Raw genomic sequence first — 115343 nt, 5'->3', positions numbered from 1 at the left:
TGGAAGCCGCGGCCCAGAGCAAGCTGTTCGCCAAAAGCGGCGTATCTACCCGCGCGGTCAGCGTACCCGGCGGCTGGCGCAACGATACCTTCGTTCCATTCGATTACGGCTATTTCGCCTTTGTTTACGATAAAAACAAGCTCAAAAATCCGCCGAAAAGCCTGAAAGAGCTGGTTGAGAGCCAGCAGAAATGGCGGGTCATTTATGAGGATCCGCGCACCAGCACGCCGGGCCTCGGCCTGCTGCTGTGGATGCAAAAAGTCTACGGCGATAACGCGCCGGAAGCCTGGCAGAAACTGGCGGCGAAAACCGTCACCGTCACCAAAGGCTGGAGCGAAGCCTACGGCCTGTTCCTCAAGGGCGAAAGCGACCTGGTGCTCAGCTACACCACCTCCCCGGCTTATCACATTATCGAAGAGAAAAAAGATAACTACGCGGCGGCCAACTTCGCGGAAGGCCACTATTTGCAGGTCGAAGTTGCCGCCCGCACCGCGGCCAGCAAACAACCGGAGCTGGCAGAGAAATTCCTCAAATTTATGCTTTCTCCCGGCTTCCAGAACACGATCCCCACCGGCAACTGGATGTACCCGGTTACCCAGGTTGCGCTTCCCGCAGGTTTTGACGGGCTGATCAAACCGCAAACCACCCTTGAATTTACGCCGCAACAGGTGGCGGCTGAGCGCCAGAACTGGATCAGCGCATGGCAACGCGCCGTCAGCCGCTAACTTTCGGCTGGCTGCTGCCCGGCCTGACGGCGGCGACCTTACTGGTCGCCGTCGCGCTGGCTGCTTTTCTGGCGCTGTGGTTCAGCGCGCCGGAAGCGGTCTGGGGATCGATGGTTAGCGATAGCTATCTCTGGCATGTGGTGCGCTTTTCTTTCTGGCAGGCGTTTCTTTCCGCGCTGCTTTCCGTGATACCGGCGATTTTTCTCGCCCGCGCGCTCTACCGTCGGCGCTTCCCCGGGCGCACGCTGCTGCTGCGCCTGTGCGCGATGACCTTAATCTTGCCGGTGCTGGTGGCGGTATTCGGCATTCTTAGCGTCTACGGTCGCCAGGGCTGGCTGGCTGAATTGTTTACCGTGTTCGGCTGGCAGTGGACGTTTTCACCCTACGGATTACAAGGGATCCTGCTGGCGCATGTGTTCTTCAATATGCCAATGGCCACGCGCCTGCTACTGCAAACGCTGGAAAATATCCCCGGCGAACAGCGGCAAATCGCCGCCCAGCTAGGAATGCGCGGCTACGCCTTCTTCCGGCTGGTTGAATGGCCATGGCTGCGTCGGCAAATTCTGCCTGTCGCGGCGCTGATCTTTATGCTCTGTTTCGCCAGCTTTGCGACCGTGCTGTCGCTGGGCGGCGGCCCGCGCGCGACCACGATCGAACTGGCGATCTACCAGGCGCTCAATTTCGACTATGACCCGGCGCGCGCGGCGATGCTGGCGCTGATCCAGATGGTCTGCTGCCTCGGGCTGGTATTACTCAGCCAGCGCCTGAGCAAAGCCCTCGCCATCGGGGTCAGCAACATCCACGGCTGGCGCGATCCTGACGACCGTTTGTTCAGTCGACTGAGCGACATTGCGCTCATTGTCATCGCGCTTTTACTGTTGCTGCCTCCGCTACTGGCGGTGATATACGACGGTCTGAATAACAATCTGTTTAGCGTCCTGCAACAGCCTGCGCTATGGCAGGCGCTGGGGACCTCACTGCGTATCGCCCTTGCCGCCGGGCTGTTAAGCGTGATGCTGACCATGATGCTGCTGTGGAGCAGTCGCGAACTTCGCGCCCGTAATCGCCCGTTGGCCGGACAGGCGCTCGAACTCAGCGGCATGCTGATCCTCGCCATGCCGGGCATCGTACTGGCCACCGGATTCTTCCTGCTGCTCAATAACAGCACAGGGCTACCGGAATCCGCCGACGGTATCGTGATTTTCACCAATGCGCTGATGGCGATTCCCTATGCGCTGAAGGTGCTGGAAAATCCTATGCGCGATATCAGCACCCGCTATGGCGCGCTTTGCCAGTCGCTGGATTTGCACGGCTTTACGCGCCTTAGGGTGGTGGAGCTTCGCGCCTTAACACGCCCGCTGGCCCAGGCGCTGGCTTTCGCCTGCGTGCTGTCGATCGGCGATTTCGGCGTCGTGGCGCTGTTCGGCAATGAAGATTTTCGTACCCTGCCGTTCTATCTGTATCAGCAAATTGGCGCTTATCGTAGCCAGGACGGCGCCGTTACCGCTCTGCTGCTGCTGGCGCTGTGCTTTTTACTCTTTAGCGTGATTGAAAAACTTCCGGGGCGTGATGCTAAAACTGAATGATGTCACCTGGCTTTACCAGCATCTGCCGATGCGTTTTACCCTCTCTGCTGAACGCGGCGAATGCCTGGCCATCCTCGGTCCCAGCGGTGCCGGGAAAAGTACCCTGCTGAATCTGATCGCCGGTTTTTTATCACCCGCCAGCGGCAGCATTGAGATCGACGGTCAGCCTCATACCCACACGCCGCCCGCGCGCCGTCCGGTATCGATGCTGTTTCAGGAAAATAATCTCTTTAATCACCTGACTATCCGCCAGAACATCGCGCTGGGGATGCATCCGGGATTAAAGCTGAACGCAGAGCAGGCCACCCGTTTGCAGACCATTGCCGGGCAGATGGCGATTGACGCATTGCTGGATCGCCTGCCTGGCGAGCTTTCCGGCGGGCAACGCCAGCGTGCGGCGCTGGCGCGCTGTCTGGTGCGTCAGCAACCGGTACTGCTGCTGGATGAACCCTTCTCAGCGCTCGATCCCGCGCTACGTCAGGAGATGCTGGCGCTGGTTGCCGACGTCTGCCAGCAGCAGCAACTGACGCTATTAATGGTGTCGCACAGCGTAGAGGACGCGGCGCGCATCGCGCCGCGTTCGCTGGTAGTGGCTGAGGGACGGATACTCTGGGACGGCGAGACTACCGCGCTGCTCAGGGGCAACAGCAGCGCCTCAGCGCTGCTGGGGATTAGCGCGCAATAACCTTATACAGAATATCAAGATAGACCGGCATAAGCGGGTGGCGGAAGGTAAAAACCAGCGCGGCCGCGGCAACGCATACCGTCAGCGGCGTTAGCCACCGCAGGCGCGAACGCGGCAGGAAACGGGTTAAACGATCGCCCGCGCTGTTAGCGCCCCGCCACAGTCGCCAGCACAACCAGGCCGCCAGCCAGGCCAGCAGGGCCGCCCCCAGCAGCAGCCACTTAAAGCTGGCGCTGTGTTCATCCGTCGGAATATCAATCGCCGCCCCGGCGAGGATTCCCGGTAAAAAATAGAGCGGCGGCCACAGCAGGCAGCCAATAATATTTGGCGGGATAAATTTCGCCACCGGCAGATCAAGCATCCCGGCGACCATCGGCACCAGCGGACGCGTCGGCCCGACAAACCGCCCGATAAGAATGGTCACCATGCTGTGCTGATGTAGCGCATGCTCGGTCTTATCGAGCAGCGCTTTATTTTTCTTCAAAAAAGACCAGCGATGCAGCGGCTTCTTAAACCGCCAGCCTAGCCAGAATGACACCCAGTCGCCGAGCAAGCAGCCGATAATCCCCGCCAGCCATGCCTGCCAGAAATTAACCTCGCCGCTACCGATCAGCGCGCCCAACCCGGCCATCATCACCGTTCCCGGCAGAATAAGCCCGACCAACGCCAACGATTCGAGGAAAGCGACCAGCAGAACAGCCAGCAGAGAATAGACCGTGGATTGCGTAATAAAGTGTTCCAGCAATGCTTGCATAATGTACCCGGTTTTAAAACGAAGCACGGATTCTCCGGAGCCGTGAATACTTCGTCAAGCCATCAATTGTTTCTACCCGTCATATTTTACGTTGCAGATGGCAACGTGAATTATTTAGCGTAGATCCTGTTTACTGGCTGCGTTAATTAACCGGACCATCATTTCACTTTCTTTACTTTCTATTCGCATCCAGCGCGAAACTCACTGGGGCTGGCGCCGGTGCACTTCTTAAAGACGCGTGAAAAGTAGAGCTGGTCTTCAAAGCCGACGTTACGCCCCACGGTGGCTATCGGCATCCGCGTGGTGCTGAGCAGCAGCTTCGCCTGGCTAATCCGCTGATCTTCACGCCACCCCAGCACGCTGATCCCCAGTTGCTGGCGAAACAGATGCGACAGCCGCGACGGCGACAGGCACACATGCTGGGCAACGCTGGCAATATCGAAATGGCTGTCCGCCAGATGATCGCTGATATACTGGCAAGCGTCGCGCACCCGGTTATCCAGCGGCGGATGCAACGATTCATTGATCGCCTCCATACGCCGCAGCAACAGTTGCTCCATGAGATTGATCGCCAGCAGTTCGGAATAGCGCCCCGCCCCCTGCCCGGCCTCAACGATTTGCCCGAACAGCTCGCCAAAGCGCGGCAGCCACTGCTCATCCGGGCGGAAAAACCCGGTCTGGGCAAAAATCGTCGGCCAGTTAAGCCACTCATGCCAGTAAGCGCGTGGACGGAAGTAAACCCACTGGTGATACCATTCGCCAGCATTGGGATGACGGCCATAATGGTGAATTTCGCCCGGCGGGAACAGCAGCATATCCCCAGGCCGACAGGTAAACTGCTCCCCGTGGTTCTTGATCACCCCTTCGCCACGGATCGTCAGATTAAGGATATAGCCCTTCATGCCCAGCGGACGATCGATAAAGAAATCCAGATAGCCATCGGCGTCAATCGGCGTCAGGCCCGTCACCAGATGGGCATTAAAAGAGTAACCCGGCAATAAAGGATCGTTTTGCGTTTCGGCCATAACCTCAGCTCTCCCGGAGACATTAAGGACACCAATTGTCCATACCTTGCATTTTATCGCCTGGCTGACAGCCTGTACTGCGACGCGGGTTTGAAATCGAATTAAAACCCGCCGCTTCTCGGTAATAACTGAGAAAATCGGACAATTCCACCGCTTTCAGCGCATAACTGAAGTGTCTATAAAGACGGCAGAAAAGTCCACATTGAATATTTGCACGATGTCACACTTTGCAGCGTCACAGCAATATAGTCCATAAGATTAGCGAATACGGCCTGACGGTTTTCTGCCTGACTATCTACTGTTTCACCATGAATGATTTTTAGCATGGAGTAACAGCATGGCAATTGCGATTGGCCTCGATTTTGGCAGTGATTCAGTACGCGCGCTGGCCGTAGAGTGCGCAACCGGCGAAGAGCTGGCCACCTGCGTCGAGTGGTATCCGCGCTGGCAAAAAGGGCTGTTCTGCGATGCCCCAAACAATCAGTTCCGTCATCATCCACGCGACTATATCGAATCGATGGAAACGGCGCTGAAAAGCGTCCTGGCATCACTGAGCGCTGAGCAACGCGCTACCGTTGTCGGTATCGGCGTCGATAGCACCGGCTCAACCCCCGCGCCAGTTGACGCCGACGGTAATGTGCTGGCGCTACGCGAAGAGTTCGCCAGTAACCCGAACGCAATGTTCGTATTGTGGAAAGACCATACCTCGGTAGAGGAGGCGGAGGAGATTACCCGCCTGTGCCACCAGCCGGGCAAAGAGGATTACTCCCGCTATATCGGCGGTATCTACTCCAGCGAGTGGTTCTGGGCCAAGATCCTTCATGTCACCCGCCAGGACAGCGCCGTCGCCCGCGCCGCCGTGTCATGGATTGAGCTATGCGACTGGGTGCCCGCCCTGCTTTCCGGGACGACGCGTCCCCAGGATATTCGCCGCGGTCGCTGTAGCGCCGGGCATAAATCTCTGTGGCATGAGAGCTGGGGTGGCCTGCCGCCGGCCGGCTTCTTCGATGAACTCGACCCAATAATTAATCAGAACCTCGCCTACCCGATGTTCAGCGATACCTTCACCGCGGATATCCCGGTCGGCACCCTGACCGCCGAGTGGGCTCAGCGCCTCGGTTTGACACAAACCGTCACCATCTCCGGCGGCGCTTTCGACTGCCATATGGGCGCCGTCGGCGCTGGCGCGCAGCCGAATGCCCTGGTCAAAGTGATCGGCACCTCAACCTGCGACATCCTGATTGCCGATAAGCAAAACGTTGGCGAGCGCACGGTGAAGGGGATTTGCGGCCAGGTCGACGGCAGCGTTGTCCCTGATTTTATCGGTATGGAAGCCGGGCAATCCGCTTTTGGCGACATTTACGCCTGGTTTGGCCGCATTCTCGGCTGGCCGCTGGAACAACTGGCGCAGACCCATCCGGAACTAAAAGAGCAGATCACAGCCAGCCAAAAACAGCTGCTGCCCGCGCTGACCGAAGCCTGGGCAAACAATCCGTCACTCGATCATCTCCCGGTGGTGCTGGACTGGTTTAACGGTCGCCGCACGCCGAACGCTAACCAACGCCTGAAAGGGGTGATTACCGATCTGAACCTCGCCACCGACGCCCCGGCGCTGTTCGGCGGGCTGATTGCCGCCACCGCCTTCGGCGCGCGCGCCATTATGGAGTGCTTCACCGAACAGGGCATTCCGGTGAATAACGTGATGGCGCTTGGCGGTATCGCGCGGAAAAACCCGGTGATCATGCAGGCTTGCTGTGATGTGCTGAATCGCCCGCTGCAAATCGTCGCGTCCGATCAGTGCTGCGCGCTGGGCGCGGCTATCTTTGCCGCCGTCGCCGCTGGCGTCTACGCCGATATTCCCGCCGCACAGCAGCATATGGCCAGCCAGGTGGAGCGCACCCTTCAGCCGCACCCTAATCAGGCGCAACGGTTTGAACAACTCTATCAGCGCTACCAGCAGTGGTCGGTCAGCGCAGAACAGCTTTATCTCCCTTCGACTGCAAAGGCGGAAACAGCCCCGCAATCCCAGGCCGCCCTCACCCATTAAGGACATGAAAATGACTATTTTTAATAATTATGAAGTGTGGTTCGTCATCGGTAGCCAGCATCTGTATGGCCCTGAAGCGCTAAGCCAGGTTACGAAACACGCAGAACATGTGGTGAACAGTCTGAATGCGGAAGCCAAACTGCCGTGCAAACTGGTGCTTAAACCGCTGGGCACCACGCCGGATGAGATCACTCATATCTGCCGCGACGCGAACTATGATGATAAGTGCGCCGGGATGGTGGTATGGCTGCATACTTTCTCACCGGCGAAAATGTGGATTAACGGCCTCACTATCCTCAACAAACCGCTGCTGCAGTTCCATACCCAGTACAACGCGGCGCTGCCGTGGGACACTATTGATATGGACTTTATGAACCTGAACCAGACCGCGCACGGCGGCCGCGAGTTCGGCTTTATCGGCGCGCGTATGCGTCAGCAGCACAGCGTGGTAACCGGCCACTGGCAGGATCGCGATGCCCATCAGCGTATCGGGGCATGGATGCGTCAGGCGGTTTCTAAACAAGATACCCGCCATCTGAAAGTGTGCCGTTTCGGCGACAACATGCGCGAAGTGGCGGTTACCGACGGTGATAAAGTCGCCGCGCAGATCAAGTTTGGTTTCTCGGTTAACACCTGGGCGGTTGGCGATCTGGTGCAGGTGGTCAACGCCGTTACCGATGGCGAAATCAGCGCGCTGGTTGATGAGTACGAAAGCAGCTATCGCCTGACGCCTGCGGTACAAATCCACGGCGAAAAGCGGCAGAACCTCCTTGATGCCGCGCGAATTGAACTAGGAATGAAGCGTTTCCTTGAACAAGGTGGATTTCACGCCTTCACCACCACGTTTGAAGATTTACACGGCCTGAAACAGCTTCCAGGGCTCGCCGTACAGCGCCTGATGCAGCAGGGTTATGGCTTTGCCGGCGAAGGCGACTGGAAAACCGCCGCTCTGCTTCGCATCATGAAGGTGATGGCAACCGGTCTGCAGGGCGGCACCTCCTTTATGGAGGATTACACCTACCACTTCGAGAACGGCAACGATCTGGCGCTGGGCTCGCATATGCTGGAAGTTTGCCCGACCATCGCCACCGCCGAGAAACCGATTCTCGACGTCCAGCCGCTGGGCATCGGCGGTAAGGCCGATCCGGCGCGTATCATTTTCAACACCCGGAGCGGTCCGGCGATCGTTGCCAGTCTGATCGATCTCGGCGATCGCTATCGTCTGCTGGTGAATACCATTGAAGCGGTAAAAACTCCGCACGAGCTACCGAAGCTGCCGGTGGCCAATGCCCTGTGGAAAGCGCATCCGGATCTGCGCACCGCCTCCGAGGCCTGGATTATTGCCGGTGGCGCGCATCACACCGTCTTCAGCCAGGCGCTGACGCTCGACGATATGCGCCAGTTTGCCGAACTCCAGGATATCGAGTTGACGGTGATTGATAACGAAACGCGCCTGCCGTCCTTCAAGGATGCGCTGCGCTGGAACGACGTTTATTACGGTTCAAAACGCTAAGCGGCTGTCCCCTCACCCTCTCCCCCTCAACGGGGAGAGAGAACCGATCGCGCGATGTAAGCCCGGGAGAAAAACCCGATCATCCTGCCGATTTTCGCCCTCTCCTTTTGGGAGAGGCCGGGGTGAAGGAAATCTGACTTGCCTGCTATTTCGGAGCACATTATGTTAGAAGATCTCAAACGCCAGGTACTGGAAGCTAATCTGGCCCTGCCAAAGCACAACCTTGTCACGCTGACCTGGGGCAACGTCAGCGCCGTTGACCGTGAACGGGGCGTGCTGGTGATCAAACCCTCCGGCGTCGACTACAGCATAATGACCGCCGAGGATATGGTTGTGGTGAGTCTGGAAACGGGCGAAGTGGTTGAAGGCAATAAGAAACCCTCTTCTGATACGCCAACGCATCGTCTGCTGTATCTGGCATTCCCGACGTTGGGCGGCATCGTCCACACCCATTCCCGTCACGCCACCATCTGGGCGCAGGCCGGGTTGTCGATTCCCGCGACCGGCACCACCCACGCCGACTATTTCTATGGCGCAGTCCCCTGTACTCGCCTGATGACCGACGATGAAATCAACGGTGAATACGAGTGGGAGACCGGGGCGGTGATCGTCGAAACATTCCGTGAAAAAGGCCTCGATCCGGCGCAAATGCCCGGCGTGCTGGTGCACTCCCACGGGCCGTTTGCCTGGGGGAAAAACGCCGAGGATGCAGTACATAACGCCATCGTGCTGGAAGAGATCGCCTATATGGGTATTTTCTGCCGCCAGCTGGCGCCGCAGTTGCCGGATATGCAGCAGACGCTGCTGGATAAACACTACCTGCGCAAACATGGCGCGAAAGCCTATTACGGGCAGTAACGGCACAGCATTCCCGGCTCGCGCTGCGCTTAGCCGGGCAACAGGTGCACAGCCGTCTGCGGGACTGGTAGCCCGGACAGGTGCGCAGCGCCGCCTCCGGGAGATAGCGCACGCCACACCTGTATAAAACCCCAGCATCACGCCATAAACCAGGTTATAATCAGGCCTGGTTTTTATTGATGAGAGCACGGCGTGACGCAGCCACGAGAAGGTTTTTTACTCACCCGTCACTGGCGGGATACCCCGCAGGGCACCGAACTGACGTTCTGGCTGGCGACCGATAATGGCCCGCTGGAGGTTACGCTGCCGCCGCAGGAATCCGTCGCGTTTATCCCTGAATCCCAGCGCGCGCAGGTTGAGCGCCTGCTGCAGGGGGAAAACGGCCTGCGCCTTGCGCCTCTCGCCCTGAAAGATTTTCACCGCCAGCCCGTTTTTGGCCTCTACTGCCGTGCGCATCGCCAGCTTATGCGGCTGGAAAAGAAGCTGCGCGAAAACGGCGTCACGGTATACGAAGGCGATATTCGCCCGCCGGAGCGTTACCTGATGGAACGCTTTATTAACGCGCCTGTATGGGTAGAAGGCGACGCGCGCGGTCGGCAACTGGTCAACGCCCGGATGAAGCCCAATCCCCACTACCGCCCACCGCTAAAATGGGTTTCGCTGGATATTGAAACCAGCCGTAACGGCGAACTCTACTGCATCGGTCTTGAAGGATGCGGTCAGCGTGTCGTCTATATGCTTGGTCCTGAACCCGCCTCAGCGCCTGCCGTCGATTTCGATCTGCACTACGTCGCCAGCCGCCCGCAACTGCTGGAAAAGCTAAACGCCTGGTTTGCCGTTCACGATCCTGATGTGCTGATCGGCTGGAACGTGGTGCAGTTCGATTTACGCGTTTTACAAAAGCACGCCGAGCGTTACCGTATCCCGCTAATACTCGGCCGCGGCAACAGTGAACTGGAGTGGCGCGAGCACGGTTTTAAAAACGGCGTCTTCTTTGCTCAGGCCAACGGCCGCCTGATTATCGACGGCATTGAAGCGCTTAAATCGGCATTCTGGAACTTCTCCTCTTTTGCGCTGGAGTCGGTCGCCCGCGAACTGCTCGGCGAGGGCAAAGCCATTGATAATCCCTGGGATCGGATGGATGAAATCGACCGCCGTTTTCACCAGGATAAACCAGCGCTGGCCACCTACAACCTGCAGGACTGCGAGCTGGTCACCCGCATCTTCCATAAAACCGAGATCATGCCGTTTTTACTGGAACGCGCCACGGTCAACGGCCTGCCGGCGGATCGTCACGGCGGCTCGGTAGCGGCCTTCAGCCATCTCTATTTCCCGCGTATGCACCGGCTGGGCTACGTCGCGCCGAACCTCGGCGAAGTGCCGCCGCAGGCCAGTCCCGGCGGCTACGTGATGGACTCACGCCCCGGCCTGTACGACTCGGTGCTGGTACTGGACTATAAGAGCCTGTACCCGTCGATTATCCGCACCTTTCTGATTGACCCGGTGGGGCTGGTTGAAGGGCTGGCGCAGCCCGATGACGCGCACAGCACCGAAGGCTTCCTTGGCGCCCGTTTCTCGCGAGAAAAGCACTGCCTGCCGGGGATTGTCGGGCAAATCTGGCACGGGCGCGACGAGGCCAAACAACATAAAAACAAACCGCTGGCGCAGGCGCTGAAAATAATCATGAATGCCTTCTACGGCGTGCTCGGCACCAGCGCCTGCCGCTTTTTCGATCCGCGTCTGGCCTCATCCATCACTATGCGCGGACACGCGATTATGCGCCAGACCAAAGCGCTGATTGAATCCCGGGGCTATGACGTTATCTATGGCGATACCGACTCCACCTTCGTGTGGCTCAAACGAGCCCATAGCGAAGAGGAGGCCTGCAACATCGGCCGCTCGCTGGTGGCCTTCGTCAACGAATGGTGGGCGACGGCGCTGGGCAAAGAGGAGCTCACCAGCACCCTGGAGCTGGAGTTTGAAACCCACTTCTGTCGCTTTTTAATGCCCACCATTCGCGGCGCCGACACCGGCAGTAAAAAGCGCTATGCCGGGATGATTCAGGAAGAAAACGAACAGCGAATGGTGTTTAAAGGGCTGGAAACGGTGCGTACCGACTGGACGCCGCTGGCCCAGCAGTTTCAGCAGGAGCTCTATCTGCGCATCTTCCGCCATCAGCCCTATCGCGACTATGTGCGCGAGACCATCGATAAGCTAATGAGCGGCGAGTTTGACGATCGGCTGGTCTATCGTAAACGCCTGCGCCGTCCGCTGGTGGAGTATCAGCGTAACGTGCCGCCCCATGTCCGCGCCGCAAGGCTCGCGGATGAGCAAAACGTCAGGCTGGGCAGGCCGCAGCAGTACCAGCAACGCGGCAGCATTAAATACGTCTGGACCCTCAACGGCCCTGAGCCGGTGGATTATCAACAATCACCGCTGGATTATGAGCACTATTTGTCAAAGCAATTACAGCCGGTCGCCGAAGGAATTCTTCCCTTTGTCGACGATGATTTTGCTACAATTGTGACCGGGCAACTGGGCCTATTTTGATATTGCCTTACGCACGCCGCTGGCACAAAAGCCGAAAAATGAAGGGCGAGGAGGTGGTGACGAACGTTCCGCCATCCAGTAATATAGCGCCCTTTCCATTCCCGGACCCAATTTTAACGCATCTTCGATTCTTTCGGAGATAAGCAACTATTGCCTGCAATTAAAGAACTAAAGAGCCGAACATATATGCCTTTTACACTTGGTCAACGCTGGATTAGCGATACAGAGAGCGAACTGGGATTAGGGACGGTCGTTGCCCTGGATGCGCGCATGGTTACCCTGCTTTTCCCCGCCATCGGCGAAAACCGTCTGTACGCACGCAACGACTCCCCCATCACCCGCGTAATGTTTAACCCGGGCGATACCGTCACCAGTCATGAAGGCTGGCAACTCCAGATTGACGAAGTTAAAGAAGAGAATGGCCTGCTGACCTATACCGGAACCCGTCTCGATACCCAGGAAACCAACATCAGCCTGCGGGAAGTCCTGCTCGACAGCAAGCTGGTCTTCAGCAAACCCCAGGATCGTCTGTTTGCCGGGCAAATCGACCGTATGGACCGTTTCGCCCTGCGCTATCGCGCGCGCAAATTTCAGAGCGAACAGTATCGCATGCCCTGGAGCGGTCTGCGCGGCCAGCGTACCAGCCTGATCCCACATCAGCTGAATATCGCCCACGACGTCGGTCGCCGCCACGCGCCCCGCGTCCTGCTGGCGGATGAAGTCGGTTTAGGAAAAACCATTGAAGCCGGGATGATCCTCCATCAGCAGTTGCTCTCCGGCGCTGCCGAACGCGTACTGATCGTGGTACCGGAAACCCTGCAACACCAGTGGCTGGTGGAAATGCTGCGTCGTTTTAACCTGCGCTTTTCCCTGTTTGATGACGAGCGCTACGCCGAAGCCCAGCACGACGCCATTAACCCGTTCGAAACCGAACAACTGGTTATCTGCTCGCTGGATTTTGTGCGCCGCAGTAAACAGCGTCTGGAACATCTGTGTGACGCCGAATGGGATCTGATGGTGGTCGATGAAGCGCACCACCTGGTGTGGAGCGAAGAGTCGCCGAGCCGTGAATACCAGGCCATCGAACAACTGGCGGAACGCGTGCCGGGCATTCTGCTGCTCACCGCCACCCCGGAACAACTGGGGATGGAGAGCCACTTTGCCCGTTTGCGCCTGCTCGATCCCAACCGTTTCCACGATTTCGCCCAGTTTGTTGAAGAACAGCAAAACTACCGTCCGGTTGCCGATGCCGTCGCCCTGCTACTGGCTGGTAAGAAGCTGAACGACGCCGAGCTGAACGCGCTTAGCGACCTGATCGGCGAGCAGGATATTGAACCGTTATTGCAGGCCGCCAATAGCGACCGTGATGACGCGCAGACCGCGCGTCAGGAACTGGTATCCATGCTGATGGACCGCCACGGCACCAGTCGCGTGCTGTTCCGCAACACCCGTAACGGCGTCAAAGGCTTTCCGAAACGCGAACTGCATACGATTCGTCTGCCGTTGCCGACCCAGTACCAGACGGCCATCAAGGTTTCCGGCATCATGGCCGCACGCAAAACCGCAGAGGAACGTGCCCGCGATATGCTCTACCCGGAGCAGATATACCAGGAATTTGAAGGCGATACGGGTACCTGGTGGAACTTCGACCCGCGCGTCGAATGGCTGATGGGCTATCTCACCAGTCATCGCTCGCAGAAAGTGCTGGTGATCTGCGCCAAAGCGGCCACTGCGCTACAGCTGGAGCAGGTGCTGCGTGAGCGCGAAGGTATTCGTGCGGCGGTGTTCCATGAAGGGATGTCCATCATCGAGCGTGACCGCGCCGCCGCCTGGTTTGCCGAAGAAGATACCGGGGCTCAGGTGCTGCTGTGTTCTGAAATCGGCTCCGAAGGGCGTAACTTCCAGTTCGCCAGCAATCTGGTGATGTTCGATCTGCCGTTCAACCCGGATCTGCTGGAGCAGCGTATCGGCCGTCTTGACCGTATCGGCCAGGCCCACGATATTCAGATCCACGTGCCGTATCTGGAAAAAACCGCCCAGTCGGTGCTGGTGCGCTGGTATCACGAGGGACTCGACGCCTTCGAACATACCTGCCCGACCGGTCGCACCGTCTACGATAGCGTGCATAACGAGCTGATTAACTATCTCGCCGCGCCGGAAAACAGCGATGGCTTCGATGAGCTAATCAAAACCTGCCGCCAGCAGCACGAAGCGCTGAAAGCGCAACTGGAACAGGGCCGTGACCGTCTGCTGGAGATCCACTCCAACGGCGGTGAAAAAGCCCAGCGGCTTGCGGAAAGCATCGAAGAACAGGACGACGACACCAGCCTGATCGCCTTCTCCATGAACCTGTTTGATATCGTCGGTATCAACCAGGACGATCGCGGCGAAAACCTGATTGTGCTGACCCCGTCCGATCATATGCTGGTCCCGGATTTTCCGGGCCTGCCGGAAGATGGCTGCACCATTACTTTCGAACGTGATGTCGCCCTGTCCCGTGAAGATGCGCAGTTCATCACCTGGGAACACCCGCTGATTATCAACGGTCTGGATCTGATCCTCTCCGGGGATACCGGCAGCAGCACCATCTCGCTGCTGAAAAACAAAGCACTACCGGTAGGAACACTGCTGCTGGAACTGATTTACGTCGTGGAAGCGCAGGCGCCGAAACATCTGCAGCTTAACCGCTTCCTGCCGCCGACGCCGGTGCGCATGCTGCTTGATAAAAACGGCAATAACCTCGCCGGTCAAGTCGAGTTTGAAAGCTTTAACCGCCAGTTGAGCGCCGTTAACCGTCACACCGGGAGTAAACTGGTCAACGCCGTCCAGCAGGATGTGCACGCAATTTTGCTACAGGGCGAGGGCCAGGCGGCAAAAGCGGCCCAGGCGCTGATCGATGCAGCGCGTAGCGAGGCGGACGACAAGCTGAGCGCTGAACTGTCGCGTCTGGAAGCGCTGCGCACCGTTAACCCGAACATCCGCGATGATGAACTGGCGGCTATCGAGAACAACCGTCAGCAGGTGATGGACGCCCTGGGACAAGCAGGCTGGCGTCTTGATGCGCTGCGCTTAATCGTGGTCACTCACCAGTAACGGAACGCGAATATGGCGATGGAAAACTACAATCCGCCGCAGGATCCCTGGCTGATTATCCTCTACCAGGATGAGCACATTATGGTGGTCAACAAGCCCAGCGGCTTGCTGTCCGTGCCGGGTCGGCTGGAGGAGCACAAGGACAGCGTGATGACGCGCATTCAGCGCGACTTCCCGCAGGCCGAATCGGTGCACCGGCTGGATATGGCCACCAGCGGCGTGATTGTGGTCGCCCTGACCAAAGCGGCAGAGCGCGAACTCAAGCGCCAGTTCCGCGAACGAGAGCCGAAAAAGCAGTACGTCGCCCGCGTGTGGGGGCATCCGGAAAAAGCGCAAGGTCTGGTGGATTTGCCGCTGATTTGCGACTGGCCGAACCGGCCAAAGCAGAAAGTGTGTTACGAAACCGGCAAAGCGGCGCAAACCGAGTATGAAGTGCTGGAATTCACGGAAGATAACACTGCCCGCGTGCGCCTGAAGCCCATTACCGGGCGTTCGCACCAGTTGCGGGTGCATATGCTGGCGCTGGGCCATCCGATTCTCGGCGATCGCTTTTATGCTCCGCCGGAAGCGCTGGCCATGGCACCGCGTCTGTTACTGCACGCCGAAACGCTGACCATTACCCATCCCGCTTACGGTAACGCGATGACGTTCCGCGCGCCGATCGATTTCTGACCGGTCGACGATCTCCGTCCCGGTCGTGCCGCCAGCGGCGCACCCGGGACGCTTATAGTACCAACAGGAAGCTCGCGTTAATCGCGGGCAAACCACGCATCAATCATCTGTTCAACGCGGGCAACAACCTGCCCGGTTTCGTGACGACGACTACGGGCGCAGGCGTGCGCCGGTTCTTCACACAGCAAGCAACGGCGCTTATCTTCTCCCATCGACTGCCGGCCAACCAGGCCATTTTTCGGGCAGATCACATCAATATCCCACAGACGGCCCAGCGGATGACTCTGCTCCAGATCGGTACAAAACGCTTTGATTTCACTCGCGTTATGTTCAACGCACCACAGCGCTTCCGGCCCGGTCGGCAGCCATAGCACCTGACGGTCCAGGGTGTGCCAGCGGTGTGTCCATAACATCTGGTCACAGGCCTGCAGCGCCACGCCCATCATATTGCGATAGCGAATGCTGTCTTTTACCGCGCCAGGCGTTACCAGGGTCAACGAAATGACCGGCTGTTGATAATGGGCCAGCCAGTCGGCCTGGCGAGCCGCACGCTGCTCTCTCGCCGCCAGCAGCGCCTCCATGCTTACGCCCTCACAGGCGGGACTATCCACCGACATTTGTTTCTCTCCTCATCAATAAAAGACAGCGCTCAGGCGACCGTCGCTCTCACCAATTTCGGCGCTGATTGTATCGCTAAATGCACCGCATTTTGGAGACAGGACGCAGAAATTTTCTGCGTCATTTTGCGATAAATAACAGACTTAATCGTTACAAAAAAGTTAAATCATGCCAGGAAATGACTAAGAAAAAGCAATCCCAGCGAAACATTAATCGCGCCGCCGATTCGCGTGGCAATCTGGGCAAACGGCATCAGATTCATGCGGTTGCCGGACGTCAGAATCGCCACATCGCCGGTACCGCCCTGACCGCTCTGGCAGCAGGAGACAATCGCCACGTCAATCGGGTACATGCCAATCTTTTTCCCTACCAGGAACCCCGTCGCCACCAGCGCCGACACGGTACTGATAATCACCAGCAGATTGGTCACGGTAAATGCGTTAACCAGCTCCTGCCACGGGGTGATCGCCACGCCGACAGCAAACAGAATCGGGTAAGTCACCGCCGTGCGGAAGAACTTATACACCATCTGCGACCCCTCCTGCAGACGAGGAGAGACGCCGTTCGCCAGTTTGAGCAGCACCGCGAGGAACAGCATTCCCACCGGCGCTGGCAAGCCGATCATCTTCTGCCCCAGCATACCCAGCATGTACAGCAGTACCGCCAACAGCGCGCCGGACGCCAGCGTCGTCACATCCATTTTGCCCTCGGCAGCCTTTTCACCCTGTATCTCGTTGCGGCGGTTTGGCATCAGTTGCCCTTCACCGGTTAAATGCGGGAAGCGTTTACCCAACTGATTCAAGCCGCCGGATATAACAATCGCGGTCAGACTCCCCAGCATCACCATCGGCAGAATCCGACCTAAAGCAACGCCCTGTTCCATATGCATCAGCGCGGCGTAGCCAATTGACAGTGGTATCGCGCCTTCCCCTACGCCACCGGCCATAATTGGCAACACAATAAAGAAGAATACCTGAAACGGCTCCAGACCCAGCACGGTACCGACGCCGACCCCCACCAGCATGCCAACGATTTCCCCACACAGCATCGGCAAGAAAATCCGCAAAAAACCCTGAATCAGCGTGGTACGGTTCATGCTCATAATGCTGCCGACGATAATGCAGCAAATATAGAGATAGAGAATGTTGGTCGATTTATAGAATTTGGTGGTTGATTCCACTACCACATCCGGCAGCAGTCCGTAATGCACCAGCGCCGAAGGAATAAAGGTCGCGCAGATGGCCGCCGCCCCGAGCTTCCCCAGCACCGGCAGGCGTTTACCAAATTCGCCGCAGGCAAAACCGAAAAAAGCCAGTGTCGCCACCATAACCACAATATCGCTCGGTAGCTTGCCGCCCAGACAATCTATCGCGATCAGGCCGCCGGCCAGCAAAAACAGCGGCAAGGGGATAATACCGACTTTCCAGTTATCAAGAATGTGCCACCAGCGCTGTTTTAGCGGTGCTTTCGGCGTATTAATAGGATCGATGGTTGCAGGGAATGCGTTGTCTGTGGTGCTCATGATTAAGCCCTCTGATTATTATTCCTTTGCAGATTAGAGCGCCACGCACAGACTTAATGTGAGGATCAACAGATTAAAAACGAAGTTTTTATGGTCACTATGGTTTTTATGGTTTTTATTATTGGTGTGATATCGCGCTGATTTATTGGCGTGGTTTTTATGGTTTTTAAATCCGTGGCCGAATTCACCTTGATAAATCACCGCCAGCGGATAATGCTGGTACCAGGCCCCTGCCCTGCGTGGACGCTCAAAAGTTTCCCTCAAGAACCCTGTTGGCATTGCAAAAGATGATCGCCTGCCGCCACTCTGATATTGTGCATAATACTTATGAAAGTTTCATTTCAATTTAAGTTATTCATTTCGTTGGTCGCCTTTTTCTCAGTGCTGTTCTCACTGTTCGGCGTTTATTATTATTTCGACGCCAGCCATCAGCTTTATCAGGAAATGAGCGCCCGGGCGAAAATACAGGCAGAAGAAATCGCCCTGATGCCGGATTTACGTCAGTGGGTGGCGCGTGAAGACGCTCAAGCCATCAAACCGTTTATGCAACATATCGCCAGCCGCAGCGACGCCAGTTTTATTGTGATTGGCGACAAGCATGGCCTGCATCTGTTTCATTCGGTCCATCCGGAATGGGTTGGCACCCGGCTGGTTGGCGGCGATAACCAGGCCGTACTGGAGGGGAAAAGCATCACCACCATCCGTAAAGGCGGGCTGGGGATTTCCCTGCGCAGCAAAGCGCCCGTTTTCAATGACGCAGGCCAGGTTATCGGGATTGTTTCCGTCGGCTACCTCACCAGCTATCTCGACAGCATTACGCTGGAAAAAGCGCTCAATCTCTTTATCGCCGCATTGATACTGCTGATCGCACTGTTTGTATTCTCCTGGTACTTCACCCGCAGCATCAAAAAACAGATTTTTTCGCTGGAACCACGCGAAATCGGCCTGCTGGTTCGCCAGCAAAAAGCAATGATGGAATCGATATACGAAGGCGTGATTGCGATCGATCATAATCGGCGCATTGAAGTGATTAACCACGCTGCCCGCAGCCTGCTCGGGCTGACCCAGCCCGCGCACCAACTGCGCGGTAAATCAATCGATAGCGTCATTACCCCACAGCCGTTTTTCACCGGCGATGAGATGCTCGAAAACGATACTCACGATGAGTTGTGCCGATTTAACCAGCTTACCGTCCTCGCCAGCCGGGTACGCATCATGCTGGAAAATGCGCTACAGGGTTGGGTGATTACCTTCCGCGATCGCGATGAAATTAACTCCCTTAGCGCCCAGCTCAGCCAGGTAAAACGCTATGTCGATAACTTGCGTATTATGCGTCACGAGCAGCTAAACCGTATGACGACGCTTTCCGGTCTACTGCATATGGGCCACTATGATGAGGCGATTCGCTATATTCAGGCCCAGTCGGAACACGCCCAGGAACTGCTGGACTTTATCTCATCGCGTTTTCATTCCCCGACGCTGTGCGGCCTGCTATTGGGTAAAGCCGCCCGCGCACGGGAGAAAGGGGTGGAACTCAGCTTTGACCCCGCCTGCCGTATTGACCGCCCGCTGCCGTCATTGATGGAGTCTGAACTTATCTCTATCATCGGTAATTTGCTGGATAACGCCATTGAGGCCACCCAGCGCGCTGCGCCGCCGCACGAAGCGGTCGAGATCCTGATTCAGCTTAATGCCCGGGAATTAATCATTGAGGTGGCTGACCGCGGGATCGGTATTCGCCCGGAAATCCGCGAGCGCATTTTTGAACGCGGCATCACAACCAAAACCCGTGGCGATCACGGTATTGGTCTTTATCTTATTGAGCACTATGTCACCCAGGCTGGCGGCACGATTGAAGTGGCCGATAACACGCCGCGCGGCGCGATTTTCACGCTGTTTATTCCCGCCAACGGGCCAGCCCTTCCGCAACAAGAGACGCACTATGCATCATGACCTGGTCGATGTACTGATCATCGAAGATGAAAGCGAACTGGCGCGGCTGCACGCCGAGCTTATCCACAAACACCCGCGCATGCGACTCACGGGAATGGCGGCATCCCTCGCCCAGGCGCGGCAGATACTCAACGCCAGGCCGCCGCAGCTGCTACTGCTTGATAACTACCTGCCGGACGGAAAAGGCGTCACCCTGATGAACGACCCCATTCTGGCCCAGGCTAACTGTTCGGTGATTTTTATTACCGCCGCCAGTGACATGGAAACCTGCAGTCTGGCAATCCGCAACGGTGCTTTCGACTACATCCTCAAGCCGGTGTCATGGAAGCGTCTGAGCCAGTCGCTTGAACGGTTCGTGCAGTTCTACGATCAACAGCGCGAATGGAAGATTGTCGACCAGCAGAACGTTGATTCACTGTATCAGTTGCAGGCGAAAAACTTCCGCGCCGAAAGCGGCAGTAAAGGCATTGAAGAAAAAACCCTGGCGCGGGTGCAAAGCCTGTTTACCGACAGAGAAGATCGCTGCTTTTCGGTTGATGAAGTGGTAAATGAGGCGGGGTTAAGTAAAACCACCGCCCGACGCTATCTGGAACACTGCGTGGAAATCGGCTTTCTGGATGTGGAAATGCTATACGGCAAAATCGGCCATCCGCGGCGGATGTACCGCCGCGCCGTCGGCACATCGTAACGCCGTCTCCCGCGCCGGGGAGAGGGCGGTAATTCAGAATCCGCGCTGCTCTTTAATAAGCTCCCAGGCTTTCTGGATCTCTTGCGCTTTCTGCTTGGCCATCTCCATCATCTCCGGCGGCAAGCCTTTCGCCACCAGTTTATCCGGATGGTGTTCGTTCATCAGCTTACGATAGGCGCGCTTAACGGTCGCGGCGTCATCAGTGGGCTTTACCCCTAATACGTTACAGGCATCTTCAAGGGTTGGCCCTCGCTGCGCCTGCTGCCAACCGGCATGGCCGCCGCGCTGGCCATACGATTGCTGCTGCGACTCACCGCCAAACTGCGCGCCGCCCTGCATCATACGCAGGAACTGATCGAACTGGGCGCGGGAAATCCCCAGCTCATCGGCAATAACAAACAGCACTTCACGCTCATTCGGATGCAACTCGCCATCGGCGAAGGCGGTTTGCAACTGAATTTCCAGAAACATCCGAATTAAATCAAAGCGCCCAAAACAGACGCTACGCAGCTGACGCATTTTCTCGCGCAGCGGATAATCATCTGATTTTCCGACCCGAAATGCCTGCTGTGCCGCGGTACGCGCTTCGCCATGCAGATTCATCCGATCCATCATCAGACTGGCGACATGAATATCCGCTTCAGTGACACGCCCTTTCGATTTGGTCAGATGCCCCATCACTTCAAAAGTGGTGGAAAAAAACAGCGACTGGCGCTCCTGCTGGTTGGCAAACACATTCAAACGGCGACTACGTGCACGGTCAAACATATGCCCGACTAAGAAGCCCAGCACCACGCCCCAGAAGCCGCCCCCCATCATCAACGCCACCGCAACGCCAATTATTTTCCCCAAATACTGCATAGACTCCCCAATCTCTCAGCCGCCAGTTAAGCTATATCTGACCGCACATTACAAAGCGCTGACGCCTCGGTCAATTATGGGACATAGCCTATAATTTGCTTTATCATACTCGTCATTCTACACGGTGCCTAACGCTCGGGAATAAAACGGGCCGGATTAACACTAGCGCGATTAAGATGAGTACGTTAGGCTCTGACCGTTTGCAAGCCGCTGCTACATGATGACGGAACAACAAATACAACGTATGAAAAAACGTATTCCCAGCCTACTGGCAACCATGATTGCCAGCGCCTTGTATAGCCAACAAGGCTTCGCTGCCGATCTCGCCACGCAGTGTATGCTTGGCGTCCCTGCCTATACACGTCCTTTGGTTGAAGGGAAGCCCAACGACCTGCCAGTGACGATCAATGCCGATCACGCGAAAGGCAACTATCCTGATAATGCCGTATTTACCGGCAACGTTGATATTAATCAGGGGAACAGCCGTCTCCAGGCCGATGAGGTTCAGCTTCATCAGCAGCAAGCCGCAGGCCAGGCGCAACCCGTACGCACGATTGACGCCCTCGGCCATGTTCACTATGACGACAATCAGGTGATCCTGAAAGGGCCGAAGGCCTGGTCGAATCTGAACACCAAAGATACTAACGTCTGGCAGGGCGATTACCAAATGGTGGGTCGTCAGGGCCGCGGCAGCGCTGACCTGATGAAGCAGCGCGGTGAAAACCGCTATACGATTTTAGAAAACGGCAGCTTTACCTCCTGCCTGCCAGGGTCTGACACCTGGAGCGTCGTCGGCAGCGAAGTTATCCACGACCGCCAGGAGCAGGTGGCGGAAATCTGGAACGCGCGGTTTAAACTCGGCTCGGTGCCGATTTTTTACAGCCCTTACCTGCAACTGCCGGTGGGCGATAAACGCCGCTCAGGCTTCCTGATCCCGAACGCCAAATACAGTACCAAAAACGGCGTGGAGTTCTATCTTCCTTACTACTGGAATATCGCGCCTAACTTCGATGCCACGTTGACCCCGCACTATATGAGCAAGCGCGGCGGCGTCATGTGGGAAAACGAGTTCCGCTATCTCACCAAGGCGGGCACCGGCCTGCTGGAGTTCGATTATCTGCCATCGGATAGCATTTATCGCAACGATCACCCGGACGACGGTAACAGCCGCCGCTGGTTGTTCTACTGGAAGCATTCCGGCGTTATCGACCAGGTGTGGCGTCTGAATGCCGACTACACCAAAGTCAGCGATCCCGATTACTTCAACGATTTTAGCTCCAAATACGGTTCCAGTACCGATGGCTACGCCACGCAAAAACTGAGCGCGGGCTACGCCAATCAGAACTTTGACGCCACCGTGTCGACGAAGCAGTTCCAGGTCTTTAACCGGGAATCAAGTAACGCCTATTCCGCCGAACCGCAGCTGGATGTCAATTATTATCAGAACGATGTCGGCCCGTTTGATACCCATCTTTATGGCCAGGCGGTGCACTTTGTTAACTCAAACAGCAATATGCCGGAAGCCACCCGGGTTCACTTTGAACCGACCATCGATCTGCCGCTGTCTAACGGCTGGGGAAGTCTCGATACCGAGGCAAAACTGCTGGCAACGCATTATCAGCAGAGCAACCTTGATACTTATAACGCAGCCAACGGGACTGACTATAAAGATTCCGTTAACCGCGTCATGCCGCAGTTTAAAGTCGATGGCAAAATGGTTTTCGAGCGCGATATGCAAGAGAACTATACCCAGACGCTTGAACCGCGCGTGCAGTATCTGTATATCCCCTATCGTGACCAGAGCAAGATCGGCAGCTACGACTCCACGCTGCTGCAATCGGACTACAATGGCCTGTTCCGCGACCGCACCTATAGCGGCCTCGACCGTATTGCTTCGGCCAATCAGCTGACTACCGGCGTCACATCGCGCGTTTATGATTCCGCCGCCGTTGAACGTTTTAATATTTCCGTTGGTCAAATCTACTATTTCACCGAGGCACGAACCGGTGACGACAACATCAACTGGGAGAACAACGACACGCGAGGTTCACTGGTATGGGCTGGCGACACCTACTGGCGCATCACCGATGACTGGGGTTTACGCGGGGGCATTCAGTACGATACGCGTCTGGATAACGTCGCAACCGGCAACGGAACCGTGGAATACCGTCGCGACGAAAACCGTTTAGTACAACTTAACTACCGTTACGCAAGCCCGGAGTACATTCAGGCGACACTGCCTTCGTATTCCACCGCTAAGCAGTATAAAGATGGGATTTCGCAGGTAGGTATCACCGCCAGCTGGCCAATCGTCGATCGTTGGGCTGTCGTCGGCGCGTACTACTACGACACGAATACCAGAAAATCAGCGAACCAGATGTTAGGGGTGCAGTATAGCTCCTGCTGTTACGCTATCCGCGTCGGCTATGAACGCAAGATCAACGGCTGGGATAACGACAGCAGCGAAAGCAAATACGATAATACCTTCGGCTTTAACATTGAGCTGCGTGGTCTGAGTTCCAACTACGGTCTCGGCACCCAACAAATGCTGCGTTCGAACATTTTACCGTACCAGAGCTCCCTGTGATGTGGCTGGTTTACAACGTAATCCGCAATTGCGGTTAATTGAAATGGAAAAAGTATGAAGAACTGGAAAACGCTGCTTCTCGGTATCGCCATGATCGCGAATACCAGTTTCGCTGCCCCACAGGTTATCGATAAAGTAGCGGCTGTCGTCAATAATGGCGTTGTTCTGGAAAGCGACGTCGATGGTTTGATGCAATCGGTAAAACTTAACGCCCACCAGGCCGGGCAGCAGTTGCCGGATGACGCAACCTTACGTCATCAGATCCTCGAACGGCTGATCATGGACCAGATCATTCTGCAGATGGGCCAGAAAATGGGCGTGAAGATCTCTGACGATCAGCTCAACCAGGCCATCGCCAACATCGCCAAACAAAACAATATGACCATGGATCAGATGCGTAGCCGTCTGGCCTATGACGGGATCAACTACAACACCTATCGTAATCAAATTCGCAAAGAGATGTTGATTGCGGAAGTGCGTAACAATGAAGTTCGTCGTCGCATCACCATTCTGCCGCAGGAAGTGGAAACGCTGGCCAAACAGATTGGCGATCAGAACGATGCCAGCACTGAACTGAACCTTAGCCACATCCTGATCCCGCTGCCGGAAAATCCAACTTCCGAGCAGGTTGCCGCTGCGCAGGCGCAGGCAAACTCGGTGGTTGAGCAGGCGCGCAACGGCGCAGACTTCGGCAAACTGGCTATTACCTATTCTGCCGACCAGCAGGCGCTGAAAGGCGGCCAGATGGGATGGGGGCGTATTCAGGAGCTGCCAGGCATCTTTGCTCAGGCGCTGAGTACCGCGAAGAAAGGCGATATTGTTGGCCCGATTCGTTCCGGCGTTGGCTTCCATATCCTGAAGGTTAACGATATGCGCGGCGGCAACCAGAACATCTCGGTCACCGAAGTTCACGCTCGCCATATTCTGCTGAAACCGTCGCCGATTATGAACAACGATCAGGCACGCGAGAAGCTGGAGCAGATCGCGGCTGACATTAAGAGCGGTAAAACCACCTTCGCTCAGGCAGCGAAAGCGTTTTCCGAAGATCCGGGTTCCGCCAACCAGGGCGGTGATTTAGGCTGGGCGACGCCGGATGTCTTCGATCCGGCGTTCCGCGATGCGCTGATGCATCTCAACAAAGGTCAGATCAGCGCCCCGGTTCGCTCCTCTTTCGGCTGGCACCTGATTCAGCTGCTGGATACCCGCAAAGTTGACAAAACCGATGCCGCGCAAAAAGACCGCGCTTACCGCATGCTGATGAACCGCAAATTCTCTGAAGAAGCGGCCACCTGGATGCAGGAACAGCGCGCCAGCGCCTACGTTAAGATTCTGAACAACTAATCGCATAAGCCTCATACACAACATCGTTCAGGGTGTATCGAGGCGGCTAAGCGAATCGCCCCGGCCTTTGACCGGGGTGACGAAGCGCAGCCAGTAAGAGATCGTCTGAAGGATGAAGTGTATGAATCGCGTTGTTATCACTCCCGGCGAACCCGCAGGGATTGGCCCCGACCTCGTGGTGCAGCTTGCACAGCGCGACTGGCCGGTCGAACTGGTCGTTTGCGCTGACGGCGCGCTGTTGTCTGACAGAGCAAAGCTGCTCGGTCTCTCTTTATCCCTTTTGCCTTACGAACCCACGCAGCCGGCGACGCCGCAACGCGCAGGTACCCTGACGCTGCTTCCCGTCGCCCTCAATGCGCCGGTTGAACCGGGCGTGCTCAACGTCAAAAACGGCGGTTATGTGGTCGACACGCTGGCTCGCGCCTGCGATGGTTGCCTGAACGGCGAATTCGCCGCGCTGATTACCGGGCCGGTGCATAAAGGTATTATCAACGACGCGGGAATCCCCTTTACCGGCCATACTGAGTTCTTCGAAGCGCGTTCACAGGCCAGTAAAGTGGTCATGATGCTGGCAACCGAAGCGCTTCGCGTGGCGTTGGTGACCACCCATCTGCCGCTCAAAGCGGTAAGCGAGGCGATCACCCCCGAGCTGCTGCGCGAAATCATCACCATCCTCGATCATGATTTGCGCAGCAAATTTGGCATCAAGGACCCGCACGTACTGGTTTGCGGCCTGAACCCGCATGCGGGTGAAGGCGGCCATATGGGCACGGAAGAGATCGATACGATAATTCCGGTGCTGGAAGAGATGCGCGCGAAGGGCATGAACCTCAGCGGCCCGTTACCGGCGGATACTCTGTTTCAGGCAAAATATCTCGACCATGCCGATGCGGTACTCGCGATGTATCACGATCAGGGCCTGCCCGTGCTAAAATACCAGGGCTTTGGCCGCGGCGTGAATATTACGCTCGGTTTACCTTTTATTCGCACTTCCGTTGACCACGGTACCGCGCTTGAACTTGCGGGCCAGGGGAAAGCGGAAGTCGGCAGTTTTATCACGGCGCTTAATCTCGCCATCAAAATGATTGTTAATACTCAATGAATAATCGAGTCCATCAGGGCCACTTAGCCCGTAAACGCTTCGGGCAAAACTTTCTCAACGATCGCTTCGTGATCGACAGCATTGTCTCGGCCATCAATCCACAAAAAGGTCAGGCAATGGTTGAAATCGGCCCCGGCCTCGCCGCGCTGACCGAGCCGGTCGGCGAACGCCTCGACCAGTTGACCGTCATCGAGCTGGACCGCGATCTGGCCGCCCGTCTGCAAACCCACCCGTTTCTCGGGCCAAAGCTGACGATTTATCAGCAGGATGCCATGACCATGAACTTCGGCGAGCTGTCCCGGAGCCTGGGCCAGCCGCTGCGCGTTTTCGGCAACCTGCCATATAACATCTCAACGCCGCTCATGTTTCATCTGTTCAGCTATACTGATGCCATTGCCGATATGCACTTTATGCTACAAAAAGAGGTGGTCAATCGTCTGGTCGCCGGGCCGAACAGTAAGGCGTATGGTCGGTTAAGCGTAATGGCGCAGTATTACTGCCAGATAATCCCGGTGCTTGAAGTGCCGCCGAGCGCCTTTACGCCGCCGCCTAAAGTCGATTCCGCCGTCGTACGTCTGGTGCCTTACCGCACATTGCCCCATCCGGTAAAAGAAGTACGCGTGCTGAGCCGTATTACGACCGAGGCGTTTAACCAGCGGCGCAAAACCATCCGCAACAGCCTTGGTAATCTGTTCAGCATAGAGGTTCTGAGCGAACTGGGCATCGATCCGGCAATGCGCGCAGAGAATATTTCCGTGGCGCAGTACTGTCAGCTAGCTAACTGGTTATCCGATCATCCCCCTGTCAAGGAGAGCTAACCATGATTAATTCGCCCCGAATGTGTGTGCAGGTGCAAAGCGTCTATATCGAATCGCAATCTTCCCCGGAAGAAGAGCGCTACGTCTTCGCTTATACCGTCACCATTCGCAATCTGGGGCGGACTCAGGTTCAGCTTCTTGGCCGCTACTGGCTTATCACCAACGGTCATGGTCGTGAGACCGAAGTTCAGGGGGAAGGGGTTGTCGGCGAACAGCCATATATTCCCGCTGGCGGCGAATTTCAATACACCAGCGGCGCGGTTATCGAAACGCCGCTGGGCACCATGCAGGGTCATTATGAAATGATCGATGTGAACGGTACGCCGTTCGCCATTGAAATCCCTGTTTTCCGTCTCGCAGTACCAACGCTCATCCATTAAAACAATGTCTACATACCTTATTGGCGACGTTCACGGTTGTTACGATGAATTGATCGCATTATTAGAGCAGGTGGAGTTTAATCCTGAGGTTGATACCCTGTGGCTCACCGGCGATCTGGTCGCGCGCGGTCCCGGTTCTCTCGAAGTGCTGCGTTTCGTGAAACAGCTTGGCGATAGCGTACGCATCGTCCTGGGTAATCACGATCTTCATCTGCTGGCGGTTTTCGCCGGTATCAGCCGCAATAAGCCGAAGGATCGGCTAAAAGCACTGCTTGAAGCGCCTGATGCCGATGAGTTGCTCAACTGGCTGCGTCGCCAGCCGATGATGCAAATCGATGAAGAGAAAAAGCTGGTGATGACCCATGCCGGGATTACCCCGCAATGGGATCTGGCCACCGCCAGACAGTGCGCTCGCGATGTGGAAGCGGTGCTGTCCAGCGACTCCTACCCGTTCTTCCTCGACGCCATGTACGGCGATATGCCAAATAACTGGAGCAATGAACTCAGCGGCCTGGCGCGCCTGCGCTTTATTTCCAACGCCTTTACCCGCATGCGCTACTGTTTTCCGAACGGGCAACTGGATATGTACGCCAAAGAGGCGCCGGAAAACGCCCCCGCGCCGCTAAAACCGTGGTTTGCCATTCCTGGCCCGGTGGCCAGCGAATACAGCATTGCTTTCGGTCATTGGGCTTCGCTGGAAGGAAAAGGCACGCCGGAAGGGATCTATGCGCTGGATACCGGCTGCTGCTGGGGCGGGGATCTCACCTGCCTGCGCTGGGAAGATAAACGCTACTTTGTGCAGCCGTCGAACCGTCATCTTGATTCAGGCAAAGGCGAAGCGGTAAACGCCTGAGTCTTATGTTGTCGGCTGGATAAGGCGTTTACGCCGCTATCCGGCATTCACGCCACATCATTATCTGAGATAGCTGCTTATCAGGCCGACAAATCTGCATGACCACGACCGATTAACGACGTTCCAGAATCTCGAAACAGTAGCTATGAGAGTTCTGCGCGTCGGCGTCGTGGAACTCACTGAATACGGACTCCCACTGATCCGGATCGTAATCCGGGAAGTGGGTATCACCCTCGACTTCCGCGTCAATATGCGTCAGATAGAGCTTGTGCGCTTTCGGCAGAAACTGTTCATAAACACGACCGCCGCCAATCACCATCATCTCTTCGACATCGCCGCAGGCGGCAATGGCTTCATCAACCGATTTTACCCACTGTACGCGTTCGTCGGTGCCTGGCTGGCTGCTGATAACAATATTTTTACGCCCGGGTAAAGGGCGACCAATGGATTCCCAGGTCAGACGCCCCATCACTACCGGTTTGTTTAACGTGTTGCGCTTAAACCAGGCGAGATCGGCGGGCACATTCCACGGCATGGCGTTTTCCATACCGATAACGCGATCGACCGCTAACGCCGCAATAAGACTGATCATTGATTAATTCCCGAATACAAAAAATTGCCGCCACTATACGGAAAGCGTAATACTTCGTCGACTGGACAGAGAGTAAAGAATAAGGAAATTTTTAGATTTGCTGGCAAGCCCACGTAAGCCTGGTGAGCCGCCAGCAGCGGATTTAAATGGAAAACAAAATATTACTTGTAAAACTCACGTGACACCCTGAATTCATTTCATGACACCGGCTTATTCTGCGGCTCATCAGCAATATCGCCAGTATGTATTCCTTCTTCCGTCCCCTGCCAGCCATGACGCTGAACCAGCGACAAATGGTTGCGATCTTCGTTGATGATATCGGCCAGCATCTCGCTGGTACGCTTGAACACCGCCACCCGGGAAGCCGAATCGTTTTCCGCCATGACCACCATCTCCTCAACCATTTGCAGATTAAAACGGCGGAACAGATCGGCGCGCTCCCTGGCCTCGTATGCCCCCAGCCCCAGAGCCTCCAGGGTCATGCGCCCGGATCTCAGCGCCGCTTCAAAGGTTTCACGTTCCGGTGCTTCTATCCCGGCCTGACGCAACTTGATGTAATGGTTAACATCACGGGCACGGGAAATAATGTGCAGATGCGGAAAGTGCTCTTTTGCCAGTTCCACCAGTTGCAGGCTGGTCTGCGGATCATCGATAGCGTTAATCAACACTTCCGCATTCTCCGCCCCGGCGGATTCCAGCAGATCAGCGCGCGTGGCATCGCCGTAAAACACTTTCATATCAAATTTGCGCAAGGTATCGATATGGTCAGGATCATGATCGAGGATAACCATCTTTACGCCGCTGGAGAGCAGCACACGACCGACGATCTGCCCATAACGACCAAATCCGGCGATAATCACCCGCGGCTGCTCTTCATCAATTTCATCAGCTTCGCGCTGCTGGCCCCCCGTAGATTTTTCCTGACGCGTCAGCAGTACCAGCAGAATCGGCGTTGCCGCCATCGACAGTGCGACGGCCAGCGTTAACGCCTTCGCCCATTCGCTGTCCAGCACATCGGCCATCTGCGCTGCGCTGAACACGACAAAGGCAAACTCACTCCCCTGTCCCAGCAGTACCGCAAACCAGCGGCGCTGGGCGCGCGGTACGCTCAGCGGTTTGGCAATCAGCCACAGCATCAGGGATTTAATCACCAGAAAACCCACCAGTAAAATCAGAATGCGCAGCGGATGGGTCGCCAGGGTACCAAAATCGACAGACATGCCGACACCGATAAAAAAGAGCCCCATCAAAAGGCCCTTAAACGGTTCGATATCGCTTTCCAGCGCGTGACGATACTCCGAGCTCGCCAGCAGCACCCCGGCAAGGAACGCGCCCATCGCCATCGACAGGCCAACCTCTTCGAGCAGCAATCCGAAACCAAATACGAGAAACAAGGCCACGGCGCTGAACACTTCTCGCAGGCCGGAACGTGCGGCAAAGCGCAGCATCGGTCGGGTAAGGTAGCGCCCGAGCACCACCACCAGCGCCAGCGCCCCCACGACCTTCAGCGCCGACAGGGCAAACGCGCCCAGCGTCGTCGAGCCGCCGCTCGCCGCCAGCAGCGGGATCATCGCCACCAGCGGAATAGCGGCAATATCCTGGAATAGCAGCACCGCAAAAGCGCTACGGCCCAGTTGCGTCACCATCAGGTTACGCTCGTTCATCACCTGCATCGCAATCGCCGTTGAGGAGAGCGCCAGAGTCATACCTATCAGCTCCGCCACCTGCCAGCGCAGGCCAAGCGACATACAGAACAGCCCAATCAGCGTGCCGCAGACCACCATCTGCAACGCCCCACCGCCGAACACCGAAGCGCGCAGCTTCCACAGGCGCTGAGGATCCAGTTCCAGGCCAATGACAAACAGCATCAGCACCACGCCGATTTCAGCAAAGTGCAGAATTGACTCAGCATCCGTGACCAGCCGCAGCCCCCACGGGCCGATAATACACCCGGCGATTAAATAGCCGAGCACCGATCCCAGCCCACAGCGCACGGCAATCGGGACAATCAGCGCGGCAGAACCTAAATAGATCAGCGCCTGTATAAGCGTGTGGCTATCCATTCTGATGTGCCTCCTGCCATTCTATTAAACGTTGCCGATAATGGCGCGCCTGCGCCTGGAGGGTTTCATCATCACAGACGAACGTGCAATGAATGGCGAACGGTGGTAACCACTTCATGCCACAGTACAGACTGGTCGCCTGTAGCGGCTGGGCCAGAACATCAAAACCGGGAAAAGCGCCAGTATCAAAGTGGCTTTCACCGCCGCCGGTCGTCACCGCCCACATCAGCGATTTACCGCGCAGCGCGCTGCCGTTGTGACCATATGCCCAGCCGTGCGACAGGACTTTATCCATCCACAGTTTCAGCAACGGCGGCACGCTGTACCACTGCATCGGATGCTGCCAGATAACCAGATCGGCGCGAACCAGCGCCGCCTGTTCGGCGGCGACGTCGATATTAAAATCAGGGTAAAGTTGATAGAGAGAACGTATCTCTACGCCGTCAAGCCTCCCTGCCTGCTCAAGCATCCGTTTATTCGCATGCGAGTGCTGCGGATAAGGGTGCGCATAAATTATAAGAATCATTGATTAGCCTGCATTCGCTCCTGTAGTAATCAGCAAGAGTGTAGACAGTTAATCAAAACGCTTACAACGATAAGTGCGATCTATACCGCGTTATTTTACGCATTCCGCGGCTGTTTATTGACCGCGATATCCGACTCGGAGGTATCAAGGTCGCACTTCTTCGGCAACAAGAAAGTGATGGTTCCGGCAATGATCAACGACCCGGCCAACGCACAGACCGCGACGTTCTGACCATAAAGATAAATCATCACGCCGACCAGATATGGACCGCAAAAACCGCCAAGGTTACCCAGACCATTAATCACACCACGAGCGCTCCCGGCCACTTCCGGCGAGGCGATACGTCCGGGCATCGACCAGAATGGGCTGGTTGCCGACTTCAGGAAGAAACCACAGACCACCAGCGCAATATAAGCCGCCACCACATGCTCGCGCAGCACGACTGAGGCCACCAGCGCCGCCGCGAAGCAGTAGAGCGAGAAACGAACCCACAGACGACGTTTACCACTGCGATCGCTGAATAGCGAGATCGCGTAGATCCCGGCCAGGGTCGCGATGAACGGCAGTATGGCGAGGAATCCGACGCTAGCCATACTACCGCCGGTCAGTCCTTTAAGGATCGTCGGCAGCCATAGCGTGTAACCATAATCACCGGTCTGGTAAAAGAAGTTGAGGATCACCAGCTTCATCAGGCCAGGGTTACGGAACACGTCTTTCACCGGCGCATTGCTCACTGGCGCTTCGGCCAGTTTTACCGCTCGTTCAGCCGCAAGCGTAGTGACAAGATATTGACGCTCGCTTTCCGGCAACCAGCGGGCTTCTTCCGGGCGGTCGCTAATCATAAACCACCATACCGCCAGCACGACTACCGACAGCAGCCCTTCGATGATAAACAGCCAGCGCCAGTCCAGCGCCGCAATAATGGCGCCCGACACTGGCGCGGTCAGCATGCCGCCCAGTGGGGCAAACATCATCACAAAAGCATTCGCCCGACCAAGCTCTTTTTCCGGAAACCAGTTGCTGATCATCGTCAGCACCACCGGCAGCATGCCACCTTCAGAGACCCCGAGAATAAAACGTAACACCAGCAATTGATATTCATGAGTCACAAAACCGGTGGCGATAGACACAACCGCCCAGGCGATCAGTGACCAGGCAATAAACGTCTTGCCACTGCCGTTTACCGCAATTCTGCCGCCGGGTATTTGCAGAAATAAATAACCAATAAAAAATATTCCGCTGGCGACACCAGCCATCTGACTGGTAATACCTAAATCCGTTTCCATTCCGCCGGGCAGCGCAAAACTAATATTAACCCGGTCCATAAACGAAATAATACAAGCAATCAATACCGGCGTAATAATACGCAGCCAGCGGGTGCTGGGAATTTTATCGTTCATATATCGCACTCTCTATGCAGAGGTTATCATTGTAATAAAGTGAGCGTAGGAACAGAGAAATAAACGTGAGAATTAATTAATTGCGTTCGGCAATACCGTACCGGCGAAATAAGCCGCCACATTGGCATAAACCACATCGCTCATTTTCTGCCGCGTCTCATGAGTGGCGCTGGCAACATGCGGCTGTAGTACTACATTATTGAGCGCAATCAGCTCTGCCGGTACATTTGGCTCATCTTCGAAGACGTCAAGACCGGCTCCGGCGATAACACCGTTTTGTAACGCCTGGATCAGTGCTTTCTCGTCCACCAGCGAGCCGCGGGCAATATTAATCAGCCAGGCATGTTTCGGCATGACGTTAAACACGGAAGCGTCAATCAGCCCGCGATTAGCTTCGCCTCCCGAGGCGGCAATCACCAGGAAGTCGCTTTCATGGGCCAGCGTGTGCAGGTCCGCGCACCACTGATAACTGAGTCCTTTCACTTTTTTGCGATCCGTATAAAGCACCTCCATATCGAATCCGCGGGCGCGGCGAGCGATAGCCTGGCCGATATTGCCCATCCCCAGCAGGCCGATGCGTTTGCCGCTCACCTGAGTCGCCAGCGGCAGCCCGCCGGTCAGCCAGCGCCCTTCCCGCACGAAACGATCGCCCTGACACAACTGACGCGAACCGGCCAGCAGAAGCCCCATCGCCAGGTCGGCGACATCGTTGGTCAACACGCCAGAAGTAATAGAGACGGCGATCTGCCGGGTGCGGGTGAACTCCAAATCGACGGCATCGGTACCCACGCCGAAGATAGCAATCAACCCAACGTGCGGCAGCAGCTCCAGAACGCTGTTCTGAACGCCAACATCACCCCGGGTGACCACGACCGCAATGTTCTCCCCCTGTTCGCGCAGAAAAGCGATCGGATCGTCCTGCTCATACAGGCGATACAATGGAAACTCGGCGGCCAGCTGCGCCTGTAGGGTATCGATAACGGGGGCCACTAAAAGGACGGCGCGGGTAATAGCATTATTCATCAGATCACCTGTTTGATATTTCAGTACGACGGTAGTCACTATCAAACGGATTTTCTATGTGGTTTTTTGCGATCTGCATCACGCTGAATCGTGTTAAAAATAGCTGTTACGCGCTCCGTGATCGCTAAGACAAAACCGGCCTGCAGCGGCATGACAGCGGAAAATACGTTAACGTTCCGCTAACACCGCGCCATTAACGGTCAGGCAGAGTTAAATCGTTTCCCCCATCGACAAGCGATAATGCAGATCGACTTTCTCAATCGTGGGCAGTCCTTTGATTTTCTTAATTAAAATTTCCGTTGCGACTTTACCCATTTCAAAGCGTGGCGTCAGTACGCTGGCAAGACGCGGGGAGACGATCTGCCCGATCTCCAGACCATGAAAACCGGCAATCGCCAGTTCCTGCGGCACATTGATACCGGAAGCCAGGCACTCCTGTAACACGCCAACGGCAAGATCGTCATTGGTACAAAGAATCGCATCCATATCTGCGTACATCTGACGAGCGAGGGTCATCATCCCGGTTCCTATCGACACCGACGACACTTTGTTCGGCGCGATACGTCCCTGCGGCAATCCAGCATTGGTCATCGCCTGACAGTAACCGGCATAGCGCTGCTCATCTCGCACGTCGGACATCGAACCAAAATAGATTACCCGCCGCTTACCGCTCGCCAGCAGCATATTGGTCATATCGAATCCGGCGTTGAAGTTATCAAAGCCGACATTAATGCGCCCGACGTTATCCGTCAGCCCCATCACCTCGGCCACGGGAATCTTTGCCGCATTGAGGTATTTATCCGCCCGCAACGTATGGACCGACTCGGTTAGCAGCAGGCCTTTGACGTTAAAGGCTAACACAGCGGCAATCTGCTCCTCTTCACGCTGACGGTCATAGTCGTAATTCACCACCAGCGTCTGATAACCGTGGGTAGCGGTGACCGACTCAATCCCGGCCAGCAGATCGGCAAAAATTTGATTATGAAAGGAGGGAATAAGCACGCCAATACGCGGAACGGCAACGCTAATCATCGCCGGATTATCAGGGTCCGGTTCGTAGCCGATTTCGGCAATAACGCTGGCGATACGCTCTGCCGTTTCCGGCTTGACCTTGTCCGGCGTACGTAAATAGCGGCTGACGGTCATCTTGGTTACGCCTGCCAGCGCTGCAATATCATTGAGCGTAATGCGTTGTACTTTCATTTATCGACCCGTCAAATACATCCACTGCATCAGGCCATTATGCCTGTCACAGGTTAAAAAGAGAATCTTACGGCTCCCGTGTTAACCTGCTGAGCTACGGTAATTTCCATCCCGCTTCACGTTTAGCGTAACCCCTTTTGGTAACACCGTTTTGAGTGATCTTTATCACAGTTTTACCCAACAAAAATCCGTGAGATAGAGCACAGGTTATTCCGGTTACGTTTTTTATCAAATCAGAATTACCGGGCGCAACATCATTTATATTCAGCCGTTAATCAGGACATCAAGATGAAAGATCTTTTCAGCTTACAAGGCAAACGTATTTTAATTACTGGCGCAGGACAAGGGATTGGCTTTGTCATGGCGCAGGGCCTTGCGCAATATGGTGCGGAAATTATTATTAACGATATTTCAGCATCGCGCGCTGATGATGCGGTAATGAAATTACGCGATGAAGGTGCTACCGCGCATGCTGCGGTATTTAATGTTACCGATGCCGATTCCGTAGAAAACGCGATTAATCAAATTGAAAATGAAACCGGCGCAATTGATGTCTTATTTAATAATGCCGGAATTCAGCGCCGTCATCCGTTTACCGAGTTTCCGGTACAGGAATGGAATGACGTTATTTCGGTAAACCAAACCGCCGTATTTCTCGTTTCCCAGGCCGTTGCTAAACGCATGATTAGCCGCCAGCAGGGAAAAATCGTCAATATCTGTTCGATGCAGAGCGAACTGGGACGCGACACGATCACCCCATATGCTGCGGCGAAAGGCGCGGTGAAGATGTTAACCCGCGGGATGTGCGTCGAGCTGGCGCGCTACAACATCCAGGTCAACGGTATCGCGCCGGGTTACTTTAAAACGGCGATGACAAAGGCGCTGGTTGACGATCAAGCCTTCACCGACTGGCTATGCAAACGTACCCCCGCCGCCCGCTGGGGTGACCCGCAGGAGCTGGTTGGCGCAGCGGTATTCTTATCATCCAAAGCCTCGGATTTCGTTAACGGTCACCTGCTGTTCGTCGATGGCGGCATGCTTGTCGCCGTCTGAACAAGGAGTTCACTCACTATGGCAGGGCAATGCATTATTTTAATGGGCGTCTCCGGGACCGGCAAAACCACCGTCGGTCAGGCCTTAGCCCAGGCGCTTGGCGCAAAATTTATCGATGGTGACGATCTGCATCCGCGGAAAAATATCGTCAAAATGGCCGCCAGCCAGCCGCTTGATGATGACGATCGCCAGCCGTGGCTGGAGCGCATCGGCGATGTGATTTTCAGCCTTGGACAGAAGAACGAGTCCGGCGTACTGGTGTGCTCAGCGCTGAAAAAGCGCTACCGCAACCAGCTGCGCGAGGGCAACCCCCATTTGCGCTTCCTGTGGCTGACCGGCGACTATGACTGCATTTTGCAGCGTATGCAGACGCGTAAGGGCCACTTTATGCCAGAGGCCTTGTTGCGCAGCCAGTTCGCCACCCTGGAGACGCCGGACGCCAGCGAAAGCGATGTTTTAGCCGTCGATATCACGCCCGATGTCCCGGACATCGTGGCGCATTCCATCACGCTACTCAACCATCATCAACGACAGGGGATCCCGGCATGATTATTGATACCTTAACCGCCGCCGCCAAAAATAACGTTTACCCACCGGTTATCCGCAAAGCGTTACAGGCGGTATTGCAGCAGGATCCACAGACACTGCCACCGGGGAAATACACCATTGATGGCGATAATCTGTTTTTTACCGTCGTTGAAGGCAGGACGAAACCGCTGGTGGAACAGCGCCCCGAATATCATCATCAGTACATAGATATTCATATTGTACTGAAAGGCGAGGAGATTATCGGTGCCGGTAATCAGGGTCTGGAGATCGTAGAAGATGGCCCGTTTAATACGGCGCATGATATTGGGTTCTGTCAGAAAATCAGCAGCGAAACGCTGATTCATCTGTACCCCGAGGAACTGGCGATTCTGTTCCCCGGAGAGCTGCACCGGCCAATGTCCGCCATGGATACGGGCGCCCCGCTGCGCAAGATTATTGTCAAAATAGACCACGCCTTGCTTTAATGAATCGGCCTCGCAGCAATTCCAGCGAGCCCATAGATAGCGTTTAGATATCCTGCTCATCTATCAGTTGAGCATCCAGGCATAGGTTTCGGTCGTTCCACGCCTGTCGGTGCCCAAACGTATGGCGACACTTTACGCCTCATGATAATGCGCAGGATCTTGCCGCAACAAAAAAAGCGCCTCCGGCGTCGACCACCGGAGGCGCTTTTATCAACAAATTACCTTACTTTTTAATTTGCGCGTGCATTTCCTGTACCGATGTCACCTTCTCCATTGCGTTGGCATTCAGCGCCATCGTGGTGGCGAACCCGCCGTTCAGCGTAGTGTCATAGTGTACTTTGTACTGTAGCGCACTGCGGCGAATCAGCTTGGAGTCTTCAATCGCCTGACGACCTGCGGTGGTGTTGATAATGTAGGTGTATTCGCCATTCTTGATGCGATCCTGAATATGCGGACGACCTTCATGCACTTTGTTCACCAGACGCGGGTTGATACCGGCTTCGCCCAGCACAATCGCCGTGCCGTGAGTTGCATCCAGTTCAAAACCAAACTTCAGCAGTTTCGCCGCCAGATCCACCACGCGCTCTTTGTCGCCTTCGCGCACGGAGAGCAGCGCACGGCCCGATTTCTTCATCGTTGAGTTACTGCCCAGTTGCGCCTTAGCGAACGCCTCCGCGAAGGTGCGGCCTACGCCCATCACTTCACCGGTAGAGCGCATTTCCGGCCCTAACAGCGGGTCAACGCCAGGGAACTTGTTAAACGGCAGCACCACCTCTTTCACCGAGTAGTACGGTGGGATAATTTCTTTCGTCACGCCCTGCTCGGCCAGCGATTTGCCCGCCATCACGCGCGCCGCCACTTTCGCCAGCGGCACGCCGGTGGCTTTCGAGACGAACGGCACGGTACGCGCCGCACGCGGGTTGACTTCAATCAGATAAACTTCGTTGTTTTTGACCGCGAACTGTACGTTCATCAGACCGCGCACCTGCAGCTCAAACGCCAGCTTCTGCACCTGCTCGCGCATCACATCCTGAATCTCCTGGCTCAGGGTGTAGGCGGGCAGCGAACAGGCGGAGTCGCCGGAGTGGACGCCCGCCTGCTCGATATGCTCCATGATACCGCCAATCAGCACCATTTCGCCGTCGCAGATGGCGTCCACATCCACTTCCACCGCATCGTCAAGGAAACGGTCCAGCAGCACAGGCGCATCGTTGGAGACGCTGACGGCGGTCTGGAAGTAGCGACGCAGGTCGATTTCATCATAGACAATTTCCATCGCCCGCCCACCGAGAACGTAGGACGGACGCACCACCAGCGGGTAGCCAATCTCTTTCGCCTTCTCAACGGCCTGCTCAATCGCCGTCACGGTGGCGTTAGCCGGTTGTTTCAGTTTCAGGCGGTCAACCGCATGCTGGAAGCGCTCACGGTCTTCCGCGCGGTCAATCGCATCCGGGCTGGTGCCGATAACCGGCACGCCAGCCGCTTCCAGCGCACGCGCCAGCTTCAGCGGCGTCTGGCCGCCGTACTGGACAATAACGCCTTTCGGCTTCTCGATACGCACGATTTCCAGCACATCTTCCAGCGTCACCGGTTCGAAGTAGAGGCGGTCAGAGGTGTCGTAGTCGGTAGAAACGGTTTCCGGGTTACAGTTGACCATAATGGTCTCGTAGCCGTCTTCGCGCAGCGCCAGTGAAGCGTGTACGCAGCAGTAGTCAAACTCAATACCCTGACCGATACGGTTCGGGCCGCCGCCGAGGACCATAATTTTATCCCGGTCAACGGATGGGTTCGCTTCACATTCATCTTCATAAGTGGAGTACATGTAGGCGGTATCGGTAGCGAATTCCGCCGCACAGGTATCCACACGCTTGTAAACCGGGTGCAGATCGTACTGGTCGCGCAGTTTGCGGATTTCCGCTTCGCGCACGCCTGCCAGCTTCGCCAGACGCGCATCGGCAAAGCCTTTACGCTTAAGCTGACGCAGGAAGTCCGCATCAAGGCCGGTAATACCGACTGCAGCCACTTTCTCTTCCAGGCGTACCAGCTCTTCAATCTGTACCAGGAACCAGCGATCGATATTGGTCAGGTTGAACACGCCATCAACGGACAGACCGGCGCGGAAAGCGTCCGCGATGTACCAGATGCGCTCAGCGCCGGCGTCTTTTAATTCGCGACGAATTTTGGTCAGCGCTTCCGGGTCATCCAGGCTCACTTTCGGGTCAAAACCGGTGGCGCCCACTTCCAGGCCGCGCAGCGCTTTCTGCAGAGATTCCTGCTGAGTGCGGCCAATCGCCATCACTTCGCCGACCGACTTCATCTGGGTGGTCAGACGATCATTGCTGCCGGCGAATTTTTCAAAGTTGAAGCGAGGAATTTTGGTCACAACGTAATCGATGGACGGTTCGAACGATGCCGGAGTGCGGCCACCGGTGATGTCGTTCATCAGTTCGTCGAGGGTGTAACCCACCGCCAGTTTCGCCGCCACTTTGGCAATCGGGAAGCCGGTGGCTTTTGACGCCAGCGCCGAGGAACGGGAGACGCGCGGGTTCATTTCGATGACAATCAGACGACCGTTTTTCGGGTTCACCGCAAACTGAACGTTGGAACCGCCGGTTTCCACGCCGATTTCACGCAGTACCGCCATCGAGGCGTTACGCATGATTTGGTACTCTTTGTCCGTCAGCGTCTGGGCTGGCGCGACGGTGATGGAGTCACCGGTGTGAATGCCCATCGCGTCAAAGTTCTCAATGGAACAGACGATGATGCAGTTGTCATTCTTATCACGCACCACTTCCATTTCGTACTCTTTCCAGCCAATCAGCGACTCATCAATCAGCAGCTCGTTGGTCGGAGAAAGATCCAGCCCGCGGGCGCAGATCTCTTCAAACTCTTCGCGGTTGTAGGCAATACCGCCGCCGGTGCCGCCCATCGTAAAGGAGGGACGGATAATGCACGGATAACCGACGTCAGCGGCAACCGCCAGCGCCTCTTCCATCGTATGCGCAATACCGGAGCGGGCAGTGTCGAGGCCGATTTTCTTCATCGCCACGTCAAAACGGCGGCGGTCTTCAGCTTTATCAATCGCATCGGCGGTGGCGCCAATCATGGTCACGCCGAACTCAGCCAGCACGCCCTGACGCTCCAGCTCCAGCGCGCAGTTCAGCGCCGTCTGGCCGCCCATCGTCGGCAGCACCGCATCCGGGCGCTCTTTCTCAATAATTTTACGCACCACTTCCCAGTGAATCGGCTCGATGTAGGTCGCATCGGCCATTTCCGGGTCGGTCATGATGGTCGCCGGGTTAGAGTTCACGAGTATTACGCGATACCCCTCTTCACGCAGCGCCTTACACGCCTGGGCACCGGAGTAGTCAAACTCACACGCCTGGCCGATAACAATCGGGCCCGCACCCAGAATCAGGATACTTTTTATGTCTGTACGTTTTGGCATTGCTTTCTTCTCCGAAGAACCTGTTTATGGTCGTCGCGAGCGATGGGCAGACAAGGAAAAAATTTGTGAGAAAGCGCAGTTTACAAAACGTAAATGAGCATTTTGAACAAATTTTTAACGCCGTATTCCCGAGCACAGCAGAACATAAACAGGTTCTGATTATTTCGCGGACTGACGGTAGAGCTCAATTAACTCGATAAAGTGGTCGAACAATGGCGCGGCATCATGCGGGCCTGGGCTCGCCTCCGGGTGCCCCTGGAAGCTGAACGCCGGTTTATCGGTGCGATGAATCCCTTGCAGAGTGCCATCGAACAGCGATTTGTGCGTCACGCGCAGATTGGCAGGCATAGAAGCTTCATCCACCGCAAAACCGTGGTTCTGCGCCGTAATCATCACGGTATTATTATCGATATCTTTAACCGGATGGTTACCGCCGTGGTGGCCGAACTTCATTTTGATGGTTTTCGCGCCGCTGGCCAGCGCCAGCAACTGATGGCCGAGGCAGATGCCGAAAACCGGAATATCGGTTTCGAGGAATGCCTGAATCGCCTCGATAGCGTAATCGCACGGCGCCGGATCGCCAGGGCCGTTAGAGAGGAAGATACCGTCCGGGTTCATCTTCAGCACCTCTTCGGCGGAGGTCTTCGCCGGAACCACCGTCAGGCGGCAGCCGCGATCCACCAGCATGCGCAAAATATTGCGTTTGGCGCCGAAATCATAGGCCACGACGTGGAAAGGCAGATCGCTTTCGGCTTTAGCTTCCGGTAAATCACCCTCCAGCGTCCAGCTCCCCTGGGTCCAGTTATAGGTTTCTGCGGTGGTTACTTCCTTCGCCAGGTCCATCCCGTTCAGCCCCGGAAACGCTTTCGCTTTTTCCAGCGCCAGTGCCGCATCCGGGTTATCACCCGCGATAATGCAGCCGTTCTGCGCGCCTTTTTCACGCAGCAGGCGCGTCAGCTTGCGGGTATCGATATCGGCAATCGCCACAATATTATGGCGCTTCAGATAAGAAGAGAGGTCTTCGGTATTGCGGAAGTTACTGGCAATCAGCGGCAGGTCGCGAATCACCAGGCCTTGCGCATGCACCTGCGAAGACTCTTCATCGGCGGCATTGGTGCCGACGTTGCCGATATGGGGATAAGTTAGAGTAACGATTTGGCGGGAATAGGAAGGATCAGTGAGGATTTCTTGATAACCGGTCATTGAAGTATTGAAAACGACTTCCCCAACCGCCGAACCTGTTGCCCCTATGGCCCGACCGTGAAACTGGGTTCCGTCTTCCAGAACCAATAGCGCTGACTTAATCAAAACACCCTCCAAAGAATATCCACTCACTTTATTTGCATATTAATTCATAATATAGATCTGAATCAATGCAAATCTGTTGCCCGCAGAATTTTGGCAAACGGCGGCATTCTGGAGAGAAGGCAGGTAAAAGTCAACTTAAAGCGGATATTTTTAACCTTATTTCAGGCGACTATTCAGAAATACCGGCTTTAACGGGCAAAAAGATCAACTAACTGACCAGGGAAAACGCTTGCGGAGCCAGGTGATTGTGAAATCAATCCTGCGAGAGTAAAAAAACAGACCAACTGGTCAAAATTCACAACGAAGCCACAAAAAATACGAATAAAACATCAAATTTCTCTTACTTCGTTGTAAATACAATAAAAAACGACGAAAAATAAAAAGGGCAACAAGATATTGCCCCTTGCAATCAATTACTTATTGATCACAATAACCACATCACGATGGGTAATAATCGTTATAAACTGTTTAACTCAAGCACATCACGCATATCGAAAAGACCATTTTTCTTGCCTTTTAGCCATAATGCAGAGCGGACGGCACCATTAGCAAAAGTCATTCTGCTGGAGGCTTTGTGGCTGATTTCGATGCGTTCGCCAATATCGGCAAACATCGCCGTATGTTCGCCAACGATATCCCCGGCGCGCACGGTGGCGAAGCCAATCGTACCGGGTACCCGTTCACCGGTATAGCCTTCACGACTGTATACCGCGCACGCTTTCAGATCTTTATTCAGTGCGCCAGCAATCGCCTCACCCATCGCCAGCGCAGTGCCCGATGGCGCATCCACTTTGTGGCGATGGTGCGCTTCGATAATCTCAATATCGGTGTAGTCGCCCATCACTTTCGCCGCCTTTTCCAGCAGCTTTAACATCACGTTGACGCCGACGCTAAAGTTGGCGGCAAACACGATAGCAATCTCCTGCGCCGCGTCACTAATCGCCTGCTTTCCGGCATCATCAAAACCCGTCGTGCCAATAACCATCCCTTTGCCGTGCTCACGGCAAAAAGCGAGATGGTTCAGCGTACCTTCCGGACGGGTAAAATCGATGAAGACGTCGAAATCATCTTTGACCGCCTCAAGGTGGCTTTGCACCACGACCCCTGACTTACCCGTGCCCGCCAGTTCTCCCGCATCGCTGCCGATCAGCGAGGAACCTTCTCGCTCCAGCGCGGCGCCAAGTACCGCCCCTTCCATTTGCTGTACCGCCTGAATTAACTGGCGTCCCATCCGGCCGCCCGCCCCCGCGATGGCCACGCGGATTTGTGCATCATGCATAGCTATTCTCTTTTGTTAATACTACGTAAATTGTTTTCAGAGTAACCAGCCCATCGCTGCGCCGCTACTCAAAAACGCCGATAATTAGAAATTTATGACAAACTGCCGCTGATATCAGTAAAAACTATAAGATTGTGCCGGGAATCGGCGGGCTGGCAACCGGAAAGGATGAGTCTGGTCGAGTCTGAAAAGCCCGGATCGGTCAGCAGACAGGCCTATCCGGGCTCAATCAACAGTATAAAAGCGAGCAATCAGTGCAGGTACAGTTCACCGGCAGGGAAACCATACAGGAACCAGGTGACCGCCAGCAGATCGGCGCTACCGCCGGGGCTAAGATGACGAGCGATCAGTTCATCATCCAGTTGGCGCAACGATTCAAGCCCGCCATCAGCCAGTACCCCACCTTCCCACAGCAGTCTTTGCGCCTGCTGCTGGACAAAGTTAAGGCCCTCCAGGCCACCGCGAGAAACCAGATTGGTATCGTCATTCCAGGCCATCAGATGGAGTAAAGTCTGCAGCAGCGCCAGATTGGTGTCTCCGGTCTCAGCCATCACGCGATTAAATACCGGCATCGCCTGAGTGCGCACGGTACGAAAGCCACTTTCCGCCTCACCTCTGGCGCCAGACAGTCCGTAACGCAGAAAATGCCCTTCCCCCTTACTCACCTTTTTTCCTTCACAGGCGGAAAGCTCGCGCCCCACCAGGCCACGACAGAATCTGGCGACCTGATCGCAGACCCGATGTTGCTCAACCGGTTCCCTCCAGGCAACCAGTCTTCCAATCGCCGCGCTGAGCAGACCAAAAGCGAAGATCGCGCCGCGATGTGTGTTCACCCCGCCAGTCGCCTCCAGCATATCCGTTTCGCAGGCCATACCCACTGGACGCAGCATCATCAATACCTGATCTGACACGATATTCGCGGTATCGTGACCCATGATGAAAAACTTCTCCATCCACGGGGCGACAACCGCCGTACTGGCCTCAAACGAGGCCAGATCCATATCCTGATGCGCGCCGGTGTTACAAATATCCACCAGCCCTGGCTTCGGCGTCAGGCGAACTTCAGTCAGCAGCGCCCGCTCCACGCGAGAAACAATATCCTCTGCCGTGACTGTTTGACGACGCGACTGGCGATGCTGGCTCATCATCACTTCGCTCATGCCTCATCTCCTCGACGCGTTTAGCGGGCGGTTTTAACCTGATGAATCACATCAATCACCGACCCATCGCGATAGCGCACCACGGCAACAACGCGATCGGTAAATGCGATCGGCGCCGGTTTGCCGGTCAAAAGCTCAGCGCGCTGCTGTAGCGCTTCGATGGTCATCAGCGGAATACCGGCATTACGCAGGTTATCGATCAGATCCTGGCGCGCCGGATTTACGGCGATACCGTGGTCGGTCACCAGCACGTCGACGCTGGCGCCCGGCGTGACGCGAGTCAGGACGTTTTCCACCACGCAAGGAATGCGCCCGCGCACCAGCGGCGCGGTAATAATGGTTAAGTCAGCACCGGCCGCGGTATCGCTGTGGCCGCCGGATGCCCCACGCAGCACGCCGTTAGAGCCGGTCATCACGTTCACATTAAACCCGGTATCGATTTCCAGCGCGCTCAGCACCACCACGTTCAGGCGTTCGCAGGAAGCGCCTTTCGCGCCGGGATTGGCGTACTGGTTAGCGGAAATCTCAATATGATTCGGGTTATTCGCCAGCGAACGTGCGGCATCGCCATCAAAAGACTGGGTATCCAATAACGCTTTAATTAATCCTTTTTCATGCAGATCGACCATCGTGCCGGTGATCCCACCCAGGCCAAAGCTGGCGGTAATGTTATTACGGCGCATTTTGTCTTCCAGAAAACGCGTGACCGCCAGAGATGCACCGCCGGTACCGGTCTGAAGAGAGAAGCCGTCTTTGAAGTAGCCGGAATGTTCGATAATTTTTGCGGTCTGGCGAGCAATCAATAACTCGCGCGGATTGCTGGTCAGGCGAATCGCCCCGGCGGTGATTTTCGCCGGATCGCCCACTTCCTCAACCTGGGCGATCAAATCCACCTGATCCTGAGCGATACTGGCCGGATAGTTCGGGTAATCCACCCATTTTTCGGTCAGCAACACCACGCATTTTGCAGCCTCGGCATCCACCCTGGCGTAACCCAGCGATCCGCAGCGTGATTTCCCGCTAAAACCATTGGCGTTCCCGAACTCATCGCAGCACGGCACCCCGAGGAACGCGACATCAATACTCAGTTCTCCACTCTGTACCAGATACGCCCGCCCGCCGTGAGAGTGGATTTGTACCGGATTTTCCATCAGACCCGCAGAGATCTCTTCGCCCAGCTTACCGCGCAGGCCAGAGGTGTAAATCTGACGAATTACGCCGTTTTTAATATGCTCAATCAGCGGCCAGTGTGCGTCAATAAGCGAACTGGACGCCAGCGTAAGATCGCGAAATCCCATCTCCGCCAGCTTCTCCACCACCATATTGACCACCTTATCGCCACCGCGAAAAGCGTGGTGAAAGGAGATGGTCATACCGTCTGTCAGCCCGGAGCGCCGGATCGCTTCCTCCAGCGAGTCACAAACTTTACGATGCCGTTTTTCACTTTCACTGGATAACCACGGACTTTTCGCCGTCACGCCCACATAGGGCGCTAATCCTTCCGGCATGACGTACTGCTGATTAAGCATTGCCACGGTCTCTTTCATGATTTTCTCCTTAATCCCGAATGCCGGACGCCGATAGCGCCACAACTTTGCGCGCATGAGCAATAATCGGCCCATCTATCATCTTGCCGTTTAGCGATACCACGCCCAGACCACGCGCTTCCGCCTCTTCCGCCGCCGCGATAACATCCCGCGCATGCTCGACGTCTTTAAGCGTTGGGGCATAAACCTGATGCAGCAGCTCAATCTGACGTGGGTTGATCAGCGATTTGCCGTTAAAACCGAGGTTTTTCGCCATGCTGGCTTCCGCAAGGAAACCTTCTTCATTATTAATATCCGACCACACCACATCATAGGCCGCGATACCGGTGACGCGGGCGGCATGCAGCACCGCGCAGCGAGCGTAAAACAGCTCGCTGCCATCGCCCCGGCAGGTGCCCATATCCATCACGTAGTCGAAGGCCGCCAGCGCAATTGCCGCCAGACGCGGACTGGAACGGGCGATCTCGACCGCATTCACCACCCCCAACGCCGACTCAATCGCCGCCATTAACCGGGTACTGCCGACTTCCCGGCCACACTCACGTTCAATGCGCTCGACGTGCGCTTCCAGTTCATGGATATCTTCTTTACTGTCGGTCTTCGGCAAACGAACCATATCCACGCCCGCGCGCACGACGGCCTCAAGGTCAGCGAGGCCAAACGGTGTGTTGAGCGGATTAATACGCACCACGGTTTCCACGTCCTGATACAACGGATGCTGCAACGCATGGTGTACCAGCAGGCGAGCGGTATCTTTTTCACGTAGCGACACCGCATCTTCGAGGTCAAACATCACCGCATCTGCGCCGTAAACAAAAGAGGTGCTTAACATTGCGGCGTTGGCGCCCGGGATAAACAGCATACTGCGACGAGGTTTCATAACTGGCTCCATTGCAGTTGAGATTGTTGCGCAGCACGCAGCGCCGCGGCCTGGACGCGCGCCTTCAGTACACATTCGAGCGCGCCTTTATCATCGACGATCACATTTGCCCGGGTGACGCCAAGCTTCGCCAGCGTCTCTCTGACCACCTGTTCGATCGCGGCACCAAACTGCTGCTTCACCACGCTGTCTATTTCAAGCTGAATACCTGGCGCATCGGCAGGCCCGATCCTGACCATGACATCGCTGGACTCCAGCGTGCCGGCCAGGGCATCAATCATTATTTCCATAGAGGCAGATCCTTAGTTATGGAGGTAAAATCAGGCGGTTTGCTGCTCGCTTTCCGCCAGATGCTTCAGAAAAGAGAGTGTTCCCGGCGGAACCAGTGAGGCGATCGTTGACCACTTGCGTTGCTGATAGAGCGTGCGCACGCGGGAAGCGGAAATCGGTCCGCCATCCTTCTCAACCCGCTGCAGTTCGACGACCTTAATGGCAGGCGTATCACCGGGCGCTTCCAGCAGTTGCCGCATGCGCAAGTTGTAATTACGGGTCAGGGGACACAGTGGCTCGCTGCCGACAAAGCGGTGGGTGATCTGTAGCGCCGGAGCTAAATGTTGGCGAAAGAGTTGTAGATCGATCTGGCTGTGGCAATCGTCAACCGCGCCGTTGTCTTTGAGGAAATAACCAGGGAAAGTGGCTCTCGAAATCAAATAAGCCGATCCCGGATGCAAAGTTACGTTGGCGATCCCGGCGATCCCCTGCTCAATGAGCGCGAAACGATCCTGATAGCTGAAAAGTGAAGCGTCCTCCTTCACCACAAACAGATGCAGCCAGTCGCACTGATGAGCGGCCTGCTCAACCAGCCAGCGGTGTCCTAAGGTGAAGGGATTGGCATTCATCACAATAGCGCCAATTTTTTCCCCAGGCTGGCGATACATCATAAGCTGACGGCAATAACGGGCCAGACGCTCACAGCTATTTTCCATTAAAACGGCCTGCTCACCTGCCTGGGCTATCGGCCAGAATCCAGCGCAGGAAAATAGCGCGGCATTGGAGGGTTTGGTGAACAAAAACAGTTCGCTGCGCCCCAGTTCATACGCCTGAGTCATCAGTTCGGTCAACAGCTTCAGGCTCACCCCTTCTCCCTGCAGTGACGGTTCGACGGCAATACACTTCAGAACACATCCGGCAATCGCGCCACACCCGACAATGCGACGTTGATACTCCGCAACAATCACAATTTCGCAATCGGCTTCTAACGAGAGCTGATGTTGATGAAGAAAGAGATCGATGCTCTCTCGCCGCTGCGGATCTTTTTGTACCGCGACACGTTTTAATATCAGATTCATTTTTTAGCGCTTCATTGACCAAAAACGGACTGTATTTCGCCACTGTTCCCAGAGTGGTTCTTTTATTTAAGTCACACTTTTTTTCGTACCTTAATTGGCTTTATGGCTTTTATGTTGTTAATTAATTCAGAAGAATAAAAACAATTAAATTAATAAAAAACACCGCTAATCAGTGAAGATAATCACATATCCACCGGGGACGGATTTATTATTATGCCACCGTCCTATTATTACTTTTCTAACGGCATTATTCCTTATTATAACAGGGTGACGTCTTATGACTAACATGAGCCAGGTTCCGGAGACGGAGAAAAAGAGCGTTAACGATATACTGGGATTTAAAATCTTCGGTATGCCACTTCCGCTTTACGCGTTAGCATTAATTACTTTACTTCTTTCACATTTTTATAACGCATTACCGACCGACGTTGTCGGTGGCTTCGCGGTGATGTTTATTATTGGCGCCATTTTCGGTGAAATTGGTAAACGCTTACCCATATTTAATAAATATATTGGCGGTGCGCCGGTGATGATCTTTCTGGTTGCCGCATATTTTGTGTATGCCGGAATTTTCACACAAAAAGAAATTGATGCCATCACCAATGTGATGAAAAAAACGAATTTCCTGAACTTATTCATCGCAGTGTTGATAACCGGCGCAATCCTGTCGGTTAACCGCAAACTGCTACTTAAATCCCTGCTGGGTTATATTCCGACCATCTTAATGGGGATCCTCGGCGCATCAATATTCGGTATGCTTATTGGTCTGTGCTTCGGCATTCCTGTGGATCGTATCATGATGCTGTACGTGCTGCCGATCATGGGCGGCGGCAACGGCGCAGGCGCGGTTCCACTGTCTGAAATTTATCACTCTATTACCGGTCGTTCCCGTGAAGAGTACTACTCAACGGCAATTGCCATTCTGACTATCGCCAATATCTTTGCCATCGTGTTTGCCGCGCTGCTCAATATTATTGGCAAAAAATATCCGGCAATGAGCGGTGAAGGCGAACTGGTGCGCAAAGCCTCATTCAAAGTGGAAGATGACGAAAAAGCCGGTGAAATCACCCATCGTGAAACGGCTGTCGGCCTGGTGCTCTCCACGACCTGCTTCCTGCTGGCTTACGTTCTCGCCAAAAAAATTCTGCCGAGTATTGGCGGCGTGTCCATCCACTATTTCGCCTGGATGGTACTGATTGTCGCCGCGCTGAACGCCTCCGGCCTCTGCTCGCCGGAAATCAAAGCCGGCGCTAAACGTCTGTCTGACTTCTTCTCTAAACAGCTGCTATGGGTGCTGATGGTTGGCGTGGGCGTATGCTACACCGACCTGCAAGAAATTATTGACGCCATTACTTTCGCCAACGTCATCATTGCCGCGGTGATTGTCGTCGGTGCCGTCGTTGGGGCCGCTGTCGGCGGCTGGCTGATTGGCTTCTTCCCGATTGAATCAGCAATTACCGCCGGTTTGTGTATGGCTAACCGCGGCGGTTCCGGCGACCTGGAAGTTCTCTCTGCCTGCAACCGTATGAATCTTATCTCTTATGCCCAAATATCCTCCCGTTTGGGCGGCGGTATTGTACTGGTCATCGCCAGCATCGTGTTCGGCATGATGATGTAACCAATACGCACGATGGCGCTATCTGGGCATAAATCACGGTGGTGCAAATCAGGGCCCTGAGCCAGGGGCGGCTCCGGGAAATCCACCCTGCTCCTTAGCCAGAAGCACCAACGGATTCATCTTCAGACACGCCATCGTGCCCTTATTTTTGGACTATTTCATGAGTAATGCAGTTCTGCTGGGTGAAGGTTTCACCCTGATGTTTCTTGGTATGGGTTTTGTGCTGACGTTTCTGTTGCTGCTGATTTTCGCCATCCAGGGCATGTCCATCGCCGTGAACCGTTTCTTTCCCGAACCGGTTCACGCCCAGGGAACGGCCCCGACATCTGCCGCGCCAGACACTGACGACTTCACCCGCCTCAAGCCGGTGATTGTCGCCGCTATTCACCACCATCGTCGCCTTAACCCCTAATTCACAGAGGAATCCATGACCGTTGCCATTACCGATGTCGTCCTGCGCGACGCCCACCAGTCCCTTTTCGCCACCCGCCTGCGTCTTGACGATATGCTGCCTATCGCTGCTCAGCTTGATGATGTGGGCTACGGCTCACTCGAATGCTGGGGCGGCGCCACCTATGACGCCTGTATCCGCTTTCTGGGCGAAGACCCCTGGGTCCGCCTGCGAGAGCTAAAAAAGGCCATGCCGAAAACACCGCTGCAGATGCTGCTGCGCGGGCAAAATCTGCTCGGCTACCGCCACTATGCTGATGACGTGGTGGAGCGTTTTGTCGAACGTGCCGTCAAAAACGGCATGGATGTGTTCCGCGTATTCGACGCCATGAATGATCCGCGCAATATGAAAACGGCGCTGCAGGCGGTGCACAACCACGGCGCGCATGCTCAGGGAACGCTCTCCTATACCACCAGCCCGGTGCACACGCTGCAAACCTGGCTGGATCTGACTGAACAGCTGCTGGAAGCCGGGGTTGACTCCATCGCCATCAAGGATATGTCCGGTATCCTGACGCCGTCCGCCGCCTTTGAACTGGTGAGTGAAATCAAAAAACGCCACGATGTGCGCCTGCATTTACACTGCCACGCCACCACCGGAATAGCGGAAATGACCCTGCTGAAGGCCATTGAAGCCGGTGTTGACGGCGTGGATACGGCGATCTCCTCCATGAGCGCCACCTACGGTCATCCGGCCACTGAAGCCCTGGTCGCCACCCTTGCCGGAACGCAGTATGACACCGGACTGGATATCAACAAGCTGGAAAGCATTGCGGCATACTTCCGCGAAGTGCGCAAAAAATATCACGCCTTTGAAGGCCAGTTGAAAGGCTATGACAGCCGTATTCTGGTCGCTCAGGTGCCGGGCGGGATGCTCACCAATCTGGAAAGCCAGCTAAAGCAACAAAATGCCGCCGACCGGCTGGACGACGTGCTGGCGGAAATCCCCCGCGTGCGCGAGGATCTCGGTTTTATTCCGCTGGTCACCCCCACCTCACAGATTGTCGGTACCCAGGCGGTGCTCAACGTATTGACCGGGGAGCGCTATAAAACCATCGCCAAAGAGACTGCGGGGATTCTGAAAGGGGAATACGGCCACACCCCGGTACCGGTTAACGCCGCATTACAGGCAAGGGTACTGGATGGCGCAGAGGCTATCACCTGTCGCCCGGCGGATCTGCTCAAACCGGAGCTGGTACAGCTGGAAATGGATGTGAAGCAACAGGCGCAAAAGCAGGGCATCGTGCTGGCGGAGAATGCTATCGACGACGTGCTCATCGTGGCCCTGTTTCCGCAGATCGGCCTGAAGTTCCTTGAGAACCGTAACAATCCGTCGGCCTTTGAGCCGGAACCGCAGGCGGAAACCGCGCAGCCTGCCGCGAAAGCCGACAAGCCCGCAGCGTCCGGTATCTATACCGTAGAAGTAGAGGGGAAAGCCTTTGTGGTGAAGGTCAGCGACGGCGGCGACATCAGCCAGCTCAGTCCCCCTTCTGCGCCGGTACCGACAACCAACGCGCCAGCGCCGACAGGAACCGGCGCACCGGTCACGGCACCGCTGGCGGGCAATATCTGGAAAGTCATCGCCAACGAAGGCCAGACGGTCGCGGAAGGTGACGTACTGCTGATTCTGGAAGCCATGAAAATGGAAACCGAAATCCGCGCGCCGCAGGCCGGGATCGTTCGCGGTATTACGGTGAAAGCCGGCGATGCGGTCTCCGTGGGCGACACCCTGATGATGCTGGCGTAAGGAACAGGAACCATGGAAAGTCTGAACGCCCTGATTCAGGGCATGGGGCTGATGCACCTCGGCTTCGGGCAGGCCATCATGCTGCTGGTGAGTCTGCTGCTGCTGTGGCTGGCCATCGCGAAAAAGTTCGAGCCGTTACTGCTGCTGCCGATTGGCTTCGGCGGCCTGTTGTCCAACATCCCGGAGGCCGGGCTGGCGCTAACCGCCCTGGAAAACCTGCTGGCGCACCACGATGCCGGACAGCTAGCAGTGATTGCCGCAAAGCTCAACTGCATACCGGATGTCCACGCCATTAAGGAGGCATTCGCACTGGCCATACCATCAGTGCAACAACAAACAGAAGCGTTGGCGACCGATATGGGCTACACGCCGGGCGTGCTGGCGCTGTTTTATCAGGTGGCGATAGGCTCTGGCGTCGCCCCGCTGGTCATTTTTATGGGCGTGGGGGCGATGACCGATTTCGGTCCGCTGCTGGCCAATCCGCGCACCCTACTGCTGGGGGCGGCGGCGCAGTTCGGTATCTTTGCCACCGTACTCGGCGCACTGACGCTGAATTATCTTGGCTTTATCAACTTCACGCTGCCGCAGGCGGCGGCGATAGGCATTATCGGCGGCGCGGATGGCCCGACCGCAATTTATCTCGCCAGCAAGCTGGCGCCGGAGTTGCTCGGGGCTATCGCGGTAGCAGCGTATTCGTATATGGCGCTGGTGCCGCTGATCCAACCGCCAATTATGAAGGCGCTGACCACGACAAAGGAACGGAAAATCCGCATGATGCAATTGCGCACAGTAAGCAAGCGGGAAAAGATCCTCTTCCCGGTGGTGCTGTTACTGCTGGTGGCGCTGCTGTTACCGGACGCCGCCCCGCTGCTGGGGATGTTCTGCTTCGGCAATCTGATGCGCGAAAGCGGCGTGGTGGAACGTCTGAGCGATACGGTGCAGAACGCACTGATTAATATCGTCACTATTTTTCTCGGATTATCCGTTGGCGCCAAGCTGGTGGCGGACAAGTTCCTGCAACCGCAGACGCTGGGTATTCTGGTTCTGGGGGTGATGGCCTTCTGCGTCGGAACCGCGGCTGGGGTCTTGATGGCGAAATTACTCAATAAGTTCAGCAAGCATCCGATAAATCCACTGATAGGCTCGGCCGGCGTCTCCGCAGTACCAATGGCGGCGAGAGTATCGAACAAGGTGGGGCTGGAAGCGGATGCGCAGAATTTTCTGCTGATGCACGCAATGGGGCCGAATGTGGCCGGAGTGATTGGCTCGGCTATTGCCGCTGGCGTGATGCTCAAGTACGTGATGGCAATGTAGTTCGGTACGTATCCAGGCGGCGGTGCTGCGCACCTGTCCGGGGTGCGGCTCCGTGCGTTCGGATGATCCGGGTCTGACGCCGGTGCCGCATCCCGGGGATACGAAAATATCGTATTGCAAGCTAAATATCTTCCGAAATCAGCAAAACTGTGGGCCGATTCGGCGTTGTCAGCCACTAAAAAGGAGAACATGACCATTTGATGTCCATTCGCCCAATGATTAGCCGAAAAATCACGCACTGGTTTGCCCGCCGTTCATTCCAGAACCGCATCTTTCTGTTGATCCTGTTTACCTCAACCATCGTGATGCTGGCCATGTCATGGTATCTCACCAGTATTACAAAAGAGCGCCTGCATTATCAGGTCGGACAGCGCGCGCTGATTCAGGCAATGCAAATATCCGCCATGCCTGAGCTGGTTGAAGCGGTGGAAAAGCACGATCTGGCGCGAATTAAAAAACTTATCGACCCAATGCGCTCCTTTTCTGATGCCACCTATATCACCGTCGGCGATGTAAACGGCCTGCGTCTCTATCACGTTAATCCTGATGAAATCGGCAGATATATGAAAGGCGGCGACAACGACGAAGCGCTGTCTAACGCCAAAAGCTATGTTTCGGTACGTAAAGGCTCGCTGGGTTCTTCATTACGCGGTAAGTCGCCGATCCAGGACAGCACCGGAAAAGTGATTGGCATCGTCTCTGTGGGATACACCATTGAACAGCTGGAAAACTGGTTGAGTCTGCAGATCGGTTCATTGATGATCCCCATGGCGATCATGCTTCTCCTGCTGCTTTATTGCGCCCGACGCTTCTCCCTGCATATAAAAAAACAGATGCTGAATATGGAGCCGCAACAGCTTTCACAACTGCTTATCCAGCAGAGCGTGCTGTTTGAATCAGTATTTGAAGGGCTGATTGCAATCGACTCACATTACAACATTACCGCCATCAATCAAACCGCACGACGGCTATTAAACCTGAGCCAGGCGGAAACAAGTCTGATAGGTAAATGCATCAGCAGCGTGATTTCCCAGGAAAACTTTTTCTATGATGCGCCGCAAACAAATAAGAAAGACGAAATCGTTACTTTTAATCAAATTAAAGTCATCGCCAGCCGGATGGCCGTGACCCTCAATAATGAACCTCAGGGTTGGGTGATTAGCTTTCGCAGCAAAGATGATATTAATACCCTGAGTCTACAGCTTAGTCAGGTCCAGCAATATGCGGATAACCTGCGCGCCGTGCAGCATGAACATCGCAACCTGATATCCACCATTGCCGGTTTGCTGTTTTTGAAACGCTACGATAACGCGCTGGATCTGATTCAACAACAGTCGGAGAGACACCAGAAAGTCCTCGATTTTATTGCGCGTAATTTTAAAGTTAATCATCTTGCCGGGCTGCTGATTGGCAAATACTACCGTGCTAAGGAACTTGGCTTAGAACTGGTGTTCGACCCCGGCTGCTATGTCGATACGTTACCCCCATCACTTTCGCACAATGAGTGGATCTCGATTGTCGGGAATCTGCTGGACAATGCTTACAATGCCACGTTACGTCAGCCGGAAGGTTCAAGACAGATTGAGTGCCTGATCAACAGTGAAGGCAGTGAAGTCATCATCGAAATCGCCGATCAAGGGTGCGGTATTGACGAGGCGCTGCGCGATCGCATTTTTGAGCGCGGCGTCACCAGCAGCGACAGCAGCGATCACGGCATCGGATTATGGCTGGTGCGTAGCTACGTTGCGCAGGCTGGCGGCCATATCGTCATTGATGACAATATCCCCTTTGGCACAATTTTTTCCCTCTATATCCCCCTGACCCGAGATGAACATCATGGATAGCATAACAACCCTCATCGTTGAAGACGAACCTATGCTGGCGGAAATTCTGGTGGATACCATCAAACAATTCCCTCAGTTCGAAGTCATTGGTATCGCGGATAAACTTGAAAGCGCAAAAAAACAGCTCCGTCTCTATCAACCGCAGTTGATCCTGCTGGATAATTTCTTACCCGATGGCAAAGGCCTCGATTTAATCCGCCACGCCGTCTCGATTAATTATAAAGGGCGTATCATTTTCATCACCGCCGATAACCACATGGATACCATCAGCGAAGCATTGCGGATGGGGGTTTTTGATTATCTGATTAAGCCGGTTCACTATCAGCGCTTGCAGCATACGCTTGAGCGTTTTGCCCGTTACCGCAGTTCCCTGCGTTCCAGCGAACAGGCCAGCCAGACCCACGTTGACGCTCTTTTCAATATTCAGGCCAAAGAACATACCGAAGCCGCCGGTTCCCCGCTACGCGGCATTGACGAAAGCACTTTCAACCGAGTTCTGCAGCTGTTTGCTGACCCGGAGACAGTCCACACCGCCGACTCACTGGCCCGTATTCTCGGCAGCAGTAAAACCACCGCCCGCCGTTACCTGGAACAAGGGGTTAAAAACGATTTTCTTGAGGCTGAAATCAGCTACGGTAAAGTCGGCAGACCGGAACGGATATATCATGGTAAACATTCTGACCCCACTTAAACATCAGGCGAGCCCCTGTTTATTGGGCTATGGCAGTGAGTTAAGTACACGCCTGAGGTTTTATGCCGTCTCGTTTATCTGCGTGGAATTCATTTTTGGCCGGTTTTGGCGAAAGTTTGATGTTGCTGATTCGCATCTCGACCTGAGCTCAGATTCATTTGCTCTGGAAGTACAAATGAATCTGAGCTTACTTCCCCCCTCTGGTCCTGTTCGTGCAGATTATCGAACGGAGCAACGTTCCTGCCGTTGCGCGCCAAACACGCCCGACGGCCTTCAGCAATTAGCCGCAGCGCCTCACGCCTGGGCAGGAATCGGCCTTTGACCTCCCTTTTTCGTCACCAGCGCGAATGCTGTTCAACATGGTTAAGCGTTTTGTCCGACAACTTGAAATATGACGGGTATCTATTTTTTCAATGACCATTCAAATCATCCCCCAGTTCATTAATATTCTCCACCACCATACCCCAAATGTAATTTGAAGAAGAAAGGTAAGAAACGTTAATATTCCGCCGATAATCCACCATGATTTGATATCATTGTAGCCAGCGCCAAAAATAACCGGCCCTGCAGCACCGCCATAGTGGGTTACCATACCGCCATAAGAGTTGCTGAAGAGTAAGGCGAGTGCTGTTAGCATCACCGGTGCGCCTGACACATTCGCCAGCATAGCAAATACTGGAATCATCGCTACAACATAAGCACTTCCCGATGCAAAGAAATAACGCACCAAAATACTTAATGCAGTAATAACAATAAAGGCTAAATTACCGTGACCGTTAAATGATATATTGTTTTTTAATAAATCAGCCAGCCATAAGAAAAAACCGACCCTGGATAGCAGTGAACTTAAGCCAATGATGCCACCGTACCATATGAGCGTATTCCATCCTCCCTTATTTTTAATCACGTCATCCCAGGTAACGATTCTCAACACCAGCATCAACGCCATGACACAGATTGCAACGGTTGACGCGTTGATCCCCAGTGGCTTACTAAATACCCAGCCAGCCAGGGCGAGAACAAAAATACAAGACAGCATCTTTTCGCGTAACGTCATTGGCCCCAACAATTCGATACCTGTTTTAGCGATCTTTTTATTATCTACGATCTTCAGTTCAGGTGGATAAAGCTTGTAGGTAATCAGTGGCGTTAATAGTAACATGATGACGCCAGGTAATCCCGCAGCCAGCGCCCATCCTCCCCAGCTCAATTTTATGTGGCAAATATCCTCGATCATTTTCAGCGCAAGTATATTTCCGGCCATGGCGGTGAAAAACATATAACTGGTTGTTTTAGTAACCATATAGACATTCAACATGAGATAATGGCCAACTCGCTTTGCGCTCTGCTCAGGCTCTGATCCAAGAGCGACGGCGACACTATTGATAATGGGTAATACTATACCGCCAGCACGAGCAGTATTCGAAGGCGTGGCTGGAGCCAGAATCAGGTCAAGAAAAGCAGTAACATAGCCAAGCCCCAAAGTCGTACTGCCAATCTTGCCAATAAGAATATAAGCAATTCTTTTACCTAATCCGGTAATGACAAATGCCGCACTTAGTGTAAATGCGGAAAAAACTAACCAGGTTGTACCGGATGAATATCCACTTAATACGCTAACGGCTTTTACAGTTCCGTCCCCTAAATTACCGACAATCGCCATTGATGCAGCAACAGCTATCAGTAACACGACAGGTTCAGAAAAAGGTTTAATAACTAAACCGACAATGGCTGCCAGATATATACCGGATAATATCCAGGCAAGTTGTGATAACCCTGCGGGTGCCGGAAATAAACTTATGAGCAACGGTATTGCTATTATAACAAGTAATTTCCATAACGTATTCTTTTGCATTTTTATTCCTTACCTGCACTCAGGATTAAAGGATGCTTGTGGAACGCATTCACATCCCCCGCAGCACACAGCATATTTCCGTCGTTTGGCAAGGTGTCGATTTGCAGTTGGTTAACCGAAACCTGAACAGACAGATAATCGATATCTGCTTTATCGCTAAGAGATTGACTGATAATAGTGACTTTACTGCTTTGTGGACTCCTTTCACCAATGCCATTCATCTCCAGCGCATAACCCGATCCCATTATGGCTAACAAGAACTCATCTCGTTGTTGAAGATCCTTAGGTAAATCATCGTCCAAAAGAAAGGCATCTGTGGATGTCTCTCCGCACATTAATACACAGGGAATGCGCTTCATAGCATGTTCCTCACACCATAAGAAATAGAAGAATTGAATAAAACAGCCTTGTGAATTTAATTAGTTTTATGCTCTTTAAGTTTTTATTTCCTTAATCAACGCCACATGTAAATCATCTCAGGCATTTTACAAATTCATTCTACTTGCAAGAAATTTATTGGTTGATAAAATTTTGCCATAGGAGTTATTCCTGCTGAGCATTAATTAAAAAAACTTTGCCGATTAATCACCATTTTTCATCGGGTTAGAGAAAATTTATTACCCCTTATGGAGAAAAAATGAAAAATGAACTATCTGGAATGAAAGCCTTTGTCACAATTGCAGAGCTAGGCTCATTTAGTAAAGCTGCCGAGTCACTCAATCTCACGCAACCAGCATTAACCAAAAAGATAAAAAAAATAGAGAGTAATCTGAATATTGCGCTATTCGAACGAACGACGCGAAAAATTGCGCTGACTCAGGCCGGAAAAGCTCTTCTCCCAAAGGCAAAGTCTTTGATTTCCAACCTTGATGCGGCAATATTTAACCTCAGCAATTTAACATCTCAATTACATGATACCGTCACGCTATCCTGCATTCCTACTGCCGTGTTTTACTTTTTACCGCGTGCTATCATTCAATTCAATCAACGCTATCCCAACATCAAAGTACGAATTTATGAGCAAGGTGTAGAAACATGTCTGAACTCAGTACGAAAAGGCAATGTTGATTTTGGAATAAATATGAACTTCGTCACATACCCTGACGTCGATTTTATCCCGCTGCTGAATGAGCCTTTTGTTCTGGTCTGTCGACAAAATCATCCCCTGGCAACCAGGAAACTGGTCGAATGGCAGGAACTCGTCAACCAGACCTTAATCGGTGTAAGAAGATCAAGTGTCAATAGACAGCTAATAGAAAAATGCCTGGCGGATAAACCCTGGAGGCTGGATTGGTTTTATGAAGTGAGACATTTGTCAACCTCGCTCGGTCTTGTCGAGGCTGGCCTGGGCGTATCGGCGCTACCGTGCCTGGCGATGTCTCATAACGCGAATAACAAGGTCGTGAGCATTCCCCTTGTCGAACCGGTTATCAGACGCACGCTTGGTATGATCCGCGCAAAAAACCGTCCGCTGTCCGAAGCATCGGAACGATTCGCGTCACTATTACTTCTTATGTGGACAAATGAAGCGGGCACGCTATGGCGCAATGTCGTCGACTCAAATCAGAATACCTGAGTTCCCGAAAAGCCGCTTCATCGCCATATTAAGGCGCCAGCGCAATCACCTCTGCCGCCCAGCGCTGGAACCCGGCGACATCCAGCCCCAATGCTACCCGCGCATTTGCTGGCTGCCCCAGCTTACCTTCAATATCGACAACCGTCATGCCGGATGTCCATGTTCCCTGAGTTTCCACCGCCACAAAGCACGGTTTGAGGGTAAAGAGCTGCGGGCGAACCAGCCAGGCAATCGCGCACAAATCATGCATACGCAAGCCGCTGCGCATGCTGCCGCTACGATAGTGGCTAAACAACGCATGAAGCATTTTCCCGGTCTGATTAAGCGCGGGCAGCGTCGCGAGATAATCCGGAGCCAGCACCGCCTGATTGGTTACATCCAGCCCACACATGACGATTTCCAGCCCGCTGTTAAAGACTTTCGCCGCCGCTTCCGGGTCGATAGCGATATTAAATTCCGCACTCGGCGTAAAGTTACCACGCCCGGCGGAACCGCCCATAATGACCAGGCGGCGGATATTAAAACGGCATTCGGGATACTGAGTCAGCAGTAGCGCGATATTGGTTAACGGACCAATCGCCACCAGCGTTATCGGCTCCGATGCATGCATCAGCGTATCGCGCATGGCCTGAAACGCCGGTTTGGCCAGCGGCTGGCGATTATGCTCAACGAAAGCATAGCCTTCCATCCCGGACTCGCCGTGAACGGAAGCAGCATCGCGCAGCGGGCGAACCAGCGGCATTGATGCCCCCTGGGCCAGCGGGATATCAGCGTTCCAGAAATGCAGCAATTGCAGGGCGTTGCGGGTCGTTTTCTCCACGGAGACATTCCCCGCCACGGTGGTCATCAGTTGTAGATCCAGCTCTGGGGCAAACAGCGCCGCGGCAATCGCCGCCGCATCGTCAATGCCGGGATCGGTATCCAGAATGATCGGTAAGCGCATCGTTTCTCCATAAAAAAATGCCAGACATTCAGTCTGGCATCTTCTCATACTATGGCGAAAAAGAATCTATTCGACTTCACGGACATCGACCCGCAGCTCTTTCGGCACTTCGAAAACAATGTTCTCTTCGCGGCCTTCCAGCGGCACGGCTTCGCCGCCGCCCAGTTCCTGCAAACGCGAAATGACGTTCTGCACCAGAATATCCGGCGCCGATGCGCCCGCGGTTACGCCCACGCATTGCGCCTCTTTCACCCACGCCTCCTGAATATCGGCCGCATCATCAATCAGATACGCCGCTTTACCCATTCTCTGAGCCAGCTCGGCCAGACGGTTGGAGTTAGAGGAGTTTTTCGACCCTACGACCAGCACCACGTCGGCCTGTTCAGCCAGCGCGCGGACCGCTTCCTGACGGTTAGTGGTCGCATAACAGATATCATCTTTACGCGGTCCGACGATTTTCGGGAAGCGTTCGCGCAGGGCGTCAATCACGTCAGAAGTATCATCAACGGAGAGCGTTGTCTGGGTCATAAACGACAGCTTCGCGTCGTTTTTCACATCCAGCGTCCAGACATCATCCGGTGATTCCACCAGATACATCCCCCCTTTCGGGTTACTGTACTGACCCATGGTGCCTTCGACCTCCGGGTGACCGGCGTGGCCAATCAGAATCGACTCTTCACCGCGGCGGCTGGCGCGGGCGACCTCCATATGCACTTTGGTCACCAGCGGGCAGGTGGCGTCAAAAACCGTCAGATCGCGGTTTTTCGCCTCATTGCGCACGGCCTGAGAGACGCCGTGGGCGGAAAAAATCAGGATTGCGCCGTCCGGTACTTCGCTAATCTGCTCGATAAAAACAGCGCCGCGTTGACGCAGACTATCCACCACATAGCGGTTGTGGACGACTTCATGACGCACATAGATCGGCGCACCGTAAAGCGTCAGCGCGTTTTCGACAATGCTGATAGCGCGGTCAACGCCTGCGCAAAATCCGCGCGGGTTAGCCAACAGAATCTGCATTTTACTCCTCCAGCGCCGGATCGATCTCCAGCACTTCAACATCAAAATGAACGGTACGCCCGGCCAGCGGATGGTTGAAATCCACGGTGATCGAATCACCGTTCACTTCACGGATCACTCCAGGCATTTCGCTGCCATCCATTGCGGTAAAGAGCATAATCGCGCCAGTCTCAGGTTCACCCGCGTCGATAAATTCCCGGCGGGAGAAATATTGAATCAAATCCGGGCTCGGTACGCCAAACGCCGCATCCGGCTCCAGCGAAAAGGTGGTTTTATCCCCCTCTTTCAGCCCCAGCAAGTGTTGCTCAAGACCTTCAGAAAGCGAAGTATCGCCCAGGCGGAAGAGCGCGGGTTTACCATTATTACGGGTTGACTCTGCGGTGGAGCCATCGTCGAGTTTTAAGGTGAAGTGCACCAGCACCGCACTGTTGCTCTGTACTGATTTAGACATGCAGGTTGCTCACTTGTTTTACCGCCTGTTTGCCCGGTAGCGCTAACGTTACCGGACAAACAAAGATCGCGCTATTTTGTCGGCCGGATAAGGCATTTCGCCGCCATCCGGCATTTTATTACGCCTGCTTTTTCGGCAGGAACCCTTCCAGCACAATCAGCGCCGCGCCGATGCAAATGGCGGTATCGGCAAGATTGAAGGTGGCAAAATGCCACTCCCCGACGTAGAAATCGATCATATCGACGACAAAGCCGTGCCAGAGCCTGTCGAATAAATTACCCAATGCACCGCCAATAATCAGCGCATAGGCAATGTTATTCAGCTTTTGCGTCGCCTTAGCGCGATACATCAGCACCGCGAGGATCACGCAGATACCGATAGCGATACCAGCAAAGAACCAGCGCTGCCAGCCGCCGCTGTCGGCAAGGAAGCTAAAAGCCGCGCCATAGTTACGCGCATAATGCAGATTAAGCGATGGAAACAGCGAGACCGTATCCCCCAGTGCAAAATTCTGGAGGATCAGGTATTTACTGCCTAAATCGATAATCAGCACGGCTACGACGATCCACAACCAGCGTAGCCCCGTTGAACCAATCGGTTTACTCATCAGGCAAATTTACGTTTTTCACCGTCACCGGCGATGTTGCTGACACAGCGTCCGCAGATATCCGCGTGTTCCGCCACCTTGCCGATATCCGTGGTGTAATGCCAGCAACGCGGGCATTTGTCACCTTCGGCTTTGCTCAGCACAACTTTCAACCCCTTCAGCAGTTCACTCTGCCAGGCGTCAGCCGGAGCCTGCGCATAATCGACAACTTTCGCCCCGGAGGTCAACAGGACAAATCGCAATTCATCGCCCAGCGCGTTCAGCTTCGCCGCAAGATCGGCATCGGCATACAGCGTGACCGCCGCTTCCAGAGAGCCGCCCACCTGCTTATCCGCACGCGCCTGTTCGATTACCTTATTGACTTCGCCGCGCACTTTCAGCAGCGCGTCCCAGAAAGCGTCATTCATTGCTTCGTCGGCAGTCAGGCCGAACAGACCGGTGTACCATTCACCGGTAAAGACATATTTTTCACGCTCGCCCGGCAGATAACCCCAGATTTCGTCGGCGGTGAAGGACATAATTGGCGCCATCCAGCGCACCAGCGCCTCGGCAATATGGTACAACGCAGTCTGGCAGCTACGGCGCGCGACGCTGTCCGCTTTGGTGGTGTACTGGCGGTCTTTGATGATATCAAGCCAGAATGACCCCATTTCGACAGAGCAGAAGCGCATCAGGCGCTGCACTACTTCGTGGAAATCATAAGACTCATAGGATTTGACGATATCATCCTGCGCCGCTTGCGCACAGCCAACCGCCCAGCGGTCCAGCACCACCATCTCTTCCGGTTTCATCATGTCTTTTGCCGGATCGAAACCATTCAGGTTCGCCAGCAAGAAGCGCGCGGTATTACGGATACGGCGATAGCTGTCGGCGGCACGTTTGAGGATCTCGTCAGAAACCGCCATTTCACCGGTATAGTCGGTAGAAGCCACCCACAGACGCAGAATATCGGCCCCCAGTTTGTTCATTACATCCTGCGGAGAAACGGTGTTACCGATGGATTTGGACATCTTGCGGCCCTGGCCATCGACGGTAAAGCCGTGGGTCAGTACCTGACGGTACGGCGCTTTGCCTTTCATCGCGGTGGAGATCATCAGCGAGGACATAAACCAGCCGCGATGCTGGTCGGAACCTTCCAGATACATATCGGCGGCATGACCGGCAAATTCAGGACGCACGTCAACGACGGAGGAGTGAGTCGACCCGGAGTCAAACCACACGTCGAGGGTATCCGGCACCTTTTCGTAGTTATCAGCATCGGCGCCGAGGATGTCGCGGGAGTCGAGATCCCACCACGCCTGAATGCCATCGACTTCCACGCGTTTAGCCACTTCTTCCATCAGCTCCAGCGTACGCGGATGCAATTCTTGCGTCTCTTTATGCACGAACAGCGACATCGGGACACCCCAGGTGCGCTGACGGGAGATACACCAGTCGGGACGATTGGCGACCATCGATTCGATACGCGCCTGCCCCCAGTCCGGGATCCACTGGACACCTTTGATCTCTTTCAGCGACTGCGCGCGCAGACCTTTCTGATCCATGCTGACAAACCACTGCGGCGTGGCGCGGAAGATGATTGGCGTTTTGTGACGCCAGCAGCACGGATAGCTATGCTGTAGCTTTTCTACGTGCAGCAGCGCGCCTTTTTCCCGCAACAGCGCTACGACGATGTCGTTGGCTTTAAAGACGTTGACGCCGTCCAGAGTCGGATAAGTTCCCGGCAGATAAGCGCCGTCCGGGCCAACCGGGTTAGCGACTTCCAGCCCATATTTTTGCCCAATGACATAGTCGTCCGGACCGTGGCCTGGCGCGGTATGCACCGCCCCGGTACCCGCATCCAGCGTGACGTGATCGCCAAGGATCGCCGGTACGTCAAAATCGAGGAACGGATGCTTAAAGCGTAACATCTCCAGTTCGCCGCCGTTAGCCACCGCCAGAATGGTGTAGTCAGCGATGCCGGCGCGCTTCATCACGCTGTCGACCAGGTCTTTAGCGACGATCAGCGCCTGCCCCTCAACCTGCACCAGCGCATAATCAAACTCTGGTGACAAAGAGATTGCGCGGTTGGCTGGCAGCGTCCATGGGGTGGTGGTCCAGATAACCAGAGAAACCGGGCCATTCACATCGGCCACGCCAAATTTGGCCAGCGCCGCCGCTTTATCCACCGCGTGGAATGCCACATCGATGGACGGAGACGTTTTGTCATAATACTCCACTTCCGCTTCCGCCAGCGCGGAGCGGCAGTCTGCACACCAGTGTACTGGTTTAGCGCCTTTATGCAGGTGGCCGTTGCCGATGATTTTAGCCAGCGCGCGGATGATGTTGGCTTCAGTTTTGAAGTCCATGGTCAAGTACGGATGCGACCAGTCGCCGAGCACACCCAGACGGATAAAGTCTTTACGCTGGCCGTCGACCTGGGTAGCCGCATATTCGCGGCATTTAGCGCGGAATTCAGCCGCGGTGAATTTTTCCCCCGGCTTACCGTACTCCTGCTCCACTTTCAGCTCAATCGGCAGACCGTGGCAATCCCAGCCCGGCACATACGGAGAGTCATAGCCCGCCAGCCCTTTGGACTTAACGATAATGTCTTTCAGAATTTTATTAACCGAGTGACCAATATGAATGCTGCCATTCGCATAAGGAGGGCCATCATGCAGAATGAAGGTTTTTTTGCCTTTTTTGGCTGCACGGATGATGCCGTACAGGTCATCATCGGTCCAACGCGCCAGCATTCCCGGTTCACGCCTGGCGAGGTCGCCGCGCATCGGGAACCCTGTTTCCGGCAAATTCAGGGTCGATTTATAGTCACTCATCAGATTCTCGGTTCCGTTATTTCGGTTTGATAAACACCGTCAGGGTCAGGCCTGCCCGGTTAGCCCAAAGAACTCGCGGGCCGTTAACTCATCGCAGGCAATTTGCGCCTTTAGTTCATCAAGCGACGCAAATCGCTGCTCATTACGTATCTTTTTACGCAGTATTACATCTATATGACGACCATAGAGGTCCATTACAACATCCAGCAGATGCACTTCTAACTGCTGGCGTACGCCTGCCACTGTCGGACGGGTGCCGATATTGGCGACGCCAGGCAAGGGATGCTCTCCCAGCCCCATCACTTCCACCGCATAAACCCCTTGTACCGGGGAGACCTGACGACGCAGCGGTAAATTCGCCGTCGGGAAACCAATGGTGCGCCCCAGCTCATCGCCGTGGACAACGCGACCGGAGATAGTAAACGGATGCCCCAGCAAAGTCTCGGCCAGCGCCAGATCGTCATCCGACAGCGCCTGGCGTACCGCCGTACTGCTAATACGCACCCCGCCCTCGCAAAATGAGTGGGTACTGGTGACATCAAAGCCGTATTCCACGCCGGCTTTTTGTAATAATAAGAAATCCCCCTGGCGGCTAACGCCAAAGCGGAAATCATCCCCCACGACGAGGAACTGAACGCCTAATCTGCGGACCAGCAGTTCGCTAATAAAATCCTGGGCGGTCAACGACGCAAAGCGCCGATCAAAGCGCACGCACAGTACGTAATCGACGCCGCTTTCAGCCAGATAGTTAAGCTTTTCACGCAGACGCGTTAAACGTGCGGGCGCTTTATCGGCGGCAAAAAGCTCCAGCGGCTGCGGCTCAAAAATCATCACTGCCACCGGTAAGCCACGCTGACGACCTTCCGCACGCAAACGCTGCAGTAACGCCTGGTGCCCGCGATGCACGCCGTCAAAATTTCCAATGGTCAGCACACACCCGCGCGGGGCCTGACTGAGATTATGTATGCCGCGTATCAGCTTCATGTCTGGCTCAAAACAGTGAAAATCGTCCGAGTATACCTTGTACAACTGGCAACGTTAACCAGCGATTGCACCTCTACACCGAAAGATCCCGGTAATTCATTCACTCAGCGCAAGATCGCTGGAAAAACACCCCGCTGTCGTCGATTTTTCTGGTCGAAAGGCTGTATTCGCCAGCAACAAGCTGATAGAATCTTGCGCCATCACTACGTAATAAAGCGTTGTTGGTTTAAACGGCGCTTATTTGCACAAATCCATTGACAAAAGAAGGCTAAACGGGCATATTCCTCGGCCTTTGAATTGTCCATATAGAACACATTTGGGAGTTGGACCTTGGCTAATATCAAATCAGCTAAGAAGCGCGCCGTTCAGTCTGAAAAGGCCCGCAAGCACAACGCGAGCCGTCGCTCTATGATGCGTACTTTCATCAAGAAAGTATACGCAGCTATCGAAGCTGGCGACAAAGCGACTGCACTGAAAGCATTTAACGAAATGCAACCGATCGTGGACCGTCAGGCTGCTAAAGGTCTGATCCACAAAAACAAAGCCGCACGTCATAAAGCAAACCTGACTGCTCAGATCAACAAACTGGCTTAATCGTCTGTTGGTTGTCGCTTTGTAAAAAAGCCCGCGAAAGCGGGTTTTTTTATGTCTGTCGTTTATCACGTCAAACGTCAATACTCGCGTTCTGGTTATCGCAGCCGGTTCATACTTCAGCATGGACTGGCTGCGGCATTTTCCACGTAGCAGGAAACTGTTCTGGCCTATCTCCGGGAAGAGGTGAAAAGCGCTGAATAGTCGCGGTGACAAATACGCTGCACTGCCGGATGCTGGATCATGCGCTCGGCAAAAATAGCGTGATACTCTTCCATCACATTATCCATACGCCCGATCTCGACGATCGACTCATCGCTATAGAAATCATGTGAATACAGCGTTGGCGCGACGAATATCGCGTTATGCAGCGCCCCGAAGGCTTTCATCAACGCCGCATCGTCGAATTCCCCCAGAATTTCCACCTGCAATCCCTGCGAGTTAAACCAGTTGAGCAGCTTACGCCCCAGCATGGAACAACGCCCCGGAATCAACAAACGACGCTCTTCCAGGCAGGCCGGGAACGGCTTTTCCGGCGGAGGATTCATGCACCAGAAACTGACGCTGCATTCGCCGATTTTCACTGAAAACAAGCCTTCCTGCTGGGTGGAGTCAATGGGGCAATCGGAGATGATCATATCGAGCTTATGCTGGCTCAACTGCTCCAGCAGCATTTCGTGAGTTGACTCAAAACAGCGTAAATGGATCTGTTCGTTATCGACGACGGCGGCATCAAGTACACCGCTGACCAGCCTTTTTGACAGTGCGTCAGCCACACCGACATCAAACAACAGATTCGACTCTTTACGATAATTAACGATATCCAGCATTTCCTGGCTCAGGGTAAACATACGATCGGCGTAGCGGAAGACCAGTTCCCCCAGTTCACTGGGCTCAAGCCCTCGTCCTTTACGCTTGAACAACTTCCCCTGCAGACGCTCTTCCAGCGCTTTGATCTGTCCGGTAATGGTTTGCGGCGTCAGGAACAATGCCTCCGCAGCACCAACCACTGAGCCTTCTTTATAGACATGCCAGAAATAGTACAGATGGTTGTAATTGATATGTGACATGCTTCTCTCCCTGATTATGTCGAGGAGAACCGTAGCGGCTTTCCGTGAAATGTTAAGCCGCGTAGCCCGAATCCGCTACGCGCTTACGCAGTATGATGTATCCCGTCACTGCCGATAATATCGATCCAATAAGGATGCCAAGCCTGGCCCAGTTGTTCAATGCGGGATCAACGCTGCTGAAAGCCAGGGAGGCAATAAAAATCGACATGGTGAAACCAATCCCACATAGAATGCCAACCGCCATAATTTGCTTACAGCTCGTCCCTTCAGGCAACGAGGCCCATTTCAGCTTTAGCGCCAGCCAGCAGAACAGGCTAATTCCCAATGGTTTACCGATAAACAACCCGGCAATAATACCCAATGGCAGCAGCGAGGTCAGCCCTTCTACCGTGATCCCCTGCAAAGAAACGCCCGCATTAGCAAAGGCGAACAGCGGCAGGATCAGGAATGCCACCCACGGATGCAGTACGTGCTCAAGCTGCTTCGCCGGCGATTTACCTTTCTGCTCTTTTAGCGGGATCATAAAGCCGACAATGACGCCGGCCAGCGTTGCGTGAACGCCCGATTTCAGAACCGCGGTCCAGAGTATGGCGCCGACCAGAATATAGATGCCGGTGCGTCGTACGCCGCTCAGATTTAATGCCGCCAGTACCGTGATAGATCCAGCCGCAACAATCAATGACATGACGGAAAGGTCGTGCGTATAGAACAACGCAATAATAATAATGGCACCCAGATCGTCAATGATGGCCAGCGCCATCAGAAAAATCTTCAGCGCAGCGGGAACCCGATTCCCCAGCAGCGCCAGTACGCCCAACGCGAAGGCGATATCGGTCGCAGCCGGAATCGCCCACCCTTCTCTGGCAATCGGATCCCGGCCGTTAAACGCCAGATAAACCAGTGCCGGAACCACCATTCCGCCCAACGCCGCGACGAGCGGAAACACGGCCTGGCGACGGCTGGCCAGCGCCCCCTGATTCATCTCGCGCTTCACTTCCAGGCCTATCAGCAGGAAAAATATCGCCATCAGCGCATCGTTAATCCACAACAGCATATTTTTGTTGATTTCTAACGCCCCTACGCGCAGTTGAACGGGCGTTTCCAGAAAAGAACGATACAGATCGCTGGTCAAGCCAGTATTGGCGAATAACATCGCCATTACGGCGGCAAAAATTAAGATAATGCCTCCGGATGCATCGCTATGGAAAAAACGCTGCAGATGTTTCACTTTTACCTCACCTTATCGGTAAACAACTCGATAAAAGAATCATACAGACGCAAATACATCGAAAAAACCAGTTTTAAATTGCCTTTATAGACGGTTTTTCCGAATTAACAAGTAAGACGACATAGCGTTTGTCAGAGGAAGAATAAGCGTAAACCGCTCTCAATAATTCAGGGGCGAGGCGAGATGGTGGATAATCGTTAATTCAGGTAGTGTAGCGGCTAAAAGAGAAAAAGCCTGAGTAACAAAACCCAGGCTTGAGATGCAACAGGCAATCAAAAAAGATCAGCTGGTTAAATCATCGAAAAATTTCTTCACGCCATCAAAAAAACTTTTCGAGCGCGGGCTATTCTTCTCACCCGTGGGCCCACCAAAGCTCTCCTGAAGCTCTTTCAGCAATTGCTTTTGTTTGTCATTAAGCCCCACCGGCGTTTCGACCACTACGCGACACAGCAGATCGCCCTGCGCGCCGCCACGCACAGATTTTACGCCTTTACCACGCATGCGGAACAGCTTACCGGTCTGCGTTTCGCCGGGCACCTTCAGGTTCACCCGGCCATCCAGCGTCGGGACCTCAATCTCACCGCCAAGCGCAGCCATGGTAAAGTTGATCGGAACTTCGCAATACAGGTTATTGCCTTCACGCTCAAAAATTGCGTGCTGCTTAACCTGTACCTGAACGTACAGATCGCCAGCCGGTGCGCCATGCTCACCCGCTTCGCCTTCACCGGCGAGGCGAATACGATCCCCGGTATCGACGCCTGCCGGGATCTTAACCGACAGCGTTTTGCTCTTCTCTACGCGACCATGACCATGACATTTGTTGCACGGATCTTTAATCAGCGTACCGCGGCCCTGACAGTGCGGACAGGTTTGCTGCACGGCGAAGAAGCCCTGGCGCATCTGCACCTGGCCGGAACCATGACAGGTCGGGCAGGTCTGCGGCTGAGTGCCTGCTTTCGCGCCACTACCGTGGCAGACATCACACTCTTCCAGCGTCGGAATACGGATCTCTTTGGTCACTCCGCGAACGGCTTCTTCCAGCGTCAGATCCATGTTATAGCGCAAATCGGCACCGCGCGACGCACGCTGGCGGCCGCGACCTCCGCCAAAAATATCACCGAAAACATCGCCGAAAATATCGCTGAAATCAGCACCGCCGCCAAAACCGCCGCCCCCCATGCCGCCTTGTTCGAAGGCGGCATGACCGTATTGATCGTAAGCAGCGCGCTTCTGAGCATCAGTCAGGATTTCATACGCTTCTTTAATTTGTTTAAATTTCGCTTCGGCCTCTTTATCGCCCTGATTGCGGTCCGGGTGATACTTCATGGCCAGGCGTTTATACGCCTTTTTGATTTCACGCTCTTCCGCGGTTCTGGGAACGCCCAAAATCTCGTAATAATCTTGCTTTGCCATTGGTGTTGTTCAGCCCCTTAACATGCGTGCACGGGCGGAGAGGAACCCTCTTCGCCCGTGCCAGTATTTACCCGTTCAAAGGGCGATTATTTTTTGTCTTTTACTTCTTCAAACTCAGCATCGACAACATCGTCATCTTTCGCGTTGTTTGCAGAAGCGTCAGCGCCGCCAGCCTGCTGCTGTGCATGCTGCTGCTGAGCGATTTCCATCAGTTTCTGGGAAGCCTGCGCCAGTTCCTGCATTTTCGCTTCGATAGCCGCTTTGTCTTCACCTTTCAGCGCCGTTTCCAGCGCGCTCAGCGCAGACTCGATTGCGGTTTTATCATCAGCCGGCAGTTTATCGCCCGCTTCTTCAACCTGCTTACGGGTGCTGTGCAGCAGATGGTCGCCCTGGTTGCGGGTCTGAACCAGCTCTTCAAACTTACGGTCAGATTCAGCGTTCGCTTCAGCATCGCGAACCATTTTCTGAATTTCGTCCTCGTTCAGACCAGAAGAGGCCTTGATGGTGATCTTCTGCTCTTTACCGCTGTTTTTGTCTTTCGCGGAAACGTGCAGGATACCGTCAGCATCGATATCGAAGGTGACTTCGATCTGCGGCATACCGCGCGGTGCCGGGTTGATGCCATCCAGGTTGAACTGACCCAGAGATTTGTTATCAGACGCGCGTTTACGCTCACCCTGCAGCACATGGATGGTTACCGCAGACTGGTTGTCTTCAGCGGTAGAGAACACCTGGCTGTGCTTGGTCGGGATAGTGGTGTTTTTGCTGATCAGCGCGGTCATTACGCCGCCCATGGTTTCGATACCCAGAGACAGCGGAGTAACGTCGAGCAGCAGAACGTCTTTCACATCGCCGGTCAGTACGCCGCCCTGCACCGCTGCGCCGATAGCAACAGCTTCGTCCGGGTTAACGTCTTTACGCGGTTCTTTACCAAAGAACTCCGCCACTTTTTTCTGCACCATCGGCATACGCGTCTGACCGCCCACGAGGATAACGTCGTTGATATCCGATACGGACAGGCCAGCATCCTGCAGCGCGACTTTCAGCGGCTCGATAGAACGGTTCACCAGGTCTTCGACCAGGCTTTCCAGTTTCGCGCGAGTCACTTTAATGTTCATGTGTTTCGGACCGGTGGCATCTGCAGTGATGTACGGCAGGTTGACGTCGGTCTGCTGTGCGGAAGAGAGCTCAATTTTCGCTTTTTCTGCCGCTTCTTTCAGGCGCTGCATCGCCAGCGGATCGTTACGCAGGTCAATGCCCTGATCTTTCTTAAATTCTTCAACCAGGTAGTTGATCAGACGGGTATCGAAGTCTTCACCACCCAGGTGAGTATCGCCGTTGGTTGCCAGAACTTCGAAGGTTTTTTCGCCATCAACTTCGTCGATTTCGATAATAGAGATATCGAAAGTCCCCCCACCGAGGTCATATACCGCGATAGTACGGTTGCCGATTTCTTTATCGAGACCATAAGCCAGTGCGGCGGCGGTCGGTTCGTTGATGATACGTTTGACTTCCAGACCAGCGATACGACCGGCGTCTTTCGTTGCCTGACGCTGAGCATCGTTGAAGTAAGCCGGTACGGTGATAACCGCTTCGGTTACCGGCTCACCCAGGTAATCTTCTGCAGTTTTCTTCATTTTTTTCAGCACTTCAGCAGAGATCTGCGGCGGTGCCGTTTTGGTGCCTTTCACATCAAGCCATGCGTCGCCGTTATCTGCAGCAACAATTTTATACGGCATGATGGAAACGTCGCGCTGGACTTCTTCATCCTGGAAGCGGCGGCCAATCAGGCGTTTAATCGCAAACAGGGTATTTTGCGGGTTTGTCACTGCCTGACGTTTAGCCGGCTGACCTACCAGAGTTTCACCATCCTGGGTATAAGCAATGATAGAAGGCGTGGTGCGATCGCCTTCGGCGTTCTCCAGCACACGAGCTGTAGTGCCATCCATAATCGCTACACAAGAGTTGGTCGTACCCAGGTCGATACCAATAATTTTACCCATCTAAACGTCTCCACTAAAAATTCAGTCAACATGTGGTTGTGAACCTGTAATAAGGGCGAAACGTGCGGTTTCAACCGCCCGGACATCATTTTTTTTCAGGTTCATTCACTGCGGTTGACTACAAGATGGGGTCAGCCACCGCGTCATCAAGGGGGAGACACAAAAAAATTTTACCTCTGCTCCCCTGATGGATGGGCAAAACGGCGGCAGTTGGCAACAAGAGAGGGAAAAGAGTACACCCGATAAAAATAGCGCTAATCGGTAGCGTAATATATGACCCAGGCATAATTCGCAATAAATTCTCGGCACCCCGCCTGCCCAGGGTCGATAACCTACCGTCGTCAGGCAGAATCACAAATTGCTTAAAAACCCCCCTCCAGATCATGGACAGTATTCTGGCGCCTCATTATTATGCCGCGCCCCGCTCTCCAGCGGCTGTTAATATTTTTATTATAATCATTAAGTTGGGAAATTATGGATACCTCTAAATTAGCTAATCCGGCACCGCTGGGCCTTATGGGCTTCGGCATGACCACTATTCTGCTTAACCTCGTAAATAGCGGTTTGTTCGCATTTGATGTCGCTATCCTGGCAATGGGCATTTTTTACGGCGGTATCGCACAAATTTTTGCCGGTCTGCTGGAATTTAAAAAAGGTAATACTTTTGGCTTAACTGCATTTACCTCCTATGGCGCTTTCTGGTTGACGCTGGTCGCGATCCTTTTGATGCCGAAAACAGGTCTTGCCGAAGCGTCTGACGCACACTTTCTCGGTATGTATCTCGCACTGTGGGGGATCTTTACGCTGTTTATGTTCTTTGGCACTCTCAAAGGCCCGCGTATGCTGCAGTTCGTGTTTCTGAGTCTGAGCATACTGTTTGCTCTGCTGGCGATCGGCCACCTGGCAGATAACGAAGGCATCGTTAAGATTGCGGGCTGGGTTGGACTGATTTGCGGCGGCAGCGCGATTTATCTGGCGATGGGTGAAGTGCTGAACGAACAGTTTGGCCGCACCGTTCTGCCAATCGGCGAACAGCATTGATTGATGTTGCCGCCCGGACATGGGCGGCAACGAGATAACCGCACGGCGTTAAGACAGGCGCTGCAGTTCAGCTTCCGGCGTAGCGACCTGCTTATCCAGTCCCTGATTCAGCCACACGCCCAATCCCAGTCCCATAAACGACAGGGCCAGCACGTACCAGGCCGGCGCCATCGGCGAAACGCCCATCAGCATTGTCACCGCGATCGGCGTCAGGCCGCCAAAAATGGCATACGAGACGTTATAAGAGAATGAAATGCCGGTAAAGCGAACTTCCGCCGGGAACGCGCGCACCATCACGTAAGGTACCGCCCCCACCACGCCGACACACAGGCCAACCGCGCCATAGAGCAGGAACAGCTGCTGCGAGTTGCCGCCAGAAAGATGGTAGAAAGCCCAGCTACTGGCGGCCAGAAATAAACTCCCGACGATAAATGTGCGGCTGGCGCCAAACTTATCGACTGCCAGACCCGCCAACAAACAGCCAATGCACAGCATAATGGTGGCAATACTGTTCGCCTGCAGAGTGATTGCCGGAGCAAAACCGTAGTGCTTTTGTAACCAAACTGGCGACATCAAAATCACGACCACTATTCCGGCAGATAATAGCCAGGTCAGCAACATTGAGACGATCACCGCTTTCTGGTGCTTCAGCGTAACGGCCTTAACCGGCATCTCCTGAGCTAAGGCTTTTCGCTGTTGCATCTCAAGGAAAATCGGCGTCTCCTGTAGCCAGCGGCGTAAATACATGGCCACAAGACCAAATGCGCCGCCAAGCAAAAAAGGAATGCGCCAGCCGCCGTCGTGGATCCCCTGTGGCGTCAGATGAGTGTTAATCAGCGTCGCGACGACCGATCCCAGTAAGATCCCCACCGTCAGACCAGCGGTCAACGTGCCACAGGCGATACCGATTTTTTTCTCCGGAACATGTTCTGCAACAAACACCCATGCACCCGGCACTTCCCCGCCAATAGCAGCCCCCTGAAGAATACGCATAAACAGCAGCAAAAGCGGCGCCACGATGCCCATCGATTGGTAAGTCGGCAACAGGCCTATCGCCAGCGTTGGCAGCGCCATCAGCAGAATGCTCAGAGTAAACATTCTCTTACGCCCGACCAGATCGCCGAAATGCGCCATAATAATGCCGCCAAGGGGACGGGCTAAATATCCTGCGGCAAAAATACCGAAGGTCTGCACCTGACGCAGCCACTCCGGAATATCGGCCGGAAAGAACAGTTCGCCAACGACAGCAGCGAAGAAGACAAAGATGATGAAGTCATAAAACTCCAGCGCGCCGCCCAGGGCAGCCAGCGTCAGAGTTTTATAATCTTGTCGATTCAGAGGTCGGGTATATTGTGACATAACGAGCAATCATCCAGAGGTATGAAGGGTGTTTTACGCAATGTGTAAAGTAAAAAACACTATACCGTAAATAAAACAACACACCACAGGCAATTCAGGTTATATCAGAAATGCATCAAATTCAGGATAAAGTTTCACGCCTTGCACTTTTAGGGCGAAAAGCTGCTACCACATCCCCATTTGTTTCGACATATGGCCCTTCAAGCAGCTGTACACAATACGGTACACTTGCAAAAATACCCTGTACCAGGACGTTACCTTCGGCATCTTTCACCCCCCCCAGCGTCTCCTCAATCGCCTTTGGCTGACCGGGCAGATTAAGGATCAGCGCCTGCTTGCGGATAACGCCAACCTGACGCGAAAGAATAGCTGTCGGTACAAAATGCAGGCTGACCTGGCGCATTTGCTCACCAAAGCCCGGCATCACCCGGTCGGCAATCGCCAGTGTCGCATCCGGGGTCACATCGCGCCTTGCCGGGCCGGTACCACCGGTGGTCAGCACCAGATGACAGCCCATCTCATCAACCAGCTCACACAATGTTTGCTCGATAATAATCTGTTCATCGGGGATTAAGCGGGGCAGCAATTCGAAAGGCGTGGACAGCGCACGCGCCAGCCACTCTTCAAGCGCCGGGATACCTTTATCCTGATAGACGCCGCTGGAGGCGCGATCGGAAATGGAAACTAAGCCGATTCGTAAGGTGTTCATGATTATTCCGTTCAAACAGTATTAATAAACAGAATAATACACCGAGGGGAGCAAGGCAGACAGTTTAATGTGGCCGACGGACGTCGGCCACGCGCGGGATTACAGCAGATCGCCGATCATTTTTTCCAGTTTTTCCTGGTCGATCGCAAACTTACGGATACCTTCCGCCAGTTTATCTACCGCCATCGGATCCTGGTTGTGCTGCCACAGAAACTCGGATTCCGTGATACGCGCCGGGCGCGCTTTAACTTCGCCGCTGAACGCCAGTTTGCGTTCGATAGCGCCTTCACTTTCCGCCAGCTCTTTCAGCAGGGCCGGCGCGATGGTCAGACGGTCACAGCCAGCCAGTTCCAGAATCTCGCCGACATTACGGAAGCTTGCGCCCATAACCACAGTTTCGTAGCCATGCTGTTTGTAGTATTCGTAGATTTCGCTTACGGAAACCACGCCCGGATCTTCAGCCGGCGCATACTCTTTCTTATCGGTATTGGCTTTGTACCAGTCAAGAATACGACCAACAAACGGAGAGATCAGGAATACGCCTGCTTCCGCGCAAGCACGAGCCTGAGCGAAAGAGAACAGCAGAGTCAGGTTACAGTTGATGCCTTCTTTTTCCAACTGCTCCGCCGCGCGGATGCCCTGCCAGGTGGAAGCCAGTTTGATCAGAATACGATCGTTGCTGATGCCGGCATCGTTGTACAACTTGATGATGCGTTTAGCCTTAGCGATGGAGGCGTCGGTGTCATAGGACAAGCGAGCGTCAACTTCAGTGGAAATACGGCCAGGGATCAGCTTAAGGATTTCGAGACCAATGTTCACCGCCAGCTTATCGGAAGCATCAACAATCTGCTGCGCGCGATCGCTGCTCTGGCTGCGAGCCCAGGCAACAGCATCATCAATCAGCTTACGGTACTCAGGGATCTGAGCCGCACCGAGAATCAAAGAAGGGTTAGTCGTGGCGTCCTGAGGCTGATACAGCTTCATCGCCGCGATATCTCCGGTATCAGCTACGACAGTGGTGTACTGACGCAGAGAAGTTAATTTATCCGTCATGATAGTGTTTCTCTTAAACAGCAGTTAAGGGGATGTAACCGGTCTGCCAAGATGATAACACGCTGCTGGATCAGCGCAACCGCCGACAATGCACGAGCGCAGAGTGTGATAAACTACACCAATTAATTATCTGAACGTAAAGGGATTACCACTGAATTGGTGGCGCTTACACTCACGCGCCAGTATGGGCCAGGGGATGTTTAATGCCTGATTTTCTGTTCTTCATCAATGAAATACTCTGGGGCTCGGTAATGATTTATCTGTTACTGGGCGCTGGCGCCTGGTTTACCTGGCGAACAAAGTTTATTCCGTTTCGTTGCGTCCATCAGTTTAGCCAGGGTCTGAAAAAAAGCCTTGCGTCCCGGCCCGGCGGAGTCACGTCTTTTCAGGCATTGTGCACAGGTATGGCGGCACGTATCGGGAGCGGCAACCTGGCGGGAGTCGCCCTGGCCATCACCGCCGGTGGACCGGGAGCCGTTTTTTGGATGTGGATCTCGGCGCTGCTCGGGATGGCAAGCAGCTTTGCCGAATGTTCTCTTGCTCAGCTTTATAAAGAACGCGATGCCCGTGGCCAGTTTCGCGGCGGCCCCGCCTGGTATATGGCCCGGGGTTTAGGTATGCGCTGGATGGGGGTGTTGTTTTCCATTTTGCTGCTGCTGGCCTATGGCACTATTTTTAACACCGTGCAGGCAAACTCCGTTGCCTATGCCATGAAGTATGCATTCCATGCACCTGAAATCGTCACAGGTTGCGTGCTGGCCATTCTTATTCTGCTGGTTATCGTCCGCGGCATTCGAGGCGTGGCGCGATTACTGCAGTGGTTTGTGCCGCTGTTGGCTATGGTATGGATCCTGACGAGCCTGGTTATCAGTCTGTGGCATATCGACGAGCTACCAACCGTTTTTGCCACCATTTTCCGCAGCGCCTTCGGCTGGCAAGAGGCGGCGGCAGGCGCTGTCGGCTATACCATCAGCCAGGCGCTCACCAGCGGCTTTCAGCGCGGTATGTTTTCCCATGAAGCGGGCATGGGGTCGACGCCCAATGTCGCAGCGGCGGCAGCGACCTGGCCGTCGCACCCTGCCACTCAAGGGATCGTGCAAATGATTGGCGTCTTCATTGATACGGTGGTGATCTGCACTGCCAGCGCCGTCATCATCATGCTCGCCCCGAGGAACGATAACAGCGCCGCAATAAACGGTATTCAGGCGCTTCAGCTTGCCATGAACAATCTTGTTGGCGACTGGGGCGCCGGTTTTGTCGCTTTTATCATGCTGCTTTTCGCCTTCAGCGCCATCATTGCAAACTATATCTATGCGGAAAATAATCTTGTCTTTCTGCGGATGGACAGCAGGCGAAATATCTGGGCGCTGCGGTTCCTCGCCCTGAGCATGGTCATCGCCGGAACGGTAATCAGCTTACCGGTCGCCTGGCAAATGGCGGATATCGTCATGGCGTTGATGGCGATTACGAACCTGACGGCTATCCTGCTCCTGTCGCCAACGGTACGGATCATCACCGATGATTATCTACGCCAGCGTCGGCTGGGCACGCGGCCGGAATTTGACGTTACGCGTTACCCCGAAATTCATCAGCAGGTGATGTCGGGTATCTGGGATAATCTGCCGCGTAAATAGCGCGGCAATTACAGCTATCGCTCCCTCTGTGGCGTTTTTTTGCTAAAGTCGTCAAAAATCTCCTGAAAGGACTGGATATGCTCATTCTGATTTCACCTGCCAAAACGCTTGATTATCAAAGCCCGCTAGCGACTGCTCGCTATACCCAGCCTGAACTGCTGGAATACTCTCAGGAACTGATCAATATCGCTCGCCAGCTGTCTGCGCCGCAGATAGGTAAACTGATGAGCATCAGCGACAAGCTGGCTGACCTCAATGCCACCCGTTTTCACGACTGGCACCCGGATTTCACCCCGGCGAATGCCCGACAGGCGATTCTGGCTTTTAAGGGCGATGTTTACACCGGTCTGCAGGCAGAGACCTTTAGCGAAGCCGATTTTGATTTTGCCCAGCAGCATCTGCGGATGCTTTCCGGCCTTTATGGCGTTCTGCGCCCGCTCGATCTGATGCAACCTTACCGGCTGGAGATGGGAATTAAGCTTGAAAACGCGAAAGGCAAAGATCTGTATCAGTATTGGGGAGAGGTGATTACCGATAAGCTGAATCAGGCACTGAAAGCGCAGGGCGACGATATCGTCATTAACCTGGCCTCTGATGAATACTTCCGGGCGGTTAAAGCCAAACAGCTTGCGGGTCGGATAATTAAGCCGGTTTTCCTTGATGAGAAAAACGGTAAGTTTAAAGTAATCAGCTTCTACGCCAAAAAAGCGCGCGGATTAATGAGCCGTTACATCATTGAAAATCGCTTAACCAGGCCAGAGCAGCTGGCCCGCTTTGATAGCGAAGGTTATTTCTTTGATGCCGATGCATCAGGGCCGGACGAACTGGTATTTAAACGCCGCGAACAGTAAAAATCACGCTCCCCTGCCGCCGGATAAGGCAGCAGGGGAGTCAGGCTTAACCCATCATCAGCTTACGCAGGGCGGCAAAATCAGCCGGCAGATTATGCGACAGCAGCGGCAGATCCGCACGATCCGCCAGCGCTTTCGGCAGCGGCAGCGTCTCTTGCAGAATCTCTTCCACGCTCTCTTTAAATTTCGCCGGATGCGCCGTACCGAGGAACAGACCATACTCGCCCGGCTGCAGCTGGTCGCGCAGCGCGCGATAAGCTATCGCCGCATGCGGTTCCGAGGTATAGCCAATGGCTTTCAGTTCGCGCATGGTGGATTTCGTGGTTTCATCATCCACCGCCGCATAGCCCAGCTCATTCAGACGCCAGGTTTTGCGCCGGAACAGCTCTTCTACGCGCGGCCAGTTGTTCGGCTGGCTGACGTCCATCGCGTTAGACAGCGTGGCCTGGGTCGCTTTCGGCGACCAGTTACCGTCCTGCAGGAAACGCGGCACAGTATCATTGGCGTTGGTCGCCGCGATAAAGCGTTTAATTGGCAGCCCCAGCGATTTCGCCAGCAAACCAGCCGTCAAATCGCCAAAGTTGCCGCTTGGCACCGAGATAACCAACTGATTACGGGCCTCCTGCGGCAACTGCGCGACGGCCTCAAAATAGTAGCAAATCTGCGCCAGCAGGCGGCTGATATTAATGGAGTTAGCCGAGTTCAGCCCCAGAGCGGTTTTCAGCTCTTCGTCGTCAAAGGCCTGTTTCACCAGCGCCTGGCAGGCATCGAAATCACCGTCGATAGCGACGGTTTCAATATTGCCGCCCAGGGTACAGAACAGTTTTTCCTGCAGCGGGCTGATTTTACCGCGCGGATAGAGAATGACGACGTTAACGTTCGGCAGACCATAGAACGCATGGGCGACCGCCGCGCCGGTGTCGCCGGAGGTTGCCGTCAGGATGGTCACCGGTTTGTCGCCCGCGATATGGGTCAGCATCTGCGCCATAAAGCGGCCGCCAAAATCTTTGAACGCCAGCGTCGGGCCATGAAACAACTCCAGGCATCCCACATCTTTCTGCACTTTACTGACCGGCGCCGGAAAGGTGAATGCCGTGGCAATACGCTGTTGCAGCATGTCCTGCGGGATCTCGTCACCAATAAACGCAGACAGGATTTTCGCGCTGCGCGGGACGAAATCCAGCTTCAGCATATCGTCAATTTCAGTCAGGCTAAATTCCGGTAGATCGTGCGGAAAGAACAGCCCCTGCTGCTTGCCAAGCCCCTGCGCCACGGCCCGCGCAAAGCTGACCTGTTCGTTATGATCTTTTAAGTTATAGAGTTTCATTGGTTATCCCACTACTCGAGCGCCCGCCGTATCCAGCTGGCAAATATGAACGAAGCCTTCCTGATTTTGTAGATAGTGCTTTGCCAGCCAATCGGCGACACGCTGCGCGGTTTCCGGTTTATCGCATAACGCGAACATCGTCGGGCCGGAGCCGGAAATACCACACGCCTGCGCGCCAATTTCCATCGCCGCCTGACGCGCTTCGCTGAAGCCCGGCAGCAATTTGGTACGATACGGCTCGGCAATCACATCCGTCATCAATTTCGCCGCCAGCTGCGGCTGACGGGTATAGCAGGCATGAATAAAGCCCGCCAGATGACGACCATGAGCAATGCAGTCCTGACGGCGATACTGCGCCGGGAGAATCGCCCGCGCTTCCGCCGTCGAAACTTTAATGCCCGGATAAGCCAGCACCCATAGCCACTCGTCAAATGCCGGAACCTGCTGGCTGATAATGCCGTTTTCCTCAAGCATCAACTGGATACCGCCAAGGTAGCACGGCGCCACATTGTCGTAGTGGATGCTGCCGGAAATCCGCCCCTCCATCTCGCCCATCAGCGCCAGCATCCGGGTTTCGTTGAGCGGCTTACCGCAAAATTCGTTCATCGCCACCAGCGCCGCGACCACGGAGCAGGCGCTGGAACCAAGCCCGGAGCCTATCGGCATGTTTTTTTCCAGCGTCATCGCGACCGGTACTTTTTTGCCAACCTCCTGGCAGAAGCGCTCCCAGCATTGATAGACGATATTTTCCTGCGGAGCCGTCGGCAGTTTGCTGGCAAAACGGCCAACGTTTTGCAGACTGAAGCTTTCAGCCGCCTCCACCGTCACGTTGTCCCCCAGCAGCGTACCGTCGACCGGCGTCACCGCCGCCCCCAGCACGTCAAACCCGACGCTCATATTGGCACTGGAAGCCGGGGCATATACTTTGACCATCTTAAACTCCTAACTTCCATGACAGGGTACGCAACAGATCGGCGAAAACGCCCGCCGCCGTCACATCGTTACCCGCGCCATAGCCGCGCAGCACCAGCGGCAGCGGCTGATAATAGTGGCTGTAAAAAGCCAGCGCGTTCTCGCCGTTTTTCACTTTGAACAGCGGATCGTTGCCGTCAACCGCGGCAATTTTCACCCGACACGTGCCATCCTCTTCTATGTTACCCACATAACGCAAGACTTTACCTTCATCGCGCGCTTTCGCGACCCGCGAGGAAAACTCATCATCCAGAGAAGGCAGACGCGCCATAAAGCTTTCAACATCGCCGCTGGCATCGAAATCGGCCGGCAGCGCCGGTTCGACGATAATGTCAGACAACTCCAGCTCACACCCGGTTTCACGCGCGAGGATAAGCAGTTTACGCGCGACGTCGACGCCGGACAGATCGTCTCGCGGATCCGGCTCGGTATAGCCCATCTCACGCGCCAGCTTCGTCGCCTCAGAAAAACTCATGCCTTCATCAAGTTTACCGAAGATAAATGACAGCGAGCCGGAAAGAATACCGGAGAAATGCATCAGCTCATCACCCGCGTTCAGCAGATTTTGCAGGTTTTCAATGACCGGCAGACCCGCGCCAACGTTGGTATCGTATAAAAACTTACGCCGGGAACTGGCCGCAGCATGGCGCAACTGATGGTAGTAATCGAGCGAGGAGGTGTTGGCTTTTTTATTCGGCGTCACCACGTGAAAACCTTCACGCAGGAAATCCGCATACTGATCGGCTACCGTCTGGCTGGAAGTGCAGTCGACAATAACCGGGTTCAGCAGATGGTACTCTTTCACCAGACGGATAAGTCGGCCTAAATTGAACGTCTCTTTCGCCTCAGCCAGCTCGTCGCGCCAGTGCTCAAGGTTCAGACCATGTACGCTGGTCAGCAGGGCACGAGAATTGGCGACGCCGCAAACGCGCAGGTCAATATGCTTGCTTTTTAGCCAGCTTTGTTGGCGCTTGATCTGTTCGATCAGCGCGCCGCCAACGCCGCCGACGCCGATCACAAACACTTCAATCACCTGGTCGGTATTGAACAGCATCTGGTGAGTCACGCGTACACCGGTTGTCGCGTCATCATTGCTTACGACAACAGAGATAGAGCGCTCGGAAGAGCCCTGAGCAATCGCGACGATATTAATATTGGCGCGCGCCAGCGCAGCGAAGAATTTGGCGGAGATCCCACGTAAAGTCCGCATACCATCGCCGACAACGGAGATAATCGCCAGGCGTTCCATGATCGATAGTGGCTCAAGCAACCCCTCTTTCAGCTCCAGGTAAAATTCATCTTCCATTACCCGCTTCGCTCGCGCACAGTCGCTTTGCGGAACACAGAAGCTGATGCTGTATTCGGAAGAGGATTGGGTAATCAGAACAACGGAAATGCCCGCGCGAGACATGGTGGCAAATACGCGCGCCGCCATCCCCACCATCCCCTTCATCCCCGGCCCGGAGACGTTGAACATCGCCATATTGTTAAGATTAGAGATCCCCTTCACCGGCAGATCGTCTTCATCACGGCTGGCGCCGATAAGGGTACCCGGCGCCTGCGGGTTACCGGTATTTTTGATTAAGCACGGGATCTGGAACTGGGCAATGGGGGCGATAGTGCGCGGATGGAGAACTTTAGCGCCGAAATAGGAAAGCTCCATCGCTTCCTGATAGGACATTGACTTCAGCAAGCGGGCATCCGGCACCTGGCGTGGGTCGCAAGTATAAACGCCATCAACATCGGTCCAGATCTCACAGCAGTCGGCACGAAGGCAGGCAGCCAGTACCGCCGCGGAATAGTCGGAGCCATTACGTCCCAGCACCACCAGTTCACCCTTTTCGTTGCCCGCAGTGAAACCTGCCATCAGCACCATATGGTCAGACGGGATCTGGCTGGCGGCAATGCGCCGGGTCGATTCAGCGATATCTACGGTCGACTCGAGGTAATGCCCTACGGCAAGCAGTTTTTCGACCGGGTTAATGACCGTAACGTGATAACCGCGCGCTTCCAGCAAACCGGCCATAATGGCAATAGAGAGCTTTTCTCCTCTGCAAATCAACGACGCGTTGACGCTGTCCGGGCACTGTCCGAGCAGGCTGATACCATGCAGTACGTGTTTAATTTGCGCGAATTCCTGCTCAACAAAGACTTTCAATTGCGCAAGCGGGAATCCGGGTTGCGCCTCGGCGAGCCCTTGCAAAAGTTCGGCAAAAATACGTTCAGCATCGGCGATATTCGTTAGCGCTTCCTGACCACTGATTGTTTTTTCGATCATTGCGACCAGGTGGTTAGTAATCTTTGCCGGGGCAGACAGAACGGTCGCTACCTGCCCCTGCCTGGCATTACTCTCCAGAATATCGGCAACGCGCAGAAAACGCTCTGCATTTGCCACTGATGTACCGCCAAACTTCAACACACGCATGGTTGTGACCCCTTGATTTTTTTGTCGAAAAAAAAGCCCGCACTGTTCAGGTGCGGGCTTTTTTCTGTGTTTCCTGTACGCGTCAGCCCGCACCGTTACCTGTGGTAATAGTGATGGTGATAATCGTGGTGATCATGCCGATGCGATTCATGGACGTTGTGTACTCTGTAATTTTTATCTGTCTGTATCCTGTGCCTATATTGGTTAAAGTATCTGTCGCCTTAAGTCAACGAATTTCTACTTACAGGCGTTTTTTTCGTGAATAGACAATCCGCCAAAATACCCCAATTACTCACCGGAATTTATGCAAAGAAATGTCAATAATCAGCACACATATCCATACTAAAACGCTATGACGGGATTTTAGTCTGAGAGTTTTTTTTCAATGTCGTGCAATAAACGATGAAGCATTGCGGTGTCGCGCTGTTGCAAAAGACCGATACGCTGCTGTAGCCAGTCGCTGAGTTTGACATCATCTTCAACGCCCAGACGGGTAAGTAGATCGCGAGTTCGTAAACGTAACGCCTGGAGCTGATTGTCATCCCCGTCGACTAACATGGTCCGGTTTTGCTGCAGCAACGAAGTCAGTTGATAACAATACACCATCACAGACTGCCCTAAATTCAACGAAGGGTAGTCCGCCACCATGGGGATACCGGTCAATACGTCGGCCAGGAGCAACTCTTCGTTAGTAAGCCCGGAATCCTCCCGGCCAAACACCAGAGCGGTATGATTCATCCACTGCGCTTTCTCCTCCAGCATTGGCAAAAGCTGCTGCGGCGTCACGTAATAGTGAAAACGCGCCCGGCTGCGAGCGGTTGTGGCGACGGTAAAATCGACGTCGTGCAGCGCCTGCTCTAATGTGGCAAAAGTACTGATATTATCGAGAATGTCGCCGGAGCCATGCGCAACCCAGCGCGCGGCAGGCTGCATATGGGCATCGCTATCGACGATACGCAGGTCGCTAAACCCCATTGTTTTCATCGCTCTCGCGGCAGCGCCAACGTTTTCTGCCCGAGCGGGAGACACTAACACAATTGATAAACGCATTCGGTTTCCCTTTTATCTTTCAGCGGCAGGAATGACCATTCATCCCCTCATTTTACGCGCCATGAATTTACAAATTTGCAACAAAAGACGCTAAATTTGAGCTTTATCACTCATAAAGAAAACTAAACTATTCCCAAGACCCCATTACCCGGAGTATGTTAACAGAACGCATTTATCCGTATGTTTGACAATGATATTTATGTCAAAGCGTCTTTGCGGGTAGTGGATTCACCCTATTCATTATTTGCTGAGCGCGATTAATTGAGCCGTAGGTAAATTGTGATGATGAATCGCATTTCAATGCAATGATTTCACATGACTATTAACGTGCTACAATTGAACTTGATATAGGTCAACGAAGCGTAGTTTTATTGGGTGTCAGGGCTCTCTTAGCCTGTTATGTTGCTGTTAAAATGGTTAGGATGACAGCCGTTTTTGACACCGTCGGGTCCAGAGGGAAAGTACCCACGACCAAGCTAATGATGTTGTTGACGTTGATGGAAAATGCATCAAGAACGCAATTACGTACTTTAGTCATGTTACGCCGGACATGTTAATTTGCGACATGTACCAGGCAGGTCAGGGACTTTGGTACTTCCTGTTTCGATTTAGTTGGCAATTTAGGTAGCAAACATGCAGACCCCGCACATTCTTATCGTTGAAGACGAGTTGGTAACACGCAACACGTTAAAAAGTATTTTCGAAGCAGAAGGTTATGATGTATTCGAAGCGACCGATGGCGCGGAAATGCATCAGATCCTGTCTGAAAATGATATTAACCTGGTGATCATGGATATCAACCTGCCAGGTAAAAATGGTCTCCTGTTAGCGCGCGAACTGCGTGAACAGGCAGACGTCGCGCTGATGTTCCTTACAGGCCGCGACAACGAAGTGGATAAAATCCTTGGCCTCGAAATCGGTGCCGATGACTATATCACGAAACCATTTAACCCACGTGAACTGACGATTCGCGCACGCAATCTGCTGTCCCGAACCATGAACCTCGGCACCGTAAGCGAAGAGCATCGCAGCGTAGAAAGCTATAAGTTCAACGGTTGGGAGCTGGATATCAATAGCCGTTCGCTGGTTAGCCCGAATGGCGAGCAGTACAAACTGCCGCGCAGTGAATTCCGTGCCATGCTTCACTTCTGTGAAAATCCGGGCAAAATTCAGTCGCGTGCAGAACTGTTGAAGAAAATGACCGGCCGTGAGCTTAAACCGCACGACCGTACCGTGGACGTGACCATCCGTCGCATTCGTAAGCATTTTGAGTCCACCCCGGATACCCCGGAAATTATCGCCACTATCCATGGCGAGGGGTACCGTTTTTGTGGCGACCTGCAGGAATAACAGCGTTTTTCTTGCTGTCATCACGTAAAAACGGCGCAACTAGCGCCGTTTTTTATTTACAGATGCCACGCTTCCCGCCTCATCACAGCTCTCAGACCGTGAAGCGGATAACGATGAACGGCAAATCGGTCAGCAACAGAGTTGAACACCATAATAGCTGCGCCCCGTGAGAGCGGGTCTTATGAGTAAGACTGGCCACTCCGGCGACCTGCGCACCTGCAGTTTGACGGGAACAGACGCGCATTATCCCATACCCGGCCCATCCAGCACCAATTATATACCGGCGACTGAATTAGCATTGCCCGTTATTTATCCCATGCCATAATCGGCACAGCGCTAATCGCATTCTTTGGCGAACCGTCGACAATTTTATCTGAATAGGTCAGATAAACCAGCGCATTACGTTTGGCATCGTAAAAACGCACAACCTGCAGCTTTTTAAATATCAGCGAGGTACGTTTCTGGAATACCACCTCCCCCTGGGTTTTGCCCTTTTTGATTTTATCCGTTAACTCAATGGGCCCCACCTGCTGGCAGGAGATCGCTGCATCGGAAGTATCTTCCGCCAGCCCCAGTCCGCCTTTAATTCCCCCCGTTTTTGCCCGGCTGATATAGCACGTAACATTCTGAACATCGGGATCGTCAAAGGCCTCAACCACGATTTTATGATCCGGTCCGAGGAATTTAAAAACAGTATCAACAGAGCCGATTTGTTCCGCCTGCGCCAGCTGGCAGCCCGCGAATAAAAACATGCCCGCAGCTAATTTCTTGTATTTCATATTGTTACCATTATTAAATAATTTACTGAGCCATTATCACACATCAAGAAGAAAAGTTTTATAGATCACAGCGTTAAAAACGTACCGCCAATACTTTCTGAATAATCGCATTTAAAAGCAAAAAAAACACTGAATGCTAAAACGTCAAAAAATGCTATTATCCGCTACCTTTAGTAGCGGGCACCTGAGTTTAAGGATGGGGATATTTTATGGATCAAGCAGGGATTATTCGCGATCTCCTTAGCTGGCTGGAAGGTCACCTGGATCAACCACTCTCACTGGATAATGTGTCAGCAAAAGCGGGCTATTCCAAGTGGCATTTACAAAGAATGTTCAAGGACGTAACCGGTCATGCCATCGGCGCCTATATCCGTGCCCGTCGCTTATCCAAATCGGCTGTCGCCCTGCGACTGACCGCACGCCCGATTCTCGATATCGCTTTACAGTATCGCTTCGACTCACAGCAGACCTTTACCCGAGCGTTCAAGAAGCAATTCTCGCTCACGCCAGCGCTCTACCGACGCTCTCCTGACTGGAGTTCGTATGGTATACGTCCACCGCTGCGTCTCGGCGAATTCACGATGCCAAAGCATGAGTTCGTCACGCTTGAGACTACTGAACTGGTTGGCTTAACCCAGAGCTATACCTGCAAACTCGAAGAGATTTCTGACTTCCGTAATCAGATGCGCGTACAATTCTGGCGAGAGTTTCTTGCCAATACGCCGTCGATTCCGCCGACCCTGTATGGCCTGCATGAGCCGCGTCCTAGCCTCGATAAAGATGACGAGCAGGAAGTTTTCTACACCACTGCGCTGACGCCGGAGCTGGCTAACGGCCACCTGCATAACGCTCATCCGATGACGCTTGAAGGCGGAGAATACGTGATGTTTACCTACGAAGGCCTGGGCACCGGGTTACAGGAATTCATCCTGACGGTTTACGGTACCTGTATGCCGATGCTCAACCTTACCCGACGCAGAGGCCTGGATATCGAACGCTTCTTCCCGGAAATTGAAAGTGGGGATCAGGAACCGCCAGTTAACGTGCGCTGTGAATACCTGATCCCGATTCGCCGTTAACGCTGAAGCTCATCCATTGCGGGGGCATCCAGATGCGAAACATCCCCCGCCGTTTCCACCACCCATCCTGAGGCCAGCCACGGGCTTTGCTGGTAGTCAATGCGGGAAATAGAGCAGTTGCGCAGGCGCAAACGACGTTCCGCATAAGCCGGTAAACCCAGGATTGTACTCACCAGGCAACCCAACGCCATCCCGTGGCTCACCAGCAGCGGCCGACTTCCCGCAGGCAACGCCAGACAAGATGCCAGCGCCGCGTGCATGCGCTCGCTCAACTCCTGCATTGACTCCCCCTGCGGAATGCGGCCATCCGGCGTGCCGTTCACCAGTTGTCGACGCCAGCCCTCTTCTTCTTCATTCAGCGAGTCAATATGGCGCTTTTCAAGCACCCCCATATCCAGCTCACGCAAGCGTGCGTCCGCAATGATACGGCAACCGCAAGCTTCGGCGATAATCTCCGCGGTACGCCGCGTACGGCCTAAATCACTGGTGATAATATGCGTAATGCCTAACGTTCTGGCACGCTCACCAACCTGCCAGGCCTGACGCTCACCATGGGCGGTAAGCGGACTGTCAGACTGGCCCTGAATACGTCGCTCGGCGTTCCACTGCGTTTCACCGTGGCGAACAAGGTAAACCTGTAACATGCTTTATTATCCGTTCTGAACTCTCAATCTTCGAGCTACAAGCATAGCTTACCTGCAACCAGACTGATCTGGAGTATACTGCGATGATGTTATGTCACTCTGAGTTGTTTTGATTATGCACCATGTTGTCTCAGCGACCACTAATCCCGCCAAAATTCAGGCAATTCTGCAGGCTTTTAACGAGATCTTCGGCGAAGGATCCTGCCATATTGAGTCTATCGCCGTCGAGAGCGATGTGCCGGAACAGCCTTTTGGCAACGAGGAAACGCGCGCTGGCGCACGAAATCGCGTAGCCAACGCGCGACGTATACGGCCGAACGCGGACTTCTGGGTAGCCATTGAAGCCGGGATCGACGAAGGCAGTACTTTTAGCTGGGTGGTTATCGACGATGGCGCACAGCGTGGAGAATCGCGCTCCGCGACCCTGCCGCTACCGCCAACCATTCTGGAAAAGGTTCACGCTGGCGAAGCGCTGGGATCGGTGATGTCACAGCATACCGGTATCATTGAAATTGGCCGTAAAGAGGGAGCGATTGGCATCTTTACCGCCGGAAAGCTAACGCGCAGCAGCGTTTATCATCAGGCGGTCGTGCTGGCGCTAAGCCCGTTTCATAACGCTATTTATCGTTAACTTTCGGCAGCACCTGCGACAGCCACTGGCGCAATTCCGCCGGAGCGGACTTCAGGCTATTTGAACCACGGGTAATAGTGGCGATCCCCGCGCCGAGCTCATTTTTTAGCTCGCGCTGGCTCATCTCGCCGCGCAGCAGTTCTTCAATGATGCGAACGCGCGTCCCCAGCGCCTCACGTTCATCGGGGGTCAGCATGAGCTGTAAAAACGGCAGTTGTAAATCGTCGGTGTACGCCTGCTGTAATAGCGCCACGAAACGCAGCCATTCCTGATGACGCTGTTCGGCCACCGCCGCTGAATAGGGGGATTGTTGGGTCATGTTACGCCACCTGTCGGATGTACTCACTAACGAGTACAAAGCATAACATACTTCTGTCCGTACTCTACGCATTTCAGGCAACATAGCAAAATGCTATGTTGCCTGAAAACGACGGGGCTAATAACGCAGTTTCCACTCCGCATCGCTCAACAGCGTATCTTTCTGCCCCATAAAGTAGCGATAGTAAGCGTCATAGGACAAAACGTTTTTCACATAACCACGCGTTTCCGAGAACGGTATACTCTCGACAAACGCCACTGCGTCTATCCGCCCGTCGCTATTGCCGCGCCAGGTTCGAACTCGCCCTGGGCCGGCGTTATAGGCTGCAGAGGCGAAAATGCGGTTATCGCCAAACTGTTGATAAACATATTGCAGGTAGCGAGTGCCGATATTGATGTTCATTTCCGGGTCCAGCAGTTGCGATGGGCTGCTGTAACCCGGAATACTGAACATGCTGACCATGTGCGTGGCCGTTCCCGGCATAATCTGCATCAGGCCGCGGGCGCCAACCGGTGAACCGGCTTTCGGATTCCAGGCGCTCTCCTGGCGGGCAATCGCCATCGCGTAGCTTTGTGGAATATCTTTGCCGCTGGTATAGCGGGCAAAGAGATCTTTATAGGCGAGTGGAAAACGCTCTTCCAGCTGATCCCATAATTTACCGGCGATCGTGGCCTGAACGCTGAGATCCCACCAGTCCTGATTAAACGCATAGCGCGCCAACTGAGCCTGCTGATCTTTCGTTTTACTGGTCACCAGATTTGCCCATTCGCTACGCGCAGTGTTATCCAGATTCCAGTACATCAGCTCACGCACGCGAGCCATTTCAGGCCCGGAGGTTAACGTCGGATCGATATTAGCGGGCGCTTTGTCGATGCGAAAAGTGTACTCCTCGCCAAGACGCTGGGCCGCGACCATCGGGTAAAAACCGCGTTGCTGCATCAGAGCGTGCAGAATCTCTTTCGCTTCATCATCGCGCCCGCGCTCCAGCAACAGATCTGCTTGCCAGTATCGCCATTCATCTTTCTCTTTCGCCTCCATCGGCAAACGAGCCAGCCAGGTGTTCAGACCGCGTCTGTCGCCGAGACCTAGAGCCATACGCACCCGACGCTCCACCAGAGTCGTCGATTGCGAACGCATAATGGCGTCGTCGCGCCAGCTAGCCTGTTCTTCGGTAACGTCGTTACCCATCAGTCGCCAGGCGACAATATCCCGCAGTTGCTGAGTCTGCTCTTCATTCAGCTTCTGCGCCTGCGCCAATGCGGGGATCATCAGGCGCGCGTTTTCCACATCCTGACGCGCAACGCTGGCAAAGGCCGCCGCTGCCATCTGGCGGGTGAAATCCGTCGCGCCGGTGGTACGGGCGAACGTCATTACACTATTCGGATCGTTAGCCAGCGCAATGACCGCTGTCGAAATCGTTTGATAATCAGGCGGCATCTGTTGGGCAAGAACTCGCACCAGACTGGTATTCCCCGCTTTCATCGCCAGCAGGATCCGCTCAAGATACGCCAACGGATCCTGCTGACCGGAAGCGCGCCAGGCGCCAAATAGCCGATCGCAGGCGTTTGGCTGACTTTTTCCGCTCAACCACAGCGTTTTTGCACCGCTCCAGGCTTCCTGAGTCTGGCCTGTGTTCCATTTTGCATAGTAGTAATTACACTGCGCTTCAGTGCTGGCCGGTTTATCCGGACTAAAGGCCAGCAGGCCACGCCAGTCGTCACGACGCGCCAGCTCGTTAACAAATCGTGATTTCAGCGACCGCGCCAGAGGCAGTGTCGGGTTGGCAGCGATAAAATTGGTCACCACCAACGCAGGCTGATTCATGAGATCGTCGGTTATCTGCCGATACTGAAGGTAAGGATAGAGCGGATAGGTCGTCAGGGTGGGCATCAGTTGGTTGACAACATCCATCTGTCGATGGTCCCACGCCTGTTTAATTTGAGCATAGCGGCTGCGTTGTTCATCCAGTGAATCCGCATGCGCCAGTTGGCTTAACACCAACAGACTCACGCTGGCAGCCAGAACACGCCAGGCCACAGTTTTGGCTTTTTCCACAAGCTCATCCTCTCTTCAGGTGCGCCACTGCAGCATCATGCCGCTGGCAAAATTTCATGTATCAGATAGATATGCTAATCAGACAACGCAAATCACGCCATGTCCTGAACATTTTTTTACGCTTTTGTTAATCCCATCGCCTCGCTGGGATTAACGCGCGAAAAAGGCTACACTTCGCCTTTGAAAACTATTCACTACGCTACTCAAAATTATTCTGGCTGCATCAAAGCGGCAATAAGAAGAGATCCCTGAAAGCATTACCGGGTGTTCCGAATGCAGCCAACACAGAGGCCGCCAGAAGGATAGAGAGTATATAAATGAGAGGCGAACTCCAACGTGGCTCAATTCGTTTATACTATGCATCGTGTCGGCAAAGTGGTTCCGCCGAAACGTCATATTTTGAAAAATATCTCCCTGAGCTTCTTCCCTGGCGCGAAAATCGGCGTTCTCGGTCTGAACGGCGCCGGTAAGTCGACCCTGTTACGCATTATGGCCGGTATTGATACCGATATCGAAGGCGAAGCGCGCCCGCAGCCCGGCATCAAGATTGGTTACCTGCCACAGGAGCCGCAGTTAAATCCGGAGCAGACCGTACGCGAGTCAGTCGAAGAGGCGGTGGCCGAAGTGGTCAACGCGTTGAAGGGTCTCGACGAGGTGTACGCTAAGTACGCTGAGCCGGATGCCGACTTCGACAAACTCGCCGCGCAACAGGGTAAGTTTGAAGAGATAATCCAGGCGCACGACGGCCACAATCTCAACGTACAGCTGGAGCGTGCCGCCGACGCTCTGCGTCTGCCGGACTGGGAGGCGAAAATCGCCAATCTTTCCGGTGGTGAGCGCCGCCGCGTCGCGCTGTGCCGTCTGCTGCTGGAAAAGCCGGACATGCTGCTGCTTGACGAACCAACTAACCACCTGGATGCAGAATCCGTGGCATGGCTGGAGCGTTTCCTGCACGATTTCGAAGGTACCGTCGTGGCGATTACTCACGACCGTTACTTCCTCGATAACGTTGCCGGTTGGATCCTTGAACTTGACCGCGGCGAAGGGATTCCGTGGGAAGGTAACTACTCTTCCTGGCTGGAGCAGAAAGATCAGCGTCTGGCGCAGGAAGCCTCTCAGGAAGCGGCCCGTCGTAAATCGATCGAGAAAGAGCTGGAGTGGGTACGCCAGGGCGCGAAAGGCCGCCAGTCTAAGGGCAAAGCCCGTCTGGCACGCTTTGAAGAACTTAACAGCGTCGAATACCAGAAACGTAACGAAACCAACGAACTGTTTATTCCGCCTGGCCCACGTCTGGGGGATAAAGTGGTGGAAGTCAGCAATCTGCGTAAGTCCTACGGTGACCGCCTGCTGATTGACGACCTGAGTTTCTCCGTGCCGAAAGGCGCGATTGTCGGCATCATCGGCCCGAACGGCGCGGGTAAATCCACGCTGTTCCGCATGATGTCCGGTCAGGAACAGCCGGATAGCGGCACCATCACCCTGGGTGATACCGTCAAGCTGGCTTCCGTCGACCAGTTCCGTGACGCCATGGATAACAGCAAAACCGTGTGGGAAGAAGTTTCCGGCGGGCTGGATATCATGAAGATCGGCAATACCGAGATGCCGAGCCGCGCCTACGTTGGCCGCTTTAACTTCAAAGGGGTTGACCAGGGCAAACGCGTGGGCGAGCTGTCCGGCGGTGAGCGCGGTCGTCTGCATCTGGCGAAGCTGCTGCAGGTTGGCGGCAACGTGCTGCTGCTCGATGAACCGACCAACGACCTCGATATTGAAACCCTGCGCGCGCTGGAAAACGCCCTGCTGGAGTTCCCGGGCTGCGCAATGGTTATCTCGCACGACCGTTGGTTCCTTGACCGTATCGCCACTCACATCCTGGATTACCAGGATGAAGGTAAGGTGGAGTTCTTCGAAGGGAACTTTACCGAGTACGAAGAGTACAAGAAACGCACCCTGGGCGCCGATGCCCTTGAGCCAAAGCGTATCAAGTACAAGCGTATCTCGAAATAAATGCAAAAGGGCAACGCAAGTTGCCCTTTTCAGGCTGATGACAAACCTGCATCAGATACTGTGCCCGCATTTCCGCCGGATGGCGGCTAACGCCTTATCCGGCCTACATGTTCTAAAATATCAATAAATTATCAATCACCTGCTGGCCCGTGCAAACGAAGCGCCGCCGGACAATTCCTGAAGAACGCTCGTTGAAAAAGACAAAGCAAGTTGTGGTGCTGGTCAGTTTAGGGAAATTCACCCGGTGTTATAGCGGGTAAGCAGCTCCGCTAATCGGTAGTTATGGCGAACATGGCGCGTTTTTCGTTTTCGCCCATTCAAATTCCGTGGTCTGTTCCGTTCACGGGTAATACGAAGATATTCGTTATATCCACAGCGTGTGAACGGGCAGGGGGACGTTTCGCCCGTCCCCCTGCACCCCCGGCATGGCGCTGAAAACCTGCCGCTCCGCGGTCCGCTCCACTCCGGCTTCATCTGGCGGACCGGCTGAGACGCGGCATCCTTGCCGCGACTCAGCCTCTGGCCGCCGTCCTGGCGGCCAGTCCTGGATGCGCGCCTGCGTTCTCGCCTGGTTTCCTTGATGCGCCCAACCCCCATGCGGTGAGTCCGTTATTCGTCAGTGGCTTTTCAGAGGCTGAAAATTATAAAAAAGTTATATCCTTTATATTTCAGCCCGTATCAGCTCAGTAAGCGAATCAACTGAATCAGATTTTCGTTTAAACCACCGATAATGCGATTGCCACAGGCAAATAAAACAAAAGACAACACCGATGATTTGCTTAAGTGAACGGCATTACAAAGCAAATTGCCCTTTTTTATGTATCCCGTCTCTCTGTAGGCTGAGACGGCCGGGGTGAGGGCATCAGGTCGCACTGTCCGCGCCTTATCCGGGCTGCCCCTGCTCGCCCATCATCTCTTTCACCAGTTCAACACAGCGCAGAAAGCGCGCGTCGTAATCCGCTTCTTTCACATGCACGAAGTCTATTTCATTCTCTTTTAGCAGAGAGACCAGCAGCGACTGGAACTCCTTACGATCGACTGAACTGCCAAGACTGCGCAAACCATCCGCTACCCACGGAGTATTGTTCTCCAGCAAAATAACCAGGTCGAAGCGATACTCATCGATCAGCGCCTGAACAAAGGGATGCTCGCGCCCTTCATACTTCAGACAAAAAGCCTGAGTGCTGACAAAATCGGTGTCGATAAACGCCACTTTATTGGCATATTTTACTGCAAAATCAATGTATTGCGCATGTCCAAGAGCTATTTTGTCATAGTCAGAATATTGCAACGCAATCTCATCGCCGCCAAGATGCGAAAACACATAGTCACGACCATATTCCCAGGCGCTGGTCGTATTAAAAATATTGGACAGTTTATTTACCAGCGTCGATTTACCGCTGGACTCACCACCAAGAATCGCCACCGTACGCACAAAAAATGGTTTTACTTCAGTCGGAATATATTCCCAGTAGCGGAATGGGTTTTCACGGATCTGCCCCCCGCTAATGTTCATAAAAGTGCGTTTCGGATCGATAAGGACGGTCTCGATCCCTAAATGCTCCAGATACTGGGGCGCATCCCCTTCTTCTGAAGTATAAATCCAGTTTGGCTCAATACCCTTCTCGCTCATAAAGGCACGGATCCCGCGGCTCCAGACATCCCAGCCGTGCGGATAAGGCTCCATTCCTTCTTCATTAAAAGCATGAATGCGAATATTTTTTTGATATTTAAAGGTTTGCAGCAACCAGCGCAGACGATCGGGTACGGTCGGCTGCTGTGACATGGCGCTCTTTTCAAACAGTTCACGGTCACGGGGAGCGTCGTAACCCATAATGATATGCAGTTCATCCACCTGGCTGCAGGCACGCTGAATCAGGTAAATATGCCCGGTATGCAGCGGATAAAACTTACCAAAAACGACACCCACGCTCTTTTGCCGACGCGGAAACTCCAGCCCCAGAAACCGATGCAGCGCTTCCAGCTTCTGCGCGCTCGGGCTTTTGATTTTAGCGTTCAGCAACTGGCTCAGATAGCCTTTGGTCATCCCGCTGGCATCCGCCACCTGCTGTAGCGTACAACCTTTCTGCTTGATCGCGGTTTTAAGATAGTCAAACGATGACACAAGAGCCTCCTGCTAAAAAACGCGTAACAATGCCTGATGGCGCTTCGCTTATCAGGCCTACAACATCAATCCGTAGGCCGGATGGCGACGCATTGCGCCGCCATCCGGCAAATTATACAACATCAGTGCATACAGATGATTATAAGTCGTCAAAGACGCTTAACGCGTCCGCAAGTTTTTTCACACCAAAGATCTGCATCCCTTCCGGCACTCTTTTCGGTACGTTGGCCGCCGGAACGATTGCGCGACGAAATCCATGCTTAGCCGCTTCCGAGATACGCTCCTGACCGCTCGGCACCGGGCGAATCTCCCCGGCCAGCCCCACTTCGCCGAAGACCACCAGATCCTGCGGCAATGGGCGGTCGCGCAGACTGGAGACCATCGCCAGCAGCAACGCCAGATCGGCGCTGGTTTCAGTGACCTTTACCCCACCGACGACGTTGACGAACACATCCTGATCCGCCATCTGCAGGCCACCGTGGCGATGCAGCACCGCCAGCAGGATCGCCAGACGGTTTTGCTCCAGCCCCACAGCCACACGGCGTGGATTGGCCATCATCGAGTGATCCACCAGCGCCTGGATCTCCACCAGCAGCGGGCGCGTCCCTTCCCAGACCACCATCACCGAACTGCCGGAAGTCACTTCATCACCACGGCTTAAGAAAATTGCGGAGGGATTGCTGACCTCACGCAGTCCCTGCTCGGTCATCGCGAACACGCCCAGTTCATTTACTGCGCCAAAACGGTTTTTATGGCTGCGCAGGGTGCGAAAACGAGAATCGGCGTCACCATCGAGCAGCACCGAACAGTCGATACAGTGCTCCAGCACCTTCGGCCCGGCCAGAGAGCCATCTTTAGTGACATGACCAACCATCACAATAGCCACGCCGCGCGTTTTGGCAAAGCGCGTCAGATAAGCGGCCGTTTCGCGCACCTGAGCCACGCTCCCCGGCGACGACTGCACGTCGGCCATATGCATCACCTGGATGGAATCGATAACCATCAGCTGCGGCTTTTCTTCATCCGCAATAAGGCAAATCTGCTCAATACTGGTCTCTGACAGCATATTGAGATTGGCGGTCGGCAACCCCAGACGATGAGCGCGCATCGCCACCTGCTGCAACGACTCTTCCCCGGTAACGTACAGCGTTTTCATACCTTCAGACAGTTTGCACAGGGTTTGCAGCAGCAGCGTCGACTTACCCGCCCCGGGATTGCCGCCAATCAGGATGGCGCTGCCAGGCACGACACCACCGCCCAGCACACGGTCGAATTCTTTAAAGCCAGTGGAAAAACGGGGCAATGCCTCAAGGCTGATATCAGAAAGCTTCTGTACTTTCGAGATCCCGGCATTACCGGCATAGCCTGACAGGCGCTCGTTCCTTGCCACCTGCGGTGAAGCGGCTATGCGCATCTCGGTGATCGTATTCCACGCATGACAGGCGCTGCACTGCCCCTGCCAGCGCGGGTAGTCCGCACCACATTCATTACAGACAAATGCGCGTTTTGGAGCTTTCGCCACGTTCACCTCTTACTTTTGATTCATGCTGCCGGAGAGAATACAGAATACCCCCATCAGGTCAGCGTGACGGATAGTCACTTCCGCCAGTTCATTTACTTTTGGTTTGGCATGATAGGCAATGCCGAGCCCTGCCGCTTTAAGCATCGGCAGATCGTTAGCGCCATCGCCAATCGCTATGGTTTGCGCCGCCGGGAGCGCATACTTTTCCGCCAGTTTGCGCAGCGTATTGGCTTTATATTTTGCATCGACGATATCGCCAATAACGTTGCCGGTCAGCTTACCGTCCATAATCTCAAGTTCATTGGCAAATACCGCATCGAGATGCAAATTGTCGCGCAGATACTCGGCAAAGAAGGTGAAACCGCCGGAGGCGATCGCCACTTTCCAGCCGAGCGTTTGCAGATTCTGCACCAGTTGCGTCAGCCCCGGCATCAGCGGCAGGGTTTTGCGCACCTGCAACAAAATGTTGGCGTCGGCATCTTTCAGGGTCGCCACCCGCTGACGCAAACTGGCGGTGAAATCAAGTTCGCCACGCATCGCTCGTTCGGTGACTTGCGAAACCAGTTCGCCGGTACCGGCCAGTTTGGCGATTTCGTCGATACACTCAATCTGAATCGCCGTTGAATCCATATCCATCACCAGTAAACCGGGCGTGCGCAAGTGCGGGATTTTGCCCAGCGGCGCGACATCCAGTCCCGCTTCGTGGGCCAGCCGCGTCGCCCGTAGCGTCAATGAACCTGCCAGACGAATCACCTGATAATCTTCGACCGCCCACGAGGAGACGATAACCAGCGCCGCGCCCAGCTCACGCTGCCACTGCGTCAGACGGCGCTTGTTAAGGCCCCGGCCATACAGCAACCAGCCGCTACGTCCGGCGTGGTAATCCAACGGCATAACTTCATCACCGCTGAGGGAAAGCGGCAATCCAGGCCACAGGGAAACATCTTCAGGCAGGTCGCACCAGGTCAAACTATTTGGCATCACGGCTCCACATCACTTCATTCAGGCGAGGAAAATAACGCATGAGGCTACCTTGTAACCAACGCTTCTGGCAACATTAAGCTGCAAATTTTCAAAGGTGGAATATGGTACGCGCAAAACTTAAATTCCGGCTGCATCGCGCGGTGATCGTTTTGATCTGTCTGGCGCTGCTCGTTGCTCTGATGCAGGGCGCGTCGTGGTTCAGCCAGAACAGTCAAAAACAGCGTAATCCGCAACTGGAAGAACTGGCACGCACGCTGGCACAACAGGTGACGCTAAATCTGACGCCGCTGATGCGTAGCGAAACGCCAGATGAGAAAAGGATCGGCCAGTTGCTGGAACAGCTTACCGACAAAAGTCGGGTCCTGGATGCGGGTGTTTATGACCAACAGGGCGATTTGATCGCGCGTTCCGGTGAAAGCGTTGAAGTACGCGATCGGCTGGCGCTGGACGGCAAAAAAGCGGGCGGCTACTTCAACCAGCAAATCGTCGAGCCTGTTCAGGGTAAAAATGGTCCACTCGGCTACCTGCGGCTGACGCTGGATACACATACCTTAGCCACTGAATCGCAACAGGTCGATAATACCACCAATATCTTACGCCTGATGCTGTTATTATCACTGGCCATCGGCGTGGTACTGACGCGTACCCTGCTGCAAGGTAAGCGCACCCGCTGGCAGCAATCGCCCTTCCTGTTGACCGCGAATAAACCGGTGCAGGATGAAGATAAAGATGAATCGGAATAAGGAAATCGCGATGCCTGGACTTCGTCTGCTGCTCTCTGACTCTTACGACCCGTGGTTCAATCTGGCGGTTGAGGAATCTATTTTCCGTCAGATGCCCGCCAGCCAGCGTGTGCTGTTTTTGTGGCGGAATGCCGACACTGTGGTCATTGGCCGCGCGCAAAACCCGTGGAAAGAGTGCAACACCCGGCGCATGGAAGAAGACAATGTCCGCCTGGCGCGCCGCAGCAGCGGCGGCGGCGCGGTGTTTCACGATCTGGGCAATACCTGTTTTACCTTTATGGCCGGGAAGCCGGAGTACGACAAAACGATCTCCACCGCGATAGTGCTCAATGCGCTGAACGCGCTGGGCGTTACCGCAGAAGCTTCCGGCCGTAACGATCTGGTGGTGAAAACAGCGGAAGGCGACCGCAAGGTTTCCGGCTCGGCCTACCGGGAAACCAAAGATCGCGGCTTCCATCACGGTACATTGCTGTTGAATGCCGATCTCGGCCGTCTGGCGAACTACCTCAACCCTGATAAGAAAAAGTTACAGGCCAAAGGGATCACTTCTGTACGCGGGCGCGTCGCAAATCTGGTGGATCTGCTGCCAGGCATTACCCATGAACACATCTGCGACGCTATTACCGAGGCGTTCTTCAGCCATTACGGCGAACGCGTGGACGCCGAGATAATCTCTCCAGATAAAACGCCGGATCTGCCCAATTTTGCCGAAACGTTCGCTCGCCAGAGCAGTTGGCAATGGAACTTCGGCCAGGCGCCAGCTTTTACGCATCTTCTGGATGAACGCTTTATCTGGGGCGGCGTTGAACTGCACTTCGACGTTGAGAAAGGGCATATCACACGTGCTCAGGTTTTTACCGACAGCCTTGACCCTGCGCCGCTGGAAGCGCTGGCCACGAAATTACAGGGCTGCCTGTATCGCGCTGAAATGCTACAGCAGGCTTGTGATGCGCTGTTAGTCGATTTTCCAGAGCAGGAGAAAGCGCTACGGGAGTTGTCGGCATGGATTGCCGGAGCGGTGCGCTAATTAAAAAAGCCCGCTGCGCTTAGCGGGCCTCAAAACCGCAGGCCGGGTCGGGTGAAGCTCCGCCCGGCACAACAGGCCTTACTCTTTATCGCCCAGCAGAACGGATTCCAGCGCGATTTTGATCATGTCGTTGAACGTCGTCTGGCGTTCAGCGGCGGTGGTCAGTTCATGAGTACGGATATGGTCGGATACGGTGCAGATAGCCAGCGCTTTCGCACCAAACTCAGCCGCAACGCCGTAAATACCTGCCGCCTCCATTTCCACGCCCAGGATGCCGTACTTTTCCATCACGTCGAACATTTCGCCGTCAGGAGAGTAGAACAGATCGGCGGAGAACAGGTTGCCCACGCGCGCGTCAACACCCAGCGCTTTCGCCGCGTCTACCGCGTTGCGCACCATGTCAAAGTCGGCGATGGCCGCAAAATCATGATCCTTGAAGCGGATACGATTAACTTTGGAATCGGTGCAGGCACCCATACCGATCACCACATCGCGCAGTTTAACGTCCATACGCACAGCACCGCAGGAACCCACGCGAATGATTTTCTTGACTCCGAAGTCGGTGATCAGTTCTTTCGCGTAAATAGAGCAGGATGGGATCCCCATGCCATGCCCCATAACGGAAATCTTACGGCCTTTGTACGTCCCGGTGAAACCCAGCATGCCGCGCACGTTGTTCACTTCACGTACATCTTCAAGGAAAGTTTCAGCAATGTGCTTCGCACGCAGCGGGTCGCCCGGCATCAAAACGACGTCAGCGAAATCACCCATTTCTGCATTAATATGTGGAGTTGCCATCTTCAGCTCTCTTTAATTAGTTGTTTTTACCGGGTGGTGGCTTTGCCTTACCCGGCCTACAAAACCGTAGGCCCGGTAAGCTTGCGCCGCCGGGCAATTGCATCACAGCATGTTTTTGCCGTAGTCCATCGGCGACGTACCGAAGTACGTTGCCAGCGTCTGACCGATATCCGCAAAGGTTTCACGGTGACCGAGCGAGCCCGCTTTCACTTTCGGGCCATAAATCAGCACCGGAATGTGCTCGCGAGTATGGTCCGTACCGGTCCAGGTCGGGTCACAACCGTGGTCGGCGGTGAGGATCAGAATGTCATCTTCACCGACCAGTTCCATCAGTTCCGGCAGACGGCGGTCAAACAGCTCCAGACCCGCAGCATAGCCCGCTACGTCGCGGCGATGCCCCCAGGATGAGTCGAAATCAACGAAGTTGGTAAAGACGATCGTCTCGTCGCCCGCGTCTTTCATCTCTTTAAGGGTGGCGTCGAACAGCGCGTCCAGGCCAGTGGCTTTCACTTTTTTGGTGATGCCGCAGTTGGCGTAGATATCCGCAATCTTACCGACGGAAACCACCTGCCCTTTTTTCTCGTCGACCAGTTTCTGCAGGATGGTCGGCGCCGGCGGTTCAACGGCCAGATCGTGACGGTTGCCGGTACGCTGGAAGTTACCGGCCTTATCGCCGATAAACGGACGCGCGATAACGCGACCAATATTGTAGCCGCCTTCGGTCAGCTCTTCACGGGCGATTTCGCACAGCTCGTACAGCTTATCCAGCCCAAAGGTCTCTTCATGACAGGCGATCTGGAATACGGAGTCAGCGGAGGTATAGAAAATCGGTTTACCGGTTTTCATATGCTCTTCGCCCAGTTGATCCAGAATGACCGTGCCGGAAGAGTGACAGTTACCGAGGTAACCCGGCAGGTTGGCGCGTTTTACCAGCTTATCCAGCAGTTCCTGCGGGAAGCTGTTTTCGTGGTCGCTGAAGTAGCCCCAGTCGAACAGAACCGGCACACCGGCGATTTCCCAGTGTCCTGATGGGGTATCTTTACCGGAAGAGAGCTCATGCGCCCATGCGTAAGCACCGATAACCTCTGCGTTACCGTCCATACCCGCAGCAATTTTACCGGTAGCACCTTCATGCGCCTTCACCAGCCCCAGACGAGTCAGGTTAGGCAAATTCAGCGGACCTTTGCGGCCGTGGTCAGCCTCGCCTTTGGCGCAGGCTTCTGCAATATGGCCCAGGGTATCTGAACCTACGTCGCCAAAGCGATCCGCATCTTCAGTCGCACCGATGCCGAAAGAGTCCAGCACCATAATAAATGCACGTTTCATCTTATTCTCCGTACCTTTTGCGCTGCAAAAAAGCGATCAGATCAGTATACCGCTATTCGGTAATACGACGATAGACTGTCGGTGTAATTTCAGGCGCTTTGTCGTCAAGGCTGATTGCCGCTTTGACGGCTTGCGCCGCTTCCTGCCAGCTGGCTTCGTCTTTGGCGTGGATAACAGCCAACGGACGCTGCCCGTCAACGCTGTCCCCCAGACGCGCCATATCGGTAAAGCCGACGCTGTAATCAATGGTGTCCGACGCCTGGCGACGACCGCCGCCCATTGAGACCACCGCCATGCCCAATGCGCGAGTGTCCATCGCGGAGACAAAACCTTCCGTATCGGCATAGACGGCTTTGCTGAGCATCGCCGTCGGCAGGTATTTCGCGTAGTTTTCCACGAAATCGCTCGGCCCTTTCTGTGCCGCTACCATGCGACCAAAGATTTCCGCCGCTTTGCCGTTATCCAGCACCGCCTGTAGTTTCACTCGCGCATCGGCGTCATCTTTCGCCAGCTTGCCGGAGATCAGCATCTCCGCACACAGCGCCATCGTGACGTCGAACAGACGCGGGTTGCGGTATTCACCTGTCAGGAACTGCACCGCTTCGCGCACTTCGACGGCGTTACCGGCGCTGGAGGCCAGCACCTGGTTCATGTCGGTGAGCAGCGCCGTTGTGCGCACGCCTGCACCGTTGGAAACGCCAACGATGGCTTCAGCCAGTGCGGCAGAAAGTTCGTAGGTCGGCATAAAGGCGCCGCTGCCCACTTTCACGTCCATCACCAGCGCATCCAGCCCTTCCGCCAGTTTTTTCGCGAGGATTGAAGCGGTGATCAGCGGGATGGAGTCCACCGTCGCGGTAATGTCGCGGGTGGCGTAAAAACGTTTATCCGCCGGTGCGAGCGAACTGGTCTGCCCAATAATCGCCACACCCACGTCTTTAATGATTTCGCGGAAACGGTTGTCGTCCGGGAAAATATCAAATCCCGGGATCGCTTCCAGTTTGTCGAGCGTACCACCGGTATGACCGAGGCCGCGCCCGGAGATCATCGGAATGTAGCCGCCGCAGGCCGCCACCATAGGGCCAAGCATCAGCGAAGTCACATCACCCACGCCGCCGGTGGAGTGTTTGTCAACAATGGGGCCGTTAAGGTTGAGACTCTTCCAGTCCAGAACGGTTCCTGAATCTCGCATCGCCATGGTCAGCGACACACGCTCAGGCATCGACATATCGTGGAAGAAAATGGTCATCGCCAGCGCGGCAATCTGCCCCTCAGAGATGGTGTTATCACGAATACCATTGATAAAGAAGCGGATCTCTTCGTCACTTAACGGATGACCATCACGTTTTTTACGAATAATTTCTTGTGCGAGAAACACGGTAACCCCCAGGGGAAAAGAGTAGAAGGCCATTGTAGGCCGGGTAAGCAACGCGCCACCCGGCAGTCGTATTGATGCCGGATGGTGGCTGCGCCTTATCCGGCCTACGTCACTACAACTCCGGCAATATAAGGCTTAGTAGCTGCTGGCGCTCTTGCCGTCCCCGTGGCCCAGCGCTTTCAGCAGGCTTGCCAGCAGGCTGGATGCGCCGAAACGGTAGTGACGGGAATCCGCCCAGTCAGCGCCAAACAGTTCGTCAGCAATAGCCAGGAACTGCTGCGCATCTTCAGCGGTACGCACGCCGCCAGCCGGTTTGAAACCAACGGTTCTGGAAACGCCCATATCGCGGATTACTTCCAGCATGATGCGTGCGCTTTCCGGCGTTGCGTTAACCGGGACTTTACCGGTAGAGGTTTTGATGAAATCCGCACCGGCTTTGATGGAAATTTCAGACGCTTTACGGATTAACGCTTCTTCTTTCAGCTCACCGGTTTCGATGATCACTTTCAGCAGCACGTTTGCCGCTGCACAGGCCTCTTTACAGGCTTTCACCAGATCGAAGCCCACCTGCTGTCGACCTTCGATCAGCGCACGGTACGGGAATACCACGTCAACTTCGTCCGCGCCATACGCGATGGCTGCGCGGGTTTCCGCCAGCGCGATGTCGATGTCATCATTACCGTGCGGGAAGTTGGTGACGGTCGCAATGCGGATCTCCGGCGTGCCTTGCTCTTTCAGGGCCTTACGGGCAACAGGGATAAAACGCGGGTAAATGCAGATTGCAGCAGTATTTCCAACCGGGGTTTTTGCCTGATGGCACAGCGCGATCACTTTTTCATTGGTGTCATCGTCATTCAGGGTAGTCAGGTCCATCAGTTTCAGCGCCCGCAGGCTGCTTGCAGCTAAATCAGTCATTTTATACTCCGACGGCGTATTGCCGGTTTAACGTTTATTCACTTTGCGAGACTGTTACTATTGTAACATCATCTCGCACTCACACTTCGATACGTATCACAATTAATGAAAGACAATCGCTAATTTGCATTAATTAAATGTGATATTACTCACACAAAAACCCGAACTCAGGCGTTCAGGGTCAACCGGTGCGTACGCATCATCCCCTCTTCTGCCAGATCGTAAATGTGACAATAATAACATAACACCATATTAAAACGTGCTGTCGGTGTGCAGAATTTACCCAAAGCGACAGAGAATCCTTATTATTTATTGATAAATAATAAATTTATTTTATTGCTGAAATGAGGGAATTTTAACAATCAGAAGGCGAGTGCCAGCAGCGGTGTTGCCGCTGGCCTGTTTTATCGTTAAGCGTGAGTTATAACGCGAGGAATACACCCGCGATTGTGGCGCTCATCAGGTTAGAGAGCGTACCTGCCGCAACGGCGCGGATACCCAACTGGGCAATATCCTGACGACGGTTAGGCGCCATTCCTCCTAACCCACCGATCAGAATCGCAATGGATGACAGGTTAGCAAAGCCGCAAAGCGCAAAAGAGATGATAGCCTTGGTATGCGTGGAAATCACCTGTAAACCTGCGGCGGCAACGTCAGCATCAGCTTTCAGATATTCACCAAAATTCATATAAGCGACAAATTCATTGATGATCAGCTTCTGGCCGATAAAAGAACCGGCAACGGTAGCCTCACTCCACGGTACGCCAACCACCCACGCCAGCGGCGAGAAAACCCAACCGAGGATCAATTGCAAAGAGAGATCGGGATAGTTAAACCAGCCGCCAACGCCGGAAAGAATACCGTTCACCAGCGCGATCAGGGCGATAAACGCCAACAGCATCGCGCCAACGTTAAGCGCTAACTGCATCCCGGAAGCCGCGCCGGAGGCGGCGGCATCCAGCACATTCGCCGGAGCCTCTGGGTCGGCGTCATTTTTCCCCATCGCCGGACTGTCCTGCGGTTTCTCGGTTTCCGGTACAATAATCTTCGCGAACAGCAGGCCGCCAGGCGCCGCCATAAACGAAGCGGCAATCAGGTATTCCAGCGGCACACCCATCTGCGCATAGCCGGCAAGAACCGACCCGGCAACAGACGCCAGGCCGCCGCACATCACCGCAAACAGTTCCGAGCGCGTCATCGTCGCAATATAAGGACGCACCACCAGCGGCGCTTCTGTTTGACCAACAAAGATATTCGCCGTGGCTGAGAGCGACTCCGTGCGCGAAGTTTTCAGCACCGCGCGCAGCGCCCCGCCAAGAATGCGAATAATAAACTGCATAATGCCGAGGTAGTAGAGTACCGCGATCAACGAAGAAAAGAAGACAATCACCGGCAGTACGCGGAGAGCGAAAACAAATCCACCGCCGCCGAAAACCTCAAACATCTTATCGGAAACCAGCCCACCGAAAATAAAGCTGATCCCCTCATTGCCATAAGCAATCACGTTGGCAACACCGTTCGACATGGCCAACAGCGCCGTGCGACCCGCCGGTACATAAAGAACCAGTGCACCGATCCCCACCTGGATAATCCAGGCGCCGAGGACGGTACGCAGATTGATGGCTTTTCGATTGCTGGAGAGAAGCACAGCGATAGCTAACAGCACCACCATGCCAAAAAGTCCCATGAGAATTTGCATACAGAATACCTGTGTATTAATAGTTCGACCTAAAAGCCACGCGATTATAACGGTATGAAATCATCATTCTCATTTCAGCTCACATATTTTAAGCAAATCGATGATATAAAAAGGCAATAATGAGATATCCGTCACTTAACAGATCGTCACAGGAGGGCAAAAACGTCTTTGGTATTACACATTATGGCATGGGCGATCACTTCCGCAGGTTCCCGTCGAAGCTCGCACAGGCTGGCGAAAACGCGAGCCACCTGTTCAGGGCTGTTCGGCTGTCCCTGAAAGCCATTCAATGGCATATCCGGCGCATCGGTCTCCAGCAGCAGCGCCGAAAGCGGCAACCTGGCCATCACATCGCGGGTCTTACTGGCGCGTGGATAGGTAATCGTCCCACCTACGCCAATTTTATAGCCCAACTGTACAAAGCGCTCCGCCTGCTGCAGGCTACCGGAAAAACCATGTACCACGCCGGTTCGCGGTAAAGCATGTTTTTTCAACAGCATCGCCAGCTTATCGTGGGTGCGTCTGGAGTGAATAATAACGGGAAGATCGTCACGTTTGGCCAGCCGCAGTTGCGCTTCAAATATTGAAATCTGGCGTTCAAACTGCGGATCTTCACGATAAAGATCGAGGCCGATTTCCCCCACCGCCACCAGCTTGTCGTGACGCCCGGTCAGACAGATTTCAAGCTGTTCAAGGCTACGCTCATCATGCCGCTCAATGACTATCGGATGTAAGCCCAGTGCGGCATATATCGCATCATGTTGCTCCGCCAGCGCCAATACCCGACTGAAATTATCCGCTTCAATTGCCGGTACCACGATCTGCGTAACGCCAGCGGCCGCCGCCCGGGCAAGACTGGCGGTTTCATCACCGGTAAAAGGTGGAAAGTCAAAGTGGCAGTGAGTATCAATAAATCGTAAGGTCACGCCAGATCCTCATTATTCATGCTGGTATCATTGGCCTGTGACGTGGCGACAATCGACGCCTGATGAATCTCATTGGCCACAGGTGCAGGCGGAACAACGCTCGTTTTCGGCACCGCGATACGCGGCGCATGGCGCAACAGCGGCGGCTGGTCGGCCAACAGTTTACCGATCGTGGCGAGGAAATAACGCCCGCACTGGCGTCCGGTTTTGTAGTCTTCCAGTAACGCCGGAATACGGCTACCTAACACCATACTCTTCAAGGGTTTCTGCGGATATATCTCCAGAATACGCAGCTTGCCCGGAGGTTTCTCAATAAACTGTTGCGTAGCACGATAGGTGGTTTCGTGATGCTGCACCAGGTTCACAAACGTCTGCAGGCTACTTTCGCCAAGCCACCGTTCCATTCGTTGAAACCACTTCGGCGTATAGTACATCTGGGAGGGAACGGTGCGAATCACCACGATGGTCTGCGCCCCCCGGCGGGCCGCTTCCTGCACGGGTATCGCGTCGCTGACGCCGCCGTCGAGGTAGCTGACGCCATCCAGCATCACGCCGCTGCGATAAAAGCCGGGAATAGCGCTGGACGCGCGGATCAGGTCAAGCCAGGTTTGTTGGGTCGGGGAAAAATAATTTGCCATATAGTCATCACCCCGGCAGGCGCACATCCAGAACGCTTTTCCCTGCGCAAAGCGTTCTTCCGCGTAAGCCATCGCCAGCGGCATCCTTTGCGCGGTGGTCTCCACCAGCCAGTCCAGATCGATAAGGTTACCGCCGCGAACGAAACGCATCGGGTCGAAAAATTCGCGAGAGGTGGTATAACGCGTGATGACCTTACGGGCATAACCGGGTTGGTTACAGATATAGGCAGACAGGTTTTGCGCTCCGGCTGAAGTGCCAAACATCATATCGAATGGGTTAAATCCCGCGCGCATAAATTCGTCCAGCACTCCGGCGGTAAAAATCCCTCTCTGCCCCCCACCTTCGCACACCAGGGCGAGTTTGCCCGGCGGGAAGGGTTTTACAGATAATGGCGTGATGTTGCCCAGCGTAACGGGAATGCGATGCCCCACCCTGCTTCCTGCCTTACGTATTGTAAAAAACAAAGGTAACGCAATTTTTAACGCCCGGAAGCAGAGAAAGCCAGTCGCAGCGACTGGCTTTATGTAAGACGGTATTTCACAGGCTAACGTTCAGGGGCGCCGACGGCCGGTAAAGAGACTGACCAGAAACAGAATAATACCAACGATAAAGACAATTTTAGCAGCCCAGGCAGCGGTGCCCGCCAGGCCACCAAAGCCCAGGGCAGCAGCAATTAACGCGATCACCAGAAAAATAATACCCCATCTAAACATACGTCTCTCCTTACCAGAGTTAATGACGGTTGATTTTCTGCGCGTTCAGACCGCGCATACACAACCCTGTGGTGCTACACATTCAGCGGAAAGACCGCAGAGAAATGCTGTTAATGAATGGATTTATTTGACGCTAAGATCGTTTTTTACGCTTTTGACGCCGGAAACGGCCTGGGCAATCGCCTCCGCCCGCGCCGACTGTTTGCTGGAGGCGACCGTGCCGGATAAACGCACGATGCCATCGGTGGTCTCTACCTTCACGTTTCGCGACGGAACAATATCGTCAGCCAGTAATTTAGCTTTGATTTCACTGGTGACTGCCGTATCGCCAGCGTAACCCTTCAGGGACGCGGATTGTTCGTTCTGCACGCTAAGTTTGTCGTTAACGGAGGCCACACCTTCAACGGCTTTGGCAACGCTAAGCGCCTGTTTACGCTGCTCAGCGCTATCCACCGTCCCGCTTAACGTAACGACTTTATTTTCGGTTTTCACAGAAATATCGGTGCTGCGAATCTCTTTATGGTCAATCAGTGCCGCCTTCACTCTGGCGGTAATGGTGCTGTCATCCATGAAATTACCGACTTTATCCATCGAATTATCCACCGCCTGCCCCGCACGGCTGGCAGCAGATTTGACGCTATCGAGGGTTGAGTTTTCCGCATATGCCGAGGCGCTGATGATGGCTGAGCCGAAGAGGAGAGCCAGTACTGTCCTGGCGTTCTTTGGTCTTGTCATTGTGAGTTCCTCGTTATTTTTTAACAGATAAAGCAAAATAAGCAGTCTATTAAGCCAGAAATGTAAGAATGACTTATTAAATGTAGTAGAAAAACCAGAAAACGCGGCATGAGCAGGTAAAAAAGCGCGACGAAGCGCCACAATTAAGAACTTTCCAGACAGGCAATCGCAGAGGGTAAAGTGCGTGGAGCGCGGCGAAAACCGCGCTCCGGAGTGGATTAGTGTTCGCGTGTTTTTCGGAACTGCACGTCAGGATAACGTTCCTGGGTCAGGTTCAGGTTAACCATCGTCGGAGCGATATAAGTGAGGTTATCACCGCCATCAAGCGCTAACTGAGTTTCGTTCTTACGCTTAAACTCTTCGAACTTTTTCACGTCGGTTGATTCAACCCAGCGCGCAGTCGCCACGTTAACCGATTCGTAAATCGCCTCTACGTTATATTCGCTCTTCAGACGCGCGACGACCACGTCAAACTGCAGCACACCAACGGCCCCGACGATCAGATCGTTGTTAGAGATCGGACGGAAAACCTGCACCGCCCCCTCTTCAGAGAGCTGGACCAGCCCTTTCAGCAGTTGTTTTTGCTTCAGCGGATCTTTCAGGCGAATACGACGGAACAGCTCCGGCGCGAAGTTCGGGATACCGGTGAACTTCATCATCTCGCCCTGGGTAAAGGTATCGCCAATCTGAATGGTGCCGTGGTTGTGCAGACCGAGAATATCCCCCGGATACGCCTCTTCCACATGGGAACGATCGCCAGCCATAAAGGTCAGGGCGTCAGAGATCACCACGTCTTTGCCCGTGCGAACCTGGCGCATTTTCATGCCCTTCTCGTACTTGCCGGAAACGACGCGCATAAACGCCACGCGGTCACGGTGTTTCGGGTCCATATTGGCCTGAATCTTAAACACGAAGCCGGTGAACTTCTCTTCTTTCGCTTCTACCTTACGGGTATCAGTCTGACGTGGCATCGGCGCGGGCGCCCATGCCACCAGGCCGTCCAGCATATGGTCAACGCCGAAGTTACCCAGCGCGGTACCGAAGAAAACCGGCGTGATTTCACCGGCCAGGAACAGCTCTTTATCGAACTCGTTAGAAGCGCCCTGCACCAGTTCCAGCTCGTCGCGCAGCTGCTGCGCCAGGTCTTCGCCCACGGCAGCATCGAGTTCCGGGTTGTTCAGACCTTTAACAATGCGCACTTCCTGAATGGTGTGGCCTTTGCCGGTCTGGTACAGGTAAGTTTCGTCTTTATAAAGGTGATAGACGCCTTTGAACAGCTTACCGCAGCCAATCGGCCAGGTGATCGGCGCACAGCCAATTTTCAGCTCATTTTCCACTTCATCCAGCAGTTCCATCGGGTCGCGGATGTCACGGTCCAGTTTGTTCATAAAGGTCAGGATCGGCGTATCGCGCAAGCGGGTGACTTCCATCAGCTTACGGGTACGATCCTCAACGCCTTTCGCGGCGTCGATAACCATCAGGCAGCAATCTACCGCCGTCAGGGTACGGTAGGTATCTTCGGAGAAGTCTTCGTGCCCGGGGGTATCCAGCAGGTTAACCAGACAGTCGTGATACGGGAACTGCATAACGGAGGTGGTAATAGAGATGCCACGCTGCTTTTCCATCTCCATCCAGTCAGATTTCGCATGCTGGCTGGAGCCACGGCCTTTTACCGTACCAGCGGTCTGAATCGCCTGTCCGAATAACAGCACCTTTTCCGTAATGGTGGTTTTACCGGCATCCGGGTGAGAAATAATGGCAAAAGTGCGGCGCTTAGCCACCTCCTGCAAATATGGAGACAACGTCATAATTCAATCTTCTTAGTAAACGCGACAACGCGCCGCGCATGTTGAATACGAAAAAATTGCGGCTATTTTACCCATCAATGGAGGGGAGGCAATCAGTGTTTACACAGGCGTTGCTCCAGTTCGCTTAACGAGGTGACCGTCCAGTCCGGATGGAGATCCGCAGGCAGTTCCCGTTGATGAGGGTTGAACCAACAGGTCGCCAGACCGGCGTTGACGCCGCCACGAATATCCGACTCAGCGGTATCGCCGACCATCAACACCCGGGAACGCTCGGGACTTCCCGCCTGCGCCAGCGCATAGTCAAAAATACGCACATCCGGCTTCGCCACCCCAACCTCTTCGGAAATAATCAATAAATCAAAGTGATCGCATAATCCGGTACGCTCAAGTCGCGTCTGCTGCAGTGAGGTAAAACCGTTGGTGATAATCCCCATTTTCACCTTCCCCTGCAACGCATTAAGTAACGATACCGCCCCCGGCAGCGGCGAACAGATCTCCGCCATCGCATTCATAAATGCGGCATTCAATTCGCCAGGGGGGACATTCAGCCGTTCGGCCCAGTTATCGAAGCGCTGATGCTGCAGTTGAAGAGACGTGATAGCGCCGTTCTGATAATCCACCCACAGCGGCTTATTCACGGCCTGGTAATCCTGAAAATCCTCGGCGGAAAACGTCACGCTATAATCGAGAAACATTCGCTGCAGACCGCTAAATGAGTCGAACGTAAATAACGTTTCATCGGCATCAAAGAAAATCCAGTCCCATTTCATCGTCTCACCTTGTCTTACATACTGATTGGCAGCGCCATAATGATTGCATCCTCACGCCCGTCGACCGTGGGATAATAGTTGCGACGAAGGGTCGCCTCGTTAAAGCCTAAGCGCTCATAGAGTGCGATGGCGGCGAGATTAGAGGCGCGCACCTCCAGCCACAGGGTGACGACGCCGCGTTTTTCCACTTCGTCAATCACATGTTCCAGCAGTTCTCTGCCGAGGCCGCGACGCTGAAAAGCAGGATCGACCGCGATATTAAAGAGTGTTGCTTCGTCGAGCACGATTTGCGTAATGGCAAAGGCCGCCATCTCGCCGTCCACTGCCAGTTGAAAATTGAGATAGCGTTCTCCCTGATTGCTGGCAAACGTCTGCTCGCTCCAGGGAAACGCGTGGGCGCGCGTTTCGATTTGCCAGGCGCGGGGCAAATCAGCCGCGTTGAGGGTAGAAATCGTGTTCATGTGCGCAAATTTGTTGCCAGAGCGCCCTGCGGGCAGGCGTACTGGTTTGAAGTTCATCGAATGCGGGTGTCGATATCTGAGCCCCCGCCAGCGGCAGCGGTTCGTCCGTGCCCAATCGCCAGCTATTACAGCGGGTATCCTGCGGCAGCATCGCGACACGTTCAGGCGTCAATTGCATAACCTGTTCCGGGGCCAGGGCCAGCGCGCGTAAAATATCACTGACCAGCGGTTCGCTAAGCGATGGCAATGCTTCCGCCACCATCACCAGACGGATACTCCCGGGCAGCGAGATAGCGATTTCACCCTGTAACGCCCCAGGACGACGTAGCGACCACTGAGTAATCCCCAGTTGCTGTAATTGCCAGTCTCGTCGGGATGTCATAGCGAAACACTCCTGTTAATCCAGCGCGCAATATAACAAATCCGTCGTATCTGCGCCAACAAAGCCGCTGCCGCTGGTCGGTGTCCCGCGTCTGACAAAGAGGCAGCCCGAAAGATAACGTGTATAATCGGCGCCAGTCTCAATGAAGGAGTGTTTCATGTCCGCTTTTACCCCGGCAAGTGAAGTCTTGCTGCGCCACAGTGATGATTTCGAGTCCGCCCGCGTTCTGTTTGCCGGTGACCTGCAGGATGATCTGCCCGCACGTCTGGACACAGCCGCCAGCCGCGCCCATACCCAGCAGTTTCACCACTGGCAGGTACTGAGCCGCCAGATGGGTGAACATGCCCGCTTTAGTCTGGTCGCTGAAGCCAGCGACGTCGCCGGTTGCGACACACTTATTTACTACTGGCCAAAGAACAAGCCGGAAGCGCAGTTTCAGTTGATGAACCTGCTTTCGCTATTACCCACAGGTAGCGATATTTTCGTGGTTGGCGAGAACCGCAGCGGCGTACGCAGCGCGGAGCAGATGCTGGCCGAATATGCGCAGCTAAGCAAAATCGACAGCGCGCGGCGCTGCGGGCTGTATCACGGTCGTCTGGAAAAACAGCCCGAATTCAATCCACAACAGTATTGGGGCGAATACGCGCTGGACAATCTGACAATTAAAACCCTGCCGGGCGTCTTCAGTCGCGATGGGCTGGATATTGGCAGCCAGTTGCTCCTTTCTACCCTGACACCCCATACGAAAGGCAAAGTGCTTGATGTCGGCTGCGGCGCTGGCGTGCTGGCAACCGTGCTGGCAAGCCATTCACCAAAAGTTCGTTTAACCCTGTGCGACGTCAGCGCTCCGGCGGTAGAGGCCAGCCGCGCCACGCTTGCCGCCAACGGCATGGAAGGGGAAGTGTTCGCCAGCAACGTCTTCTCCGAAGTGAAGGGGCGCTTCGACATGATTATCTCCAACCCGCCTTTCCATGATGGTCTGCAGACCAGTCTGGAAGCCGCGCAAACGCTGATTCGCGGGGCCGTCCGTCATCTGAATAGCGGCGGAGAGTTGCGTATCGTCGCCAACGCCTTCCTGCCTTATCCGAACGTGCTGGATGAGACCTTCGGCTTTCACGAAGTTATCGCCCAAACCGGTCGCTTTAAGGTCTACCGGACGGTTATGACCCATCAGGCAAAGAAATAATCTTTCACCTGTTCCGGCGACAGCGCATGCCTGTCGCCGACATCCCCCTTCAGCCGTCCATTTTTGCAACAATCAATCCAACTGATACAATTAACTATTGACGAATAGCTGAAAACCACTAGAATGCGCCTCCGTGGTAGCGATACTTTCATAGTGTCGATGGTATGCGAAGGTGGCGGAATTGGTAGACGCGCTAGCTTCAGGTGTTAGTGTCCTTACGGACGTGGGGGTTCAAGTCCCCCCCCTCGCACCAAAACCACGTTGATATTGCTCGCACTGGGCGAAGGTGGCGGAATTGGTAGACGCGCTAGCTTCAGGTGTTAGTGTTCTTACGGACGTGGGGGTTCAAGTCCCCCCCCTCGCACCAACGAGGCGATATCAAAAATGAAGAATACTGTGCGAAGGTGGCGGAATTGGTAGACGCGCTAGCTTCAGGTGTTAGTGTCCTTACGGACGTGGGGGTTCAAGTCCCCCCCCTCGCACCAATATTCTTCCCCTTCTGAATTATCCCATCAGCCTTAAATTCATTATCATCAGCATCATCCCACTTACCAGCGCGAGACATGACGGTAACAGAACGAAATGCCGTAACTGACGATGCCAAATCATCGCGGCTGACATCAGCATTCCTGAAGTGACTAATCCGCGCCAGGCCTCAACCGACAAATCGGCAAAACCGAGGGCGGTAATCAATATGCCAGGGATCAGAACGCCCCAACCACTCCCTAAGGTTCGCTGCAACATGTTTCCACCTCTCACAACGATAATGATAACCAATATCATATGGTAATTTTTATCATTTGTCATATCTGGTAAGCTGCAAGACTCTATTCTTTACGTTTACGGTAATGACATACATTCATGAAGGTGATAAATTAAGCGAACGAAAACTATATATTAAAATTCCTGATTAATGCACAAAAAAGCTTATTTTGTGTGGTGTTTTTTCATTATTTATTTTTAGCACCCATCATATTGTATTTTAACGACTAATAATGACTACCCCAACATGACTGCACAATCCTGGCGCGTACATCACAAGCAAAAATATCAGTATTCCTTACGGCTCTTCCTGTTGCTTAGTTTTGTTTCTGCCACGTTGTCTCTGGTCAGTCCACTCTTTAGCGTCATTACTTATACTCTGCCTTGCTTTATGATTGTTGGCTGCAGTACGGTTTTGTTGCTATGGCACTGGCGATTTTCCCGGCGTAAAATAAGTATTTCAGTTATTTCTCTTATATTTGGCCTGCTTTGGGCATGGCACATTGCGGTAAAATCAGCGGTGATAGGTTCACCGCATTTTAACTACCTGGTGATTGCCTTATTAAGCGTACTGTTTATTGGCACTATTGCTTTTTCCAGCAATATCATTGCGTTCACCCTGTACTCTTTGCCGACATTTACTGTCTGTTTGATTCTTGATGACAGAGGGCAATGGATACGGATGTGCTGGTACTTTTTTCTGCCCATTGTCGGTATCACGCTACAGAACGTCATTCAGAAGCGTAGCGAAATATTCACTCAAGGGCTTATGGATAAGCTTCTGAAGGAACGTAACACGCTTAACGATCTCAGTATGTTAGATCCGCTTACTGGTTTGTATAACCGCCGAGGTTTACAGAATCAGTTGAATA

Annotated in this window: 100 protein-coding genes, 3 tRNA genes, 1 pseudogene and 1 other annotated feature (2 of these 105 cut by a window edge); of the genes and pseudogenes, 43 read left to right on the top strand and 61 right to left on the bottom strand. The window is 54.2% G+C overall.

From position 1 onward, the window contains the following. The 3 genes in view from thiB to thiQ are tightly spaced (each overlapping or abutting the next) and all read left to right on the top strand, a layout consistent with a single transcriptional unit that may run on beyond the window. Nucleotides 1–725: the 3' portion of a thiamine ABC transporter substrate binding subunit gene (thiB, locus tag FE839_RS16850; protein ID WP_138361930.1), read on the top strand. Its footprint begins 259 nt before the window's first position; 725 of the gene's 984 nt are visible here — the last part of the coding sequence; its start codon lies beyond the left edge, outside the window; the stop codon is at nucleotides 723–725. Beyond that, nucleotides 701–2311, top strand: a complete 1611-nt coding sequence (gene thiP, locus FE839_RS16845) for a thiamine/thiamine pyrophosphate ABC transporter permease ThiP (protein WP_138361929.1) — start codon at nucleotides 701–703, stop codon at nucleotides 2309–2311. Before thiB ends, thiP begins: the two co-directional genes overlap by 25 nt. Further along, nucleotides 2295–2996, top strand: a complete 702-nt coding sequence (gene thiQ, locus FE839_RS16840) for a thiamine ABC transporter ATP-binding protein ThiQ (protein ID WP_138361928.1) — start codon at nucleotides 2295–2297, stop codon at nucleotides 2994–2996. Before thiP ends, thiQ begins: the two co-directional genes overlap by 17 nt. On the opposite strand, the gene FE839_RS16835 is transcribed toward thiQ, so the two are convergent. Further along, the gene (locus tag FE839_RS16835) at nucleotides 2983–3750 is read right to left on the bottom strand and encodes a DedA family protein (RefSeq protein ID WP_138362055.1); all 768 of its coding nucleotides are present in this window, start codon (nucleotides 3748–3750) and stop codon (nucleotides 2983–2985) included. The genes thiQ and FE839_RS16835 overlap by 14 nt on opposite strands. Nucleotides 3751–3929: 179 nt before the next feature. Continuing rightward, nucleotides 3930–4775, bottom strand: coding sequence for an arabinose operon transcriptional regulator AraC (araC, locus tag FE839_RS16830; protein WP_138361927.1), 846 nt, complete (start codon nucleotides 4773–4775; stop codon nucleotides 3930–3932). 337 nt (nucleotides 4776–5112) lie between these two features. Between araC and araB the strand changes: the two genes are divergently transcribed. The 6 genes from araB (at nucleotide 5113) to rluA (ending at nucleotide 15508) form a co-directional block, all read left to right on the top strand. Continuing rightward, the gene (gene araB / locus FE839_RS16825; RefSeq protein ID WP_138361926.1) at nucleotides 5113–6822 is read left to right on the top strand and encodes a ribulokinase; all 1710 of its coding nucleotides are present in this window, start codon (nucleotides 5113–5115) and stop codon (nucleotides 6820–6822) included. A 10-nt stretch (nucleotides 6823–6832) separates the two neighbouring features. Further along, the gene (araA, locus tag FE839_RS16820; protein ID WP_138361925.1) at nucleotides 6833–8335 is read left to right on the top strand and encodes an L-arabinose isomerase; all 1503 of its coding nucleotides are present in this window, start codon (nucleotides 6833–6835) and stop codon (nucleotides 8333–8335) included. Nucleotides 8336–8497: 162 nt separating this feature from the next. Continuing rightward, nucleotides 8498–9193, top strand: coding sequence for an L-ribulose-5-phosphate 4-epimerase (gene araD / locus FE839_RS16815; protein ID WP_138361924.1), 696 nt, complete (start codon nucleotides 8498–8500; stop codon nucleotides 9191–9193). Between the two features lie 192 nt (nucleotides 9194–9385). After that, nucleotides 9386–11743, top strand: coding sequence for a DNA polymerase II (polB, locus tag FE839_RS16810; protein WP_138361923.1), 2358 nt, complete (start codon nucleotides 9386–9388; stop codon nucleotides 11741–11743). 186 nt (nucleotides 11744–11929) lie between these two features. Continuing rightward, complete coding sequence (gene rapA, locus FE839_RS16805; RefSeq protein ID WP_138361922.1) at nucleotides 11930–14836, top strand: RNA polymerase-associated protein RapA; 2907 nt, start codon at nucleotides 11930–11932, stop codon at nucleotides 14834–14836. Nucleotides 14837–14848: 12 nt separating this feature from the next. After that, entirely contained in the window at nucleotides 14849–15508 is a 660-nt protein-coding gene (gene rluA / locus FE839_RS16800) for a bifunctional tRNA pseudouridine(32) synthase/23S rRNA pseudouridine(746) synthase RluA (RefSeq protein WP_138361921.1), read from the top strand. Nucleotides 15509–15585: 77 nt separating this feature from the next. Here rluA and citX read toward each other — a convergent pair whose 3' ends face one another. Together citX and FE839_RS16790 are read right to left on the bottom strand one after the other, a co-directional pair. Continuing rightward, the gene (gene citX, locus FE839_RS16795) at nucleotides 15586–16125 is read right to left on the bottom strand and encodes a citrate lyase holo-[acyl-carrier protein] synthase (protein ID WP_138361920.1); all 540 of its coding nucleotides are present in this window, start codon (nucleotides 16123–16125) and stop codon (nucleotides 15586–15588) included. 167 nt (nucleotides 16126–16292) lie between these two features. Next, the gene (locus FE839_RS16790) at nucleotides 16293–17648 is read right to left on the bottom strand and encodes a 2-hydroxycarboxylate transporter family protein (RefSeq protein WP_138361919.1); all 1356 of its coding nucleotides are present in this window, start codon (nucleotides 17646–17648) and stop codon (nucleotides 16293–16295) included. A gap of 327 nt (nucleotides 17649–17975) precedes the next feature. Between FE839_RS16790 and FE839_RS16785 the strand changes: the two genes are divergently transcribed. After that, entirely contained in the window at nucleotides 17976–19601 is a 1626-nt protein-coding gene (locus tag FE839_RS16785) for an ATP-binding protein (protein WP_138361918.1), read from the top strand. After that, a complete protein-coding gene (locus tag FE839_RS16780) occupies nucleotides 19591–20289 on the top strand; it encodes a response regulator (RefSeq protein ID WP_138361917.1) in 699 nt (232 codons plus the stop codon). Before FE839_RS16785 ends, FE839_RS16780 begins: the two co-directional genes overlap by 11 nt. A gap of 33 nt (nucleotides 20290–20322) precedes the next feature. Here the strand turns inward: FE839_RS16780 and djlA are convergent, their stop codons facing one another. Further along, nucleotides 20323–21150 (bottom strand): co-chaperone DjlA, encoded by an 828-nt coding sequence (gene djlA / locus FE839_RS16775; RefSeq protein ID WP_138361916.1) that lies wholly within the window; start codon nucleotides 21148–21150, stop codon nucleotides 20323–20325. 244 nt (nucleotides 21151–21394) lie between these two features. Here djlA and lptD point away from each other — a divergent pair, with 244 nt between their 5' ends. From lptD to apaH, 6 genes are all read left to right on the top strand, one after another. Then, nucleotides 21395–23737: an LPS assembly protein LptD gene (lptD, locus tag FE839_RS16770; RefSeq protein ID WP_138361915.1), complete on the top strand. Its 2343-nt coding sequence runs from the start codon at nucleotides 21395–21397 to the stop codon at nucleotides 23735–23737. Nucleotides 23738–23791: 54 nt separating this feature from the next. Then, nucleotides 23792–25078, top strand: coding sequence for a peptidylprolyl isomerase SurA (gene surA / locus FE839_RS16765; protein WP_138361914.1), 1287 nt, complete (start codon nucleotides 23792–23794; stop codon nucleotides 25076–25078). Nucleotides 25079–25199: 121 nt separating this feature from the next. Beyond that, nucleotides 25200–26180 (top strand): 4-hydroxythreonine-4-phosphate dehydrogenase PdxA, encoded by a 981-nt coding sequence (gene pdxA, locus FE839_RS16760; protein ID WP_138361913.1) that lies wholly within the window; start codon nucleotides 25200–25202, stop codon nucleotides 26178–26180. After that, nucleotides 26177–26998: a 16S rRNA (adenine(1518)-N(6)/adenine(1519)-N(6))-dimethyltransferase RsmA gene (gene rsmA / locus FE839_RS16755; protein WP_138361912.1), complete on the top strand. Its 822-nt coding sequence runs from the start codon at nucleotides 26177–26179 to the stop codon at nucleotides 26996–26998. Before pdxA ends, rsmA begins: the two co-directional genes overlap by 4 nt. A gap of 2 nt (nucleotides 26999–27000) precedes the next feature. Then, nucleotides 27001–27378, top strand: a complete 378-nt coding sequence (apaG, locus tag FE839_RS16750; RefSeq protein ID WP_138361911.1) for a Co2+/Mg2+ efflux protein ApaG — start codon at nucleotides 27001–27003, stop codon at nucleotides 27376–27378. A gap of 4 nt (nucleotides 27379–27382) precedes the next feature. Continuing rightward, a complete protein-coding gene (apaH, locus tag FE839_RS16745; RefSeq protein ID WP_138361910.1) occupies nucleotides 27383–28231 on the top strand; it encodes a bis(5'-nucleosyl)-tetraphosphatase (symmetrical) ApaH in 849 nt (282 codons plus the stop codon). 112 nt (nucleotides 28232–28343) lie between these two features. Here apaH and folA read toward each other — a convergent pair whose 3' ends face one another. The 6 genes from folA to FE839_RS16715 form a co-directional block, all read right to left on the bottom strand. Continuing rightward, entirely contained in the window at nucleotides 28344–28823 is a 480-nt protein-coding gene (gene folA / locus FE839_RS16740; protein WP_138361909.1) for a type 3 dihydrofolate reductase, read from the bottom strand. Between the two features lie 197 nt (nucleotides 28824–29020). Further along, nucleotides 29021–30886 carry a glutathione-regulated potassium-efflux system protein KefC gene (gene kefC / locus FE839_RS16735; protein WP_138361908.1) on the bottom strand — a complete coding sequence of 622 codons (1866 nt, stop codon included), beginning with the start codon at nucleotides 30884–30886 and terminating at the stop codon, nucleotides 29021–29023. Continuing rightward, nucleotides 30879–31412 carry a glutathione-regulated potassium-efflux system oxidoreductase KefF gene (gene kefF / locus FE839_RS16730; RefSeq protein ID WP_138361907.1) on the bottom strand — a complete coding sequence of 178 codons (534 nt, stop codon included), beginning with the start codon at nucleotides 31410–31412 and terminating at the stop codon, nucleotides 30879–30881. Before kefF ends, kefC begins: the two co-directional genes overlap by 8 nt. Before the next feature lie 95 nt (nucleotides 31413–31507). After that, entirely contained in the window at nucleotides 31508–32812 is a 1305-nt protein-coding gene (locus tag FE839_RS16725) for an MFS transporter (protein WP_138361906.1), read from the bottom strand. Between the two features lie 72 nt (nucleotides 32813–32884). Then, nucleotides 32885–33835 (bottom strand): 2-hydroxyacid dehydrogenase, encoded by a 951-nt coding sequence (locus FE839_RS16720; protein ID WP_138361905.1) that lies wholly within the window; start codon nucleotides 33833–33835, stop codon nucleotides 32885–32887. Nucleotides 33836–34045: 210 nt separating this feature from the next. After that, a complete protein-coding gene (locus tag FE839_RS16715; RefSeq protein ID WP_138361904.1) occupies nucleotides 34046–35038 on the bottom strand; it encodes a LacI family DNA-binding transcriptional regulator in 993 nt (330 codons plus the stop codon). Between the two features lie 288 nt (nucleotides 35039–35326). Between FE839_RS16715 and idnO the strand changes: the two genes are divergently transcribed. From idnO to FE839_RS16700, 3 genes are read left to right on the top strand one after another with little or no spacing between them, the layout of a single operon-like run. Continuing rightward, the gene (gene idnO, locus FE839_RS16710) at nucleotides 35327–36091 is read left to right on the top strand and encodes a gluconate 5-dehydrogenase (protein WP_138361903.1); all 765 of its coding nucleotides are present in this window, start codon (nucleotides 35327–35329) and stop codon (nucleotides 36089–36091) included. A gap of 18 nt (nucleotides 36092–36109) precedes the next feature. Then, nucleotides 36110–36640, top strand: a complete 531-nt coding sequence (locus tag FE839_RS16705) for a gluconokinase (RefSeq protein ID WP_138361902.1) — start codon at nucleotides 36110–36112, stop codon at nucleotides 36638–36640. Beyond that, a complete protein-coding gene (locus FE839_RS16700; protein WP_138361901.1) occupies nucleotides 36637–37104 on the top strand; it encodes a NanQ anomerase/TabA/YiaL family protein in 468 nt (155 codons plus the stop codon). The genes FE839_RS16705 and FE839_RS16700 overlap by 4 nt, the downstream gene beginning before the upstream one ends. A gap of 223 nt (nucleotides 37105–37327) precedes the next feature. Here FE839_RS16700 and carB read toward each other — a convergent pair whose 3' ends face one another. The 8 genes from carB to citC form a co-directional block, all read right to left on the bottom strand. After that, a complete protein-coding gene (carB, locus tag FE839_RS16695; protein WP_138361900.1) occupies nucleotides 37328–40552 on the bottom strand; it encodes a carbamoyl-phosphate synthase large subunit in 3225 nt (1074 codons plus the stop codon). Nucleotides 40553–40711: 159 nt separating this feature from the next. Further along, nucleotides 40712–41860 carry a glutamine-hydrolyzing carbamoyl-phosphate synthase small subunit gene (gene carA / locus FE839_RS16690; RefSeq protein WP_138361899.1) on the bottom strand — a complete coding sequence of 383 codons (1149 nt, stop codon included), beginning with the start codon at nucleotides 41858–41860 and terminating at the stop codon, nucleotides 40712–40714. A gap of 457 nt (nucleotides 41861–42317) precedes the next feature. Further along, nucleotides 42318–43139, bottom strand: a complete 822-nt coding sequence (gene dapB / locus FE839_RS16685) for a 4-hydroxy-tetrahydrodipicolinate reductase (RefSeq protein WP_138361898.1) — start codon at nucleotides 43137–43139, stop codon at nucleotides 42318–42320. A 251-nt stretch (nucleotides 43140–43390) separates the two neighbouring features. After that, nucleotides 43391–44284: a triphosphoribosyl-dephospho-CoA synthase CitG gene (citG, locus tag FE839_RS16680; RefSeq protein ID WP_374043498.1), complete on the bottom strand. Its 894-nt coding sequence runs from the start codon at nucleotides 44282–44284 to the stop codon at nucleotides 43391–43393. A 35-nt stretch (nucleotides 44285–44319) separates the two neighbouring features. After that, nucleotides 44320–45846: a citrate lyase subunit alpha gene (gene citF, locus FE839_RS16675; protein WP_138361896.1), complete on the bottom strand. Its 1527-nt coding sequence runs from the start codon at nucleotides 45844–45846 to the stop codon at nucleotides 44320–44322. A gap of 10 nt (nucleotides 45847–45856) precedes the next feature. After that, complete coding sequence (gene citE / locus FE839_RS16670) at nucleotides 45857–46726, bottom strand: citrate (pro-3S)-lyase subunit beta (RefSeq protein WP_138361895.1); 870 nt, start codon at nucleotides 46724–46726, stop codon at nucleotides 45857–45859. Further along, nucleotides 46723–47016 (bottom strand): citrate lyase acyl carrier protein, encoded by a 294-nt coding sequence (citD, locus tag FE839_RS16665; protein WP_138361894.1) that lies wholly within the window; start codon nucleotides 47014–47016, stop codon nucleotides 46723–46725. The genes citE and citD overlap by 4 nt, the downstream gene beginning before the upstream one ends. 30 nt (nucleotides 47017–47046) lie before the next feature. Then, nucleotides 47047–48075 carry a [citrate (pro-3S)-lyase] ligase gene (gene citC / locus FE839_RS16660; protein ID WP_138361893.1) on the bottom strand — a complete coding sequence of 343 codons (1029 nt, stop codon included), beginning with the start codon at nucleotides 48073–48075 and terminating at the stop codon, nucleotides 47047–47049. A gap of 277 nt (nucleotides 48076–48352) precedes the next feature. On the opposite strand from citC, the gene citS reads away from it, so the two are divergent. From citS to FE839_RS16625, 7 genes are all read left to right on the top strand, one after another. Then, nucleotides 48353–49693, top strand: coding sequence for a citrate/sodium symporter CitS (citS, locus tag FE839_RS16655; RefSeq protein WP_138361892.1), 1341 nt, complete (start codon nucleotides 48353–48355; stop codon nucleotides 49691–49693). 160 nt (nucleotides 49694–49853) lie between these two features. After that, nucleotides 49854–50105 (top strand): oxaloacetate decarboxylase subunit gamma, encoded by a 252-nt coding sequence (locus FE839_RS16650; RefSeq protein WP_138361891.1) that lies wholly within the window; start codon nucleotides 49854–49856, stop codon nucleotides 50103–50105. Between the two features lie 15 nt (nucleotides 50106–50120). Then, nucleotides 50121–51890 carry a sodium-extruding oxaloacetate decarboxylase subunit alpha gene (gene oadA / locus FE839_RS16645; protein ID WP_138361890.1) on the top strand — a complete coding sequence of 590 codons (1770 nt, stop codon included), beginning with the start codon at nucleotides 50121–50123 and terminating at the stop codon, nucleotides 51888–51890. A 12-nt stretch (nucleotides 51891–51902) separates the two neighbouring features. Then, nucleotides 51903–53204: an oxaloacetate decarboxylase subunit beta gene (locus FE839_RS16640; protein ID WP_138361889.1), complete on the top strand. Its 1302-nt coding sequence runs from the start codon at nucleotides 51903–51905 to the stop codon at nucleotides 53202–53204. A gap of 215 nt (nucleotides 53205–53419) precedes the next feature. Further along, nucleotides 53420–55048: a citrate sensor histidine kinase CitA gene (gene citA / locus FE839_RS16635; RefSeq protein WP_138362054.1), complete on the top strand. Its 1629-nt coding sequence runs from the start codon at nucleotides 53420–53422 to the stop codon at nucleotides 55046–55048. After that, entirely contained in the window at nucleotides 55041–55739 is a 699-nt protein-coding gene (gene citB / locus FE839_RS16630) for a citrate response regulator transcription factor CitB (protein WP_138361888.1), read from the top strand. The genes citA and citB overlap by 8 nt, the downstream gene beginning before the upstream one ends. Then, complete coding sequence (locus FE839_RS16625; protein ID WP_138361887.1) at nucleotides 55714–56061, top strand: hypothetical protein; 348 nt, start codon at nucleotides 55714–55716, stop codon at nucleotides 56059–56061. Before citB ends, FE839_RS16625 begins: the two co-directional genes overlap by 26 nt. Nucleotides 56062–56160: 99 nt before the next feature. Here the strand turns inward: FE839_RS16625 and FE839_RS16620 are convergent, their stop codons facing one another. Continuing rightward, nucleotides 56161–57594, bottom strand: a complete 1434-nt coding sequence (locus tag FE839_RS16620; protein ID WP_138361886.1) for an anion permease — start codon at nucleotides 57592–57594, stop codon at nucleotides 56161–56163. Between the two features lie 56 nt (nucleotides 57595–57650). Then, a pseudogene (locus FE839_RS16615) lies at nucleotides 57651–57953 on the bottom strand (PrpF domain-containing protein); the annotation flags it as partial. 278 nt (nucleotides 57954–58231) lie between these two features. Between FE839_RS16615 and FE839_RS16610 the strand changes: the two are divergent. Next, entirely contained in the window at nucleotides 58232–59170 is a 939-nt protein-coding gene (locus FE839_RS16610) for a LysR family transcriptional regulator (RefSeq protein WP_138361884.1), read from the top strand. A 28-nt stretch (nucleotides 59171–59198) separates the two neighbouring features. Here the strand turns inward: FE839_RS16610 and rihC are convergent, their stop codons facing one another. The 6 genes from rihC to ribF all read right to left on the bottom strand — a co-directional run bounded on the left by rihC (nucleotide 59199) and on the right by ribF (nucleotide 65988). Beyond that, nucleotides 59199–60113 carry a ribonucleoside hydrolase RihC gene (rihC, locus tag FE839_RS16605; protein WP_138361883.1) on the bottom strand — a complete coding sequence of 305 codons (915 nt, stop codon included), beginning with the start codon at nucleotides 60111–60113 and terminating at the stop codon, nucleotides 59199–59201. A 66-nt stretch (nucleotides 60114–60179) separates the two neighbouring features. Further along, complete coding sequence (gene ispH / locus FE839_RS16600; protein WP_138361882.1) at nucleotides 60180–61130, bottom strand: 4-hydroxy-3-methylbut-2-enyl diphosphate reductase; 951 nt, start codon at nucleotides 61128–61130, stop codon at nucleotides 60180–60182. Between the two features lies 1 nt (nucleotide 61131). Further along, nucleotides 61132–61581 carry an FKBP-type peptidyl-prolyl cis-trans isomerase gene (gene fkpB / locus FE839_RS16595; RefSeq protein ID WP_138361881.1) on the bottom strand — a complete coding sequence of 150 codons (450 nt, stop codon included), beginning with the start codon at nucleotides 61579–61581 and terminating at the stop codon, nucleotides 61132–61134. 118 nt (nucleotides 61582–61699) lie between these two features. Further along, complete coding sequence (lspA, locus tag FE839_RS16590) at nucleotides 61700–62188, bottom strand: signal peptidase II (RefSeq protein ID WP_138361880.1); 489 nt, start codon at nucleotides 62186–62188, stop codon at nucleotides 61700–61702. Then, complete coding sequence (gene ileS, locus FE839_RS16585) at nucleotides 62188–65004, bottom strand: isoleucine--tRNA ligase (RefSeq protein ID WP_138361879.1); 2817 nt, start codon at nucleotides 65002–65004, stop codon at nucleotides 62188–62190. The genes lspA and ileS overlap by 1 nt, the downstream gene beginning before the upstream one ends. A 45-nt stretch (nucleotides 65005–65049) precedes the next feature. Beyond that, nucleotides 65050–65988, bottom strand: a complete 939-nt coding sequence (gene ribF, locus FE839_RS16580) for a bifunctional riboflavin kinase/FAD synthetase (RefSeq protein ID WP_138361878.1) — start codon at nucleotides 65986–65988, stop codon at nucleotides 65050–65052. Nucleotides 65989–66318: 330 nt separating this feature from the next. Here ribF and rpsT point away from each other — a divergent pair, with 330 nt between their 5' ends. Beyond that, nucleotides 66319–66582, top strand: a complete 264-nt coding sequence (gene rpsT / locus FE839_RS16565; RefSeq protein WP_003018940.1) for a 30S ribosomal protein S20 — start codon at nucleotides 66319–66321, stop codon at nucleotides 66580–66582. A gap of 167 nt (nucleotides 66583–66749) precedes the next feature. On the opposite strand, the gene nhaR is transcribed toward rpsT, so the two are convergent. The 4 genes from nhaR to dnaK all read right to left on the bottom strand — a co-directional run bounded on the left by nhaR (nucleotide 66750) and on the right by dnaK (nucleotide 72293). Beyond that, nucleotides 66750–67649 carry a transcriptional activator NhaR gene (gene nhaR, locus FE839_RS16560; RefSeq protein WP_138361877.1) on the bottom strand — a complete coding sequence of 300 codons (900 nt, stop codon included), beginning with the start codon at nucleotides 67647–67649 and terminating at the stop codon, nucleotides 66750–66752. Nucleotides 67650–67701: 52 nt separating this feature from the next. Further along, nucleotides 67702–68877, bottom strand: a complete 1176-nt coding sequence (gene nhaA / locus FE839_RS16555; RefSeq protein WP_138361876.1) for a Na+/H+ antiporter NhaA — start codon at nucleotides 68875–68877, stop codon at nucleotides 67702–67704. A gap of 282 nt (nucleotides 68878–69159) precedes the next feature. Beyond that, entirely contained in the window at nucleotides 69160–70290 is a 1131-nt protein-coding gene (dnaJ, locus tag FE839_RS16550; RefSeq protein WP_138361875.1) for a molecular chaperone DnaJ, read from the bottom strand. Nucleotides 70291–70376: 86 nt separating this feature from the next. Further along, nucleotides 70377–72293 carry a molecular chaperone DnaK gene (gene dnaK / locus FE839_RS16545; RefSeq protein ID WP_138361874.1) on the bottom strand — a complete coding sequence of 639 codons (1917 nt, stop codon included), beginning with the start codon at nucleotides 72291–72293 and terminating at the stop codon, nucleotides 70377–70379. Between the two features lie 474 nt (nucleotides 72294–72767). Here dnaK and satP point away from each other — a divergent pair, with 474 nt between their 5' ends. Beyond that, a complete protein-coding gene (gene satP, locus FE839_RS16540) occupies nucleotides 72768–73334 on the top strand; it encodes an acetate uptake transporter (protein ID WP_138361873.1) in 567 nt (188 codons plus the stop codon). Nucleotides 73335–73382: 48 nt separating this feature from the next. Here satP and FE839_RS16535 read toward each other — a convergent pair whose 3' ends face one another. The 3 genes from FE839_RS16535 to tal all read right to left on the bottom strand — a co-directional run bounded on the left by FE839_RS16535 (nucleotide 73383) and on the right by tal (nucleotide 76455). After that, the gene (locus FE839_RS16535) at nucleotides 73383–74693 is read right to left on the bottom strand and encodes an MFS transporter (protein ID WP_138361872.1); all 1311 of its coding nucleotides are present in this window, start codon (nucleotides 74691–74693) and stop codon (nucleotides 73383–73385) included. Between the two features lie 121 nt (nucleotides 74694–74814). Continuing rightward, nucleotides 74815–75402: a molybdopterin adenylyltransferase gene (mog, locus tag FE839_RS16530; protein WP_138361871.1), complete on the bottom strand. Its 588-nt coding sequence runs from the start codon at nucleotides 75400–75402 to the stop codon at nucleotides 74815–74817. 99 nt (nucleotides 75403–75501) lie between these two features. After that, nucleotides 75502–76455, bottom strand: coding sequence for a transaldolase (gene tal, locus FE839_RS16525; protein ID WP_138361870.1), 954 nt, complete (start codon nucleotides 76453–76455; stop codon nucleotides 75502–75504). Nucleotides 76456–76658: 203 nt separating this feature from the next. Here tal and FE839_RS16520 point away from each other — a divergent pair, with 203 nt between their 5' ends. Continuing rightward, entirely contained in the window at nucleotides 76659–78089 is a 1431-nt protein-coding gene (locus FE839_RS16520) for an alanine/glycine:cation symporter family protein (RefSeq protein WP_138361869.1), read from the top strand. 77 nt (nucleotides 78090–78166) lie between these two features. Further along, nucleotides 78167–78940: a peroxide stress protein YaaA gene (gene yaaA / locus FE839_RS16515; RefSeq protein WP_138361868.1), complete on the top strand. Its 774-nt coding sequence runs from the start codon at nucleotides 78167–78169 to the stop codon at nucleotides 78938–78940. Nucleotides 78941–78986: 46 nt separating this feature from the next. Here yaaA and thrC read toward each other — a convergent pair whose 3' ends face one another. The 6 genes from thrC to yjjY form a co-directional block, all read right to left on the bottom strand. Beyond that, complete coding sequence (gene thrC, locus FE839_RS16510) at nucleotides 78987–80267, bottom strand: threonine synthase (RefSeq protein ID WP_138361867.1); 1281 nt, start codon at nucleotides 80265–80267, stop codon at nucleotides 78987–78989. Between the two features lie 3 nt (nucleotides 80268–80270). Further along, nucleotides 80271–81200, bottom strand: coding sequence for a homoserine kinase (gene thrB / locus FE839_RS16505; protein WP_138361866.1), 930 nt, complete (start codon nucleotides 81198–81200; stop codon nucleotides 80271–80273). A gap of 1 nt (nucleotide 81201) precedes the next feature. Beyond that, complete coding sequence (thrA, locus tag FE839_RS16500; RefSeq protein ID WP_138361865.1) at nucleotides 81202–83664, bottom strand: bifunctional aspartate kinase/homoserine dehydrogenase I; 2463 nt, start codon at nucleotides 83662–83664, stop codon at nucleotides 81202–81204. Nucleotides 83665–83690: 26 nt separating this feature from the next. After that, nucleotides 83691–83808 (bottom strand) — a sequence feature (Thr leader region). Further along, nucleotides 83747–83815, bottom strand: a complete 69-nt coding sequence (gene thrL, locus FE839_RS16495; protein ID WP_138362052.1) for a thr operon leader peptide — start codon at nucleotides 83813–83815, stop codon at nucleotides 83747–83749. It overlaps the preceding feature by 62 nt. 212 nt (nucleotides 83816–84027) lie before the next feature. Then, entirely contained in the window at nucleotides 84028–84714 is a 687-nt protein-coding gene (locus tag FE839_RS16490) for a tRNA/rRNA methyltransferase (RefSeq protein WP_138361864.1), read from the bottom strand. A gap of 397 nt (nucleotides 84715–85111) precedes the next feature. Next, nucleotides 85112–85252 carry a YjjY family protein gene (gene yjjY / locus FE839_RS16485; RefSeq protein WP_138361863.1) on the bottom strand — a complete coding sequence of 47 codons (141 nt, stop codon included), beginning with the start codon at nucleotides 85250–85252 and terminating at the stop codon, nucleotides 85112–85114. A gap of 95 nt (nucleotides 85253–85347) precedes the next feature. Between yjjY and arcA the strand changes: the two genes are divergently transcribed. Further along, on the top strand, nucleotides 85348–86064 hold the full coding sequence (arcA, locus tag FE839_RS16480; RefSeq protein WP_138361862.1) for a two-component system response regulator ArcA: 717 nt from the start codon (nucleotides 85348–85350) through the stop codon (nucleotides 86062–86064). 305 nt (nucleotides 86065–86369) lie between these two features. On the opposite strand, the gene creA is transcribed toward arcA, so the two are convergent. Then, entirely contained in the window at nucleotides 86370–86843 is a 474-nt protein-coding gene (gene creA, locus FE839_RS16475) for a protein CreA (protein ID WP_138361861.1), read from the bottom strand. Nucleotides 86844–87052: 209 nt separating this feature from the next. Here creA and robA point away from each other — a divergent pair, with 209 nt between their 5' ends. Further along, nucleotides 87053–87922 (top strand): MDR efflux pump AcrAB transcriptional activator RobA, encoded by an 870-nt coding sequence (robA, locus tag FE839_RS16470; protein ID WP_138361860.1) that lies wholly within the window; start codon nucleotides 87053–87055, stop codon nucleotides 87920–87922. Here the strand turns inward: robA and gpmB are convergent. Then, complete coding sequence (gene gpmB / locus FE839_RS16465) at nucleotides 87919–88566, bottom strand: 2,3-diphosphoglycerate-dependent phosphoglycerate mutase GpmB (RefSeq protein WP_138361859.1); 648 nt, start codon at nucleotides 88564–88566, stop codon at nucleotides 87919–87921. The two genes, robA and gpmB, sit on opposite strands and share 4 nt — an antisense overlap. Nucleotides 88567–88681: 115 nt before the next feature. Here gpmB and yjjX point away from each other — a divergent pair, with 115 nt between their 5' ends. Next, nucleotides 88682–89197, top strand: coding sequence for an inosine/xanthosine triphosphatase (yjjX, locus tag FE839_RS16460; protein ID WP_138361858.1), 516 nt, complete (start codon nucleotides 88682–88684; stop codon nucleotides 89195–89197). Here the strand turns inward: yjjX and trpR are convergent. Together trpR and sltY are read right to left on the bottom strand one after the other, a co-directional pair. After that, a complete protein-coding gene (gene trpR, locus FE839_RS16455) occupies nucleotides 89184–89516 on the bottom strand; it encodes a trp operon repressor (RefSeq protein WP_138361857.1) in 333 nt (110 codons plus the stop codon). The two genes, yjjX and trpR, sit on opposite strands and share 14 nt — an antisense overlap. 117 nt (nucleotides 89517–89633) lie before the next feature. Further along, a complete protein-coding gene (gene sltY / locus FE839_RS16450; RefSeq protein ID WP_138361856.1) occupies nucleotides 89634–91571 on the bottom strand; it encodes a murein transglycosylase in 1938 nt (645 codons plus the stop codon). Between the two features lie 336 nt (nucleotides 91572–91907). On the opposite strand from sltY, the gene ettA reads away from it, so the two are divergent. Then, a complete protein-coding gene (ettA, locus tag FE839_RS16445) occupies nucleotides 91908–93575 on the top strand; it encodes an energy-dependent translational throttle protein EttA (protein WP_138361855.1) in 1668 nt (555 codons plus the stop codon). Between the two features lie 883 nt (nucleotides 93576–94458). On the opposite strand, the gene nadR is transcribed toward ettA, so the two are convergent. The 3 genes from nadR to serB all read right to left on the bottom strand — a co-directional run bounded on the left by nadR (nucleotide 94459) and on the right by serB (nucleotide 98203). After that, entirely contained in the window at nucleotides 94459–95700 is a 1242-nt protein-coding gene (gene nadR / locus FE839_RS16440) for a multifunctional transcriptional regulator/nicotinamide-nucleotide adenylyltransferase/ribosylnicotinamide kinase NadR (RefSeq protein ID WP_138361854.1), read from the bottom strand. Between the two features lie 139 nt (nucleotides 95701–95839). After that, complete coding sequence (radA, locus tag FE839_RS16435) at nucleotides 95840–97222, bottom strand: DNA repair protein RadA (protein WP_138361853.1); 1383 nt, start codon at nucleotides 97220–97222, stop codon at nucleotides 95840–95842. Nucleotides 97223–97231: 9 nt separating this feature from the next. Beyond that, nucleotides 97232–98203 (bottom strand): phosphoserine phosphatase, encoded by a 972-nt coding sequence (serB, locus tag FE839_RS16430; RefSeq protein WP_138361852.1) that lies wholly within the window; start codon nucleotides 98201–98203, stop codon nucleotides 97232–97234. Between the two features lie 104 nt (nucleotides 98204–98307). Between serB and FE839_RS16425 the strand changes: the two genes are divergently transcribed. Then, nucleotides 98308–98949, top strand: a complete 642-nt coding sequence (locus FE839_RS16425) for a YtjB family periplasmic protein (RefSeq protein WP_138361851.1) — start codon at nucleotides 98308–98310, stop codon at nucleotides 98947–98949. Between the two features lie 10 nt (nucleotides 98950–98959). Further along, nucleotides 98960–99976, top strand: a complete 1017-nt coding sequence (gene lplA, locus FE839_RS16420) for a lipoate--protein ligase (protein ID WP_138361850.1) — start codon at nucleotides 98960–98962, stop codon at nucleotides 99974–99976. A 78-nt stretch (nucleotides 99977–100054) separates the two neighbouring features. Here the strand turns inward: lplA and deoD are convergent, their stop codons facing one another. The 13 genes from deoD to FE839_RS16355 all read right to left on the bottom strand — a co-directional run bounded on the left by deoD (nucleotide 100055) and on the right by FE839_RS16355 (nucleotide 112523). Next, nucleotides 100055–100774: a purine-nucleoside phosphorylase gene (gene deoD / locus FE839_RS16415; protein ID WP_138361849.1), complete on the bottom strand. Its 720-nt coding sequence runs from the start codon at nucleotides 100772–100774 to the stop codon at nucleotides 100055–100057. 102 nt (nucleotides 100775–100876) lie between these two features. Beyond that, the gene (deoB, locus tag FE839_RS16410) at nucleotides 100877–102100 is read right to left on the bottom strand and encodes a phosphopentomutase (RefSeq protein ID WP_138361848.1); all 1224 of its coding nucleotides are present in this window, start codon (nucleotides 102098–102100) and stop codon (nucleotides 100877–100879) included. Between the two features lie 52 nt (nucleotides 102101–102152). After that, on the bottom strand, nucleotides 102153–103475 hold the full coding sequence (gene deoA / locus FE839_RS16405; protein WP_138361847.1) for a thymidine phosphorylase: 1323 nt from the start codon (nucleotides 103473–103475) through the stop codon (nucleotides 102153–102155). A 135-nt stretch (nucleotides 103476–103610) separates the two neighbouring features. Beyond that, a complete protein-coding gene (deoC, locus tag FE839_RS16400) occupies nucleotides 103611–104390 on the bottom strand; it encodes a deoxyribose-phosphate aldolase (protein ID WP_138361846.1) in 780 nt (259 codons plus the stop codon). Between the two features lie 421 nt (nucleotides 104391–104811). Continuing rightward, complete coding sequence (locus tag FE839_RS16395; RefSeq protein WP_138361845.1) at nucleotides 104812–106089, bottom strand: NupC/NupG family nucleoside CNT transporter; 1278 nt, start codon at nucleotides 106087–106089, stop codon at nucleotides 104812–104814. Between the two features lie 146 nt (nucleotides 106090–106235). Beyond that, a complete protein-coding gene (locus FE839_RS16390) occupies nucleotides 106236–107015 on the bottom strand; it encodes a TatD family hydrolase (protein WP_138361844.1) in 780 nt (259 codons plus the stop codon). Next, the gene (locus FE839_RS16385; protein WP_138361843.1) at nucleotides 107012–108085 is read right to left on the bottom strand and encodes a patatin-like phospholipase family protein; all 1074 of its coding nucleotides are present in this window, start codon (nucleotides 108083–108085) and stop codon (nucleotides 107012–107014) included. Before FE839_RS16385 ends, FE839_RS16390 begins: the two co-directional genes overlap by 4 nt. 120 nt (nucleotides 108086–108205) lie before the next feature. After that, complete coding sequence (locus FE839_RS16380; protein WP_071200058.1) at nucleotides 108206–108367, bottom strand: DUF1328 domain-containing protein; 162 nt, start codon at nucleotides 108365–108367, stop codon at nucleotides 108206–108208. A 123-nt stretch (nucleotides 108368–108490) separates the two neighbouring features. Continuing rightward, nucleotides 108491–109102 (bottom strand): molecular chaperone OsmY, encoded by a 612-nt coding sequence (gene osmY, locus FE839_RS16375; protein WP_138361842.1) that lies wholly within the window; start codon nucleotides 109100–109102, stop codon nucleotides 108491–108493. Nucleotides 109103–109320: 218 nt separating this feature from the next. Next, entirely contained in the window at nucleotides 109321–110910 is a 1590-nt protein-coding gene (prfC, locus tag FE839_RS16370; protein WP_138361841.1) for a peptide chain release factor 3, read from the bottom strand. Between the two features lie 92 nt (nucleotides 110911–111002). After that, nucleotides 111003–111680, bottom strand: a complete 678-nt coding sequence (gene yjjG, locus FE839_RS16365) for a pyrimidine 5'-nucleotidase (protein ID WP_138361840.1) — start codon at nucleotides 111678–111680, stop codon at nucleotides 111003–111005. Nucleotides 111681–111694: 14 nt separating this feature from the next. Continuing rightward, a complete protein-coding gene (rimI, locus tag FE839_RS16360) occupies nucleotides 111695–112141 on the bottom strand; it encodes a ribosomal protein S18-alanine N-acetyltransferase (protein WP_138361839.1) in 447 nt (148 codons plus the stop codon). Continuing rightward, nucleotides 112110–112523, bottom strand: coding sequence for a DNA polymerase III subunit psi (locus FE839_RS16355; protein ID WP_138361838.1), 414 nt, complete (start codon nucleotides 112521–112523; stop codon nucleotides 112110–112112). Before FE839_RS16355 ends, rimI begins: the two co-directional genes overlap by 32 nt. A gap of 157 nt (nucleotides 112524–112680) precedes the next feature. Between FE839_RS16355 and rsmC the strand changes: the two genes are divergently transcribed. From rsmC to FE839_RS16335, 4 genes are all read left to right on the top strand, one after another. Next, nucleotides 112681–113709 carry a 16S rRNA (guanine(1207)-N(2))-methyltransferase RsmC gene (rsmC, locus tag FE839_RS16350; RefSeq protein ID WP_138361837.1) on the top strand — a complete coding sequence of 343 codons (1029 nt, stop codon included), beginning with the start codon at nucleotides 112681–112683 and terminating at the stop codon, nucleotides 113707–113709. A 166-nt stretch (nucleotides 113710–113875) separates the two neighbouring features. Further along, a tRNA-Leu gene (locus tag FE839_RS16345) sits at nucleotides 113876–113962 on the top strand. A 27-nt stretch (nucleotides 113963–113989) separates the two neighbouring features. Further along, nucleotides 113990–114076: transfer RNA gene (locus FE839_RS16340), tRNA-Leu, on the top strand. A gap of 31 nt (nucleotides 114077–114107) precedes the next feature. Beyond that, nucleotides 114108–114194 (top strand) — tRNA-Leu (locus FE839_RS16335). Nucleotides 114195–114213: 19 nt separating this feature from the next. Here FE839_RS16335 and FE839_RS16330 read toward each other — a convergent pair. Beyond that, nucleotides 114214–114453, bottom strand: a complete 240-nt coding sequence (locus FE839_RS16330) for a DUF1435 domain-containing protein (RefSeq protein ID WP_138361836.1) — start codon at nucleotides 114451–114453, stop codon at nucleotides 114214–114216. 265 nt (nucleotides 114454–114718) lie between these two features. On the opposite strand from FE839_RS16330, the gene FE839_RS16325 reads away from it, so the two are divergent. Continuing rightward, on the top strand, nucleotides 114719–115343 hold the 5' portion of the coding sequence (locus FE839_RS16325; RefSeq protein ID WP_138361835.1) for a GGDEF domain-containing protein. Its footprint extends 422 nt past the window's final position; 625 of the gene's 1047 nt are visible here — the first part of the coding sequence; it begins with the start codon at nucleotides 114719–114721; its stop codon lies beyond the right edge, outside the window.

Source organism: Klebsiella indica (assembly GCF_005860775.1).
GTDB lineage: Bacteria > Pseudomonadota > Gammaproteobacteria > Enterobacterales > Enterobacteriaceae > Klebsiella > Klebsiella indica.
The sequence above is the reverse complement of the archived record's forward strand: the minus strand, read 5'-3'. Positions and strand labels throughout refer to the sequence as shown.

Bases quoted from the DNA above. Each gene is read 5' to 3' on its own strand.
- dnaJ (WP_138361875.1), bottom strand. From the start codon at position 70,290: ATGGCAAAGCAAGATTATTACGAGATTTTGGGCGTTCCCAGAACCGCG.
- FE839_RS16425 (WP_138361851.1), top strand. From the start codon at position 98,308: ATGGTACGCGCAAAACTTAAATTCCGGCTGCATCGCGCGGTGATCGTT.
- satP (WP_138361873.1), top strand. From the start codon at position 72,768: ATGGATACCTCTAAATTAGCTAATCCGGCACCGCTGGGCCTTATGGGC.
- citB (WP_138361888.1), top strand. From the start codon at position 55,041: ATGGATAGCATAACAACCCTCATCGTTGAAGACGAACCTATGCTGGCG.
- apaG (WP_138361911.1), top strand. From the start codon at position 27,001: ATGATTAATTCGCCCCGAATGTGTGTGCAGGTGCAAAGCGTCTATATC.
- FE839_RS16625 (WP_138361887.1), top strand. From the start codon at position 55,714: ATGGTAAACATTCTGACCCCACTTAAACATCAGGCGAGCCCCTGTTTA.
- araC (WP_138361927.1), bottom strand. From the start codon at position 4,775: ATGGCCGAAACGCAAAACGATCCTTTATTGCCGGGTTACTCTTTTAAT.
- deoC (WP_138361846.1), bottom strand. From the start codon at position 104,390: ATGACTGATTTAGCTGCAAGCAGCCTGCGGGCGCTGAAACTGATGGAC.
- FE839_RS16835 (WP_138362055.1), bottom strand. From the start codon at position 3,750: ATGCAAGCATTGCTGGAACACTTTATTACGCAATCCACGGTCTATTCT.
- FE839_RS16380 (WP_071200058.1), bottom strand. From the start codon at position 108,367: ATGTTTAGATGGGGTATTATTTTTCTGGTGATCGCGTTAATTGCTGCT.
- FE839_RS16520 (WP_138361869.1), top strand. From the start codon at position 76,659: ATGCCTGATTTTCTGTTCTTCATCAATGAAATACTCTGGGGCTCGGTA.
- citF (WP_138361896.1), bottom strand. From the start codon at position 45,846: ATGAAAGAGACCGTGGCAATGCTTAATCAGCAGTACGTCATGCCGGAA.
- FE839_RS16330 (WP_138361836.1), bottom strand. From the start codon at position 114,453: ATGTTGCAGCGAACCTTAGGGAGTGGTTGGGGCGTTCTGATCCCTGGC.
- lptD (WP_138361915.1), top strand. From the start codon at position 21,395: ATGAAAAAACGTATTCCCAGCCTACTGGCAACCATGATTGCCAGCGCC.
- nhaR (WP_138361877.1), bottom strand. From the start codon at position 67,649: ATGTCACATATCAATTACAACCATCTGTACTATTTCTGGCATGTCTAT.
- rsmA (WP_138361912.1), top strand. From the start codon at position 26,177: ATGAATAATCGAGTCCATCAGGGCCACTTAGCCCGTAAACGCTTCGGG.
- mog (WP_138361871.1), bottom strand. From the start codon at position 75,402: ATGAACACCTTACGAATCGGCTTAGTTTCCATTTCCGATCGCGCCTCC.
- arcA (WP_138361862.1), top strand. From the start codon at position 85,348: ATGCAGACCCCGCACATTCTTATCGTTGAAGACGAGTTGGTAACACGC.
- oadA (WP_138361890.1), top strand. From the start codon at position 50,121: ATGACCGTTGCCATTACCGATGTCGTCCTGCGCGACGCCCACCAGTCC.
- kefF (WP_138361907.1), bottom strand. From the start codon at position 31,412: ATGATTCTTATAATTTATGCGCACCCTTATCCGCAGCACTCGCATGCG.
- creA (WP_138361861.1), bottom strand. From the start codon at position 86,843: ATGAAATACAAGAAATTAGCTGCGGGCATGTTTTTATTCGCGGGCTGC.
- pdxA (WP_138361913.1), top strand. From the start codon at position 25,200: ATGAATCGCGTTGTTATCACTCCCGGCGAACCCGCAGGGATTGGCCCC.
- serB (WP_138361852.1), bottom strand. From the start codon at position 98,203: ATGCCAAATAGTTTGACCTGGTGCGACCTGCCTGAAGATGTTTCCCTG.
- rimI (WP_138361839.1), bottom strand. From the start codon at position 112,141: ATGAACACGATTTCTACCCTCAACGCGGCTGATTTGCCCCGCGCCTGG.
- citG (WP_374043498.1), bottom strand. From the start codon at position 44,284: ATGAGCCAGCATCGCCAGTCGCGTCGTCAAACAGTCACGGCAGAGGAT.
- thiQ (WP_138361928.1), top strand. From the start codon at position 2,295: ATGCTAAAACTGAATGATGTCACCTGGCTTTACCAGCATCTGCCGATG.
- gpmB (WP_138361859.1), bottom strand. From the start codon at position 88,566: ATGTTACAGGTTTACCTTGTTCGCCACGGTGAAACGCAGTGGAACGCC.
- FE839_RS16715 (WP_138361904.1), bottom strand. From the start codon at position 35,038: ATGAAAGTACAACGCATTACGCTCAATGATATTGCAGCGCTGGCAGGC.
- surA (WP_138361914.1), top strand. From the start codon at position 23,792: ATGAAGAACTGGAAAACGCTGCTTCTCGGTATCGCCATGATCGCGAAT.
- FE839_RS16780 (WP_138361917.1), top strand. From the start codon at position 19,591: ATGCATCATGACCTGGTCGATGTACTGATCATCGAAGATGAAAGCGAA.
- djlA (WP_138361916.1), bottom strand. From the start codon at position 21,150: ATGCAGTATTTGGGGAAAATAATTGGCGTTGCGGTGGCGTTGATGATG.
- tal (WP_138361870.1), bottom strand. From the start codon at position 76,455: ATGACGGATAAATTAACTTCTCTGCGTCAGTACACCACTGTCGTAGCT.
- kefC (WP_138361908.1), bottom strand. From the start codon at position 30,886: ATGGATAGCCACACGCTTATACAGGCGCTGATCTATTTAGGTTCTGCC.
- yjjY (WP_138361863.1), bottom strand. From the start codon at position 85,252: ATGACTAAAGTACGTAATTGCGTTCTTGATGCATTTTCCATCAACGTC.
- FE839_RS16535 (WP_138361872.1), bottom strand. From the start codon at position 74,693: ATGTCACAATATACCCGACCTCTGAATCGACAAGATTATAAAACTCTG.
- araD (WP_138361924.1), top strand. From the start codon at position 8,498: ATGTTAGAAGATCTCAAACGCCAGGTACTGGAAGCTAATCTGGCCCTG.
- prfC (WP_138361841.1), bottom strand. From the start codon at position 110,910: ATGACGTTGTCTCCATATTTGCAGGAGGTGGCTAAGCGCCGCACTTTT.
- FE839_RS16355 (WP_138361838.1), bottom strand. From the start codon at position 112,523: ATGACATCCCGACGAGACTGGCAATTACAGCAACTGGGGATTACTCAG.
- yjjG (WP_138361840.1), bottom strand. From the start codon at position 111,680: ATGAAATGGGACTGGATTTTCTTTGATGCCGATGAAACGTTATTTACG.
- citX (WP_138361920.1), bottom strand. From the start codon at position 16,125: ATGTCGGTGGATAGTCCCGCCTGTGAGGGCGTAAGCATGGAGGCGCTG.
- rsmC (WP_138361837.1), top strand. From the start codon at position 112,681: ATGTCCGCTTTTACCCCGGCAAGTGAAGTCTTGCTGCGCCACAGTGAT.
- thrA (WP_138361865.1), bottom strand. From the start codon at position 83,664: ATGCGTGTGTTGAAGTTTGGCGGTACATCAGTGGCAAATGCAGAGCGT.
- thiP (WP_138361929.1), top strand. From the start codon at position 701: ATGGCAACGCGCCGTCAGCCGCTAACTTTCGGCTGGCTGCTGCCCGGC.
- citE (WP_138361895.1), bottom strand. From the start codon at position 46,726: ATGAAACCTCGTCGCAGTATGCTGTTTATCCCGGGCGCCAACGCCGCA.
- idnO (WP_138361903.1), top strand. From the start codon at position 35,327: ATGAAAGATCTTTTCAGCTTACAAGGCAAACGTATTTTAATTACTGGC.
- FE839_RS16700 (WP_138361901.1), top strand. From the start codon at position 36,637: ATGATTATTGATACCTTAACCGCCGCCGCCAAAAATAACGTTTACCCA.
- FE839_RS16490 (WP_138361864.1), bottom strand. From the start codon at position 84,714: ATGCGTTTATCAATTGTGTTAGTGTCTCCCGCTCGGGCAGAAAACGTT.
- apaH (WP_138361910.1), top strand. From the start codon at position 27,383: ATGTCTACATACCTTATTGGCGACGTTCACGGTTGTTACGATGAATTG.
- FE839_RS16395 (WP_138361845.1), bottom strand. From the start codon at position 106,089: ATGCAAATTCTCATGGGACTTTTTGGCATGGTGGTGCTGTTAGCTATC.
- FE839_RS16725 (WP_138361906.1), bottom strand. From the start codon at position 32,812: ATGAACGATAAAATTCCCAGCACCCGCTGGCTGCGTATTATTACGCCG.
- folA (WP_138361909.1), bottom strand. From the start codon at position 28,823: ATGATCAGTCTTATTGCGGCGTTAGCGGTCGATCGCGTTATCGGTATG.
- rluA (WP_138361921.1), top strand. From the start codon at position 14,849: ATGGCGATGGAAAACTACAATCCGCCGCAGGATCCCTGGCTGATTATC.
- yjjX (WP_138361858.1), top strand. From the start codon at position 88,682: ATGCACCATGTTGTCTCAGCGACCACTAATCCCGCCAAAATTCAGGCA.
- citD (WP_138361894.1), bottom strand. From the start codon at position 47,016: ATGGAAATAATGATTGATGCCCTGGCCGGCACGCTGGAGTCCAGCGAT.
- dapB (WP_138361898.1), bottom strand. From the start codon at position 43,139: ATGCATGATGCACAAATCCGCGTGGCCATCGCGGGGGCGGGCGGCCGG.
- ribF (WP_138361878.1), bottom strand. From the start codon at position 65,988: ATGAAGCTGATACGCGGCATACATAATCTCAGTCAGGCCCCGCGCGGG.
- citA (WP_138362054.1), top strand. From the start codon at position 53,420: ATGATTAGCCGAAAAATCACGCACTGGTTTGCCCGCCGTTCATTCCAG.
- dnaK (WP_138361874.1), bottom strand. From the start codon at position 72,293: ATGGGTAAAATTATTGGTATCGACCTGGGTACGACCAACTCTTGTGTA.
- trpR (WP_138361857.1), bottom strand. From the start codon at position 89,516: ATGACCCAACAATCCCCCTATTCAGCGGCGGTGGCCGAACAGCGTCAT.
- ileS (WP_138361879.1), bottom strand. From the start codon at position 65,004: ATGAGTGACTATAAATCGACCCTGAATTTGCCGGAAACAGGGTTCCCG.
- fkpB (WP_138361881.1), bottom strand. From the start codon at position 61,581: ATGTCTAAATCAGTACAGAGCAACAGTGCGGTGCTGGTGCACTTCACC.
- rihC (WP_138361883.1), bottom strand. From the start codon at position 60,113: ATGCGCTTACCGATCATTCTGGATACCGATCCCGGCATTGACGATGCG.
- lplA (WP_138361850.1), top strand. From the start codon at position 98,960: ATGCCTGGACTTCGTCTGCTGCTCTCTGACTCTTACGACCCGTGGTTC.
- FE839_RS16785 (WP_138361918.1), top strand. From the start codon at position 17,976: ATGAAAGTTTCATTTCAATTTAAGTTATTCATTTCGTTGGTCGCCTTT.
- FE839_RS16720 (WP_138361905.1), bottom strand. From the start codon at position 33,835: ATGAATAATGCTATTACCCGCGCCGTCCTTTTAGTGGCCCCCGTTATC.
- FE839_RS16610 (WP_138361884.1), top strand. From the start codon at position 58,232: ATGAAAAATGAACTATCTGGAATGAAAGCCTTTGTCACAATTGCAGAG.
- rapA (WP_138361922.1), top strand. From the start codon at position 11,930: ATGCCTTTTACACTTGGTCAACGCTGGATTAGCGATACAGAGAGCGAA.
- thrC (WP_138361867.1), bottom strand. From the start codon at position 80,267: ATGAAACTCTATAACTTAAAAGATCATAACGAACAGGTCAGCTTTGCG.
- FE839_RS16650 (WP_138361891.1), top strand. From the start codon at position 49,854: ATGAGTAATGCAGTTCTGCTGGGTGAAGGTTTCACCCTGATGTTTCTT.
- deoD (WP_138361849.1), bottom strand. From the start codon at position 100,774: ATGGCAACTCCACATATTAATGCAGAAATGGGTGATTTCGCTGACGTC.
- osmY (WP_138361842.1), bottom strand. From the start codon at position 109,102: ATGACAAGACCAAAGAACGCCAGGACAGTACTGGCTCTCCTCTTCGGC.
- FE839_RS16640 (WP_138361889.1), top strand. From the start codon at position 51,903: ATGGAAAGTCTGAACGCCCTGATTCAGGGCATGGGGCTGATGCACCTC.
- ispH (WP_138361882.1), bottom strand. From the start codon at position 61,130: ATGCAGATTCTGTTGGCTAACCCGCGCGGATTTTGCGCAGGCGTTGAC.
- carB (WP_138361900.1), bottom strand. From the start codon at position 40,552: ATGCCAAAACGTACAGACATAAAAAGTATCCTGATTCTGGGTGCGGGC.
- thrB (WP_138361866.1), bottom strand. From the start codon at position 81,200: ATGGTCAAAGTATATGCCCCGGCTTCCAGTGCCAATATGAGCGTCGGG.
- lspA (WP_138361880.1), bottom strand. From the start codon at position 62,188: ATGAGTAAACCGATTGGTTCAACGGGGCTACGCTGGTTGTGGATCGTC.
- citS (WP_138361892.1), top strand. From the start codon at position 48,353: ATGACTAACATGAGCCAGGTTCCGGAGACGGAGAAAAAGAGCGTTAAC.
- robA (WP_138361860.1), top strand. From the start codon at position 87,053: ATGGATCAAGCAGGGATTATTCGCGATCTCCTTAGCTGGCTGGAAGGT.
- deoB (WP_138361848.1), bottom strand. From the start codon at position 102,100: ATGAAACGTGCATTTATTATGGTGCTGGACTCTTTCGGCATCGGTGCG.
- yaaA (WP_138361868.1), top strand. From the start codon at position 78,167: ATGCTCATTCTGATTTCACCTGCCAAAACGCTTGATTATCAAAGCCCG.
- FE839_RS16620 (WP_138361886.1), bottom strand. From the start codon at position 57,594: ATGCAAAAGAATACGTTATGGAAATTACTTGTTATAATAGCAATACCG.
- araA (WP_138361925.1), top strand. From the start codon at position 6,833: ATGACTATTTTTAATAATTATGAAGTGTGGTTCGTCATCGGTAGCCAG.
- araB (WP_138361926.1), top strand. From the start codon at position 5,113: ATGGCAATTGCGATTGGCCTCGATTTTGGCAGTGATTCAGTACGCGCG.
- citC (WP_138361893.1), bottom strand. From the start codon at position 48,075: ATGAATCTGATATTAAAACGTGTCGCGGTACAAAAAGATCCGCAGCGG.
- FE839_RS16790 (WP_138361919.1), bottom strand. From the start codon at position 17,648: ATGAGCACCACAGACAACGCATTCCCTGCAACCATCGATCCTATTAAT.
- FE839_RS16705 (WP_138361902.1), top strand. From the start codon at position 36,110: ATGGCAGGGCAATGCATTATTTTAATGGGCGTCTCCGGGACCGGCAAA.